This is a genomic window from Marinomonas sp. 63XJN7_9_ISO-PGPR-S23-217 (assembly GCF_056173515.1).
In genome coordinates this window covers 4,665,001-4,780,343 of record NZ_CM149678.1, presented here as the reverse complement: position 1 = coordinate 4,780,343, position 115,343 = coordinate 4,665,001, and the positions used below count along the sequence as shown (strand labels likewise).

At 44.9% G+C, this 115,343-nt stretch carries 102 protein-coding genes; 58 read left to right on the top strand and 44 right to left on the bottom strand.

The window, feature by feature from the left end; genetic code table 11:
* Positions 1–290 precede the first annotated feature (290 nt).
* On the bottom strand, positions 291–1,235 hold the full coding sequence (locus AC0VYI_RS22225; RefSeq protein WP_475445674.1) for a LysR family transcriptional regulator: 945 nt from the start codon (positions 1,233–1,235) through the stop codon (positions 291–293).
* 185 nt (positions 1,236–1,420) lie between these two features.
* On the opposite strand from AC0VYI_RS22225, the gene AC0VYI_RS22220 reads away from it, so the two are divergent.
* Positions 1,421–1,756: a hypothetical protein gene (locus AC0VYI_RS22220; RefSeq protein ID WP_199478452.1), complete on the top strand. Its 336-nt coding sequence runs from the start codon at positions 1,421–1,423 to the stop codon at positions 1,754–1,756.
* Between the two features lie 12 nt (positions 1,757–1,768).
* On the top strand, positions 1,769–2,740 hold the full coding sequence (locus tag AC0VYI_RS22215; protein WP_475445673.1) for an alpha/beta hydrolase: 972 nt from the start codon (positions 1,769–1,771) through the stop codon (positions 2,738–2,740).
* 125 nt (positions 2,741–2,865) lie between these two features.
* Here the strand turns inward: AC0VYI_RS22215 and AC0VYI_RS22210 are convergent, their stop codons facing one another.
* Positions 2,866–3,222, bottom strand: coding sequence for a hypothetical protein (locus AC0VYI_RS22210; RefSeq protein ID WP_475429748.1), 357 nt, complete (start codon positions 3,220–3,222; stop codon positions 2,866–2,868).
* A 570-nt stretch (positions 3,223–3,792) separates the two neighbouring features.
* Between AC0VYI_RS22210 and AC0VYI_RS22205 the strand changes: the two genes are divergently transcribed.
* From AC0VYI_RS22205 to AC0VYI_RS22170, 8 genes are all read left to right on the top strand, one after another.
* A complete protein-coding gene (locus AC0VYI_RS22205; protein ID WP_475445671.1) occupies positions 3,793–4,719 on the top strand; it encodes a LysR family transcriptional regulator in 927 nt (308 codons plus the stop codon).
* A gap of 127 nt (positions 4,720–4,846) precedes the next feature.
* Positions 4,847–6,271: an FAD-dependent tricarballylate dehydrogenase TcuA gene (gene tcuA, locus AC0VYI_RS22200; protein ID WP_475445669.1), complete on the top strand. Its 1,425-nt coding sequence runs from the start codon at positions 4,847–4,849 to the stop codon at positions 6,269–6,271.
* A 42-nt stretch (positions 6,272–6,313) separates the two neighbouring features.
* The gene (tcuB, locus tag AC0VYI_RS22195) at positions 6,314–7,447 is read left to right on the top strand and encodes a tricarballylate utilization 4Fe-4S protein TcuB (RefSeq protein WP_475445667.1); all 1,134 of its coding nucleotides are present in this window, start codon (positions 6,314–6,316) and stop codon (positions 7,445–7,447) included.
* A 234-nt stretch (positions 7,448–7,681) separates the two neighbouring features.
* Positions 7,682–8,698 (top strand): TRAP transporter substrate-binding protein, encoded by a 1,017-nt coding sequence (locus AC0VYI_RS22190; RefSeq protein ID WP_475445665.1) that lies wholly within the window; start codon positions 7,682–7,684, stop codon positions 8,696–8,698.
* Positions 8,699–8,725: 27 nt separating this feature from the next.
* Positions 8,726–9,244, top strand: a complete 519-nt coding sequence (locus tag AC0VYI_RS22185) for a TRAP transporter small permease (protein ID WP_199478765.1) — start codon at positions 8,726–8,728, stop codon at positions 9,242–9,244.
* Positions 9,245–9,338: 94 nt separating this feature from the next.
* Positions 9,339–10,631 (top strand): TRAP transporter large permease, encoded by a 1,293-nt coding sequence (locus AC0VYI_RS22180; protein WP_475445663.1) that lies wholly within the window; start codon positions 9,339–9,341, stop codon positions 10,629–10,631.
* Between the two features lie 227 nt (positions 10,632–10,858).
* A complete protein-coding gene (locus tag AC0VYI_RS22175; RefSeq protein ID WP_475445662.1) occupies positions 10,859–11,299 on the top strand; it encodes a hypothetical protein in 441 nt (146 codons plus the stop codon).
* 43 nt (positions 11,300–11,342) lie between these two features.
* Positions 11,343–11,801 carry a hypothetical protein gene (locus AC0VYI_RS22170; protein ID WP_475445660.1) on the top strand — a complete coding sequence of 153 codons (459 nt, stop codon included), beginning with the start codon at positions 11,343–11,345 and terminating at the stop codon, positions 11,799–11,801.
* A 1,048-nt stretch (positions 11,802–12,849) separates the two neighbouring features.
* On the opposite strand, the gene AC0VYI_RS22165 is transcribed toward AC0VYI_RS22170, so the two are convergent.
* From AC0VYI_RS22165 to AC0VYI_RS22155, 3 genes are all read right to left on the bottom strand, one after another.
* Positions 12,850–13,887, bottom strand: coding sequence for a DUF2955 domain-containing protein (locus tag AC0VYI_RS22165; protein ID WP_475445658.1), 1,038 nt, complete (start codon positions 13,885–13,887; stop codon positions 12,850–12,852).
* Positions 13,848–14,753 (bottom strand): HlyD family secretion protein, encoded by a 906-nt coding sequence (locus AC0VYI_RS22160; protein ID WP_475445656.1) that lies wholly within the window; start codon positions 14,751–14,753, stop codon positions 13,848–13,850. Before AC0VYI_RS22160 ends, AC0VYI_RS22165 begins: the two co-directional genes overlap by 40 nt.
* Positions 14,754–14,866: 113 nt before the next feature.
* Complete coding sequence (locus AC0VYI_RS22155; protein WP_475445654.1) at positions 14,867–16,285, bottom strand: coniferyl aldehyde dehydrogenase; 1,419 nt, start codon at positions 16,283–16,285, stop codon at positions 14,867–14,869.
* A 116-nt stretch (positions 16,286–16,401) separates the two neighbouring features.
* Between AC0VYI_RS22155 and AC0VYI_RS22150 the strand changes: the two genes are divergently transcribed.
* From AC0VYI_RS22150 to dnaJ, 6 genes are all read left to right on the top strand, one after another.
* Positions 16,402–17,289: a LysR family transcriptional regulator gene (locus AC0VYI_RS22150; RefSeq protein WP_475445652.1), complete on the top strand. Its 888-nt coding sequence runs from the start codon at positions 16,402–16,404 to the stop codon at positions 17,287–17,289.
* A gap of 161 nt (positions 17,290–17,450) precedes the next feature.
* Positions 17,451–18,284 carry an oxidoreductase gene (locus AC0VYI_RS22145; RefSeq protein WP_475445650.1) on the top strand — a complete coding sequence of 278 codons (834 nt, stop codon included), beginning with the start codon at positions 17,451–17,453 and terminating at the stop codon, positions 18,282–18,284.
* Positions 18,285–18,293: 9 nt separating this feature from the next.
* Positions 18,294–18,881, top strand: coding sequence for a TetR/AcrR family transcriptional regulator (locus tag AC0VYI_RS22140; protein WP_475445649.1), 588 nt, complete (start codon positions 18,294–18,296; stop codon positions 18,879–18,881).
* 247 nt (positions 18,882–19,128) lie between these two features.
* Positions 19,129–19,707, top strand: a complete 579-nt coding sequence (grpE, locus tag AC0VYI_RS22135; RefSeq protein WP_475445647.1) for a nucleotide exchange factor GrpE — start codon at positions 19,129–19,131, stop codon at positions 19,705–19,707.
* Positions 19,708–19,807: 100 nt separating this feature from the next.
* The gene (gene dnaK / locus AC0VYI_RS22130) at positions 19,808–21,739 is read left to right on the top strand and encodes a molecular chaperone DnaK (RefSeq protein WP_475445645.1); all 1,932 of its coding nucleotides are present in this window, start codon (positions 19,808–19,810) and stop codon (positions 21,737–21,739) included.
* Between the two features lie 220 nt (positions 21,740–21,959).
* Entirely contained in the window at positions 21,960–23,087 is a 1,128-nt protein-coding gene (dnaJ, locus tag AC0VYI_RS22125) for a molecular chaperone DnaJ (RefSeq protein WP_199478376.1), read from the top strand.
* Between the two features lie 131 nt (positions 23,088–23,218).
* Here the strand turns inward: dnaJ and AC0VYI_RS22120 are convergent, their stop codons facing one another.
* The gene (locus tag AC0VYI_RS22120) at positions 23,219–23,830 is read right to left on the bottom strand and encodes a uridine kinase family protein (RefSeq protein WP_199478375.1); all 612 of its coding nucleotides are present in this window, start codon (positions 23,828–23,830) and stop codon (positions 23,219–23,221) included.
* 328 nt (positions 23,831–24,158) lie between these two features.
* Between AC0VYI_RS22120 and AC0VYI_RS22115 the strand changes: the two genes are divergently transcribed.
* The 6 genes from AC0VYI_RS22115 to gcvA all read left to right on the top strand — a co-directional run bounded on the left by AC0VYI_RS22115 (position 24,159) and on the right by gcvA (position 30,032).
* The gene (locus AC0VYI_RS22115) at positions 24,159–24,788 is read left to right on the top strand and encodes a uridine kinase (RefSeq protein WP_475445643.1); all 630 of its coding nucleotides are present in this window, start codon (positions 24,159–24,161) and stop codon (positions 24,786–24,788) included.
* Between the two features lie 49 nt (positions 24,789–24,837).
* Positions 24,838–25,167 (top strand): DUF3392 family protein, encoded by a 330-nt coding sequence (locus AC0VYI_RS22110; RefSeq protein WP_475445641.1) that lies wholly within the window; start codon positions 24,838–24,840, stop codon positions 25,165–25,167.
* Between the two features lie 260 nt (positions 25,168–25,427).
* Entirely contained in the window at positions 25,428–26,801 is a 1,374-nt protein-coding gene (locus tag AC0VYI_RS22105) for a glyceraldehyde-3-phosphate dehydrogenase (RefSeq protein ID WP_475445639.1), read from the top strand.
* Positions 26,802–26,961: 160 nt separating this feature from the next.
* Complete coding sequence (locus tag AC0VYI_RS22100) at positions 26,962–27,831, top strand: DUF2167 domain-containing protein (RefSeq protein ID WP_475445637.1); 870 nt, start codon at positions 26,962–26,964, stop codon at positions 27,829–27,831.
* Between the two features lie 12 nt (positions 27,832–27,843).
* Positions 27,844–28,551 carry a site-2 protease family protein gene (locus AC0VYI_RS22095; protein WP_475445635.1) on the top strand — a complete coding sequence of 236 codons (708 nt, stop codon included), beginning with the start codon at positions 27,844–27,846 and terminating at the stop codon, positions 28,549–28,551.
* Positions 28,552–29,087: 536 nt separating this feature from the next.
* Positions 29,088–30,032 carry a transcriptional regulator GcvA gene (gene gcvA, locus AC0VYI_RS22090; protein ID WP_475445633.1) on the top strand — a complete coding sequence of 315 codons (945 nt, stop codon included), beginning with the start codon at positions 29,088–29,090 and terminating at the stop codon, positions 30,030–30,032.
* A gap of 127 nt (positions 30,033–30,159) precedes the next feature.
* On the opposite strand, the gene glpD is transcribed toward gcvA, so the two are convergent.
* Together glpD and AC0VYI_RS22080 are read right to left on the bottom strand one after the other, a co-directional pair.
* The gene (gene glpD, locus AC0VYI_RS22085) at positions 30,160–31,659 is read right to left on the bottom strand and encodes a glycerol-3-phosphate dehydrogenase (RefSeq protein ID WP_475445631.1); all 1,500 of its coding nucleotides are present in this window, start codon (positions 31,657–31,659) and stop codon (positions 30,160–30,162) included.
* A 275-nt stretch (positions 31,660–31,934) separates the two neighbouring features.
* On the bottom strand, positions 31,935–32,708 hold the full coding sequence (locus AC0VYI_RS22080; RefSeq protein ID WP_199478364.1) for a DeoR/GlpR family transcriptional regulator: 774 nt from the start codon (positions 32,706–32,708) through the stop codon (positions 31,935–31,937).
* A 321-nt stretch (positions 32,709–33,029) separates the two neighbouring features.
* Between AC0VYI_RS22080 and AC0VYI_RS22075 the strand changes: the two genes are divergently transcribed.
* The gene (locus tag AC0VYI_RS22075; protein ID WP_199478361.1) at positions 33,030–33,332 is read left to right on the top strand and encodes a hypothetical protein; all 303 of its coding nucleotides are present in this window, start codon (positions 33,030–33,032) and stop codon (positions 33,330–33,332) included.
* An 87-nt stretch (positions 33,333–33,419) separates the two neighbouring features.
* On the opposite strand, the gene AC0VYI_RS22070 is transcribed toward AC0VYI_RS22075, so the two are convergent.
* The 3 genes from AC0VYI_RS22070 to AC0VYI_RS22060 all read right to left on the bottom strand — a co-directional run bounded on the left by AC0VYI_RS22070 (position 33,420) and on the right by AC0VYI_RS22060 (position 36,123).
* On the bottom strand, positions 33,420–33,935 hold the full coding sequence (locus AC0VYI_RS22070; RefSeq protein ID WP_199478359.1) for a DUF501 domain-containing protein: 516 nt from the start codon (positions 33,933–33,935) through the stop codon (positions 33,420–33,422).
* A gap of 40 nt (positions 33,936–33,975) precedes the next feature.
* Positions 33,976–34,386: an energy transducer TonB gene (locus AC0VYI_RS22065; protein WP_199478357.1), complete on the bottom strand. Its 411-nt coding sequence runs from the start codon at positions 34,384–34,386 to the stop codon at positions 33,976–33,978.
* Positions 34,387–34,701: 315 nt separating this feature from the next.
* Entirely contained in the window at positions 34,702–36,123 is a 1,422-nt protein-coding gene (locus AC0VYI_RS22060) for an aminotransferase-like domain-containing protein (protein WP_475445628.1), read from the bottom strand.
* Between the two features lie 241 nt (positions 36,124–36,364).
* Here AC0VYI_RS22060 and AC0VYI_RS22055 point away from each other — a divergent pair, with 241 nt between their 5' ends.
* The 8 genes from AC0VYI_RS22055 (at position 36,365) to AC0VYI_RS22020 (ending at position 44,303) form a co-directional block, all read left to right on the top strand.
* Positions 36,365–38,344 (top strand): methyl-accepting chemotaxis protein, encoded by a 1,980-nt coding sequence (locus AC0VYI_RS22055; protein ID WP_199478354.1) that lies wholly within the window; start codon positions 36,365–36,367, stop codon positions 38,342–38,344.
* 123 nt (positions 38,345–38,467) lie between these two features.
* Positions 38,468–38,947 (top strand): redoxin family protein, encoded by a 480-nt coding sequence (locus tag AC0VYI_RS22050; protein ID WP_475445625.1) that lies wholly within the window; start codon positions 38,468–38,470, stop codon positions 38,945–38,947.
* Positions 38,948–39,274: 327 nt separating this feature from the next.
* Positions 39,275–40,288, top strand: a complete 1,014-nt coding sequence (locus AC0VYI_RS22045) for an amidohydrolase family protein (RefSeq protein ID WP_475445623.1) — start codon at positions 39,275–39,277, stop codon at positions 40,286–40,288.
* A gap of 32 nt (positions 40,289–40,320) precedes the next feature.
* A complete protein-coding gene (locus AC0VYI_RS22040; RefSeq protein ID WP_199478349.1) occupies positions 40,321–40,998 on the top strand; it encodes a 4-carboxy-4-hydroxy-2-oxoadipate aldolase/oxaloacetate decarboxylase in 678 nt (225 codons plus the stop codon).
* Positions 40,991–42,079 carry a 4-oxalomesaconate tautomerase gene (locus AC0VYI_RS22035; RefSeq protein ID WP_475445621.1) on the top strand — a complete coding sequence of 363 codons (1,089 nt, stop codon included), beginning with the start codon at positions 40,991–40,993 and terminating at the stop codon, positions 42,077–42,079. Before AC0VYI_RS22040 ends, AC0VYI_RS22035 begins: the two co-directional genes overlap by 8 nt.
* 56 nt (positions 42,080–42,135) lie before the next feature.
* Positions 42,136–43,011, top strand: coding sequence for an amidohydrolase family protein (locus AC0VYI_RS22030; protein ID WP_233407970.1), 876 nt, complete (start codon positions 42,136–42,138; stop codon positions 43,009–43,011).
* A 78-nt stretch (positions 43,012–43,089) separates the two neighbouring features.
* A complete protein-coding gene (locus AC0VYI_RS22025) occupies positions 43,090–43,452 on the top strand; it encodes a protocatechuate 4,5-dioxygenase subunit alpha (RefSeq protein ID WP_199478345.1) in 363 nt (120 codons plus the stop codon).
* On the top strand, positions 43,452–44,303 hold the full coding sequence (locus AC0VYI_RS22020) for a class III extradiol dioxygenase family protein (protein ID WP_475445618.1): 852 nt from the start codon (positions 43,452–43,454) through the stop codon (positions 44,301–44,303). The genes AC0VYI_RS22025 and AC0VYI_RS22020 overlap by 1 nt, the downstream gene beginning before the upstream one ends.
* A 147-nt stretch (positions 44,304–44,450) precedes the next feature.
* On the opposite strand, the gene AC0VYI_RS22015 is transcribed toward AC0VYI_RS22020, so the two are convergent.
* Positions 44,451–45,770, bottom strand: a complete 1,320-nt coding sequence (locus tag AC0VYI_RS22015; protein ID WP_475445616.1) for a methyl-accepting chemotaxis protein — start codon at positions 45,768–45,770, stop codon at positions 44,451–44,453.
* A 301-nt stretch (positions 45,771–46,071) separates the two neighbouring features.
* Between AC0VYI_RS22015 and AC0VYI_RS22010 the strand changes: the two genes are divergently transcribed.
* Entirely contained in the window at positions 46,072–46,635 is a 564-nt protein-coding gene (locus AC0VYI_RS22010) for a methylated-DNA--[protein]-cysteine S-methyltransferase (RefSeq protein ID WP_475445614.1), read from the top strand.
* Here the strand turns inward: AC0VYI_RS22010 and AC0VYI_RS22005 are convergent.
* Positions 46,610–47,563 (bottom strand): LysR family transcriptional regulator, encoded by a 954-nt coding sequence (locus AC0VYI_RS22005; RefSeq protein WP_475445612.1) that lies wholly within the window; start codon positions 47,561–47,563, stop codon positions 46,610–46,612. The genes AC0VYI_RS22010 and AC0VYI_RS22005 overlap by 26 nt on opposite strands.
* Positions 47,564–47,764: 201 nt before the next feature.
* Between AC0VYI_RS22005 and AC0VYI_RS22000 the strand changes: the two genes are divergently transcribed.
* Together AC0VYI_RS22000 and oadA are read left to right on the top strand one after the other, a co-directional pair.
* A complete protein-coding gene (locus AC0VYI_RS22000) occupies positions 47,765–49,180 on the top strand; it encodes an acetyl-CoA carboxylase biotin carboxylase subunit (protein ID WP_475445610.1) in 1,416 nt (471 codons plus the stop codon).
* An 18-nt stretch (positions 49,181–49,198) separates the two neighbouring features.
* Complete coding sequence (gene oadA / locus AC0VYI_RS21995; protein WP_475445608.1) at positions 49,199–51,010, top strand: sodium-extruding oxaloacetate decarboxylase subunit alpha; 1,812 nt, start codon at positions 49,199–49,201, stop codon at positions 51,008–51,010.
* A gap of 212 nt (positions 51,011–51,222) precedes the next feature.
* Here the strand turns inward: oadA and AC0VYI_RS21990 are convergent, their stop codons facing one another.
* The 3 genes from AC0VYI_RS21990 to AC0VYI_RS21980 all read right to left on the bottom strand — a co-directional run bounded on the left by AC0VYI_RS21990 (position 51,223) and on the right by AC0VYI_RS21980 (position 54,758).
* A complete protein-coding gene (locus tag AC0VYI_RS21990) occupies positions 51,223–52,212 on the bottom strand; it encodes an aldo/keto reductase (RefSeq protein ID WP_475445606.1) in 990 nt (329 codons plus the stop codon).
* Between the two features lie 114 nt (positions 52,213–52,326).
* The gene (locus tag AC0VYI_RS21985; RefSeq protein ID WP_067019142.1) at positions 52,327–53,274 is read right to left on the bottom strand and encodes a Gfo/Idh/MocA family oxidoreductase; all 948 of its coding nucleotides are present in this window, start codon (positions 53,272–53,274) and stop codon (positions 52,327–52,329) included.
* A 266-nt stretch (positions 53,275–53,540) separates the two neighbouring features.
* Positions 53,541–54,758 (bottom strand): LysR family transcriptional regulator, encoded by a 1,218-nt coding sequence (locus AC0VYI_RS21980; RefSeq protein ID WP_199478334.1) that lies wholly within the window; start codon positions 54,756–54,758, stop codon positions 53,541–53,543.
* A gap of 241 nt (positions 54,759–54,999) precedes the next feature.
* Here AC0VYI_RS21980 and AC0VYI_RS21975 point away from each other — a divergent pair, with 241 nt between their 5' ends.
* From AC0VYI_RS21975 to aroQ, 3 genes are all read left to right on the top strand, one after another.
* Complete coding sequence (locus tag AC0VYI_RS21975; RefSeq protein WP_475445604.1) at positions 55,000–55,854, top strand: shikimate dehydrogenase family protein; 855 nt, start codon at positions 55,000–55,002, stop codon at positions 55,852–55,854.
* 109 nt (positions 55,855–55,963) lie between these two features.
* Positions 55,964–56,896: an AEC family transporter gene (locus tag AC0VYI_RS21970; protein ID WP_475445602.1), complete on the top strand. Its 933-nt coding sequence runs from the start codon at positions 55,964–55,966 to the stop codon at positions 56,894–56,896.
* 19 nt (positions 56,897–56,915) lie between these two features.
* Complete coding sequence (gene aroQ / locus AC0VYI_RS21965) at positions 56,916–57,371, top strand: type II 3-dehydroquinate dehydratase (protein WP_199478330.1); 456 nt, start codon at positions 56,916–56,918, stop codon at positions 57,369–57,371.
* A gap of 124 nt (positions 57,372–57,495) precedes the next feature.
* Here aroQ and AC0VYI_RS21960 read toward each other — a convergent pair whose 3' ends face one another.
* From AC0VYI_RS21960 to AC0VYI_RS21940, 5 genes are all read right to left on the bottom strand, one after another.
* A complete protein-coding gene (locus AC0VYI_RS21960; protein WP_475445600.1) occupies positions 57,496–59,004 on the bottom strand; it encodes a tripartite tricarboxylate transporter permease in 1,509 nt (502 codons plus the stop codon).
* 7 nt (positions 59,005–59,011) lie between these two features.
* Positions 59,012–59,515, bottom strand: coding sequence for a tripartite tricarboxylate transporter TctB family protein (locus tag AC0VYI_RS21955; protein ID WP_199478326.1), 504 nt, complete (start codon positions 59,513–59,515; stop codon positions 59,012–59,014).
* 104 nt (positions 59,516–59,619) lie between these two features.
* Positions 59,620–60,612, bottom strand: coding sequence for a tripartite tricarboxylate transporter substrate binding protein (locus AC0VYI_RS21950; RefSeq protein ID WP_475429698.1), 993 nt, complete (start codon positions 60,610–60,612; stop codon positions 59,620–59,622).
* A 350-nt stretch (positions 60,613–60,962) separates the two neighbouring features.
* Complete coding sequence (pepQ, locus tag AC0VYI_RS21945) at positions 60,963–62,255, bottom strand: Xaa-Pro dipeptidase (RefSeq protein WP_475445598.1); 1,293 nt, start codon at positions 62,253–62,255, stop codon at positions 60,963–60,965.
* A 484-nt stretch (positions 62,256–62,739) separates the two neighbouring features.
* Positions 62,740–63,771 (bottom strand): GyrI-like domain-containing protein, encoded by a 1,032-nt coding sequence (locus AC0VYI_RS21940; protein ID WP_475445596.1) that lies wholly within the window; start codon positions 63,769–63,771, stop codon positions 62,740–62,742.
* A 262-nt stretch (positions 63,772–64,033) separates the two neighbouring features.
* Between AC0VYI_RS21940 and AC0VYI_RS21935 the strand changes: the two genes are divergently transcribed.
* On the top strand, positions 64,034–64,690 hold the full coding sequence (locus AC0VYI_RS21935; protein ID WP_199478320.1) for a cytochrome b/b6 domain-containing protein: 657 nt from the start codon (positions 64,034–64,036) through the stop codon (positions 64,688–64,690).
* 122 nt (positions 64,691–64,812) lie between these two features.
* Positions 64,813–65,568 (top strand): histidine utilization repressor, encoded by a 756-nt coding sequence (gene hutC / locus AC0VYI_RS21930; protein ID WP_245659138.1) that lies wholly within the window; start codon positions 64,813–64,815, stop codon positions 65,566–65,568.
* Here the strand turns inward: hutC and AC0VYI_RS21925 are convergent, their stop codons facing one another.
* Together AC0VYI_RS21925 and AC0VYI_RS21920 are read right to left on the bottom strand one after the other, a co-directional pair.
* The gene (locus AC0VYI_RS21925) at positions 65,569–66,168 is read right to left on the bottom strand and encodes a HutD/Ves family protein (protein WP_475445594.1); all 600 of its coding nucleotides are present in this window, start codon (positions 66,166–66,168) and stop codon (positions 65,569–65,571) included.
* Complete coding sequence (locus tag AC0VYI_RS21920; RefSeq protein ID WP_475445592.1) at positions 66,158–67,582, bottom strand: formimidoylglutamate deiminase; 1,425 nt, start codon at positions 67,580–67,582, stop codon at positions 66,158–66,160. The genes AC0VYI_RS21925 and AC0VYI_RS21920 overlap by 11 nt, the downstream gene beginning before the upstream one ends.
* Before the next feature lie 294 nt (positions 67,583–67,876).
* Here AC0VYI_RS21920 and hutU point away from each other — a divergent pair, with 294 nt between their 5' ends.
* From hutU to AC0VYI_RS21890, 6 genes are all read left to right on the top strand, one after another.
* A complete protein-coding gene (gene hutU, locus AC0VYI_RS21915) occupies positions 67,877–69,562 on the top strand; it encodes a urocanate hydratase (RefSeq protein WP_475445590.1) in 1,686 nt (561 codons plus the stop codon).
* 98 nt (positions 69,563–69,660) lie between these two features.
* The gene (gene hutH / locus AC0VYI_RS21910) at positions 69,661–71,193 is read left to right on the top strand and encodes a histidine ammonia-lyase (RefSeq protein WP_475445588.1); all 1,533 of its coding nucleotides are present in this window, start codon (positions 69,661–69,663) and stop codon (positions 71,191–71,193) included.
* 27 nt (positions 71,194–71,220) lie between these two features.
* Positions 71,221–72,492 carry an imidazolonepropionase gene (gene hutI / locus AC0VYI_RS21905; protein WP_475445586.1) on the top strand — a complete coding sequence of 424 codons (1,272 nt, stop codon included), beginning with the start codon at positions 71,221–71,223 and terminating at the stop codon, positions 72,490–72,492.
* 18 nt (positions 72,493–72,510) lie between these two features.
* A complete protein-coding gene (hutG, locus tag AC0VYI_RS21900; protein ID WP_475445584.1) occupies positions 72,511–73,326 on the top strand; it encodes an N-formylglutamate deformylase in 816 nt (271 codons plus the stop codon).
* A 95-nt stretch (positions 73,327–73,421) separates the two neighbouring features.
* A complete protein-coding gene (locus AC0VYI_RS21895; protein WP_475445582.1) occupies positions 73,422–73,958 on the top strand; it encodes a DUF924 family protein in 537 nt (178 codons plus the stop codon).
* 482 nt (positions 73,959–74,440) lie between these two features.
* A complete protein-coding gene (locus AC0VYI_RS21890) occupies positions 74,441–74,680 on the top strand; it encodes a hypothetical protein (protein ID WP_067019093.1) in 240 nt (79 codons plus the stop codon).
* Between the two features lie 88 nt (positions 74,681–74,768).
* Here AC0VYI_RS21890 and AC0VYI_RS21885 read toward each other — a convergent pair whose 3' ends face one another.
* On the bottom strand, positions 74,769–75,425 hold the full coding sequence (locus AC0VYI_RS21885; RefSeq protein ID WP_475445580.1) for a nitroreductase family protein: 657 nt from the start codon (positions 75,423–75,425) through the stop codon (positions 74,769–74,771).
* Positions 75,426–75,915: 490 nt separating this feature from the next.
* Between AC0VYI_RS21885 and AC0VYI_RS21880 the strand changes: the two genes are divergently transcribed.
* Positions 75,916–76,398: an Hsp20 family protein gene (locus tag AC0VYI_RS21880; protein WP_475445578.1), complete on the top strand. Its 483-nt coding sequence runs from the start codon at positions 75,916–75,918 to the stop codon at positions 76,396–76,398.
* 74 nt (positions 76,399–76,472) lie between these two features.
* On the opposite strand, the gene AC0VYI_RS21875 is transcribed toward AC0VYI_RS21880, so the two are convergent.
* Genes AC0VYI_RS21875 through AC0VYI_RS21855 form a run of 5 tightly spaced genes read right to left on the bottom strand, consistent with a single transcriptional unit; the run spans position 76,473 to position 80,452 of the window.
* Entirely contained in the window at positions 76,473–77,423 is a 951-nt protein-coding gene (locus AC0VYI_RS21875) for an isopenicillin N synthase family dioxygenase (RefSeq protein ID WP_475445576.1), read from the bottom strand.
* Between the two features lie 54 nt (positions 77,424–77,477).
* Positions 77,478–78,278, bottom strand: coding sequence for an amino acid ABC transporter ATP-binding protein (locus tag AC0VYI_RS21870; RefSeq protein WP_475429681.1), 801 nt, complete (start codon positions 78,276–78,278; stop codon positions 77,478–77,480).
* Positions 78,279–78,280: 2 nt separating this feature from the next.
* Positions 78,281–78,946, bottom strand: a complete 666-nt coding sequence (locus AC0VYI_RS21865; protein ID WP_475445574.1) for an amino acid ABC transporter permease — start codon at positions 78,944–78,946, stop codon at positions 78,281–78,283.
* Positions 78,943–79,602, bottom strand: a complete 660-nt coding sequence (locus tag AC0VYI_RS21860) for an amino acid ABC transporter permease (RefSeq protein WP_475445572.1) — start codon at positions 79,600–79,602, stop codon at positions 78,943–78,945. The genes AC0VYI_RS21865 and AC0VYI_RS21860 overlap by 4 nt, the downstream gene beginning before the upstream one ends.
* 19 nt (positions 79,603–79,621) lie before the next feature.
* Entirely contained in the window at positions 79,622–80,452 is an 831-nt protein-coding gene (locus AC0VYI_RS21855) for a transporter substrate-binding domain-containing protein (protein ID WP_475445570.1), read from the bottom strand.
* Between the two features lie 461 nt (positions 80,453–80,913).
* Here AC0VYI_RS21855 and hisC point away from each other — a divergent pair, with 461 nt between their 5' ends.
* Genes hisC through AC0VYI_RS21840 form a run of 3 tightly spaced genes read left to right on the top strand, consistent with a single transcriptional unit; the run spans position 80,914 to position 84,709 of the window.
* Entirely contained in the window at positions 80,914–82,065 is a 1,152-nt protein-coding gene (hisC, locus tag AC0VYI_RS21850; protein ID WP_475445568.1) for a histidinol-phosphate transaminase, read from the top strand.
* A 38-nt stretch (positions 82,066–82,103) separates the two neighbouring features.
* On the top strand, positions 82,104–83,480 hold the full coding sequence (locus tag AC0VYI_RS21845; RefSeq protein ID WP_475445566.1) for an FAD-binding oxidoreductase: 1,377 nt from the start codon (positions 82,104–82,106) through the stop codon (positions 83,478–83,480).
* Positions 83,481–83,530: 50 nt separating this feature from the next.
* Positions 83,531–84,709 carry an alpha-hydroxy acid oxidase gene (locus AC0VYI_RS21840; protein ID WP_475445565.1) on the top strand — a complete coding sequence of 393 codons (1,179 nt, stop codon included), beginning with the start codon at positions 83,531–83,533 and terminating at the stop codon, positions 84,707–84,709.
* 70 nt (positions 84,710–84,779) lie between these two features.
* Here AC0VYI_RS21840 and AC0VYI_RS21835 read toward each other — a convergent pair whose 3' ends face one another.
* Entirely contained in the window at positions 84,780–85,205 is a 426-nt protein-coding gene (locus AC0VYI_RS21835) for a VOC family protein (protein ID WP_475445563.1), read from the bottom strand.
* Positions 85,206–85,336: 131 nt separating this feature from the next.
* Between AC0VYI_RS21835 and AC0VYI_RS21830 the strand changes: the two genes are divergently transcribed.
* Positions 85,337–86,572 carry an NAD(P)/FAD-dependent oxidoreductase gene (locus AC0VYI_RS21830; RefSeq protein ID WP_475445561.1) on the top strand — a complete coding sequence of 412 codons (1,236 nt, stop codon included), beginning with the start codon at positions 85,337–85,339 and terminating at the stop codon, positions 86,570–86,572.
* 134 nt (positions 86,573–86,706) lie between these two features.
* Here the strand turns inward: AC0VYI_RS21830 and AC0VYI_RS21825 are convergent, their stop codons facing one another.
* The 5 genes from AC0VYI_RS21825 to AC0VYI_RS21805 form a co-directional block, all read right to left on the bottom strand.
* Positions 86,707–88,659, bottom strand: a complete 1,953-nt coding sequence (locus AC0VYI_RS21825; protein WP_475445559.1) for a TRAP transporter permease — start codon at positions 88,657–88,659, stop codon at positions 86,707–86,709.
* A gap of 10 nt (positions 88,660–88,669) precedes the next feature.
* Entirely contained in the window at positions 88,670–89,623 is a 954-nt protein-coding gene (locus AC0VYI_RS21820) for a TAXI family TRAP transporter solute-binding subunit (protein ID WP_475445557.1), read from the bottom strand.
* Between the two features lie 99 nt (positions 89,624–89,722).
* Positions 89,723–90,820, bottom strand: coding sequence for an ABC transporter substrate-binding protein (locus AC0VYI_RS21815; protein WP_475445555.1), 1,098 nt, complete (start codon positions 90,818–90,820; stop codon positions 89,723–89,725).
* A complete protein-coding gene (locus tag AC0VYI_RS21810; protein ID WP_475445554.1) occupies positions 90,817–92,238 on the bottom strand; it encodes a sensor histidine kinase in 1,422 nt (473 codons plus the stop codon). The genes AC0VYI_RS21815 and AC0VYI_RS21810 overlap by 4 nt, the downstream gene beginning before the upstream one ends.
* Positions 92,231–92,902 (bottom strand): response regulator, encoded by a 672-nt coding sequence (locus AC0VYI_RS21805; RefSeq protein ID WP_475445552.1) that lies wholly within the window; start codon positions 92,900–92,902, stop codon positions 92,231–92,233. The genes AC0VYI_RS21810 and AC0VYI_RS21805 overlap by 8 nt, the downstream gene beginning before the upstream one ends.
* A gap of 251 nt (positions 92,903–93,153) precedes the next feature.
* Here AC0VYI_RS21805 and AC0VYI_RS21800 point away from each other — a divergent pair, with 251 nt between their 5' ends.
* Entirely contained in the window at positions 93,154–94,866 is a 1,713-nt protein-coding gene (locus AC0VYI_RS21800) for a thiamine pyrophosphate-dependent enzyme (RefSeq protein ID WP_475445550.1), read from the top strand.
* Between the two features lie 46 nt (positions 94,867–94,912).
* Here the strand turns inward: AC0VYI_RS21800 and AC0VYI_RS21795 are convergent, their stop codons facing one another.
* From AC0VYI_RS21795 to AC0VYI_RS21785, 3 genes are all read right to left on the bottom strand, one after another.
* Entirely contained in the window at positions 94,913–96,697 is a 1,785-nt protein-coding gene (locus AC0VYI_RS21795) for a glycosyl hydrolase family 28 protein (RefSeq protein WP_475445548.1), read from the bottom strand.
* A gap of 279 nt (positions 96,698–96,976) precedes the next feature.
* Complete coding sequence (locus tag AC0VYI_RS21790; protein WP_475445546.1) at positions 96,977–98,350, bottom strand: aminotransferase; 1,374 nt, start codon at positions 98,348–98,350, stop codon at positions 96,977–96,979.
* A 227-nt stretch (positions 98,351–98,577) separates the two neighbouring features.
* The gene (locus AC0VYI_RS21785; RefSeq protein WP_475445544.1) at positions 98,578–100,002 is read right to left on the bottom strand and encodes an aldehyde dehydrogenase family protein; all 1,425 of its coding nucleotides are present in this window, start codon (positions 100,000–100,002) and stop codon (positions 98,578–98,580) included.
* 138 nt (positions 100,003–100,140) lie between these two features.
* Between AC0VYI_RS21785 and AC0VYI_RS21780 the strand changes: the two genes are divergently transcribed.
* Positions 100,141–100,989, top strand: a complete 849-nt coding sequence (locus tag AC0VYI_RS21780) for a response regulator transcription factor (RefSeq protein WP_199478587.1) — start codon at positions 100,141–100,143, stop codon at positions 100,987–100,989.
* A gap of 64 nt (positions 100,990–101,053) precedes the next feature.
* Here the strand turns inward: AC0VYI_RS21780 and AC0VYI_RS21775 are convergent, their stop codons facing one another.
* Complete coding sequence (locus AC0VYI_RS21775; RefSeq protein WP_199478588.1) at positions 101,054–101,872, bottom strand: helix-turn-helix transcriptional regulator; 819 nt, start codon at positions 101,870–101,872, stop codon at positions 101,054–101,056.
* 436 nt (positions 101,873–102,308) lie between these two features.
* On the opposite strand from AC0VYI_RS21775, the gene AC0VYI_RS21770 reads away from it, so the two are divergent.
* Both AC0VYI_RS21770 and AC0VYI_RS21765 read left to right on the top strand, forming a co-directional pair.
* On the top strand, positions 102,309–103,643 hold the full coding sequence (locus tag AC0VYI_RS21770) for a glutamine synthetase family protein (protein WP_199478590.1): 1,335 nt from the start codon (positions 102,309–102,311) through the stop codon (positions 103,641–103,643).
* A 306-nt stretch (positions 103,644–103,949) separates the two neighbouring features.
* The gene (locus AC0VYI_RS21765; protein ID WP_475445541.1) at positions 103,950–104,684 is read left to right on the top strand and encodes a glutamine amidotransferase-related protein; all 735 of its coding nucleotides are present in this window, start codon (positions 103,950–103,952) and stop codon (positions 104,682–104,684) included.
* Positions 104,685–104,829: 145 nt separating this feature from the next.
* Here the strand turns inward: AC0VYI_RS21765 and AC0VYI_RS21760 are convergent, their stop codons facing one another.
* On the bottom strand, positions 104,830–105,042 hold the full coding sequence (locus AC0VYI_RS21760) for a hypothetical protein (RefSeq protein ID WP_475445539.1): 213 nt from the start codon (positions 105,040–105,042) through the stop codon (positions 104,830–104,832).
* Between the two features lie 25 nt (positions 105,043–105,067).
* On the bottom strand, positions 105,068–105,568 hold the full coding sequence (locus AC0VYI_RS21755; RefSeq protein ID WP_475445538.1) for a nitroreductase family protein: 501 nt from the start codon (positions 105,566–105,568) through the stop codon (positions 105,068–105,070).
* Positions 105,569–105,893: 325 nt separating this feature from the next.
* On the opposite strand from AC0VYI_RS21755, the gene AC0VYI_RS21750 reads away from it, so the two are divergent.
* Positions 105,894–106,670, top strand: coding sequence for a ferredoxin--NADP reductase (locus AC0VYI_RS21750; RefSeq protein ID WP_475445537.1), 777 nt, complete (start codon positions 105,894–105,896; stop codon positions 106,668–106,670).
* A gap of 156 nt (positions 106,671–106,826) precedes the next feature.
* On the opposite strand, the gene AC0VYI_RS21745 is transcribed toward AC0VYI_RS21750, so the two are convergent.
* Complete coding sequence (locus AC0VYI_RS21745) at positions 106,827–107,402, bottom strand: porin family protein (protein WP_475445535.1); 576 nt, start codon at positions 107,400–107,402, stop codon at positions 106,827–106,829.
* Positions 107,403–107,996: 594 nt separating this feature from the next.
* Here AC0VYI_RS21745 and yghU point away from each other — a divergent pair.
* On the top strand, positions 107,997–108,857 hold the full coding sequence (gene yghU / locus AC0VYI_RS21740) for a glutathione-dependent disulfide-bond oxidoreductase (RefSeq protein WP_475445533.1): 861 nt from the start codon (positions 107,997–107,999) through the stop codon (positions 108,855–108,857).
* Between the two features lie 86 nt (positions 108,858–108,943).
* Here yghU and csiR read toward each other — a convergent pair whose 3' ends face one another.
* Positions 108,944–109,645: a DNA-binding transcriptional regulator CsiR gene (csiR, locus tag AC0VYI_RS21735; protein ID WP_475445531.1), complete on the bottom strand. Its 702-nt coding sequence runs from the start codon at positions 109,643–109,645 to the stop codon at positions 108,944–108,946.
* 292 nt (positions 109,646–109,937) lie between these two features.
* On the opposite strand from csiR, the gene glaH reads away from it, so the two are divergent.
* Both glaH and lhgO read left to right on the top strand, forming a co-directional pair.
* The gene (glaH, locus tag AC0VYI_RS21730) at positions 109,938–110,924 is read left to right on the top strand and encodes a glutarate dioxygenase GlaH (protein WP_475445529.1); all 987 of its coding nucleotides are present in this window, start codon (positions 109,938–109,940) and stop codon (positions 110,922–110,924) included.
* Between the two features lie 56 nt (positions 110,925–110,980).
* Positions 110,981–112,189, top strand: coding sequence for an L-2-hydroxyglutarate oxidase (lhgO, locus tag AC0VYI_RS21725; protein ID WP_475445527.1), 1,209 nt, complete (start codon positions 110,981–110,983; stop codon positions 112,187–112,189).
* 28 nt (positions 112,190–112,217) lie between these two features.
* On the opposite strand, the gene AC0VYI_RS21720 is transcribed toward lhgO, so the two are convergent.
* Positions 112,218–115,103 (bottom strand): bifunctional diguanylate cyclase/phosphodiesterase, encoded by a 2,886-nt coding sequence (locus tag AC0VYI_RS21720; protein WP_475445525.1) that lies wholly within the window; start codon positions 115,101–115,103, stop codon positions 112,218–112,220.
* Positions 115,104–115,343 lie beyond the last annotated feature (240 nt).

The window sequence follows — 115,343 nt, the reverse complement described above, 5'->3', positions numbered from 1 at the left end:
TACCACTAAAACGTTGATTTTAGGCGTTTAAAGCGCTTTGTCTTCGGTAGCAAAATTTGAAGGTGACTAAACAGGGAAGTGTTAAAACTTTTTTAACTTAAAAGAGCCAAAAGCACGCCTGAACTCTTGGCTCTTTTGTATTTTATCTCCAGCTATCCGATAGCGCTTCGGCTATAAAAATATTTAGCCTTAGTATTGCCATCTTAGTTTTCTTAATATAACTGATGGATCTAGGCATCTGGTGCACTTGGATGTCTATAATTTCAGCTTCAGAGTCCATCAAAGTTCAATTAGGAGTGAATAATTTTCTCTCCAAGCCACTGTTCCGACGTAATTAATTCACAAACTACATCTAGTATAACTTCTTTGACGCGGTTGAGTAGAAATGAGTCCGATTTTTGCTGCATTACAGCTAGGGATACAGTTCGAGTAAATTTGGGTTTTATGATTGGTTTGGCTACTAGAATTCCAGATTCTAGTTCAGACATAACCGATGAACGAGCTAACACAGCGACACCTACACCTAGCTCTATTTGCTTAATTAGCTGATGCCCAGCATCAATTTCAAGAACAACGTTTAGTTCAACACCTTGGCGTACCGCTTCACTCTGAACCTCAGTTCTTAGGCCATGTCTGCGACTAGGAGCAACAAATGGAATCCCTTCTAAATCTCTGATCTCAAGTTCCCGAGGCATATCCTTTGCTAACGCAGTATTACTGATCAAATAAAGATCTTCATAAAGTATATCTGTTAGGCTAAGTTGGTCATTTCTTACCTGATTAAACAGGAAAGCAAAATCGATTTCGTTATTCTGAAGCCAGCCTTCTAAGTACCCAGAAAAAGCTTCTGCAACCGTTAGCTCAACCCCTGGTAGCCTCTCTTTGACGGCTGAAATCAGTGGGCTTATCAAAACTGACGACACCGATGGTGGGAGTCCTATGGAGACTGCACCAACAGGAGAACCTTCCCATGCTGAGATTTCGGCAACAGCATCTTCTATAAGCGAATTTACCCTAGCTGCGTAACGAAGAAGAATTTTCCCCTGTTCAGTTGGAATGATTCCCCTAGAGTGTCTTTTAACGAGCTTTGTTTTGAGTGCTGATTCTAATCGTTGCACACGTTGAGTGATAGCTGATTGAGTTGTATTTAAGGTTTGAGCAGCTCGAGTCATGTTCCCAGCTTCACATACCGCAACGAAGTCGTGCAGAAGTGCGATATCTTTTGATCTAAACATAGGTATCACCAATTATAATGCCTACTAGCATAAAAGATTATTTTTAATAATACATTAGTGAAATTAGAATTAAATGACATATCGAATAAATATAAAAACAGGAGATAAATATGAAACGTTTTTTTGCTGGGTTACTTGCTGCAAGTATCTTAACCACGGCATTAGTTTATGGGTAGGAGATAGGTATGCCTGTTATTAAAATTTTTTATGCAGAAACGCTTGATGGAACGATTCGAGAAAATCAGGAATTTATTCAGGAAGGGCTAGAGAGAATGATGCGAGAAGTTTTGCATGCTAATCCTGCTAAATGTCAGATAGTGCTCTTGAGTTCTACTTTTGTAAGTCCTCTACCTGTTTATGTAGATATGCAATTTAGGGCAACTGAATATCGACAATCCATTGTTGTAGAAGAAGCGATGGATCAAGTTGTCAGTGTATTTAGGCAGGTCTCTCCAACTGGGATTAGAATCCGCGCGTTTTCAATTGATCAAACAACACTTTACGCTCGTGATGTTGAGTGAAGGGGAAATATTATGGGTAACAATGAGTTAAATTCTCTCAATCTAGCTGAAATTGGTAGTTTTTTTTCAGGTGGCAAAATAGTTACACTGGCTGGGCAGCCAGCTCGTAAAGTACAGGTCGCAAGAAATGCGGAAGCTCGCTTAGTCGATCTTAACGGCGACTATGTAACGGGGCAAATTTATGTCCAATATGTTCGTCAAGTTCAGCCGAAATGTAATAGTCCAATTATGTTTTGGCATGGTGGAGCGATGACAGGAGTGACTTGGGAGACTACTCCAGACGGTCGACCTGGCTGGCAAATGTATTTTTTGCGTAGAGGGTTTGATACATATGTATGTGATGCAGTTGAACGAGGGCGAGCGGGGTGGTCTCCTTATCCAGAAATATACGATACAGCCCCCATTTTCAGAACACGAAATGAAGCATGGGAACTATTTAGATTCGGTAAAAGTGATCACTACTCAAGTGATGCAGATCCAAGTCAAGGATATGAGGGACTAAAATTCCCGTTAAATAGTCTCGACCATTTCTGTTCACAATTTGTGCCGCGCTGGACGGATCATGCATCTATTACATTAGAGGCATATTACTCAGCATTAGAGAAAATAGGTCCTGTGTGGCTAGTAGCTCATAGCCAAGGCGGAAATTTTGCACTTGAAGCTGTTGCCAAACGTCCTGATCTATTTCTAGGAGTGGTCGTTGTTGAACCTGCATCAGCACCTGACAAGTTAGGACTTGCCAATCAGGTACCTCATTTGTTTGTGTGGGGAGATTACATTGATAGATCGGTTACTTGGCAAGGGTATAGGAAACAAGTTGACCAATACGTAGCGGAGCTGAAAGGCACCGGTGGTAATGTAAAAGTCATTGATCTCCCTAAACTGGGAATCTATGGTAATTCACATGTGCCAATGATGGATACCAATTCTGACGAAGTTGCTCATCACATCTATCATTGGATCCAATCCTGTATGTCTTGTTAGGTCAATGAATTAAATTTTTCTTCTGATTTTGGATGGAACTGGACTTTTCTTACTTGACTAGACACCCATTAGCATTAATGTCTAGTTAAAAAAGGTTTTTTATGAATTCCAGTCATTTACCATTCCTATCCAATCAAGACTTTAATAGCTTTCCATAGGTCTGCGCCTTTCTTTGTCAGGATTATTCGTTTGTTTTTGCCCTGATCAAGGAATGTTAGGAGTTCTAGGCCGTCCCTATCTCGGCTTTTTGAACCGGATGAAAGCTTCAAAAAAATGGATTGAACTCGCTTATACTCTGGATCGTATCCATCATCTGCATGAGAAAGTTGCATTAAAGTTGGTCGATCTGTTTGGGACTCAATGCTCATGGCTACATCGATAAAAAAATGCAGTTGTTTGACGCTGTGAATGCCGTAAAGCGCTGCGTTATCAAGAATGATTAGTAGCTGTGATGCGCTTAGTTTTAAATTCTCTTTATGCATTCAGTTTGCTTAGCCAAAATCAGAAGTATGCTGTCTAACTTTAGCTGGTAATTGCTTATTGCGCTATAGCCACATCAACTGTGGTTACATATCCTTCAAATAGTCTGATAACCTGAAGAAGATTATTTCTTTATTCGTTTTAATTTTATTTTTCCCATGTTTTTAGCCCCCATTTGTAGCGGGTTACAGCAGCGTTTTGTCTTCGTTAAAATTACATCAAGTCAGTAATCTAATGCAATCAGAGTGTAGGCAAGTGGTGTGGAGGCGAAGACAAAAACCAATGACTTACTTCTAACTCATTGACTTTAGTGTGTTAAAGTTGTCTGTCTTTAGTTGCTAAAACTGAAAGTAGCTGAAAGGTCGACTTTAAAGCGTTTTCATGTTCAATTGCAGCGAATGGTGAACAAATATGCTGGAAAGTCTTACGTTCAGCGGATAGGCGTTTTCTAAGTGCTTTGAAGTAGTTGATTGTTGACCCTGCAAGAGAAGAAAACTTTCTCCGAACGATAGAAGGAATAAAATAGAAGGAATAAACAAGCTTCAAAACATAAAAACAAAGGTGAAAGAGCGATGGAACTTCGACAGTTTAGGTACTTTTTAAAGGTCGTTGAATGCGGCAGTTTAGGTAAGGCCGCCCTTGAGTTGGACGTCGGTACTTCTGCGTTAAGTCAGCAAATATCAAAATTGGAAAACGAACTTGCCACACGGCTACTTAACAGGACATCAACGGGGGCTCTTCCGACGAGTGCAGGCATTGCATTTATGCATCATGCTCAACTTGCCATAAGGCAAGCAGAGCAGGCAGCCATGGCGGCTCAAAAAGAGCGAACCAGTGGCTATGTCAGTATCGGCATGCCACCGACGACGGCTACCGTTCTTGCTCTCCCTCTAATTCGCGCAATGCGAGAGAACTATCCTCATATCCATCTTCATATAATAGAGATGCTATCTGGACATTTAGAAAATATGCTGAATACGCGACAGCTAGATTTGGCAATATTATTTCATAAAGAGACGGTTCATCGTTGGAGTACAAAAGCGTTACTCGATGAAGAGTTATTCCTCATCTCTTCACCAGAAGACTTAAATGCATCTGGTGCCTTGTCTCCCGTACATATCAAAAATTTAGCGGATATAAAGCTGATCATGCCAAGTGGGCAACATGGATTGCGGACCAGTTTGATGGCTGCTTTTGAACGATACAATATTCACCCCAATATCATTATGGAAATTGATGGGCTTACGCTTCTAATGGACACGGTTCACCAAGGCTTTGGGGCAACCATTCAACCCGGAGCGGCTGCCGCTCGCTTTGGTAAAAACGGATTATCTATCCGCCGCATTGAAGATAACCAATTAATTCGTCGAAACTATCTGGTCAGTTTACCTGACGATGACCTTTCTCCGAGTGCGCTGGCGGCTCGTGCAACCATTATCAAGGTGACCAAAGATTTAGTGAATAGCGGTATCTGGTCTGGGGCAAACTGGATCGGTTAGCATGAAAATGGGGTTTAATTTTTCTAAATACCTACCTGCAAAACCGCACTGTCGATGACTGCTTTCGCACAATAGTATTTCTCCGATACTGAAAAGCTATGCTGCTTCTCATGTAATAGGAGAGCTTATGATCGATGTTCTGGTTATTGGCGGTGGTAACGCCGCTCTGTGCGCCGCCCTGATGGCCCGTGAAGCGGGGGCTAGCGTCTTGTTGCTTGAGGCTTCACCACGTGAGTGGCGGGGTGGTAACTCTCAGCACACCCGAAACCTAAGGTGCATGCACGATGCCCCCCAAGATGTACTGGTTGACGCCTATCCAGAAGAAGAATTCTGGCAAGACCTGCTGAAGGTGACGGACGGCAAGACCAACGAAGAGCTGGCTCGATTGGTGATCCGAGAATCGTCCACCTGTCGGGATTGGATGCGTCAACACGGTGTTCATTTTCAACCGCCTCTTTCCGGTGCTCTGCATGTCGCACGTACTAATGCGTTTTTTATGGGGGGCGGAAAAGCTCTGGTCAACGCCTACTATCGAAGCGCTGAGCGGTTAGGTGTGCAAATCCGATATGAAACCCCTGTTGAAGATTTAGAAATCAAAGATGGACGGTTTGTCGCCGCATTGATTCCTGAGCGCCAAGTAAATGGTGTCCACTTTGCGGCAGAACGTATCGAAGCCAAAAGCTGCGTGTTAGCTGCGGGTGGATTCGAATCCAATCGAGATTGGTTACGCGAAGCTTGGGGGCAAAATGAACGGGGTGAATACCCGTCCGATAACTTTTTGATTCGTGGTACTCGTTTCAATACCGGAACATTACTCAAACGTATGCTCAGCCTCGGCGCTGACCGCATAGGAGACCCAACGCAAGCTCATATGGTCGCCATTGATGCTCGTGCTCCTTTATACGATGGCGGCATCTGTACACGTATCGACTGTGTATCCCTCGGTGTTGTGGTGAATAAAGAGGGTGAGCGTTTCTACGACGAGGGAGAAGATTTCTGGCCTAAGCGTTATGCAATATGGGGGCGCCTAGTGGCCCAACAGCCAGAGCAAATAGGTTTCTCTATCATAGACAGTAAAGCGGTTGGTCACTTCATGCCACCAGTGTTTCCCGGCAGTAAAGCCGATTCATTAGAACAACTCGCTGATCAACTAGAGCTTCCCCGCGAGACCTTCTTGCGCACTCTTCAACGCTACAATAAAGCCTGCCGCTCCGGTTCTTTCGATCATACGAAATTGGATGATTGTGCGACAGAAGGAATCTCACCTGCCAAAACTCATTGGGCTCGTCCTATTGATACGCCACCGTTTTACGGCTATGCCCTCAGGCCGGGAGTGACGTTCACTTATCTAGGGCTCAAGACGGATGCAACCGCAGCCGTACGTTTTGCTAATCAACCGAGTAAAAACTTGTTTGTCGCAGGGGAGATGATGGCTGGAAACGTACTTGGTAAGGGTTATACCGCAGGTGTTGGTATGTCGATTGGCACCGCTTTTGGCCGCATCGCAGGCCACAATGCAGCCTTATCCTGCTTGGACAGACAGCCCGTTTAGATTGCCTGAATATATGACTAATAGAGAATAAGAGAATTTATCATGAGCGCTGAAAGTAACCTGATTCCGCTATTAAACACCGCCGAAGAAGACGTCAACCGACAGATGCAAATCTGTAATGCCTGTCGCTACTGTGAGGGCTTTTGTGCTGTTTTCCCTGCCATGACACAGCGCTTGGAGTTTAATAAAGCCGATATTCATTATCTAGCCAATTTGTGCCATAACTGCGGAGCTTGTTTGCATGCTTGCCAATACGCGGCGCCACATGAATTTGATGTCAATATACCTCGAGCTATGGCCAAAGTACGTCTGCAAACCTATATAGACTTCGCTTGGCCCAAAAAACTAGGCGCGCTATATCAGCGCAATGGCGTGACTCTCGCCTTGTCCAGTGGGTTGGCACTCTGCCTTTTTCTAATTCTCACCTTGTTAATACAGGGCAACCTCTTCACAAAAATTGAAGGGGGAAATTTTTACCATATATTCTCACATAACACCCTAGTTGCCCTGTTTGGCTCAGTGTTTGTTTTTTCTATTCTGGCATTGTTAGTGGGAGTCGTTCATTTCTGGCGAAAAGTGACGCCAAAAGAGGAGAAACGACAGCAAGAACCTTTACCTGCCATGCTACAAGCTGGTAAAGCGGCCTTAACACTTAAGTACTTAGATGGAGGCCATGGACAAGGGTGTAATAATGAAGATGATGCCTACACATTATCTCGTCGCCGTTTCCATCACTTGACCTTTTATGGCTTCATGCTCTGCTTCGCAGCCACCTCAGTGGCGACTCTTTACCACTATATCGGGTGGGAAGCGCCATATCCTGTCTTCAGTTTACCCGTCATGCTGGGAATTATCGGTGGTTTAGGCTTGCTGGTGGGGCCTGCTGGACTACTTTATCTAAACTATAAGCGACATCCCGATCATGGGGACCAAGCTCAGCGTCCCATGGATCGTGCCTTTATCGTTCTGCTATTCATGATTAGCTTAACTGGTTTATTGCTGCTTTGCGTCAGAGAAACCACCTTGATGCCACTCATGCTTACGTTGCATCTCGGCTTTGTCATGGCCTTCTTCCTGACAATGCCATACAGCAAATTCGCACATGGTTTCTATCGTAGTGCCGCACTTTTCAAGTCATATCTTGAGCGTTTTAAAGAGAAAAAAGCCAAACAATAAAAATTATAACTAAATAACAGTGATTATCGTACATACAAGTAATGAAAAAACTAATGCTGGACATAAAAAATGTCTGGAACTGTAATTTAAGAAATGTGTGATATTTATAATGGAAGGTAATGGGGTTATTGATAATGATATTCAAATTCTAATTAAAAACTCGGTGGTACTAATAATTAATTTAGTATGATCTATTGCAATAAGCTAAAAGAAAATAATAAAAAGGAGTTCGCCATGATAAATAAATGCCTTAAACTTTTATTAAGCATGTCTATTGCTGTAATATCTATTTTAGGATTGACTTCAACGAGTGCTTTCGCATCCGATTTAACCGTGCGGTTTGCATGGTATATGCCACCGCATACTGCTACAGCGAATCAAGCAGAGACCATTGCAAAAAACATCAAAGAAATGAGCCATGGTAGCATTAAAGTGCTTACCTATCCTTCTGGCTCTCTCCTCAAAGCCTCTAACATCGCCAATGGTTTAGCAAATAACACGGCTAATATGGGCATTAATGCCATGCACTGGTGGTCTAAATATGCGCCAGCGCTACAGTGGGATACCATTCCTTTTCTTGCACCAAATGCGCCAACATTACTAAAAGCGTTACATGGTAAGCTGGGTAAAGATGTCGATGCTATTATGGAAAAACACGGTGTCCATGTTGTTGCTTGGGGCTTCTATGGTTATGCCACTTCTTATATCAATAACAAAAAACCCATCGTTACTCCAAGTGACTTAAAAGGGTTAAGAATGCGCTCTGAGGGCAGCCTTTCTGCTATGTTCCTTAAGAGCCAAGGCGCCACTCCAGTTGCCATGGACTCCAGTGAAGTCTATACCTCTATGCAACGAGGCGCTTTAGATGGCGCAACATCGGGTCTATCGACCATCACGTCACGTAAATGGTTTGAAGTAGGTAAATACGTTACCGCAATCCACTATGTACCTTTGGTTTACCCTGTTCAAGTCAACCTACAATGGTGGAAAGGACTAACCCAACAACAGCGTGACGTGATCACCAAAGCGGCCAAGGCATCCGAAAAAGCAGCCGTACAAGACATTGAAAATGAATTTACTAATGATATCAAGTTCCTGAAATCTAAAGGCAACCAAGTCACGCAATTAACTGGTAAGCAGTTAACGCCTTGGAAAGAAACCGCTGGTGTCATGGAGCGTAAACTGTATCTTAAAGAAACAGGGGCAACTGGTCAGAAAATTTTGGATGACCTAAAACCCTACAGCAACTAACACGCCTCCTTTTTCTAGGTAAATTCAATGACACATCCAACTGAGACATCCCCATTTGGCCGCTTGGTCAAATGGGTAAGGGATTTAACGGGAGGGCTGGCTAAATTAGTCAGCATCATCGCGGCACTATCCCTCATCTTATTATCCATGTCCATCATTGCTGGTATTGTCCTGCGCATGATGAACATAGACAATTCTTGGACTTACGACCTCGATTTATTTTGTCTAATTTGGTTAGCCTTTACGGGCACAGTTGCGACGGCAATGGGCCGCCATCATGTGACAGCAGGCATTGCCATAGAAAATCTAATCGGGCGGGGAAAGCTACTGATCATTCTGCGCTTTTTAATTCTGTTTAGCTTTTTGTGTTTTATGTCGTACGCAGGCTTTTTGCAGGCATTAGACAGCTTCACCATGCAAGAAATTACCTTAGACGTGGTTCAGTGGCCAGTGTGGGTTGCGAAGGCGGCTGTTCCCATTGGGATTGGTGTCTGGGCGGTGGCTGAATTACATAAGTTCATACTGGATATCAGCCAAACCGATTAAAGACATTGCTACATCACATGCTTCATTAAATTCGCGACTTCGTGAAAAGGTCTCGATTGATGAGTATTTGACAAATAATTATTGGAACTCATAAATGACCTTTACGATCACTCTGTGTGCCTTGGCGGCACTCATGATTCTGGGATTGCCAATCTCCGTATCACTACTGATTAGTGGTATGCTTGGTTACATGATTACCATTGGTGTTGGGCCTGGCATTAACGCGCTCACACAAACGGCCTACAGTGACCTCAACTCTTTTGTTATTATTGCCATTCCGCTCTATATCTACATGGGCCAGCTCATGCTCAAGGGGGGAGCAGGGAAAGATTTATTTAGCTTTGCTCATCGCATAACAAGAAAACTTCCTGGTGGTCTCGCCATCGCTGCCACCTTAGCCAGTACTATATTTGCCGCGATCTCAGGCTCCTCCACGGCCACTGCTGCGACCATCGGCTCGATTAGTATTCCAGAGATGCGTGAGCGTGGTTACCCAAAACGACTCAGTGCCGGCTGTGTTGCCGTATCGGGTACATTAGGGATTTTGATACCGCCAAGCATTTCGTTCATTCTCTATTCATTAGTTACCAATAGCTCTGTTAACCAGTTGTTTTTAGCAGGCATTATTCCCGGCTTAATGTTGGCTGGATTGTTTTCTCTCTATTCCATCTATGCCATGCGTAAGCATCCCATTAACCCTACAAATAGCGAGCAATCGGCAGAGGCGAAAGCCCCTATCACCTTCGATATGATTGCCAGCTTGTTATTGATTCCAGTGGTGTTGGGCGGGATCTATACGGGATTATTCACCCCAACAGAAGCCGCTGGTGTCGGGGTGATCTATGCCCTATTACTGACCATATTTGTTAAGCGCAGTTTATCACTTAAACTCTTCTGGCAAGCCACCATGGCCAGTGTCGAAACCAGTGCGATGATACTAATGTTAATCGCAGGGGCATCCGTATTTGGTAACACTCTGTCACTTCTGCAAGTGCCTCAAGACGTAGCACAATGGATAGATTCACTGAATTTATCCGCCATTCAGTTTTTAATCTTAATCAACATCCTTTACTTAATACTGGGTATGTTTATGGATGCGGCCGCAGCGATTCTTGTCACGGTCCCCATTCTGTTACCAGCACTACAAGCATTGGATATCAACCTTGTCTGGTTTGGCGTGATTCTGGTTATCAATATGGAAATCGGTGCCGTGACGCCACCTGTTGGCATGAATCTATTTGTAGTCAAAGCCATCTGTGAAGATTACACCATTAAGGACGTACTGGTAGGTGCCTTTCCTTACGCCATGATGGGATTGTTAGGTTTGACTCTAATTATGATATTTCCTGATATCGCTATATGGCTACCAAGCCTTTCAAAAAATTAAATACGACTTTAGACGACCTACTCGGTCGTCTAAAGAGTCAAAAAATGTACTTATATAGCGCTAAAGAAGTCAGGCGAGCGACTTCTTATCAAATTAGACAAAGTATTGTATCCTTTCTAACCCTCTACTCAAGTTCAAAAAGTGGCGTTATTCACGAGAATGTCAAAAGACTCTCAAAAGGTAATCAAATAGCCATCAGCATTATTCATTAAGAAGAGAACTTGATTATGTTTTTAGCTTGTATCACTGGTGTATTATGGACCATAGGCTGTACTCTATCGATTATTTTTGTGATAGTTGCAGAAGGAGTTGAAGCTGCGGGTGAGAATATGAAATTTATCGCGATTGGGATGCTTTTTTATATAGTTGTTCTCCAAATATTTAACATATTAATGCTTCGTTTTTTTAGTTGGGCTCGCTGGGCAGTGGTTGGTTTTAGCGTTTTTTCTATTGCTCTGATGATCTTTGCTATGATCAACTTCACGGGTCTAAATGCAGTAGTGCATTATATGGCTTTCGCTAACCTTATTGCAGCCGTTTGGTCATGTTTCTATTACTCATCTTCCTTATGGGTGAAGTTTATACGCAAGCAAGCAGCGAAATACCAAACTGTGCATGGCTATGACCCTATTCAATGGCGAAAGGATAACTCTAGAAGACTGTTCTGATAGTTAACGTTTTATTAAAGTGAAAGGGTGACGTAGCGAGGGAATGATGTTTTTGTTTTGTATCTCTAGTCTTCTATGGACGATTGGCTGTGGTTTGTCAGTTTTTTTTGTACTACTTGTTGTAGGCGTCGAAGCGACAGACGAAAATATGAAGTTGATTGTGTATGGAATGATTGTTTATATCTTAGTACTTCAAACATTTTTCATTTTAATGCTTCGCTATTTTAACTGGGCGCGTTGGTCAATGGTTGGTGTGAGTTTTCTTTCTATTATTCTGATGATCTTTGCTATTATCAAATTTAGTAGTTTAAATCCTGACATATATTATCCTTCTATATACTATCTTGGCAGTGTGAATCTTATAGCAGTCACTTGGTCATGCTTTTATTTTTCTTCTTCTTTATGGGGCAAGTTTATCCGACGACAAGCTGCTAAGTACCAAGCTGTACATGGTTACGATCCTATTCAATGGCGAAAGGATAACCCTAGAAGGCTGTTCTGATAGTAAACGTTTTATTAATATGCAAGGGTGATGTTGCGAGGAAATGATGTTTTTATACAGTGTCACAGCCGTGTTATGGACAGTAAGTTGCGTTATGGTTATACCATCCCTCTTTGCTATATCTCACTTAGAACTCACGGATGACTCTATATCATGGCTTATATTTGGAATGATTTTTTATATCGTGATTCTCCAAGTGCTAAATATTTTGATGCTTAGATACTTTAGATGGGCGCGACGAACAATGGCGGCTCTTAGTTTTCTTTCTGTTATTCTGATGGTATTCGCTATTATCAATTTTACAGGTATGAACGCTGCTGTGCATTATATGGCTTACGCCAACCTTATCGCTGCAGCATGGTCATGCTTTTATTTTTCTTCTTTTTTATGCGTCAAATTACTTAAAAATCATGCTCAAAAATACCAATCTATCCATGGCTATGACCCTATTCAATGGCGAAAGGACAATCCTAGAAGGCTGTTCTGACAGTTAACGTGTTATTAAAATGCAAGGGTGATGCTGCGAGGGAGTTATGTTTTTATTCTGTACCACCGGTGTGTTATGGAGCTTGAGTTGCCCTTTATCGATTATTTTTGTCATACTTACTTCAGGCGTTGAAGCCACAGAGGAGAATGTGGCGTTTATCGCATATGGAATACTTTTTTATATGTTGATTCTCCAAACATTAAATATCTTAATGCTTCGTTACTTTAGGTGGCCTCGATGGTTCATGGTCGGTTCTAGTTGTCTTTCTATTATTCTTATGATCTTTGCTATCATCAATTTCAGGGTGCTAAATCCCGAAATATATTATCCCTCTATATACTATGTGGCTAGTGTGAACCTTATTGCAGTCGTTTGGTCTGGCTTTTATTACTCATCTTCCTTATGGGTGAAGTTTATACGCAAGCAAGCAGCGAAATACCAAGCTATCCACGGCTACGATCCTATTCAATGGCGAAAGGATAACCCTAGAAGACTGTTCTGACGATAGGGTAAGTTGATGACATTCACTTAAGAATTGCCACCGTAAAAAGGTGGCTTTGCTTAGGTTGAAGTCTGTGATTTTTTACCTTGCCCAAGGCGGTTTAGCCAATGGGCCAACGCATAAATGATTAGTAAGGCGATGATCAGTTCCACGGCACGTAGGGCAATCGAATGTAACCCAAAATCGTTACCGTTTTTTGCCACATAAAGTTGATAGGGAATCAAAAAGCCCATTAACGCGTCCGCGTGAATCGCTCTGTCTCCCGCTTCAGAATAGTGACTCCAATATAAAATCAAATACACCAATAGGAAGGAGATAACAAAATAGGTGTATACATCCACCTCGGTACCGGAATAGATCAGCGAGGCGATGACCGCTAAGCTGCAGCCTCCGACTTGGGCGAGAATCTTTTCAATCGCATGTTGTTTCATGTGCGCGTGCGTTGGTTGCATGGCAGAGGTGATCAAAGGCACAAGGCAAAACACGGCGCTGGTGACTTCATTGATCATGATGAAGGCTAAGCCGCCCCCAACCAATATCAGCATTTTTAGGCGATCCGTTCCATAGACGGGTTGGGGGACAACGACGGGCTTGGGTGGTTGTGCTTTCACAGGCATCAGGTGATTGACCAAACTGGCGACTAATGCGGCTAAAAAGGCGCTTAGCACCACGTCGCGAATAATGTTCGGAATGGCTAAAATGTACCCCGAGCTGTTGCTATAGGTGGTAATAAAAATGATCATGAATAAAGGCAAGGTGGCCATGCGAATCCGTAGGTTGTTATCCGCATGACGGCGTACATGATCAAAATACACGATGCAGCAGGTCCAGATAATAAAGGGGTGGTCAGCAAAGAGCTGGTTTACAAACACGGCCCCCACTGCCGCCGCCACAGAAGGCATTAAACGTTGTAATAGATGTGTTAGATGTTTAGAAAAACTGGTGGTCGCCACGACAATGGCGAAGAGCACCACATAGACGCTGACATTTAAATGCAGCATTTTACTCAGCATCAAGCACAGTACAATGATTAGCGTTTTACGAATCAGCTCGTACATTAATAGACGTACCTCATCCAGCTCAATATCGTCATCCAAATATCGGAAATATGATCCTTATCACGCACCATGACACTGGCTCGGCTACCTGCTACCAGCGGAGAGGGCGCATGATCTACCCGAATGCGTACGCGGATTTGTTGTTGTGGGTGAATCCAACGGGTTTCACTATCGACTTGCGCAAGTGAAGTGGCGCTTTCTGCTCCCACTAATATTGCTGGATCAATGGAGCTAATATGGCCGTGAAACACGCGATCGGGATAGGCATCAAAGACAATGTTGACTTCACGATTGGGGGTTAAAACGGGTAAACCTTTTTCGGTAAAATCGGCGGCGAGCCAGAATTTTTTCCGGTTAATAATGTGTACCAGCGTTGAAGATGGCGTGACATACATACCAACTTGATAGGCTAAATTCGTCACTACACCAGGTTCAGCGGTGATAATCTTGGTATGGTCTAGATTGCGTTGCGCTATCTGTAAAGTGGCTTGTGCCGCTTGCACGTTAGCCGCCGCGCTTTGCTCGTTGGCTGTGGCTTCATCCAATTTTTCTTTGCTGGTCAAAGACGATTTATTCAAGGTTGCTATTCGTTTTAAGTACAGCTTAGTTTGCTGCCATTGGCTTTGTGCTTGATGTAGGTTGGCTCGAGCTTTGTTGACGGCCAGCTGATATTGGCTGGGATCTAGTTGAAATAAGGTTTGTCCAGCGCTAACTGTTTCGCCTTCTTTTACCAAGACTTGTTCAATGTTGCCTGAGACTTGAGGAGATAAATTTAAGATCGAGGTTTTGACTCTGGCCAGCGTGGTGAAAGGGATATCGTTATCACTGATTACCAAAAAGACGCTGAAACCAATCGCTAATATCAGGACAAAAGAGGTTAGATAAGCATAAATATCGCGTTTCATATAAGGGCCTGTGTGAAATAAAAATCCCCTCGCATGTTGGCTATACCGTAAACAGGCGAGGGGGGATTGAGCAGCGTATGACGTCAAGCGCCAGCGTCTACCATTGCTTGATGTTAGCTATTAAAGAACGCTTCTAGATCAGCCATCTTATCTGCGTATGGGGCCCGTAAACGTAAGTTTGACGTGCCTTGTTCGCTTTGCGTGACGACTGGTTTCGCATGGGAAAATTGGCGAAAACCATGAATGCCGTGATACGCGCCCATACCTGAGGGTCCTACACCGCCGAATGGCAGTTCATCAATGGAAACGTGGGTCATGACATCGTTAATGACTAAGGCGCCGGAGGTTGTTTGCTGGGCAAATTTCTCTTGGGCTGCGGTGTCTTCATTAAAGTAATAGGCTGCCAAAGGCCTTGGGTGTGCATTGATGTAGTGAACGGCATCGCTTTCTTCTTGATAAAGACGAACCGGTAACAGTGGGCCAAAAATCTCTTCTTGCATAATGGCCATGTCATCGGTCGCACCAAGTACTAAATGCGGTGCGATTTTGCGGTTATTCGCATCGTATGCGGGCTCATTTTCTGCGCCTAGATTGACCACTTCGGCGCCTTTTTGGCGGGCATCTTCCAGCAAATTCACCAAGCGTTGGTAATGACGCTCATTAATAATGGCAGTGTAATCAGGGTTTTGCTGAATGGTTGGGAAAGTACGTGCCATAAAGTCGATAGACAAATCTTTGAATGCCTGACGCTGATCTTCATGCAGTAAAACATAGTCTGGTGACAAGCAAATTTGCCCAGAGTTAAAGGTTTTAATGGTCAGTGTGCGCTCTGCGGCTTTGGTTAGGTCTGCTTGCTTCGCCACCATCACAGGGGATTTACCCCCTAATTCTAGGGTGACAGGCACTAAGTTTTCCGCTGCGGCGCGCATAACGTGTTTGCCCACTGCGGTGCTGCCGGTGAACACCAAATGATCGAAGGGTAAGCCACTAAACGCTTGACCCACATCGGCGTCCCCTAATACGACGGTTAACTCGTCATAGCTAAAGTAACGGCCTACCAATTCAGCCAATAACTCAGAGGTCTTGGGGGTTAATTCAGACGGTTTGAGCATGGCGGTATTACCTGCGGCAAAAATACCGGCTAAAGGACCAAAGGCTAGATTGATTGGAAAGTTCCATGGGCTGATGACGCCAATGACACCTAAGGGTTGAAATTGAATTTCTGTATGCATTTCTGGGTCGGGTGCCGTGGTTTGTTCTGCTTGCATCCAGCTGTCTAGGTTGTTGATGGCATGTTGTAACAGGCCGCAGCTAGTGGCTAGGTCTGCAATGGTGGTCTGGTAAGCGCTGCGATGACCAAAGTCTTCATTCATCGCATTAACCAGTGCCTTATGATTATCGCGAATCAGTTTTAAGCTACGTTGTAAGCGGTCTTTGCGCAATTGAGCGGACGCTGGGCCTGCGTTTAGTTGCTGGCGTTTCATACTGTTAAGAACCGTCTCAAGCTCGCTTTTGATTGTATCCTGTGACATACATCCCCCTTTATTTGGGTTGCTTGTTTTCGATGGGGGCATGGTAGAGGTGATTGTGGTCTAAGGGGTAACAATGTTATTTTGCATGGGGTATAAATAAATTTATGGGGTGGTAAATGTCATTACCGAGAATGCGAACCTTTATGGAGGTGTTCCGTCAACGTTCGATCAGTGGTGCAGCACGCTCATTGAATTTAACGCAGCCTGCCGTGTCACAACATATTGCAGGCTTGGAAGTCGCTATTGGTCGGCCTTTGTTTGAGCGTTCACCCACCGGGGTTGAGCCCACGTCCGCTGCCGTCGAGTTGGCGATGGATATCGGTGACAAACTGGATGCCGTCGAGGCCGCTTTGGCCTCGGCACGAGCCCGATCCATGGACATTTCTGGTGTGCTGCAAATTGTTGGTCATGCGGATTTTATGGCTGAAATTCTCAGTGAGCGATTATTGCCCTTGCTCGAGGCGGGCGTGAAAATGCGCATGCATACGGGGAATGGCAATATGGTGTCCAGTATGTTGCTAGAAGGTCACTGTGATTTGGGAATTTCAGCACACCCTGTGATAGATAGTCGTCTAAAGAGCGAGCGGATTTATACCAGTCGAGTATTGCCTGTCGCCTCACCACAGGTTGCTGCGCGCTTAACATCGGCGCCGGACTTCGCCTCTGCCATACGCGCTGAACCTTTATTAGCCTACAACTTGGAGTTGTCCTTGGTGGATTCATGGTTGCAGAAAAACCACATTAGTATCGAAGGATTGGTGCCGGCGATGGTCGGTCAAGATTTACGAGCCCAGCGTAAGTTACTGTCTCAAGGGTTTGGCTGGTCGGTCATGCCAGAGTTTTTATGCCAAGAGCAAATTCTCAGCGGACAATTAATGGAAATTCCCTCACCCGTTGGGACGCGCGACATTCAATATTTTTTAATCTGGTTACCCAGCGCTTTACGCCAAGTGCGTGTCGCGCACGCAAGACAAGCTCTACTTAGGCCACTGCGAGAACCGTAATCGCCCAGTCGATAAAGCAAATATCTGAGGTGTAGGAGCGGCTTATGGGTCATGAAATGCTTCTCAACGTAAATGTTTAGTCAATTAACATTTTTTGTTTTTTTTATAAACTAAACGTTTAGTATCTAAGTTATCCATGACGCAAATATGAGGTCTTGCTAATGATTAATACTGACAAGAAAGTTTGGTTTATTACTGGCGCTTCTCGAGGGCTGGGCAAAGAGATGGTCGTGGCGGCTCTGGAAGCCGGTGACTCGGTTATTGCTGGTGTTCGTAATATAATGAAGGCCAATGACTTGCCTAAGAATGATCAATTGAGAGTCGTTCAGCTTGATGTGACGCAACAGGCGCAAGCGCAAAAGGCGGTTGAAGCCGCTATGAATCACTTTGGTCGCATTGATGTGGTGGTCAATAATGCTGGCTATGGTCTCCTCGGCGCGGTGGAAGAAACTTCCGCTGAGCAAGTTCGCGATATCTTTGCCACCAATGTTGAAGGCCCACTCAATATTATCAGAGCAGCTTTACCTATCCTGCGACAGCAAGGTAGCGGGCACATTATCAATATTTCCTCTCTTGGGGGCTTTGCTGCCTCTGCTGGAAATGGAGTTTATGGTGCATCAAAGTTTGCTATTGAAGGTATATCGGAAGCTCTCGAAAAAGAAGTTAAGCACTGCGGTATTAAGGTAACGCTTATCGAGCCAGGCATGTTTAGAACGGAGTTTTTGAGTGGAAAGTCTATTCAAATCGCGGCAAAGCAATTCACTGAATACGACCGTGTTATTAATCGAAACAGAGCCAAAGAAGCCCATGGTTCTCAATTAGGAGACCCTAAAAAAGCCGCAGCAGTTATAAGAGAAGTTGTCTCCTTAGCTTCTCCACCATTAAGGCTTCCACTGGGTGAGGATGCCGTGAAAAGAGTTCGAGATAAGCTTAACTACGTTGAGCAAGAGCTTGAGTTATACCGTGCGATGAGTTTATCGACAAATATTGAGTAGAGTTTATATATGAATAAAAGTGACGCACCTAATCGCGGGCGCCCCCGTAGTGAGCAAGCAAGACAAGCCATTTTAACCGCAACATTGGCGCTTACTCGCCATGAAACCTTGCGAAGTATCACGGCCGAGGCCATCGCTAAAGAGGCGGGGGTGAGTAAGGCGACGCTCTATAAATGGTGGCCAAATAAGGTGGCAATATGTCTTGATGCGTTTTCTGAACTCATGGCAAAAGAAGTCACCATACCGAACCATCATTCTGTTCGTCTGGATTTTATCGACGAGCTACAAGCAATGATCCGTTTCTATTTATCGGATCAAGGGCGCCTTTTCAGAGAATTCATTGCAGAAAGCCAATATGACTGCCAGATACAGCAGGAATTTCGAATTAGATTTCTAGAGGGGAGACGAAAAGCCTGCAAAGTGATTTGGGAGCGGGCGGTTCAGCGCGGTGAAGTCAATGAACAAATCGATGTCGACATCGCGATGGATCTTATCTATGGACCGGCTATTTTTCGGCTGTTTACCAATCATGCTCCCCTTAATCACTCAATAGCAGAGCAAATAGTCAATGCTGTGATTTATGGAATTAAACGCTAGGATAGTAGCCCAATAGCCATGTCTTGCTTATAACCCATTGAATAAAATCTATTTTTCCATATCACGTTAATGGCATATGTTTGGCTTATCCATTCTATGGTTTGTCGGTGGTTTTGCCTTATTTTGGCTTTTGCTCCAATGACCGTAAATTCCCCCTAAATTTATACGGTCTTGGTGTTGAAAGGTTAGAAGCTGGCCCCATATACCCAGCACAGAGAAAGAATTGTTTCTGTTATTTGGAGTAAATATGAGTGATCAGCAAAAAAATCCTAATCTAGAAGCGGAGCAAGATTTGAAAAGCGAAGCGCAAAACGAAACAGTAGAAGAACTTTTAGAGCCTGAAGCTGAGGTGTTTGAAACCGAGCCAGCAAACGACGAGCTTGCCAAAGCACTTGAAGAGGTCGCGCAATACAAAGAAGCGGCTCTCCGTGCTCAAGCAGATGCCCAAAACGTGCGTCGCCGTGCTGAGCAAGATGTAGAAAAAGCACATAAGTTTGGTGTGGAAAAATTTGCTAAAGCCATTGTGAATGTGGCAGACAACCTAGAACGTGCTTTGGCGTCTGCGCCAGCATCAGGTGAGCCTGACCCTGTTCGCGAAGGGGTTGAGTTGACGTTGAAAGACTTGCTTGAAACCCTCGCCCGTTTTGAGGTGAAGAAGGTTGACCCACATGGTGAACCCTTCAACCCTGACTTGCACCAAGCGATGACTATGGTGCCAAATCCCGACCTTGAGCCCAACACGGTAATGGATGTTGTGCAAAAAGGTTACACGCTTCATGGTCGCTTACTTCGTCCAGCGATGGTCGTTGTTTCAAGCGCAGCATAAAGACCGTCATTTTTTTGACACTGATCGGTTGAAAAGCTCAGAAGCGTACCCAAATACAGAATTATCATCGTCATAAACGAATTTATTGGAGATACAGACCATGGGTAAAATCATTGGTATTGACTTAGGTACAACAAACTCTTGTGTTGCCGTATTGGATGGCGACAAATCTCGTGTTATTGAAAATGCTGAAGGTGATCGCACCACGCCTTCCATCGTTGCCTTTACTGAAGACGGCGAAATCTTGGTAGGTCAATCTGCAAAACGTCAAGCCGTTACTAACCCTACAAACACTTTGTTCGCGGTTAAGCGTCTGATTGGTCGTCGCTTTGACGATAAAGTCGTACAAAAAGACATCTCCATGGTGCCTTACAAAATCATCAGCGCTGACAATGGCGACGCATGGGTTGAAGTAAAAGGCGATAAGAAAGCGCCACCACAAATCTCTGCTGAAGTTCTTAAAAAAATGAAGAAAACAGCGGAAGACTACCTAGGTGAGAAGGTAACTGAAGCGGTTATCACCGTACCTGCTTACTTTAATGACTCTCAGCGTCAAGCAACAAAAGACGCCGGTAAAATTGCGGGTCTTGAAGTAAAACGTATTATCAACGAGCCAACCGCCGCTGCATTGGCATACGGCCTAGATAAAAGCTCTGGCGATTCTACTATCGCGGTTTATGACCTTGGTGGTGGTACATTCGATATTTCTATCATCGAAATCGCCGATGTGGATGGTGAGAAACAATTCGAAGTATTGTCTACCAACGGTGATACGTTCCTAGGTGGTGAAGACTTCGATATGCGCGTTATCGAATACTTGGCCGCTGAATTTAAGAAACAGTCTGGTATCGATTTACACAACGATCCATTAGCGCTACAACGTTTGAAAGAAGCGGGTGAGAAAGCGAAAGTTGAGTTGTCTTCTTCTTCTCAAACAGAAGTGAACTTACCTTACATCACAGCGGATGCCTCTGGTCCTAAACACTTGAACGTGAAATTAACGCGTTCTAAGTTGGAGTCTTTGGTAGAAGATTTGGTGTTGAACTCTCTTGAGCCTTGCCGCCAAGCCCTTAAAGATGCCGATCTTTCTGCTTCTGACATCGACGAAGTCATCTTGGTGGGTGGTCAAACTCGTATGCCTTTGGTGCAAGCGAAAGTAACTGAGTTTTTTGGAAAAGAGCCACGTAAAGATGTGAACCCAGACGAAGCCGTTGCTATCGGTGCCTCTATCCAAGGTGCGGTATTGGCTGGTGATGTGAAAGACGTTCTTCTTCTAGACGTAACGCCTCTGTCTCTTGGTATCGAGACAATGGGTGGGGTGATGACGATTCTGATCGAGAAGAACACAACGATCCCAACGAAGAAATCACAAACCTTCTCGACTGCTGAGGATAACCAGAACGCAGTAACGATCCATGCGTTGCAAGGTGAGCGTAAACAAGCGGCTCAAAACAAATCTCTAGGTCGTTTTGACTTGGCGGATATTCCACCTGCACCACGCGGTGTGCCTCAAATCGAAGTAAGCTTCGATATTGATGCCAACGGTATCTTGAGCGTTTCTGCGAAAGACAAAGCAACCGGTAAAGAGCAGTCTATCGTCATCAAAGCGTCTTCTGGTTTGAGTGATGAAGAAGTAGAAAAAATGGTTCAGGATGCGGAAGCAAACGCGGAAGAAGATCGCAAGTTCGAAGAACTTGTACAAGTACGTAACACCGCTGATGGCATGATCCACGCAACTCGTAAAACCTTAGCAGATGCTGGCGATAAAGCGACTGCAGAAGAGAAAGAAGCAATTGAGAAAGCGATCACCGAATTGGAAGAAGCGCTGACTTCTAACGATAAAGAGAAGATCGAAGAGAAAACCAATGCGTTGACTCAAGCGTCTGGTACTTTGGCTCAGAAAATGTATGCCGAAGCTGAAGCAGCTCAAGCGGGCGGTGCCAAACCAGGTGCTGAAGACGCTGCTTCTAGCAAAACTCAGGACGATGCTGTTGATGCAGAGTTCGAAGAAGTAAAAGAAGAGAAAAAATAAGCCGTAACGCTTGTTTTTGTTGCCTTACTTCTAAGGTACATATGGCGGAACACGGTTTTAGGACCGTGTTTTGCTATTTGTAGCCCTCTAAAGTAATGGCAAATGATAGAAAGTATTGACCACTCAGATTTTTTGCATTCAGGCTTTGATGAGAGACGACTCATGAGGTTTGAATCAAGACTTTTATTACTAAGATTATTTGTATTCAGGAATGCCAGCGATGAGCAAAAGAGACTATTACGACGTTCTTGGGGTAGCCAGAGGCGCGGATAAGAAAGACATCAAAAAAGCTTATCGCTCCCTTGCGAATAAGTATCACCCTGATAAGAATCCAGACAATCCTGAGGCGCTGGATAAATTTAAAGAAGTAGCCGAAGCATACGAAGTTTTATCTTCCGATGAAAAACGCGAAGCTTATGATCGCTTTGGTCATGACGGTGTTAACGGTCAGGCTGGTGGCTTTGGTGGTGCTGGTGCAGGTGGTTTTAGCGATATCTTTGGTGATGTGTTTGGCGATATCTTTGGCGGCGGAGGTGGTGGCGGTCAAAGTCGTACACGCCGTGGTTCTGATTTACGCTACACCTTAGAGTTAGATCTAGAGCAGGCGGTTTGGGGGTGTGAAGAAAAAATCCGCATACCAACGCTTGTTAACTGTAAAACCTGTGATGGTTCTGGTGCGAAGAAAGGGTCTAAGCCAAAAACCTGTGGCACCTGTGGTGGTGCGGGTCAAGTTCGCATGTCACAAGGCTTTTTCTCTGTTCAACAAACCTGTCCAGAGTGTCACGGTGCGGGTCAAGTCATTAGCGATCCGTGTCCTGACTGCCATGGTCAGGGTCGTGTTCAAGAGTACAAAACGCTCAATGTTAAGATTCCTGCGGGCGTGGATACGGGGGATCGTATTCGTTTGTCAGGCGAAGGGGAAGCTGGAGCCAATGGTGGACCAGCAGGGGATTTATTTGTTCAAGTATCGGTAAAACCTCACCGTATCTTTGAGCGCGATGGTGCGAACTTGTACTGTGAAGTGCCTATTAGCTTTACCACTGCCGCGCTGGGTGGCGAAATCGATGTGCCGACATTAGATGGTCGTGTGCGCTTAAAAGTCACGCCAGAGTGCCAAAGTGGTAAGTTGTTCCGTCTTCGTAACAAAGGCGTGAAACCAGTGCGTGGTGGTCCAGTGGGCGATTTGATTTGTAAGGTGGCGGTAGAAACGCCCGTGAATCTAACATCTCGCCAGAAAGAGCTGTTGACCGAATTAGCCGAAAGCATGGGGGAAGGAACGGATCATTCTCCGAAACAGAAGAGCTGGTTTGATGGAGTGAAGCGTTTCTTTGATGATATAAAAAAGTAATCTCCGATACACATAAGTCGCTGTAAGCATACAGCGACTTATGTGTATTATCGCATAGTAACAATGAGCGAAAGAACGATTAAAAAAGGCATCATTTTAGGTGCCTTTTTTATTGGGCTTGTCAGCGTGTTCTAATTGGCGCCTTTCTTATTGAGCAGGGAGTCAATGTAGCTGCTAAGAAGATTGGCTGCATTGGTGAAGCTCTTATTATTTGGGATGATAAAATCGGCTTTCTCGCGAATATCCAAGGTTTTGAGGGAGGCTTGGCGTACGTGGCGCATGTATCGACTGGTGACTTCGTTGACATTGCGAGCTCGTTCAGCGATATCTCGCTTTAAGCGGCGTACAATGGCAATGTCCATATCGGTATCGACAAACAGTAGATAGTCTACTGCATCGCGAATGGCGGCGTCTTGGAACATCATATGTCCTTCTACGAGAACAACATCCGTTGGTGCTAAGTTACGATAGCCAACACGCTTGTGTTGTGAGTGATCGTATACTGGAATTTCATTAGGTTGCTGCTTGTTTTTGCAGTTATGAATGGCAAGGATGATACTTTCTAAATCTAAAGAGCTTAAATCATCAAAGTTGTAGACGTCTGGGTCAATGCTGCCGCAGCCATTGTAAAAGCTGTCTTGGCAAAGGACGGTAATGCGATCTTCTTTGCCTTCGGCTAAAAGAGAACATAGTCGACTTTTGCCACTGCCAGAAATGCCTGTTACGCCAATAACAAGTGCCATGTGTAATGTACCTCAATAATGTCTCGTAATCGTCTCTAAAATATTCTAAGTTGAATGTCTTAAAGGTGTTTGTTATGCCATTTTTTATTGCGTCTTGAGAGGGGAGTGAGATGCAATTTTTGCGCATTTTAGCAGATGTTCTGTAGTGTTGTCTGCTAGGTTGTTGACGCTGAAAAGTATTCGCCCAGTGGTGTTTTATGGCGATCAAATTTTTGAATGGTTTTGTATATTTTATGTTATGAAAGCGATAATTTATGTGTGATGAAGACACAAAACCACACAAGGAATGACCACCTACGAAATAGAATTAAAGGTACAATAGAAGAGAGTGGTTTTTGTTGATGGCCGAGTCTATTCATCGGCAGATTTAGATAGGTGTGAAGTGATGCGTTTGTGCTGGATTTCTAGGGTATTAGGCTGTGTTATGATGCTTGGTTTAGGCTCGTCAGCTGTATTTGCTGATGCTGCCTCAGAGCTTGAGAAACAGGCAACACCTCAGAATGGTGGGGCTGAGTTGTTTGGTCTCAAGGTGAACGATTTAAGTAAAAAAACGCTGGAGAAGCAGTTATCAAAAATGGGCTTACAGCCTTATCCTTCCTATAAAAAAGATGTGGTGTCTTACAGTCTTGGCCCAAAAGGTATTTTAGGGATTAAAGAACTGGATATCACCTTTAATGATTACGATTACATTCGTCACGCCAACTTGGCTGGGGTGGTTGAGAATACCCATGAGCGTCAGAAGCTGGGTGAGTTTCTGGAAAAAAAGTATGGCGAACCAAATGTCGGTTTTATCAAAAACGGCTATGGGCGTGCGAGGTGGTACTTTAAAGATGGCACTTATATCGAGCTGCATAACACGACATTTGATGTGTCGATCAGTTATGTCGATGAAGACCCTAAGGTACCATCAGAGTCCGGTACTATTGACGTCGAAGCCTTGTCAAAGCAAACTCAGTAAATTATTAAACGGGCCTTTGTATAAGGCCGCTTTTATCTGAGCTCTTGTCATGTTTCTGTTAGATTTGAATTTGCGTTTAGCGTATTTCCTGCAGCCTTACCTGCATTCTATCTCAGTTGCTCTGGTGGCAACTTGTCTGGTGATTTACGGTGATAAAGTCAATGGCTTTTTAAAAAGAGCAGTTGCCTCTTGGGTCTTTGTGGCTCGGGTGGCGGCGTTTATTTTGATGTGTGCCTTTGGCTATGGTTTGTTGGCCTTATGGAGTCAGCCTCTGGTGTTTTGGCTGATTACGAGAATTGATCTGATTTATCGTCCTGTTGTGTTGTTTGCTTGCTTTTGTTTATTGGGCATTTTGGCGGAGCGAAAGCGTCAGTTATAAAAAATAACATGAAATTTTCTCTCTTTTTTGGTTATCAAATTACGAAATTATCCTGTCATTTTCAGTCTTCTTTCCGTGAATGGCTTGTGAATGTAGTAAAGTTTCTAAGTGTCTGTTGTTTTCTCGTTATTTCCATTAAAAATTGAGTTAAATATCGGATTTTAAAGGGATTTCGTTGCCTTTTTACAATTTGTTTTTAGACGAAAGCGACGGTAGACTGCCCCCAATTCGACTCAATAGTGTCTTCTGGGGAGCCTGATATGACAAACACTTGGTTACAATCTCTTGCGCTGGTGGAATCCATGATTCCGCTTTTGGGTAAACTTGGCCGCGAACACTCAGTCAAGGTCCAATTGGCTGGTCAGACATTAATGGCGGATTCCGTCACAGGTCTGATGGGCATTTTTGACAAGCACCCAGAATTGGATCTGACGCAGGTGTATCAAGTGCTGGAACAAGCCTTGGCAAGCCCTTCAAAGCAACGCGTATTGGCATTAGAAGCTTTGCTGGCTGAGGCCGATGTTAACTCTATTTTGTCAGCGCCGTCGTCAGAAGGAGAAACGACTCCTGTTGTACTGTATGGCTTTGGTCGTATTGGTCGCTTATTAGCCCGTCGTATGTGTGCACTAGGTCATACCACTCCTGGTATGTACTTGGCGGCCATTGTGGTTCGTAAGGCCTGTGATAACGACCTTGCCAAACGCGCCAGCTTACTCAAATACGATTCCGTCCATGGTACCTATGATGGTTTGGTTAAAGTGGATGAAGCGAACCAAAGTCTGATCATCAATGGGCAAGTGGTGAAAGTGATTTATGCGTCTGATCCTGCTCAAGTGGATTACGAGGCTCATGGTGTCCACCGTGCTTTATTGGTTGATAATACTGGCCGTTGGCGAGATCGCGATGGCTTAAATGTTCATTTACAACGTCCAGGTATTGAGCGTGTTGTGTTGACCGCCCCTGGTAAAGAAATGAAAAACATCGTATTTGGCGTCAATGATGGGGATCTTACGCAAACGGATCGTATTGTGTCAGCGGCGTCTTGTACGACCAACGCGATTACGCCGATTCTCTCAGTATTAGAGAAAAAGTTTGGCATTGAATCTGGACATGTGGAAACCGTACATGCTTACACCAATGATCAAAACCTGATTGATAATATCCACAAAGGTGACCGTCGTGGTCGTGCCGCTGGCATGAATATGGTGATGACCGAAACAGGTGCTGCAAAAGCAGTATCTAAAGCGATTCCTTCATTGGAAGGCAAGCTAAGCGGCAGTGCTATTCGTGTCCCCGTTATTAATGTGTCGATTGCTGTTTTAAGTTTAACCTTAAAAGAAGCTACGTCGGTTGAAGTGATTAATCAACTCTTACAAAACGCTTCTAGTTCCGCAGAGTTAAGCGGTCAGATTGGTTTCAGTGCCGAAGCGGATGCTGTTAGTTCTGACTTTATTGGTTCTGAACAGGCGGGTATTTTGGACTCTTTGTCGACGAAAGTACGTGGTAACCAAGCCACTCTATATGTTTGGTACGATAACGAATACGGTTACAGCTGCCAAGTGGTGCGTTTGATGGAAAAGTTATCACAGGCTCAGTTGATAACTGAGCAAGTCCGCGAAGAGCAAGCGGCATAAGAATGGAATGACCGGATACACAGCAATGTGTATTGTGTGCGGCGACCTTCGGGTCGCCGTTTTTTTGTTTTAGTTTCGGGAAAAATACTAACGATTGCTTTGTAAACCTTGTATCATCCGCTTTTATTTTTATTAACTTGATAAAGGGACGATTTCAAGAATGAAAAGCCTCATTATGTTATGGCTAGCCTGTATTTCTTTTTACACCTTCGCTGCTGAGTCGGACAATGACAATATGACCGCTGAGCAGTTTTTGCAGCAGCTCCACCCCCAGTCTGGACATATTACACTTGCGAATGGCGTCGCAGAGCTAAATTTAACAGATAAATTTGAATACCTTTCACCTGAGAGTGCTGAGCGTCTATTGGTCGATGGCTGGGGAAATCCACCTGGTAATAAAACCTTGGGCATGCTGATTCCTACTGATACCAACCCTCTTAGCAATAATGGCTGGGGAGTCGTGATCACCTATCAAAAAGATGGTCATGTCAAAGACTCTGACGCCAATGAGATCGACTATAACGAACTTCTGCAAAAAATGAAGAAAGAAACTCAGTCAGAGAGTGAAGAGCGGGTGAAACAGGGTTATAGTTCCATTGAGCTAGTTGGTTGGGCACAACCGCCTCGCTATGATCAATCAACCCATAAATTTTATTGGGCGGAAGACTTTAAAACGAGCGCGTCTCGTGAAGATTCGCTCAATTACAAAATTCGTGTTTTGGGGCGCGAAGGGGTGTTGGTACTGAATGTGATTGGCGGTATGAGCCAGCTTCATGACATCGAAAAAGAAACCCCAGCTTTACTCGCGGTAACGAATTTTACGAAAGGCAATCGTTATGCGGACTTTAACAGTAAGACCGATCATGTGGCGGAATATGGACTAGCAGCGTTGGTTGCTGGTGGCGTGGCGGCGAAAATGGGTTTGTTTGCAAAACTGTTAGCGTTACTTATCGCCTTTAAAAAGGTCATTATTATCGGTGTGGTTGCATTTGGTGGCGTAATCATGAAGCTATTTCGCCGTAAAAAATAGGTTCTATGAATCATGGTAAAACTGTTTTTGCTTCTCTTTAGTGCCGCCAAATTTGGCAAGCTCTTAACAATGGGCGGCACCATGTTGTTTTCCATGTTGGCTTATTCGTGGATATTTGGTTGGCGCTATGCCGTTGGGTTTGTGCTGCTGATTTTATTTCATGAATTAGGGCATTATATGGCCGCGCGTCAGCGCGGTCTCAACGTTGGGGTTCCAACCTTTATTCCTTTTGTTGGTGCTTGGATTCAGATGAAAGAGCAGCCAACCAATGTGGAAACGGAAGCCTATATTGCCTTTGCTGGGCCCGTTATTGGGACGCTGGCTGCCATGGGGTGTTACTGGTTGGCTCGGGAGAGTGGTAGTCAGCTGATGCTGGCGCTCGCTTACGCAGGCTGTATGATTAATTTGTTTAACCTGATCCCCTTATCCCCTCTAGACGGTGGGCGTATTACTGCCATCATTTCACCTAAAATGTGGCTATTGGGGTTACCGTTATTGGTCGGACTGTTTTTTTATAATCACAGTCCGATGTTGATACTGATTGTTATTCTGGCTTACCCTCAAATTAAGCAGGCCATTTGGCCTAATCCGAATGCAGTTCCCCAAGGGTATTACGAGGCCAGCTTTAATGAACGGACAAATTACGCCGTACTCTATTTGGGGTTGGTGATATTCCTATCGGTAATGACCTATCTATTGCATACTAGTTTGGCAGGATAAATAGGCTGATATCTGCCTATCGATATTGGCCACTTTCTAAAGGTTTTCTTTGTGCTATCCAGCACCCCTTAGCAAGCAAAAAAAACCGGACATGAAGTCCGGCTTAAACAAAAGTAACTAGCAGTTCCAAACAAAATACCTCTGTGGGGAAGTATTGTGTCCTCTCAAATTCCAACTGTGGGAGTGGTCTTTGAGCTGGTCATCAACATAGTAAGGGCTACGTTGAAAGATCTAGATCAGGTCGCTGTTCAACCTAAGAGATAAGGCTTATTTTAGGTTTTTTGCCAGGTCTTTCAAACGATATAATCTGATCAATTGCATTAGAATAGCTAATCCAAATGATCCCTCGCCTGCAAAGTTTGTTATGATCTCTATATTGCTTAGCGTGCCAACTTTTTCTGTGACATCTTGATTTGTGGGGCATGTCAGAGCAAACGAGCATGCATTTTCACTAAACTGTCATCAAGTTTTGCTAAGAGGTTTTGGGTGTTGATTGTATTTTGCAGTAGTCACAATAGCTCAACAGGGGGCAAGCTATGAAGCCAATTCCATTATATGGCTTAGAAACGTTTGCGATTGCCGCGCGTCACTTGAGCTTTACCAAAGCGGCCCAAGAAATGCACCTGACACAAGGGGCCGTGAGTCAGCAGATTCGTCAGTTAGAAGAGCGTTTGGGGCTCACCTTGTTTATTCGTTACCATCGTCGTTTAGAGCTGACCGTGGCGGGGGCGCGTCTTGCGGTGCACATCAATCACAGTTTTGCTCAGATCCAAGCCCTAATTTCTGAACTAAAAGAGGAGGAGACATCGAATATTTTGACCGTATCTGTCATGCCTTCTTTTGCAACGAAATGGTTGATTCCTCGTCTTGGCAGTTTGCAGAAACAGTACCCAGATTTACAGTTACGGATTCAGGCGAATGATCGAGAGGTCAATTTTCAGCGAGATCGCATTGATGTGGCGATTGTGCACAGTCATATTCATGGTCGCAATAGTTATATTGTACCTTTAATGAGAGATCAGGTTTTTCCCGTGTGCAGTGCCTCATTTGCCCAAGAGCAGGGGTTGATCGAGCCCAATCAGCTGGCAGCAATGTCATTGCTTAATGATGATTCCGAATGGCGTTTTTCCAGCCCATACGCGGAATGGGAAAAATGGTTGCAATTGGCCAATGCCAGGGGAGTAAAACCGTCGAGAGGCATTAGTTTTAATCGTGGGGATTTAGCGGTGCAAGCAGCCATTGCGGGTCAAGGCGTTGCGTTGGGGCGTACCCCGTTGGTAATGGATGACATACAGCAAGGCCGTTTGGTTAAACCCTTTTCTGAGGTATTAGATGAAGGGCATCGTTATTTGTTTGCCTGCCCTGATGCCCAGCGCCATCGAGAACCAGTACAACAATTACTGGCTTGGCTGGTTAGTGAGTGTTATCGCTATTCGCCAAAAGACTGTTTAACCCTGCCTGATGCTTTGCCGCATTTTTGAATCTATACCTATAGCCTTATATTCGTTATAGAAAATAGGGGGCTAAAAAAACCGATGAAAGACAGTGTGTCTCTCATCGGTTTTTTTAAGTTGGTGCTTTTATTAAAGAGAGCAAAAACGCGGATGTTTATGCCGCGATAGCCAATGATTTCTCTATGTATTCTTGAAGTGTGTTGACTTCGTTTTGCGACATTTCTAGGCCAAGCTTTGTGCGACGCCAGAGAATATCTTCAGCACTATGGGCCCATTCGTGTTTGATCAAATAGTCGACTTCTACCTGATACAACTCGTTGCCAAAACAGTGTCCTAGCTCTGCTTCGTTGCTGACCTTTTCCAACATGAGGTGCGTGAGGGTGCCATAGCTGTTGGCGAAGCGTTGTGCATTGTGTGCACTAATAAAAGGGTACTGTCTTTGGAGTTGGATGCCAAATGCGTCAAGAGGCATGCCTAAATCGCCGCCTGGCAGTGGCTTACTGTGTGTCCAAGGGGCGCCCATGTTATCAAAGTAAGGGGTTAATTTACGCATGGCCGATAGGGCTAATTGGCGATAGGTGGTGATTTTGCCGCCAAAAATACTGAGTAAAGGCGCTTTGCTTTCTTCATCTTCTAGGTGCAAGGTGTAATCACGGGTCACCGCAGAAGGGTTGTCTGATTCGTCTTCTAACAATGGACGAACACCGGAGTAGCTCCAAACAATGTCATCGGGGGTTAGTTGTTTTTTAAAGTGATCGTTTGCTACGCTGAGAATGTAACTTGTTTCTTCTGCAGAAATCGCTACTTTATCTGGGTCGCCTTTGTACTCCACGTCCGTTGTACCAATGAGGGTGTAATGTTCACGGTATGGGATAGCAAAGACAATGCGTTTGTCGACGTTTTGCATGATAAAAGCATTGGATTCTTTGTAAAGTCGTGGTACCACAATGTGGCTGCCTTTGATCATGCGGATACCATAGGGCGCTTTGCGTTCCATCTTGGTTTCGATGAAAGAAGAGACCCATGGGCCAGCGGCGTTAACCAGTGCCGTGGCGGTTACTTCTGTGATCTGATGGGTGAGCTGGTCTTCTAGTTCAATGCGCCATAGGCCATGGTCGCGTTTGGCGGCATTGCAGCGGGTTCTGGCAAAAATACTGGCACCGTTTTGTTGTGCGCTCAGCGCGTTGATAACGACCAAGCGAGCATCATCCACCCAGCAATCTGAATACTCAAACCCTTGCGTGATGTCGGCTTTTAGCGGACTGTCAGCGTTGTATTTCACGCCACGAGAGCCTGCAAGGGCTTCACGTTTGCCAAGATTGTCATACAAAAATAAGCCGATTCGAATCAACCAGGCAGGGCGTAAATGGGGACGATGGGGCATTTGGAAACGCATTGGAGTAACAAGGTGCGGCGCAACTTTAAGCAATACTTCTCGCTCGTTAAGTGCTTCGCGTACAAGTCGGAATTCATAATGTTCTAAATAGCGCAAACCACCATGGATTAATTTGCTGCTTGACGATGATGTTGCATGAGCGAGATCGCCCATTTCACATAAGCCAACTTTAAGTCCGCGTCCAGAGGCATCGGCTGCGATGCCTGTGCCGTTGATGCCACCACCAACAACAAATAAATCATAATGTACTTGAGTCATGGTGCTCCCCGCTTAACCTTACTCGTTTTTGAGTGATATGTTTTTCGTGTCTGTTGTTTTATGTTCATATGAAAATTTTTATGTTCGAAAACGAACATTCAAGTCCTCATAATAGACCTCATGGTAACCAATGACAAGGTTTGAATATTAAAATCTGATGAAAAAACAGACAAACGCGGCTTAAGGCGGTTAGGAGCGGCATTGATGCAAGGTGCTTGGAAGGTGATAGAAACGCCTTACATCTGCCAACGGTAGAGAGAGTCTTGATCGATCTGTTATTCCTGGGTTGCACAAAGTTCCAAACGAACTTTGTGCGCTTTCATGATGGTGAGCAGGCTTTTGGGCGGTTGCTCATTGGTGAACAATCTGTCCACTTGGGTGAGGCTGCCCAATCTCACCATGGCGTTACGACCAAATTTATTGGCATCAGCGGCTAAAAAGACATGACGTGAGTTGGCTATGATGCTTTGGGCCACTCGCACTTCTTGGTAGTCATAGTCTAGTAAGGAACCATCGTTTACATCAATACCGCTGATGCCAATGATGCCGTAATCCACTCTAAATTGATTGATAAAATCAATGGTAGCTTCCCCCATTATTCCGCCATCCCGCGAGCGTACTCGGCCTCCTGCGATGATGACGGTAAAATCTTCTTTGCCGCTGAGTATGGTGGCCACATTGATGTTGTTCGTGATGATTTGTAAGCCTTGATGTTTCAAAAGGGCGCGAGCAACGGTTTCCGTTGTTGTACCGATGTTAATAAAGAGAGAGGCGTGGTCAGGAATTTCTGCGGCAATACGATTGGCGATTTGCTCTTTGGCTGAGTGCTGTAGGATTTGTCGTGTGGCGTAGGCAACGTTAGTGGTACTGGAATCGTAACTGGCGCCACCATGATGACGACGAATCCGTTCGGATTGCGCTAATACATTGATGTCTCTACGAATCGTTTGTGGAGTGACGTTAAAATGACTGGCCAATTCATCAATCGTTACATAGCCTTTTTCTTTTGCCAGAGCGACGATTTTATCTTGGCGAGTTTGTTGGGCCATTGACGTTTTCTCCTTATAAAAAGCCATTTGTTTGCTTGCGGGGCAAGACATATTGTTGTTTATTGTTATGGTTGACTATGAAGGTTAACAATAGCAAAAAATGTGCGCTAATAAGTGGATTTTGTGTGGTCTTTCATGAATTTATAAGAGCTAATCAGGTGTTTATAAAAATAGTAGAGGGTACCGAGGAGGGGATTTTGTCGTGCTGACGGGAGTGGCGTGATTTTTTTTACGATTTGAAACAGCCAATCCCTTGTATCCCTCTCTACTTATGACTAAGTTAAAGATTGATTAGGTTTCTTATGAAAGGATTTTACAACGATGTCAAAACAATTCGCCGAAGTGCAGCAAGATGATTTTATGAAATTTGGCGGTGAGCGTCCTAGCTATTTGCAGATAGAAGACTCTCTTATGGAATTAGGGGGGCATGGTGTGAATGGTAACGCATTTAAAAACGAAATGGTGAAATTAGCTGGCTGGACGGGTGGGGCGTTAACGACTTATGCCCAGCGTCCTGCTGTGGCGGTGAATGCCTTTAATCGAATTCGTAAAGTGTTGCCAGAAGTGTCGACGCCAGAAGAGCTTAGAGAAGCATTAGTCCAACTGAAAAAAAATAGTCTTTGAGCATGAGATAGAAAAAACCGCTTTAAGCGGCTTTTTTGCATGTTTTTACGACCATTTTTTAGGGAGAGCGTTTACTAAGCAAAGACGTTATTCTGCGTCGGCAACGGCTCGAATATTATATTCGTCATCAAGAATGCGGCCTATTACATTATTGCCTGCTAGGTGATGAGCGTATTGCATGTGTAGACAGCGTACTTGATCCCAATTGGCAATCCCACCAATGCCTAATTTTTCAAACAGGGGTTTGAATCCTTTTTCCTCGATGATGGCTTTGTGTTCTGAGCTCATTACTTCCCAGCGGCGGGCAATATAGTCTTGATGGGACTGGTGATAGGCTTCACGCAGCGCGACGTCTTCTTTGATCCGCTGTTCTAACTCTTTTACCACACCCTGGCTCTCTATTTTGGCCAGCGCTTTGTCTATGGCTTTGCTTGATAGCCAGTATAGGGTGGGAAATGGTTGGTCAAACACCCAGGTTTCCATTTCAAGTACTTGAGGAATGCCGCTTGGAGAATGATGGGCGATGGCTCTAATGCCACTAGGTGTCCTGCCAAGTTGGCTGGTAATAATGTCGATATCGTGCTGAGTAAGGGTGTTTGTCATAGGAATAAAGGGATAGCGATAAAGGATACAAGAGCCTACATTAGGCGATGAATGATGGGAAGCTAGCGGCGAATTTCTGAATCCATTCGGCAGCAGCTTCATTATAATTAAGACGTCTACCTTGGGTTTTTGCTTGACGGCGATAATGTTCTATCTGAGACAATTGCTCGACCATACGCACGCAATAACACTCGTCTTTAATGGGGAACTCAATGGCCACACGGTATTCCCCCACTTCTCGATCACACCATACAATGCGACCTGTCACGCAAAAGTTAGGGTCAATTTCTTCTAAAGTGACGCGCACAGATCGACCGCACTCATAGTACTGAGAGGCGAGACAGGTTATACCGACAAATCCTAACTTCTCTTCTGTACTCACAGGGAAGGGTTGATCCTCTATAAGAGTGATCTCCAAAGGTAGGTCTTTCGGGTGTGCAACAAATTCCATCGCAACGAGCCAGCTTATTCAGATAATCTTGTTATCGACCAAAGGGTCAGGGAGTTTAAAAATTACGCGAATTGTACGCTTTTTGTTCTCGCTGTACAGACGAATTTTAAGATAGCAGACCTTATATTCATAAACTTAACTTATATAGAAAGATTTGCTGCTCCATCAACTTAAAGGCTATGTTATTTTTTTCTATTTACCTGATGAAAATAGGTAAATTTATTGTAAATATCTAACGGGAGTCAACGTCAGCGTGAAGCTCGAATAGGGAGACCCCGTCTGTAGTGACAGAGGGTGACAGTATGCTTACTCCCTTTAGCATCCATTTTGTACTTGTTGGCAAGCCAGTTTTCCCAGTTGTTTTAATGCCTCATGCGTTGTGGTGTTCCATGTTAAGGCATAGTTGAGGCGAAAGTGATGTGGATACTGACCGGTTAGGCTAAAGGCCAACCCAGGGAAAATACCAATGCCAATACTCAATGCTTGCGTATGCAGAGTCATGGCATTGATGTCAGGAGGCAGTGTCACCCAGAGTAAGAAACCACCCGTTGGGGTGGAAGTACTGGTTCCTATCGGAAAGTGCTGCTTGATAGTGGCTTGGTAGCTTATCAGGTTGTCATGATAGGCGGCTCGGGTTCTACGTAAATGTCGATCATAGGCACCATTTTCTAAAAAATTGGCAATGGCGGTTTGTGTGAGAGTTGGTACAGCGAGCGATTGAATATAAGCAAGGTGTTCGATTTGCGCTTGATGTTTTCCTGCTACCACCCAACCAACCCGAAAGCCAGGCGCGATGCTTTTCGAGAAGGAGCTGCAATAAATCACAGAATTTGTTTGATCATCTGCCTTGAGAGCGTGCTCTCGGCGATTATTGTAGTTCAGCTCCCCGTATACATCGTCTTCTATTAAGGTGAACTGATGCTTGTCAGCCAGTGCGAGTAGGTGTTGTCTCGCCGTGTGATTAAGTGTGGCGCCAGTTGGGTTTTGATTATCTGGTGTCACAATGCAGGCTTTGATTGGCCATTGCTGAAGCGCTTGTTGTAGCGCATTGAGATTGATGCCATGTCGGCTATCACAGGGAATTTCAATGGCTTTCATTTGTAATACTTCAATGACTTGTAGAACACCATGATACGTCGGGCTTTCAATGGCAATGGTATCGCCTGCTTTTGCTATGGCTTGTAGTGACAGCATTAAGCCATTCTGACAGCCCATGGTGATGGTTATGTCGTCTGGCTGCAGCTGGCATCCTGTATCAAGCATGCGAATGGCAATTTGGCGGCGTAAGCTCAATGACCCTGGTGTAAAGGCGTAGGCGGCACAAATTTCAGGCTCTAAGCGCATCAGGCGCCCAACGGAGCGTTGTAACTGACGAATGGGTAAAAATGGGGATTGCGGTATGGCCGCCGCAAACTGAACGATATCCGCCCCTTGTGAGGCATGTAATAAGCGGTGCAACAAAGCATGTATACTGCCATCGTTTTCAATGGGCTTAAGCATATTGTGAGGGGAGCTAGAGGGAATATGATCTTGTACAAAATAGCCTTTTTGTGGGCGAGCTTTAATAATCCCTCTGTCTTCTAATAGACTATAGGCTTGCAGGACGGTAGCCACACTGATATTGAGTTGTTTACTTAATTTTCGGACCGACGGTATTTTTTTCCCTGATAAGAAAATGCCGTCACGGACCTGTCTCTCCACTTGATTGGCAATTTTCTCGTATAAGGGGTGTTCCATAATATTATCGTCATACTCGGTCACTATTAATTGAATAATCTAGCAGATTGAAAGGCCGAATGAAATTGATTGTCACCTATCATATTCGCCTGGATGTTAACAGCCTGTATGAGCCGTATTCCCTCTTTATCACATAAGATTACATAGTGTAAAATGCCGTTGACAAAACATAACTAATGAGTCAGTTTTATCTCACTTCCTTGAGAAATGACGCATCCATATAAATGCTTAGAGGTCAATTATGTCGTTATCTGTTGTTCAAAGGATCTTGGTAGGCTTTGGTGGATTGTTAGCCTTACTGTTAATTGTTGCAGCGGCCGGTTTCATAGGATTAGAGAAGGTTGAGAGTGGGCTAGAAAAAGCAACGGGCAATATTGCCAACATTAATAAAATAAGTAATCAAATAAACCAAAACCTTGCCAAAGCGGATACTACGGTTTTGCAATATTTGTTGAGTCGTTCGCCGGATACGTTAAAGCGACTAAAAGTGTCGTTTGAAGAAAGTAAGAAAAAAATTCAAACGCTATTTACCAACACTTCGGAGCAAGTACAAGATTATCCCAAGCTGGCTAAAATACTAGAAAAATCAAAAGCAGAAGTGACTGCCTTTTATCAGTTTACTGATATGGCGTTTAAAAATCATGAGCGCATGTTGCAATTACAAGCGAAAATTCCAGATGGTAAGTTTGATTTAAAAGATGACCTTTCCTATTTGATAGATAACCTGAATAGAATAAAAAAGAATCACCCGAATGAACAAAAAGGATTTGCAGCGTCTTATTTGGTCGATCAGTTTGAAAGTTTAAAAGCGACTATGAGTGATTATTTTGATTCAACCAATCTAAAGGACATGCTTGGCCTGAAACAAACGATGGCGCAAAACTTTTCTAGTATGGGGCAGAACCTTACCTATTTGGCTGACAGTGATACCAACGACTCCGTTAAACAAGTGAAGCAAGAGGTATTGGGCGACAACAGTGTTGTTGATAATTATTATAACTTCATCAGCTTGGATCAACAGTCTGAAAGTATTGCCAGTAAGCTGGTGGACAAGATGGACGCGATCAGTGGTTTATCGAAACAAACGGTTGAAATGACGGAATTGCTTCGTGAAGAAGCGAAAAACTCGGCCAAGCAGGCAGCTTACTTCTCTAAAGTGTTTATGGCCATCGTTGTGTTAGTGTCGGTATTGATTGCGGTGCTGATCACCCTATGGGTAAGCCGTAGTATTCGTAAGCCATTGGCAAGTGTCATGTTGGTACTAGGGAAAATCACCGATGGAGACTTTACGCAACGCTGTCAGGTCTCGAGTAAAGATGAGTTTGGGGAGTTATCCGGTTGGGTTAATCAATTGGTGACGAAGCTTCAAAGTGTGATGCAAGATGTTAATAAGGCGTCAAACGATGTGGCGGACTCGGCAGAGAGAAATGTTCGCCTTGCAGGCGAAACGAAGACACTGATGAATACACAAAGTGACCGCTCCTCCAGCATTGCCACAGCGATGACGGAAATGCTGGCGACGGTTCAGGATGTTGCAAAAAATGCCGAAATTACCCTAAACCAAGTGCAAGAAGTGGATACGCTGGCGGTCGAAAGCCGCAGTAAAATGAGCTCAAATATCCATGAAATTGAGCAGCTGGTGGCGCAATTGGAGTCATCCGAAGGCGTTGTTAATGAGCTGGATGAGCATTCGAAAAACATTGGAAAGATTTTAGAGGTGATTCAGGACATTGCTGAGCAAACCAACTTATTAGCACTGAATGCTGCTATTGAAGCCGCACGTGCAGGGGAGCAAGGTCGAGGTTTTGCGGTTGTAGCTGATGAAGTACGTTCTCTGGCGAACCGTACTCACGCCTCAACGGAGGAGATCCAAAGCGTTATTAATTTGTTGCAAGGTGGGGTATCGAAAACGGTGGCCGCCATGCAAGAGAGCAAGGATAAAGCCTATTCTAGCGTAAAAGAGACGCGAACGGTTGGCGAAGCATTAGACACCTTGCAAACACGGATGGTAGAGGTGAGAGATTTGAGTACGCAAATTGCGACGGCTGCAGAGCAGCAATCACTAGTCGCGCAAGACATTAATAAAAGCGTGCATGAAATCTCAGCAATGTCTGAGGAGGCGACTAAGAGTGCGGATTTAAGTGAGAAAGACAGTGAGCAGTTGTTTGACTTATCGTCTAATACTAAGCGGCTGTTGTCTCAGTTTAAAGTCGTAGCGTAATTCAAATGCACGGCTGATTTTCGTCATTTACCAAATTGGGAAAGATTTTTCTGAGGCGGTGTAATGCGTATTGCTGTTTATTTGTTGTAGGATAGCGTTCGTTAATTCTTTGTGGAGAAAAGCATGGCAATTCAAATCGGTGATATGTTACCCCATGGCCAGTTCCAAGTAATGGGCAAAGAAGGTCCAGAAAATATAGATGTGACGGAGTTCTTCTCGGGCAAAAGAGTGTTGATGTTTGCTGTACCAGGTGCGTTTACTCCAACCTGTAGTGCTAGCCATTTGCCAGGTTATGTTGTGCATCATGATGCAATAAAAGAAAAAGGCATTGATGAGATTGTTTGTCTTTCTGTAAACGATGTGTTTGTGATGAATGCTTGGGGAAAAGCCAATAATGCTGAACATCTGGTGATGGCGGCAGATGGCTTAGCTGAGCTGACTTGCTCGCTGGGTTTAGAATTGGATATCTCATCGGCGAAAATGGGAATTCGTAGTCGTCGTTATGCCATGTTAGTCGACAACGGCATTGTACAGCAGCTTTGGTTGGATGAGCCGGGTGAGTATAAAGTGAGCTCCGCTGAATACGTGTTATCTCAATTATAAGCACGTGTTTAGACGGCGATAGAAGCGTCTATACCACTCACATCATTGAAAAAAACCGCTTTATGAGTAAGCGGTTTTTTTATGTCTGGTTGTTGGGTAGTGCGGTGACTTTTGGTAGGTACTATGTGTGATCCGCTCAGTATTAGAAAAATGCAAATTAACGCTATATCAAAATGCAATACTATTGTGTTCAAATTGAAATAGCCAAAGGCGCTCCAGAGCGAAATACTCTTCGTTAAGTGATGCATTGGTTCAAATGGCTGAAGGATGGCTTCATCACAGCGAATCAATGCTTGTTATCTTAATATAAGAAAAGAGAAGAGTAGCATGATTATAGATTGCCATGGACACTACACCACCACACCTCCTGGCGTTGGTGCTTATCGAGATAAGCAAAAAGAGCAAGTCGCGAAAGATCCGGCTTTTGTTGGCGAAAAGGGTAAGGTGGTCGTCTCTGACGATGAGATCCGTGAGAGTATCATTAATAATCAGCTTCGCTTGCAAAAAGAGCGTGGCACAGATCTGACGATTTTTTCACCGCGTGCTAGCTGGATGGGCCATCACATTGGCAATGAATACACTAGTCAATATTGGACTGAGCACCAGAACGATTTAATTCGCCGTGTTTGTGACCTTTTCCCTGATAACTTTGCGCCAGTGGCACAATTGCCACAGTCTCCGGGAGTGGATCCAGCGAAGTTGGTCGGTGAAATTGTGCGCACGGTAGAGCAAATGGGCTTTATTGGCATCAACCTGAATCCAGATCCAAGCGGCGGTTATTGGCAAGACAAATCCTTAGCAGATCGTTCCTTTTACCCCATCTACGAAAAAATGTGTGAATATGGCATTCCAGCTATGATCCACGTCAGTGCTGCTTGTAATGATTGTTTTCATACTACAGGTTCTCACTATTTAGGTGCCGATACCACAGGTTTTCAACAGCTGATGATGTCGGATGTTTTCAAAGACTTTCCAGATCTAAAAATTATTATTCCACATGGTGGCGGTGCTGTGCCTTACCACTGGGGACGCTTCCGTGGCATGGCGCAAGATAAAGGGTTTGATCTGGCGGAACGGGTATTGAATAACATCTATTTTGATACTTGTGTTTACCATCAGCGTGGGATCGATCTTTTGTTAGACATTATTCCAACGAAAAATATCTTATTCGCTTCGGAAATGATCGGTGCTGTGCGCGGTATTGACCCAGAAAGCGGTCACTATTATGACGATACTAAGCGTTATATTGATAACAACACTGTGTTGAGTGCGGCACAGAAACAAGAAATTTTTGAAGGCAATGCGCGTCGCGTCTATAGCCGTTTAGCAATTAATGGCTAGTCATCGTAATCCGAACAGATGAGGAGAAGATCATGCGGAATAATATTGTAGTGCAGCATATTGAGCGTGCAGACCAAGAAGTGATTGACGGTTTGGCAGAATGCGGCGTGGCGACGATTCATGAAGCGCAAGGGCGTGTGGGGTTGTTAGCCCATTATATGCGTCCCATTCAACAGGATGTGTCAGTGGCAGGGTCTGCCGTGACGATTTCCGGCGCAGCGGGAGATAACTGGATGATGCACGTTGCGATTGAGCAATGCCAAAAAGGAGACATCATGGTATTCGCGCCAACATCGCCGTCTAATCATGGCTTTTTTGGCGATCTATTGGCTACGTCTGCACAATCTCGTGGTGTGGTGGGCTTGATTATTGAGGGTGGGGTTCGTGACACACGAGATCTACGCAAAATGAAATTTCCTGTTTGGTCCAAGGCCATTTTTTCAGAAGGGACGATCAAAGAAACCGTTGGCTCGGTCAACGTTCCCATGGTCTGCGCTGATGCCTTGGTGAACCCTGGTGATGTAATTGTTGCTGACGATGATGGTGTGGTAGTGGTGCGACGTGAAAGTGCAGCGCAAGTGCTAGAGCTGGCACGCAAGCGTATGGCAAATGAAGAGGCTAAACGTGTTCGCATGGCCAATGGTGAACTGGGATTGGATATTTATGAAATGCGCCCTCGTTTAAAAGAAAAGGGTTTGAAATATGTCTAAGGCAGCCAATCTCATAGACAGCGCGCCTTGCATGTGGATGCGAGGAGGCACGTCAAAAGGCGGCTATTTTTTAGCCTCTGATTTACCAGAAGAAACCGCCGCTCGCGACCAGTTTCTACTTCGAATGATGGGCTCGCCAGATGATCGCCAGATTGATGGCATGGGGGGTGCGGATCCCCTTAGCTCCAAAGTGGCAGTGGTGAAACCGTCCCAGCGAGATGATGCGGATGTGGATTATCTGTTCTTGCAGGTCTTTGTTGATCAGGCCATCGTCACAGATGCACAAAACTGTGGCAACCTGCTTGCCGGGGTTGGGCCATTTGCCATTGAACGAGGCTTAGTTGCTCCTCAAGAAGGTGAGACGACAGTTCGCATCTTTATGGAAAATACGGGGCAGGTCGCGACAGCACAAGTGTCTGTGAAAGAAGGAAAGGTGTGCTACCAAGGTCGAGCGAGAATCGATGGTGTACCTGGTTTTTCTGCCGCTGTGCCTATTACTTTTAACGATACGGCAGGTTCTAGCTGTGGGGCGTTATTACCGACTGGCAATGTGGTCGATGTGATCGATGGCATTGAACTCACCTGCATTGATAACGGTATGCCCGTTGTGGTGATGCGCGCCTCGGATATGGGGATTACTGGTAGTGAAACACGGGAAGAGCTGGAAGCGAACGAAGCCCTGCGCACTAAGCTCGAATCGATTCGCTTACAAGTGGGCCCAATGATGAATTTAGGCGATGTAAAAGACAAATCGGTGCCGAAAATGACAATGGTCAGCGTGCCAATGAATGGGGGCGCGATTTCCACTCGGACATTTATTCCTCATCGTTGTCACGCGTCGATTGGTGTCCTTGGTGCGGTGAGCGTCGCCACTGCCGCTGTGCTGAAAGGTTCTCCGGCAAATGACGTGGCGACCTATGAGTCAGGATCGACTATGTCCTTGGATGTGGAGCATCCGATTGGCTCCATGACTGTGATTTTACATCAGCAAGACAATGGCGAAGTGAGCTCTGCTGCGATTTTACGCACAGCCAGAAAATTGTTCGATGGGCAGGTGTTTGCCCATGACAACGGTTTATAAAGAGTAGCGCCCTGTAATGAAAAGCCTTAAACAAATATTAAAATAGGTAACAGATCATGATGGATAAAGATTACATTCCTTTTCATCCTAACCCAAGTAAGCCGAACTTTCGTGTGCCTGAAGGTTCGGTAGACGCCCATTGTCACGTGTTTGGTCCAGCGGATAAATTTCCTTATCATCCAAAACGCAAATATACCCCGTGTGATGCATCGAAAGAACAGTTATTCGCGTTACGGGATCATTTGGGATTTTCCCGCAATGTAATTGTTCAGGCATCGTGTCATAGCACGGATAACTCCGCCTTGATTGATGCGCTTAATTCAGCCGGAGAGTTGGCGCGAGGTGTAGCATTTGTGGATGACAGCATCACCGAGGAAGAGCTGAAAGTGATGCATGAAGCGGGTGTTCGCGGCGTACGCTTTAACTTTGTAAAACGCTTAGTAGACAGTACACCTAAAGAGGTTTTCTTTGCAATTGCAGATAAAATCCGACCTTTAGGTTGGCATATTGTTGTCTACTTTGAGGCTGCGGACCTTGAAGAACTGATTCCTTTCTTAAAGGAGTTAAATACCACCATCGTAGTCGATCATATGGGGACGCCAAAAGTCGCTAATGGTGTGGATCATCCGGATTTCCAGCGTTTTGTGAACTTCATGGCAGACAACGATAATGTTTGGTGTAAGGTGAGCTGCCCTGAGCGTTTAACGCAACATGCCCCGGATTACTCTGATGTCTACCCATTCGCCCGTACCTTGGTAGAGAAATTTCCAAATCGTGTGTTATGGGGAACCGATTGGCCTCACCCAAATATGAAAGTGGAAGCGCCGAACGACGGGCATTTGGTGGATGTTATTCCTCACATCGCGCCCACCAAAGAGCTACAACAGGCCTTGTTAGTGGACAATCCAATGGCGCTTTATTGGGCAGAATGATTCCCAGGGGTGAGTAAGGCGTGCTTTGTCGTGTGGATGGATAAAGCACATAACAGAATAACAAGAGGTGTGAATATCATGGCAGTAAAAGATTCAACTCAGCCTGTCCCAGGAACTTACCTGTTTGATGGCAAAATGGCCAAGAAAGGCTACGGGCTGAACAAAATGTGCTACTCCTTTAATGAGCAAACGGCTCGTGATGAGTTTAATAAAGACCCTGATGCTTACTGTGCTAAGTTTGGTTTGACTGAAAAACAGATCAAAGCCATTCATGATCGCGATATCATTGGTTTGCTTCAAGAAGGTGGCAGTATTTATTACGTGGCGAAGTTTGCCGGTCTTCTTAAGCTGAATATGCAAGATATCGGGGCCATTCAAACGGGGTTAAGTTTGGATGAGTTTAAGGCGTTGCTGGTTAAAAATGGCTCAGGAGAAGCATAATGGCGAATATTATTGGCGCAGTGACCACCTCTCATATTCCAGCCATTGCCAATGCAATGGCAAATAAGCAAGAAGATACGCCCTATTGGAAGCCTTTTTTTGATGGTTATCCACCTGTACGTAAGTGGTTAAACGAAAAGCAACCAGATGTGATTGTCTTGTTTTATAACGATCATGGCCTTGAGTTTTTTATCGACAAAAAGCCGACGTTTGCCATTGGTGTGGCGGATGAATACCATAATTCCGACGAAGGGTGGGGCATTGCAACCATCCCTCCAGTGACGGGTGAATCAGAATTATCCTGGCATATTGCTAATAGTCTGGTGGAAGACGGTTTTGATATGACGATCTGCCAAGAAATGAAGGTTGATCACGGTTTGACCGTTCCTTTGAGCCTGATGTGGCCAGGTAATAATTATGGGCATGTGAAAGTGATTCCTGTGTGTATCAATTGTGAGCAACATCCGATGCCTCAGCCGTGGCGTTGTTTTGAATTAGGTAAAACGATTGGTAAAGCCATTGAATCTTATGATGAGGACATCACTGTTGCCATATTTGGTACAGGCGGTTTGTCTCACCAGTTAGATGGAGAACGAGCAGGGATTATCAATCGAGAGTTTGATATTGAATGCATGGACAAACTGGTCAGTGACCCAGAGTCGTTAACCAAGTACAGCAATTTAGACTTGGTTAAGATCGGAGGGGCGCAAACCGTTGAGCTCAATATGTGGATTGCCATGCGTGGAGCGCTACGAGGTAAAGTCACCGAGCTCCATAGAAATTATCATGCCCCGATATCCAATACAGGATCAGGCGTGCTTTTATTAGAACACGAGATGCCTAGCAAATAGGGACGTTCTCGCGCTCTAATAAATAAGCATGCATGATGGAAAGTGCGACTAAAAGCACAATGAAGCAAGATGCGATAGGTCGAATAGGCTTATCGCATCTTTTTTTAGCGTGTTTTCTTTGGTGAGTGTGAAACCGTAAGGTCACAACTACCGTGATGTATCAAGCAATCGGCTAACAGTACTGGATACATGTTCTGCCCCTTTGAGGATTTCGTCGATAATCCCCGCCGCTTCATTAATCAGTTGAGCATTCTCCTCTGAGCGACCATTTACCTCACTCATGCTGGCTTTGGCTTGGCGAGTCAGGACGCTGTTCTGTGCCACCATCTCTTCGATTTCTACCGTCGATTTACTGGTTCGAGATGCTAGGGTCCGCACCTCATCAGCCACGACCGCAAAGCCCCTGCCATGCTCTCCTGCTCGAGCCGCCTCAATGGCCGCGTTAAGAGCCAATAAGTTGGTCTGGTCGGCGATCGAACCAATGGTGGTGACAATTTTAGCAATACTTTCGGATTGCTTGTTTAGCTGCTCAATTAGCTCTGTCGAGGTGTCGACATCCTTAATAATTTGGTTGGATGTATCAACGGTACGTTTGAGTATTTTCGCTCCATTCTCTGAGACTTGAGCCGTTTCTACCGACGTTGCGTGAGCGACTTCAGCCGCATGTTGTATGGCCATTTGCTCGTTGACTCTGTCGGTAATGTCGGTCGCAATTTTAATCACCTTAGTCACATTACCATCGTCATCAAAAACAGGGTTATAAGTCGCTTCTAACCAAACAGACTGTCCTTGTTTGTTAATGCGCTCGAATTGACCTGAGTTAAAATGGCCTTGACTCAAAGATGACCAAAAATTGGGGTGAGTATCATAAAATTTATCGTTACAAAAGATGCGGTGTTTTTTCCCTGTAATCTCTTTTAGTGAATACCCCATAGTTCTAAGAAAGTTGTCATTGGCCGTCAATATGGTGCCATCTGTCGTGAACTCAATCAAAGCGGATGAGACGTTCAAAGAGGCAATAATCGCTTTTTGATCATCTGCTTCATTTTTCTTTTGTGTCACATCAGTGGCAATTTTCACCACTTTTGTGACCTTGCCATCAACTGTGACGGGAAAGTAAGTAGCCTCTAGCCAGATTGTTTGGCCTCCTTTGGTGAGTCGCCTAAAGGTACCCTGATGGCTTTTTCCACTGTTCAGTTTTTCCCAAAACTCTTTGTATTCGGGGCTTGATGTGAATTTTTTGGTACAGAACATGGCGTGTTTCTTACCGACAATTTCATCTAAACCGTAGCCTACGGATTTAAGAAAAAGGTCGTTCGCGTTGAGTATAGTGCCATCGGGAGCGAAACTAATGGTCGCGCAGTATCGGCTCATAGCATCCAAAAATGCCGAACCTTCAGCGGCGATTCTCTGTGTTTCAAAGAGTGCTTCCTGCTTTTGTTGTTTGCTCTTGCTATTGAAAATCATAGTATCACCTTCTTTAAGTTTACATGGCTGTACTGCGTCTTGTAGGCTAATTCCTACACTCAGTGTACGGTCTTTGGTCTTTTTTTCAGTTAACTAACGTAGGACATTTGTTAATAATGTGATGGAGAAGTGTAAAGAGATTTTTCCCTCTTCACTGTTACGCGTGAAACGGGAAAAAAGATTGGTTTTGTGGCTATCGTTTAAAAATCCAATCTTATGGCTTCGCTTAGGCGGGTAATGTTATGGATACTGTATAATCCTGTGGCAAGATGATTTATCACAAGTGAACGAGAGGTCGCCAATGCGAACCATGGCTGTCAAAGAAGAGCAATTTTTCTATGTTATCGAACAAACATCCTTAGGCCACTGTTTATTATTAGCAAGTGATAAGGGATTTCGCAATGTGAGTTTTGCTGATGATATGTCTGTTTTGCAACAGGAGTTGCATCTTACTTTGCCGAGTGCAGCATTGAAAAATGTTGGACAGTATCAAGAAGGCTCTGCCATCGGGCCGTATTCCGCTTGGTTTGATTGTCTTCTGGATTACTTTAGTGAGAAGGGAAACTTAAGAGACAGTTCAATTCAGCATTTACCTTTAGATATCCAGGGGACGATCTTCCAAAGACAAGTATGGCAAGCCTTAAAAACCATTCCTTACGGGCAAACACAAACCTATAGTGAGTTGGCTGAACGAGTCGGCCGGCCCAATGCTGTCAGGGCGGTTGCTAATGCTTGTGGAGCAAATCGTCTGGCGATACTGATCCCGTGCCACCGCATCGTGCGTAAAGGCGGAAATCTTGGTGGTTATCGTTGGGGAATAGAACGTAAAAAACAGCTGCTCAATCGAGAGTTATCTTACGCTTAAACATCTGCTCAAACTGCCCTATATTCTGCTGTACATAGTCAATAAAAGACCGCATGGTGGGGGTTGGATGTTGCCCTTGTGGGCTGACCAAACACCAAGATCGACGTAACGGGAAATCCTTCATGGGTAATTCTACTAAGCTTTTCAGCTTTAATTCAGCCAGTATTCCAAAGCGCGGTAAGACCGCAACACCTAAGCCTGCCATCACGGCATGTTTAATGGCCTCGTTGGAACCGATTTCCATTTGATGGGTAAAGCGAACGCGCTGCTTTTGACAATGTAATTCCAATGCTAAACGGCTGCCTGAGCCGGTTTCCCGCAGTAATATGGTCTGTTCTAAAAACTTTGCCAAAGTGATCTCTTTTTCTTGCAACAAGGGGTGGTTAGGAGGGACAACGGGTACTAGCTCATTGTCCAAAAAAGGCAGGCTCAACATGGGCTTATCGTTAGGTACCATGCCCATAATGGTCAGTTCGTCGCGATTTTTTTCGAAGCGTGCAATGGCTTCGGTTCGATTGACCACTTTTAGCGAGACTGTCACGTTAGGATGAAGGCTGGTATAGGCACGTAATAAGTGTGGGACGATGTATTGGGAGGTGGTTACCGCGACTAATTTTAGTTCCCCAGAGACTAAGCCGGTGTCGTTCATCAGATCGTTTTGAAAACGTTCAACTTCATCAAACACAGAAAGGGTGCATTGTGCCAAACGTTTGGCGATGGCAGTACTGTATAGCTGGCGACCTACGTATTCAAATAGCGGTTGCTCAATGGCCTGTTCTAGTTGTCGAATTTGGTTACTGACTGCTGGCTGGCTTAAGCCAAGCATGTCCCCAGCACGGCTATAACTGTTCAGCTCATAGACGCACTTGAAAACTTGTAACTGTCTAAAGGTAAGTCGACTGGCGAGATAATGGACGTTGGATGACATGCTTGCTCCCATTTTATTGTTATCTATCACGTATACCTTATAGATAATGCCTGAAATATCAATTTTTACTTTGGTTATTCTTTGAGTAGGCTAGTGATTCAGAGGCCTTTGCACGGTGACTCTGTTTGCTGAATCTAGACTCGTCTTGGTTTCGCCCACAACGTTTTACTCAGATCTCATATAACAAGAAAGGAGAGATCCATGTTGAAGAAAGTGTTGATTGCCAACCGTGGAGAAATAGCGGTTCGCATAATACGTGCGTGTTCAGAGGCAGGTATTCGCTCTGTGGCGATTTTTACTGAGCCAGATCGTTATGCTTTGCATGCTAAGCGTGCTGATGAGTCTTACTCTCTAGGGGATGATCCATTAGCGGGGTATTTAGACCCATTACGACTTGTCAATTTAGCCGTCGAAACTGGCTGTGATGCCATCCATCCCGGTTATGGCTTTTTGTCTGAAAATGCTCATTTTGCGCAGTTGTGTGAACAAAAGGGCATTGTCTTTATTGGACCAAAATCCAGTGTCATTCATAAAATGGGCGATAAAACCCAAGCCCGTGATAGTATGCGCGCCGCTGGTATTCCGATTACCCCTGGCTCAGAAGGTAATTTGGCCGACTTAGAGGAGGCTTTGTCTTTAGCGGGTAAAATCGGCTATCCGGTTATGATTAAGGCGACATCAGGAGGGGGCGGTCGAGGTATTCGTCGTTGTGATACGCCTGAAGAACTAAAAAGCCAATACCCACGAGTGATTTCAGAAGCCACTAAAGCGTTTGGGTCGGCTGAGGTCTTTCTGGAAAAATGTATTGTCGATCCTTGTCATATTGAAGTGCAGATTTTAGCCGATTCTCAAGGCAATGTGATTCACCTGTATGAACGTGATTGTTCCATCCAACGACGCAATCAAAAATTGATTGAGATTGCTCCCAGTCCACAACTTACCCCAGAGCAGCGCCAGTATATTGGTAATCTCGCCGTCAAAGCTGCCAAGGCGGTGGGTTACGAAAACGCGGGAACGGTTGAGTTTTTGCTATCGGGTAATGAAGTCTATTTTATGGAAATGAATACTCGAGTGCAGGTGGAACATACCATTACCGAGCAAATTACAGGGGTGGATATTGTCCGTGAGCAGTTGCGGATTGCTGCTGGATTGCCCTTGAGTTTTCGCCAAGAAGACATTCATTTCCGAGGTTTTGCGATGCAATTTCGCATCAATGCAGAAGATCCTAAAAATGATTTTTTGCCAAGCTTTGGGCGTATTACCCACTACTATGCGCCGGGTGGTCCAGGGGTGCGTGTGGATACGGCGATTTATACTGGCTATGAAATCCCCCCTTATTTTGATTCCATGTGTTTGAAACTGGTAGTTTGGGCGCTCACTTGGGAGGAAATGATTGCTCGTGGTCGCCGTGCGATAGACGATATGCGTCTGCATGGGATTAAAACCACGTCGAATTATTATCAAGAAATACTCAAGCACCCAGATTTTGTCAAAGGCCAGTTTAATACAGGCTTTGTGCCTGCTCATCCAGAGCTACTAAATTATTCCGTCAAACGTCACCCTAGCGACATTGCACTGGTATTAGCCGCTGCCATTGCTGCACACGTTGGTCGATAATCCGCAGGAGGAAGGAAAATGAGTCAAGTAAAAAAAACAAAAATCGAAGTCACTGACGTCACGCTGCGTGATGCACACCAATCTCTCATTGCCACTCGCATGCGCACAGAAGACATGCTGCCAATTTGTGAAAAGCTTGATCAAGTGGGCTTTTGGTCTTTGGAAGTTTGGGGTGGGGCGACCTTTGATGCGTGTGTGCGATTTTTAAAAGAAGATCCATGGGAGCGTCTGCGTCAGTTACGGGCAGCACTGCCAAATACTCGCTTACAAATGTTGTTAAGAGGGCAAAACCTACTGGGTTACCGTCATTACGCCGATGATGTGGTCGAAGCCTTCGTACAAAAATCAGCAGACAATGGCATTGATGTGTTTCGTGTTTTTGATGCGCTTAATGATCTGCGTAATATTGAAACGGCCATGAAAGCAGTCAAAAAAGCCGGTAAACATGCGCAAGGGACTATTTGTTATACGACCAGCCCAGTACACACTTCGGCACTGTTTGTAGAACAAGCTAAAGCCATGCAAGGGATGGGGGCGGACTCCATTGCAATTAAAGACATGGCTGGCTTGTTGACGCCTTATGCAACTTACGAATTGGTTAAAGCGATTAAAGATGCAGTCGGTCTGCCATTGGTTGTACACAGCCATTCAACGTCAGGCCTAGCGCCTTTGTGCCAGTTAAAAGCGGTGGAAGCAGGGGCAGACCGAATTGACACGGCTATTTCTTCTTTTGCGGGTGGTACCAGCCACCCAGCGACAGAATCCCAAGTCGCAGCGTTGAAAGGCACTGATTACGACACGGGATTGGATCTTGTTTTACTGTCAGAGATTGCTGACTATTTCCGTGAAGTTCGGAAAAAGTACCACCAGTTTGAAAGCGAATTTACCCGTGAAGACGTGTCGGTACAGATCAACCAAGTACCAGGCGGCATGATGTCTAACTTAGCGAACCAGCTAAAAGAGCAAAATGCATTAGATAAAATTCGTGATGTCTTTAATGAAATTCCTCGGGTGCGGGAAGATCTTGGCTTTCCACCTTTGGTGACTCCGACGTCGCAAATTGTAGGGACTCAAGCGGTCTACAATATCCTGGCAGGACAGCGCTATAAAACCATCACCAATGAAGTGAAACGGTATTTGCTAGGCGGCTATGGTAAGCCCCCAGCACCAGTGAATGCGAGTGTTCAGAAAAAGGCCGTGGGTAATGAGCAAGTTAACGAAGCTCGTCCAGCGGATGCGTTAGCGCCTGAGTTATATAAGTTACGCAAAAAGATTGGTGATTTGGCAAAAAATGAAGAGGATGTACTAACGTTTGCCATGTTCCCAGAACTGGGGCGTGAATTCTTAGAGCAACGGGCCGATGGAACATTGCAGCCCGAAGTGCTTCTACCGCCAGAACAGGCGGGCAATGCGGCATCGTCTGGTGGGCTTGCCACGGAATTTAAAATCGACGTTCACGGTGAAGTCTACGATGTGGCGATTACTGGCGTGGGTGACTTTGGGGTAGGTAAGCGCAAGCTGTACCTTTCTCTTGATGGCATGCCAGAAGAAGTGGTGTTCGAGTCGTTGAATGAGTATGTTTCAGAAGGCAGCAGTGGGCGTTCGAAAGCCACAGAGCCTGGCCATGTCAGCGCGGCCATGCCGGGTAACATCATTGATGTGCTGGTAGCGGAAGGGGATACCGTAAATGCGGGTCAGGCTGTACTGGTGACGGAAGCCATGAAGATGGAAACCGAAGTTCATGCCAATGTAGCTGGGACAGTGAAAGCGGTGCATGTCAAAAAAGGTGACCGTGTTACTCCTGGGGAAACGCTTATTGAGATCGTTTAGATTACAGACCCAGACCCCCTACACTCCTCCCCCTAATTTAGGGGGCGTAGTAAACAGTTCCTACCCCCTCCCAGCCTCCCCCTCGAGGAGGGGGAGGAGCAAACAGTTCTCACCCCTCCGATGAGGGGGAGGTGTAGTGGTCAACCCCTTTGGCAGGGAGAGGATCTTAAATGTTCCCTCCCCTTTTTAAGGGGAGGGCTAGGGAGGGGTCATTATTGGGTAGCGAATTCTTCTGTATCGATATCCGCTTGCAGGGCTGGGCTATAGCGAGGGCCAAATACGGTATTTTGGTTAATCATTTCATCAAGCTGCTGCATTTGTTTGCTATCAAGGTTAATGCTACCCGCATCAAAGTTGTCTTGCATATGATGAGCAAAGCGGGTGCCTGGAATCGGAATAATGTGTTCACCCTTCATGCAAGTCCACGCAAGGGCCAGTTGGGCGGGGGTGCAGCCAATGTCTTTCGCCATGGCGAGGAAGCCTTGCAATAGCTCGATATTTTTTGGGTAGTTCTCTGGGCTGAAGCGAGGCATCTTGGTGCGAATGTCGTTTTCTACCAGTTGCGATATGTCGGTAAGTTCTCCGCATAAGTAACCACGGGCCAAGGGGCTAAAGGCAACGAAAACAATATCGAGGGCTTTTGTGGTGTCCAGAACAGCGATCTCTGCGTTACGAGACCAAAGAGAGTATTCTGTCTGAACAGCTGTCAGGGGGTGCTCTTTATGGGCTTTTTTAATGGTATCAGCAGACACTTCCGATAAACCAATGCCACCGATTTTTCCTTCTTTAACCAAATCACCAAGTGCACCAACGCTTTCTTCAACAGGGACATTAGGATCTAAACGATGTAAATAATATAGGTCTATGTAATCAGTTTGTAGGCGCTTTAGGCTCTCTTCACATTGTTTGCGAAGGACGTCAGGGCGACCATTGATAGCACGTTTACCGTCGACACTGGCCATACCGCATTTGCTGGCAAGGAAAAATTCATCCCGGCGATCCTTTAAGGCTTTGCCTACCAGCGTTTCATTTTTTCCAGCACCATATAGGGTAGCGGTATCAAAGTGGCGATAACCCATTTCAAAGGCTGCTTGCAGGGCTTTTATGCCGTCTTCTTCTGGTAATGATGTTCCATAACCGTGGGAAAGGTTCATACAACCTAGGCCAATACTAGGGTTCATTAAGTGTGGGTGCTTCGACATTCCTTACCTCTCTGTTCGTCACTAATGGCACTATGTTGAGTTTTAATTTAGCGCTTTAGTATACAAATAAAAACAGGGAGCGATGGCTCCCTGTTGTAAAAACGCACTTTATCCTTACTCTTCAAGGCATTTTTCAAGGCGATAAAGGGTTTCCATGGCCTCAATGGCTTGGGTGACGCACGCATTAGGGGCGCGGCCTTCTTCAATAGCAGAGATAAATTCGCGATCTTGCAACTCGATTCCGTTGTTGGAAACGGCGACGCCGCTTAAGTCGATCTTATTATCGTTACCATCAAAGAGGTCATCATAACGAGCGATATAGGTGCCGTTGTCGCAAATATAACGGAAGAAGGTACCAAATGGACCATCATTGTTAAAAGATAAAGACAGGGTACAAATGGCGCCATTAGGCACTTTCATGCCAATGCTCATGTCCATGGCAATACCAAGCTTAGGATGGATTGGACCTTGCAATGCTTGTACTTTGCTGGCGGTTTCACCTGTTTGATATTGGAACAAATCGACCGTATGGCAGGCATGGTGCCACAAAAGATGGTCTGTCCAAGAGCGCTCTTTACCTAAGGCGTTTTTGTTAGATCGACGGAAGAAATAGGTTTGCACATCCATTTGTTGGACATTTAATTCGCCAGCATCGATTTTGTTACGAATCCACTGATGAGACGGATTAAAGCGACGAGTGTGTCCCGCCATGGCAACAAGACCGGATTTTTTCTGAGCTTCAACCACTTTGCGAGCATCTTCAATGCTGTCTGCCATAGGGATTTCGGACATGACGTGTTTGCCAGCTTCCAAACATTGAATGGTTTGTGAAGCGTGTAATTGGGTTGGCGTGGCTAAAATGACCGCGTCGACATCCTCTCTGGCTAAGCTTTCTGCTAAGTCGGTTGTGTAGTGAGGGACACCACGCTCTTCGGCGAAAGCTTTGATGGCGTCGATTTTCGTACCGACAACAGAAACGACTTCAGATCCTTCTATGGCAGCGATGGCGTCCATGTGTTTCATGCCAAAAGCACCGGAAGCACCTGCGATACAAATTCTCATATTCTACTCCTGACTTGCGAGTCGTTGTATTGTGATTTTAAACTATCGTGTAAAGGTCTCCGTATATTAAAAAGAGACAATTTGGAGATCAGTTGTTTCGTTAGTTTTTTGCTTTGTCTGACTTTGCTTGCGCTATCAGGCAATGATTTCAGAGTAAAACTCCGTCTCTTTCACTTATCACAATCAATTTAGCATTCAGCGTTGTGATGGGATAATCAAATAACCGCATGAGGTATTCAATTTTTGCAATGCATTAGTGGGTGACATTAGCGGAATGCTTCGCACACGTCTCTCAGCATGCTTAAGAAATGTGACTGAGTTGTGGTGGGAAGCCAGTTTTTTCTAAGACAAAGGCCAATGGGGCGTCGTGTATGTTCTAGTGGATAGGGGAGGATTTTTAATAAGCCGATATTGATTTCTCGCTCCATCTGATGGGCAGAAATAAGCGTCAGTCGGTCACTTTCGAGCAGTACTTCGCGGGTCAGAATCTGCGAACTGGACTCCACAAAACGAGTGGGGAGGGCCACATTAGCGTCTTGAAAAATGTGTTCAAACGCTTGCCTTGTGGGCGTACCTTGTGCCGGAACCACCCAAGCATACTGAGCCAGTTCCTCGGCCGTGACTTGGTTGCCACGACGAAATAATGGATGATCTTGTTTGGCAATAATGGACAGTGGCGGTGACCATAGCTCTTCTTGAACCACATCGTCAGCAGGAAGTGGGTAACGCAGAGCCCCCAAAATCATATCGATGTCACCCTGACGAAGATGATGAAGTAAGTCATTATAGGGGCCTTCGGTAATATTGACATTCACATCTGGGTGACGTTCATTAAAACGCAAAATGGATTTTGGCAAGATGGTAGTGCGAGCTAATGGCATACTACCAACGGCAATGGTGCTGACATCTCGACACTGTATGGTATTGATTTCATATATCCCCTGACGCAACTCACTGAACGCCAGTTTGCTCGCTTTAGATAAATGGCGTGCGGCTCGGGTAGCATGAATGCCTAGGCTGTTTCTTTCAAATAAAATGACCGTTAGCAGTCGTTCTAAATCTCGTGCTGCCCGGTGCACGGAAGATTGAGAGACCCCTAGGTTACGGCTGGCAATACTAAAGTTTTGTGCTTCGCAAACGGCAACCAGTGCTTTTAGTTGAGTCGTGCTGATCAGCGCCAGCATATGCTTTGGATCGGCTTCTTTGATATTGTTTTCTTTTGCGATATCAATGAGAGCCATGAGTATGTGATCCACAGCTCTTGACACTCGATCATTCCAAACTTTGCCGCAATCCGTCGGATACATACCATCAGAGTGGCGCTCGAATAACGCGGCCCCCAGTTGACTCTCAAGTTTCGCGATGGCTTGGGTTATCGCAGGTTGAGATAAAAAAATGTAATCAGAAGCACGCGTGATACTTTTGTACTCGGTCACCGCCAGGAAGACACGTAAGTGTCGTAAGTTTGGGATAGGCATTTCCATACATTCATCACAGGCTATCAGGACTAGATGCAATTACTATATCAAAAATGAATAGCAAAGATACACAAAGATAAATGACCTTACATCAGGTTGTTACCGTAACGATCAGTTTTTGATTCTTAACGATACCGAAATTTTCATGATTCACATACGCTGCTTAGTATATGATTTTACTATCGTTATCGATGGTTAGAGAGTCGCTTTCTTTCTGTTTATAGAATTGCTTTATTAAGGTAAATATATGATAAATCTTGGTCTCATCGGGCAAGCCATTGCCGCATCTCGCGCTCCCTCCTTACACATGATGCTGGGGGAATTGCATCAGCTACCGGTTGATTATCAGTTACAGGTGCCAGAAGACAGTACAGCGCAAGCCTTTCGAGCAAAACTGGCTGAGATTCAAGCAAAGGGCTTTGTCGGAACCAATGTGACCTTTCCTTACAAGCAAATTGCCATCGACAGTGCCGACGAGGTCAATGAGGCAGTAAGAAAAGTGGGGGCGAGCAACACTTTATTACTAAAAGATGGCAGGGTGTGCGCTTTTAATACCGATTACACTGGGTTTATTCGCGGTTATCAAGGACGTTTAGGAGCACTGCCAGCAGGCCAAGTGTTGATGATTGGCGCGGGAGGCGTCGGGCGAGCAATTGGCTTTGCCTTATTTGACGTGGGGGCGACGGAATTGCTGGTGACCGACTTAAGTGAAGAAAGCGCCTGCTCTTTGGTTAAGGCGCTTAATGAGGCTGGCTATAAAGCACGTTACGTCGCTATAGAGGACGCCTCTACCGCCGCAGCGCAAGTGGATGGCTTGGTGAACTGTACGCCAGTTGGTCACCATAAGACACCGGGATTGCCGCTTGAGGCTAACGCCATTGGTGGGCAAAAATGGGCATTTGATGCCGTTTATACACCAATGGATACTGAGTTTTTAGTCGAAGCTCATCGTAAGGGGTTACAAATTGTTTCGGGCTTTGATTTATTTTTTTACCAAGGGATCGATGCGTTTGAAATCTTCACTGGTATAAAAGTGACGGATGTGATGCCTGTATGGCATCAGTTTAGAGAAACCTTCAATGTTACCAGCGAGTTAATTTAAAGAGCTTAACAATCAGGCCATCACCACAGTCTTCTTATCAAACCCGTGGAAAGTTGGTTATTATGCTTGTCTTTATGATCGCGCCACTAGCCTATAAGGAATGTGGATTATGGATGCTGTGTTAAACATTACTGCGCCAATTTTCTTTTTGATTTTGCTTGGCTATCTTGTGGTGCGATTTGAGCTATTGCCCGCCTTGTCGCTGCCTGGCTTGAGTCGCTTTGTTTTGTATTTGGCGCTACCGGCGTTAGTGTTCACTAAGTTATTAAATATGGATCTGGCGAAATCCATTAATATTAGTTATATGGCAGTGTACGCAGGGAGTGGTTTGATCACATTAACCACCACTATTTTTGTCTGTCGTTGGTTTTTTAAGGACAACTGGGTCGCATCTGGAGTAAGAGGGCTGGGGGCGACCATGCCAAACAGCGCTTTTATTGGCTTTCCCGTGTTATTGCAATTTTTCCATCATCCGCCAACACAAGCCTTTGCCATGAGCATTATGGTAGAAAACATTATCTTGATGCCGCTAGGACTGATTTTTATTGAAGCGATGTATGGCAAAAATAGCATGGACGGTAGTCGAGTTGTGTTACCCATTCTCAAGCGGGTGATTTCGAATCCGATTATTTTATCGGTGTGTGCCGGACTGATTGGCTCATCGATTGGTTTTTCTTTGCCAGTATTTTTGTCCCGTGGGTTGGATATGTTGGCACTTGCTTCCGCGCCTGTGGCGTTGATTGTCATCGGCGGTTCTTTGGTTGGAGTGTCGGTCAAAGGAAGTCTTAAGCAAATTGCCTTGGTAGCAACAGGGAAATTGATCTTTTTTCCATTAGTGGTGATGATGCTGCTATCACTGACCCCGAACTTACCGAGCGAATTGAAAACCGCCGTGATTGTATTTTCTGCCGTTTCTATGTTTAGCATTTATCCTATTATTGGCGATAAATACGGTGAGCGCAGTTTTTGCGCCAGTACTTTATTGATCACGACGGTGGCTTCCTTTTTCACATTAAGTATTATCTTACGTTATTTTGTTTAATTGACTGGGAGTAACAGCGATGTCGACCATCATGGTGTTGAATGGACCAAACTTGAATCTACTAGGTAGCCGTGAGCCAGCGCAATATGGTTATGAAACCTTGGCTGATGTGGAAGTCATGTGTCGAGATGCGGCGAGTGCGTTAGGTCATGACATCGATTTTCGTCAATCGAATCATGAAGGGGTTTTAATTGACTATATTCATGAGGCGGGACGACGCATTAAAGAAGGGGATGTGCTTGGTGTGGTGTTTAACCCTGGTGCTTATACTCATACTTCCATTGCCTTACATGATGCGATTAAAGGCGCAGAAGTACCTGTGATTGAGGTGCATATATCCAATGTGCATGCTCGGGAGGCATTTCGTCATCATTCTTATATTTCGCCCGTGGCAGCAGGCATTGTCGTCGGCATGGGAGTGCAGGGGTATGTGTTGGGCATCCAAGGGCTGGTTCATAAGATGAAGCAAGCCTAAGGCGTGGCTTGGTCTGTTTAATCTACAACTTGGTCTGTTTAATCTACAAATAGTATGGACGTACCGTGCACTAATTGTTCTGTGAATATAAGTGCGGGTACGCCCAAATAGCCGATAATCAAGTTTATGGTTTTTTACGAAATAACCTTGGCTTGAGCATTTTTGTCCAAATCGGCGTTTGCGTGAAGAAAATCAACACAATGGCTAAGAAGAGGACGGTAGACAGCGGGCTTGTGAAAATATGAGCAAAGAATGGACCCAAATCCCCACGTTCACTTAAGATAGCGCGCCGCCAATTTTGGTCTGTTAGTGAGCTCAAAATTACCCCTAGAATCACTGGGCCTACAGGGAAACGGTAAAGGCGCATAAAATAGCCTAATATACCGAAGGCCAGCATCCACCAGATATCGACAATCGAATTGTTGATGGCGTAAGACCCAACGATCGACAGTAAGAAAATAATCGGAATTAAAATACCTTTTGGACACTCGACAATCTTAGAAAAAATCTTAATGCCTGTTAGGCCAAAGATCAGTACAAAGATATTCGATAGGGTTAAATTGCCCACGGTGAACCAAAACATATGGGGCTGTTCAGTCAATAATAACGGACCTGGATTTAAACCGTGGATAAATAGGGCGCCGATAAAGACCGCCGTTACAGCATCTCCTGGGATACCTAATGTCAGCATGGGAATATAGGCCCCACCTACGGCGGCGTTGTTTGCCGATTCCGGCGCGATTAATCCCTCTTTTGCTCCTTCCCCAAAGGGCACTTTGGGGTTTTTAGTAATACGTTTTGCATGGTCATAGGCCATTAATGCGGCAATATCGCCCCCTGTGCCAGGTAGGGCGCCAATGATAACGCCTAACAAGGAACTTTGTAGGCTTAAGGGTAGGTATTTTTTAAGGTCTGACAATTTTGGTAGGATGCGATTAATCTTTTGTTTGACCACCATCTTGTCCATATAGTGCAGTTGATGCAGCGCTTCGCCTACACCAAACATGCCGATCATCACCGCTACAGGATTGATACCATTCCAGAGGTCCACATCGCCAAAGGTAAAACGCTCTTGTGCGGTCATCGGATCCAGCCCTACCGTACCGACCAACAGGCCAAGTGCGCCAGCAAAAATTCCCTTGGCTAAGCTGCCACCAGATAACGAGCCAACCAAGGTGATGCCGAGAATGCCCAGCATCATATAATCCCGAGGCTGGAAGGTGATAGCAAACTTACTGACGGTTGGTGCCGCAAGGGCAAGCACAATGATGCCAACAAAACCACCGATAACTGACATGACGGTCGATAAACCTATGGCTTCACCCGCTAGGCCTTTCTGAGCGAGCGGATAGCCATCCATGGCGGTTGCAATAGCAGAAGGGGCACCTGGGATATTCAGCAAAATCGCGGTTCGAGAACCGCCATACACGCCGCCCATGTATACACCGACCATCAGGCAAAGGGCGTTATTCACGTCCCATGAAAAGGTAAAAGAGATAAGAATGGAGACGGCCATGGTCACAGAAAGGCCTGGAATGGCACCAATATAAATCCCTAAAAATGTCCCTAATGCTGTGAGTCCAAATAATTCAGGCGATACCCATGAGGTAGCGAAATAGCTTAAAGCATCCATTGTGTGATTAGCTCCACAGTGACTTGATGACAGCGATGATTCGATCTTCTGGGACAATACCTTCGGGAAGAACGACTTGGAAAATCAGTCGGAATACAATATACACCACGATGAGCGTAATAAGAGACAGGGCAAAGGTATAGAAAGGGCTCCGTCGATGCAGTATTTGTATACAAATAAACAGAAAAGCAAAACTGGTTAAGGTAAAGCCGACACTATCTAGCAATACGGCGTATATCAGGATAATGGCCATAATAATGGCAACAACGGGTGGTAAGCAGTGGTAAAAAAAACGCATGCCTTCTGCTTTAGGGGCTTTTAGCGTTTTCACAAAAATAAAGCAAGATGATAACAGCATCGCGAAAGACGCAGCCATAGGGAAGGCCCCAGCTGAGCTCATGGAGGAGAAGCCAGCGATTTTGTAAGCTTGCCAAAAGACAAATACACTAAAAATAACCAATAACAAGGCAAAGATTAATTCGCCTGGCTTACGTAGGGACGGACTGGACATATAGACTCCAGGTTATGCCAATACAAGGAGAGTCGTGCAAGAGCGACTCTCCTGTTAGATGATGAGTGAGATTGTCAGCGTGATATCTCACCTCGTTCGCAGAATTAAGGTTTTGGAATATCGAATTTAGCAGGGGATATTTTCGCGACTCCGCCATCGTATGCTAACCAAGAGGAGGTTGAGCGATAGGAGTCCAAGAAGTTTCTTGCCTTTTTACCACTGATATTCAAAATACTGTAACCACGCTTGTCCATAAGTTTAACGAAATCAGGATTCAACGCGGCTTCGTGGAACGCAGTTCGTAGTTTTTGAACCGCTACCTTAGGTGTGCCTTTTTTCACGAACACGCCAAAAAAAGGACCCCAAGGCAGATATTTTTTCATTCCTGGCAAGGTGTCTGTCACGGGTTTTATGTTGGGCAGTAATTTATTGGGCTCATTATCAATCAGCCCAATGACCTTCATACGACCTGCTTTCACTTGCTCAATGGCGGCTCCTAATACCGCGGGCATGACATCAATGGCACCGCTTTGAATCGCGGTTAACGCTGGGCCGTCGCCATTGTAAGGAATACTAATGTAATTCATCTTAGTTTGTGATTTGAGCATGGCAAGTACGAGTGACGTCATCCCGCCTTTGCCTGTTGAGCCTATTTTTACTTGGTTTGGATGGTTATGAATATAATCCAGAAATTCTTCCATGTTGTTATAAGGCGCGTTGTTATTAGCAACAATGATTGGCGTGCCACGGGCTAAGATATCAATGGGGATCATATCGCTGTAGTCGATCTTACCCAAGCCTAAGACTTTATACATCTGTGGGTTTTCAGCCCCCATGAGCAGGGTGTAACCGTCGGCGCGTTTAGCGTAAACATACTTGGTGGCAATCGCCCCCACACCACCTGTTTTGTTGGTGAGAATAATGTCTGTACCGAGAAGTTTTTCGACATGTGGCGCGATGGAACGCATGACCGTATCCGTTGAGCCGCCAGCTCCCCATTGGATAATGCCTTGAATGTCTTTGTCAGGGTAGGCAGCAAAACTTGCCGCTGAGGATAGCGAGAGGGCCGCGAGTAGTGTAAGTACTGTTTTTTTCATGGGGTCTCCGGTTAGCCTTATGCAAAATAAATGAGCTAAGGTCAAAACGTTTATTATTATTTTTATTTACCCAAATGGGGTAAATAATCGGCAACGTGGATTACTTTAGCTTAAGAGTCGTGAATGAGAAAAGAGTTTATCGATTCCAAAACTCGCGAATTTTATACTATTTTAGTAATGGATAATCGATAAACGTCCACATTTTTAGTAGAAAATTCATCATAATCGCATCAGAAGATGTCATTTACTGCGATTTGCAGTGGTTCCAATCCCTTTGGCTAACGACCACAAGCGAGACTATTACTGATGCTCCAGAATCGCATCGCTTGTGGTTTATAAGGTTTAATGATCTACGCTTCGTATTCAGAAAAGGCTTGTCGGGTTAAGTTAATCGACACTTCGTCTTTGACAACGATGTTGTCCTCAATACGAATACCACCGTAGGGAATGAATTGTTTAATGAGTGCCATATCACACCCGTGCTGTGGTATCTCAGCCTGCATTTTGTCCAACAGCATGGGGATAAAATATAGACCGGGTTCGATGGTGAGCACCATGTTTTCCTCTAATGTACGAGTCAGCCTTAAGAAAGGCGCATTCGCATCAGGTTCACGACGTGTGCCTAACACATCCTGATGAAAGCCGCCTACATCGTGCACCTGTAACCCTAACAAATGTCCAAGGCCATGGGGGAAGAAGGTTTGTGTAATGCCTTTTGCGATTTGTTCGTCCACACTCAATGAGCAAATTTTATGGTCATGGAGAATACCAGCGATGGTTCGCAGTGCCCCTTGGTGGAGTTCAGGATAGGATGTACCAGACAAGGCTTTTTTTGCCATCTCTTGCTCTTCACTGTCCAGACTTTTGACCAAAGCTCGGAACTCATCGTCTTGTTTGGTAAAGGTGCGTGTTATATCACTGGCATAACCGTGCTCCGTGGCGCCAGCATCAATCAGCAAGGTTAGTGGATTGGCGCTACGATCAAAGTCCTTGTGTTCATAATGCAGCACCGAAGCATGTTCGTTGACGCCTATAATGCTAGGGTAAGGTTCTTGGTTGGCGGTTTGTTGGCTGGCTTGTAAATAGGCCAAATGAATTTCAAATTCACTCAAGCCATTTAAAAAGGCATCCCTTGCGGCAAGGTGACCTTTTGCACCACGGACGCTAGCACGTTGAATAGCGGCTATTTCATAAGGGGTTTTCACCGCTTTGGCAAAATCCACATAGGTATTGAAACCTGGGATAACATGAGCAAAATCTTGTGGTTCGGGGCCAAGCCAGGCACATTTTTCTGGTAAACCTTGGAACCATTTATCGTCACGACGGGCGGGGGTAATGTCCCAGCTATCCTGCCACTCACCAGCGGGAACGGGATTTGGTGCGTGCCAAAAATCATCACGAACCGGCCACACAATACGCGGTTTTTTACCTGCTTCAATAATGAGATAGGTTTCCGCGCTTAAGGTAAATGGAAGCCATTGTTGGGCACCTGAGTAACTATGAAAAGGCGCTGTATGGTCGTCTTGGAAGTAATATTGTTTATGACCTGACGCCAGTACTACGGCATCACATTGGAAGTGTGTTAAGGCGGCTTCATAGCGTTGTTGTAATACAGTGAGATGGTCCTGATAGAGAGTTGTCATCGTAATCGGCTCTTATTCGTTTAAAGGTATTTGCTACGTATGCTTAAAGCGTAATGCTCGCTACCCTTGATCCATCAAGAATGCTCAGCATCATGTGTTGGGGGCGTTAGTAATGAGCATACTCTAAAGGAATAGGGCACTTCTATCTAGAACCGCAAAAAAGTCCCGAATATGGGCATGGTACAGGGGAAGGGCTCTATTGTTGATTAGACCGAAGCTTTGCCCACAGTTTGGTTTTTTCAACCTGTTTATAGACAACACCTGCGATTAAAAAACTTGAGGAAACGGCCAAAAAACCTAATAGCCAACTATTATTTATATGGAAAAGATGTTTAAAAACATAGAAAAAGGTAATCGTAAGTATTAACTCAAATGCGCGGTCTATAAACCAGAGCTGGTGGTCAGAGATCATCATTTTTCATCCTTAAAGTGAGTAGATATTAGACTTCTTCATTTTCGATTTTACCCTTAACGAATAAAAAAGCTACTTAATTGGTAAGCATACCTTTGTAACGTACTCTTTTGGGCTGTTGGTTTGGCCTGGTCCTATTTCGTAGACCTCTACGCTCGGGTGCTTTTTATCTGGTCGATGGCCTTGTAAGCGCATCATGTTGTAAATCACATGCCACGCCAAAGAAAGATGTTGATAGCTACCATGGTAGAGTAATTGCAGGTATGTCCCGTTAAGGGTGATCCGTTCTGGGTGCAGGTCGCAGGGTTCTACATTTTGTACTAATACCCCCAGAACACCTTCAAAGTCATGATGAATCGGGTCGGCTTTGCTATAGATGGTAAATCGATGACCCGTTGTTGGGTTTTGTGGACCAAGAGCCGTGAATAAATCGTGAAAGCCCTGTTCTATTTTTTGTGAGATGGATTGATCTTTTGCCGTAAAGGGGCGAGTAACCGCATCGAAATGACCAAGTTGCTTGGTTTCTAAAAATGTGTAAGAAGGGTCTGCAAACTCGTAATCCGTGCGTTGGCTGTATTGAACCAAATGGGCGTTTAATCGTAATAGGGACAGCTCAAGGTCTTTGTTAGCACGAATTTTTAGTAGGGCCGTTTTGTAACGCAATAGAAAAGGGACGCTTCCCGTGAGTTGCAGGTTAATTCCCGTATGGGAGCCTTGTTTAGTAAGGTCGATACTAAGAAACACATCCTTTGGATAAAACGCATTGGCCTCGATAACGGCATGACAGTAGCTTGCGCTGGGGCGAGCCGGTTTCATGAGAATATACCCTTCTTTAATGAGTTTACCTTTCCAACTTAAGCATGAGGGTAACAGGGTGGTTTCTCCGGCGTGGGAGTAGTCATAATGCACTTTTGTGTTCGGTTCAAAGAGCAGCCAAGGTATCCATTGTGGCCAGTTGCTCAGATCTTTTAGGTTTTCTGATACGATGTCAAAAGGCAGGTCAATAACGAGGTTTTGCCTAGCAAAAAAACGGCCTTTAAAAAGATAGCAGTAGATGGTGATCAGACAGACCAAAACAATAATAAAGAGAAAGCCTAGCAACATGGTGTCACTCCTTGTTATGTGGCGTTGTTATGTCATGTTAATAAAGAAAAGAGAAAAAGCGTCTAAGCTTAATAGGCAAATAAATACCATGAGTGAAATGAACTTATGGCGGTTTTTTTGTCTACTATGAATATATTTAGCAGGGTGATGGTGCTTGCCAATACCTCAATCAAGATACGCCCGTTAAACTGCCTTCGTTAAAAATAGTCTGATGATGTATTTTTAGCGAACGAATGCGGTTATTGCATAGGAAAAAACAAACATGAAATCTGAATTAGTATGGGATTGGCCGATTCGAGTCAGTCATTGGTTGATGGCGCTTTTGTTTACGGGATTGATCATAACCGGCAATGAAGGAGGTGACTGGCTCAAATACCATTTTTATATGGGGTATAGTTTGTCAGCGTTAATCGTAGCCCGTGTTTTATATGGCATTTGGGGATCTCATTATGCGCGTTTTGGACAGTTTGTACGCTCTCCTAAGGTGGTCTTCTCTTATTTGAAAGGATTGCTTACCGGACATCATGAGCACTATGCGGGTCATAATCCGATTGGTGCATTAATGGTGGTTGTATTATTTCTTGGGTTGAGCCTCCAATGGTTGACTGGACTGTTTACCAGTGATCAGATCTTTTGGTTTGGCCCTTTCAATGGTTATGCTTCCGATGATTGGCTAGATCGTATTTCAACCATTCACCATACATTACCTAATATTTTATTGGCATTAGTCGCCTTACACATCTTGGCAGTTTTGTTCCATGAAATTCATCTTAAGGAACGGTTATTTCTCGCCATGCTGCACGGTAAAAAGAAAGGTCTAACGGGGCCTGTGCAAGTACAGACGCCTCGCTTGGGTATCGTTCTGTCACTGGTCATCGGGCTTGCTTGGTTGGCTGTATTATGGATGATGCCGATATAATCGTCGGCATTATCACAAGAAGAAATGCGCATGTTAGGTTGAATTGTCTATACAAGTCTATTGTTTGATGCTTGAGCGTCGCGATATAATAGCACTTCATTCATCAGCAAACGGATATTCCATTGTCAGAAGACACTCTATCAATGCTTGCGCATTTATTTGATGATATGCCCGATGCGTCACAGCCCATTTATGCCAAACTAAAGCAGGCTATCACCCAAAAAATCAGTCATGGTCAGTGGCAAGTGAATCAACGTGTCCCATCCGAGGCGGAATGGGTGAAGGCATTGGGCGTGAGCCGGATGACGGTGAATCGTGCATTGCGTGAATTAACCGCTGAAGGGATATTGGTTCGTCATCAGGGCCTTGGAACATTCGTGGCAGAAAAGAAAGCCCATTCTGCTTTGTTTGAAGTGCATAACATTGCCGAAGAAATCATTGCTCGTGGCCACCAACATCGTTCGGAGTTATTGGTGTTGGAGTCCGCTAAAGCCAGTGTAGAAGAAGCCGTGATGCTGGGGGTGCGCACCAATCATGGTATTTTCCGTTCCGTGGTGATCCATTATGAAGACGATCTGCCGATTCAAATCGAAGAGCGCATCGTGAATGCCAGTCGTGCACCCGATTACGATAAGCAGGACTTTTCCAAACACACCTCCTATGAATACCTAATGACCACCGCTCCCATGACGGAAGGAGAGCACTTGGTCGAAGCGGTGTTACCAACCCCAACGGAGTGTGAACGTTTGCAGATTTCGCCTACCGAGCCATGCTTACAGATTAATCGGCGTACTTGGGCGGGAGACGATATCATTACCGTGGCGCGCTTGCTGCATCCGGGGTCCCGCTTCCAGCTGTTTGGTCACTTTGGACGTTAATTAAACGTCCAAAATAGTGATAAAAATGCCGTGCCCCTGCGTCAATGTTAGATGTGTGTCTTTTGATAACAGCATCATGCTGTGTGCCTTTAGCAGCAAGAGGTCGCCATTATTTTTTTCAAAGGCACTGCCCTCAGAGACATAAATACCGCAAAACACAGTACGCTCGTCAGTTGGCAATGCTATGGAGTAAGGGGCTTTAACCACCTCCACATTGGCTTGGGTGTCGGCTTCTCGCACCATAATATTGAGGTCTTCAATAGCACCCTTGATCAGTGTTGCGTGGGTTTTATCACCTCCCGCAAAACGTGCTATATCAAGTGGCTGAGTCAGGTGATGAGAATAGGTCGGCGTGTTGACTCTCTGGTGAGTCAACATCATTCCCTCACCAGAGAGCAACACCAAGGTGCGATGCAACCCGCTGAAGTCAGAAAACACACCATCTTCTACAACTGAGGCTTGGCTGATACGAAAACGTAGGCCGTTCCTATCTTCATGACGTTGAATCTCTAACGTTTCGCCAAGACCATTTTTCCATGGCATACGTTGATAATCGCTCTGCGAAAGAATCTGGTAAGGCAACCGAGTGTTAGGCGTCATACATCACCTTTTTAATGACTTGAATAAAAGCCTGTCGGCTGTTTTCTTCTTGCTGGTGGTGGAAGTCTTTAATGATGTGGTTGCCTGCTACGAAGACGTCTTTAACAAGGTTTTCATTGCTGGCAAACAGCCAGCGATTGATCAGATCTTTGGCTTCGCTTGCCGCCATAAAAGGGTGAGACTCGTCGAGTACCATAAAGTCAGCCCGGTTACCTTTTGTTAATCCCAATGACACATCACAGGCTTGATTGCCGCCCCGTAAAGCTTGTAGGTAAAGGTTATCGCCAACGCGGGTTTGATCTGCGCGATACAAGCGGTTTCGTTGTTGGTCGCGTAGACGCTGTCCGTATTCATAGGTTCGCAGCTCTTCGACAATCGATAGGCTCACATGGCTGTCAGAGCCGATGCCCCAACGGCCATTGTCTTGTTCAAAGGCGACGCCAGGAAAAATACCATCCCCTAAATTCGCCTCCGTTGTCGGACACAATCCAACGACGGCTTGGCTTTTGGCAATGGCGTGACGCTCGCTCTCGGTTAAATGGGTGGCATGAACCAAACACCAACGCCCATTTAGACCAATTTCGTTATGTAGCCATTCCACAGGTCGCTGACCACTATAAGCCAAGCTGTCTTGGACTTCTTTTTGTTGCTCTGCAATATGAATATGGATTGGGCAAGTATCGCGATACGACGCATTAAGGGTGTTGAGTACCGTCTCAATTTGAGGCTTAGTCACAGCACGCAATGAATGAAAACAGACGCCCAATTTATGATGTGGGTGATCGTTAAGCTTAGACTGGCAAGCCTGATGCAGCTTGAGATACGACTCTGTCGAGTTGATGAACCGCGTTTGGCCTGCATTGGGCGCCTGACCACCAAAGCCAGAATGGGAATAGAGCACCGGCAGTAGCGTTAACCCCATGCCTGAGTCGTCCGCCGCCGCAATAAGCTGGTTCGCCATTTCACCCACTTGATCATAGTGCTTTCCACCCAAACCATGGTGTAAATAGTGGAATTCGCCCACTTGGGTGTAGCCCGCTTTTAGCATATCAATATAAAGCTGAGTCGCGATGACGCGCGCGTCGTCAGGCGTCAGTTTCTGCACGATTTTGTACATTAAATCGCGCCAACTCCAAAAGCTATCGTTGGGATTAAGGCAGACCTCCGCCGCCCCTGCCATTACCCGCTGAAAGGCATGAGAATGCAGGTTGGCGATTGTTGGTAGGACGGGGCCTGTCAGTCTCTGACAGCCTGTCGTTGGTGTACTGTCACAGTCGAATGAGAGGAATTGACCGTTTTTGATAGAAAAAAGCACATTATTTGCCCAACCAGAAGGCAATAGCACCCGTTCAGCAAAATAGGTTTGGGGAAGGCTCTTGTTATCAAAGAGATCCGTCTGGTTGTGGTTGGGCATAATCAATTCCTGAGTTGGACAGGGTTACTGTGTGGTTGACAAGTATGAGTGTAATGGAAAATAACTTGTACATACAAGATTGCGTTTCTTCTCTTTTTGGTTTTTTTATAAAGCCTATTTTCAACCTATTATTAAATAAGGGATTTTTTAAAATCCATTCTTTTCTTTCGTTTTTCTTACTTTAAAAACCTCTATTGGATAGAAAAAAAGCTTGCAACAGACGCATTAAAAAATTATGTTTTAGTTAAGTTGTATATACATTTGAGATAACACATCATTTTAAAGGTACGGATCATGACTAAGCCAACTATTTCGCAAAAGCGCTACCGCGCTGGTGTTGTTAAAGCGCCAACGGGTACCACTCTAACCGCCAAGTCTTGGCTGACCGAAGCGCCGATGCGCATGTTAATGAACAATCTAGATCCTGATGTTGCAGAAAACCCAGAAGAGTTAGTGGTTTACGGTGGTATTGGCCGTGCAGCGCGTGATTGGGAGTGCTATGACAAGATTGTTGAATCGCTAAAAGAGCTAGAAGAAGACGAGACGCTTTTGGTTCAGTCTGGTAAGCCAGTGGGCGTGTTTAAAACCCATAGCAACGCCCCTCGTGTTTTGATTGCCAACTCAAACTTGGTGCCACATTGGGCAAACTGGGAACATTTCAACGAACTGGATGCCAAAGGCCTCGCAATGTATGGACAAATGACCGCCGGTTCTTGGATCTACATCGGTAGCCAAGGCATTGTGCAAGGGACATACGAAACCTTTGTCGAAGCGGGTCGCCAACATTACGATGGTAAGCTAGCAGGTCGTTGGGTATTAACAGCAGGTCTTGGTGGTATGGGGGGCGCTCAGCCACTAGCCGCAACCCTAGCAGGTGCCTGTTCTTTGAACATCGAATGTCAGCAAAGTCGCATCGATTTCCGTCTACGTACACGCTATGTGGATGAGCAAGCCACTGATCTTGATGATGCCATGGCTCGTATCAAAAAATACACAGCGGAAGGCAAAGCCGTCTCAATCGCATTATGTGGTAATGCTGCAGACATCCTACCTGAAATGGTAAAACGTGGCATTCGCCCAGACATGGTAACGGACCAAACCTCTGCCCACGATCCGCTAAATGGCTATTTGCCGATCGGCATGAGTTGGGAAGAATACCGTGAGAAATCTCAAACTGAGCCGCAGGCAATTGTTAAAGCCGCGAAACAGTCCATGGCGAAGCATGTTGAAGCCATGTTGGCATTCCAAAAAATGGGCATTCCCACCTTTGACTATGGCAACAACATTCGTCAAATGGCCATGGAAGAGGGGGTCGAAAACGCGTTTGACTTCCCAGGTTTCGTACCAGCTTACATTCGTCCTTTGTTCTGCCGTGGCGTGGGCCCTTTCCGTTGGGCAGCACTGTCTGGTAATCCAGAAGACATTTATAAAACCGATGCGAAAGTAAAAGAATTGATTCCAGACGATGAGCATCTACATCACTGGTTGGATATGGCCCGTGAGCGTATTCAATTCCAAGGTCTTCCAGCACGTATTTGTTGGGTGGGTCTTGGTCAACGGGCCAAACTTGGCCTAGCCTTTAATGAAATGGTGCGCAGTGGCGAATTGTCGGCGCCAATCGTGATCGGCCGTGACCATCTAGATTCCGGCTCGGTGGCTAGTCCAAACCGGGAAACCGAAGGCATGCAAGACGGTTCGGATGCAGTATCTGATTGGCCGCTGTTAAATGCCTTGTTAAACACCGCGTCTGGCGCGACCTGGGTGTCTTTGCATCATGGCGGTGGCGTAGGTATGGGCTTTTCACAACACGCAGGTATGGTGATTGTCTGTGATGGTAGCGATGACGCGGCTGAGCGTATTGCGCGGGTTCTTCATAATGATCCGGCAACTGGCGTGATGCGTCATGCGGATGCAGGTTACGAGATTGCCATTGAATGTGCGAAAGAGCAGGGGCTGAATTTGCCGATGGCACTGAAATAATGGGTTGTGGAGCGTCAAACAAGCATTGCAAACTCCGACTAACTTAACATTTACTAAATCGTCTTGCAGAACACCGCAACATATTAGAGAGAAACATCATGTTTGAATTAACCATAAAACCGGGTCAATTGAGTCTAAACGATCTGCGCCAAATCAGCCGTCGTCACGTTAAGCTAAGTCTTGATGACAGTGCCATTCCTGCGATTCATGCCAGCACACAGGTGGTGAACGATGTGATTGCAGAAAACCGCACTGTGTACGGTATTAACACAGGCTTCGGGTTGCTGGCCAATACACGTATCGCGCCAGAAGATTTGGAAGAGCTACAACGCAGTATCGTACTGTCTCATGCGGCAGGCATCGGCGAGTTAATGGATGACAAAACCGTCAAACTCATCATGGCGCTGAAAGTAAACAGCCTAGCCCGTGGGTTTTCTGGTATTCGCCTTGAAGTGATCGAAGCCTTGATGACTTTGATCAACAAAGAAGTCTACCCATGTATTCCGAAAAAAGGCTCAGTCGGTGCATCGGGGGATTTGGCACCATTGGCTCACATGAGTACGGTATTATTAGGCGAAGGCAAAGCCCGTTATCGCGGTGAAGTCATTTCCGGTCAAGCGGCGTTGTCTATTGCAGGATTAGAGCCTATTACTTTGGCCCCCAAAGAAGGGTTGGCGCTACTAAACGGCACGCAAGCGTCCACAGCGTTTGCCTTGGAAGGTCTGTTTGAAGCAGAAGATCTGTTTGCATCGGCGATTGTCTGCGGATCTTTGTCAGTGGAAGCCGCGCTGGGTAGCCGCAGCCCATTTGATGCACGTATTCATGAAGTACGTGGTCATCAAACTCAAATTGATGCCGCAGCGGCTTACCGTCACCTATTGGGTAAAACGTCAGAGCTTGGCGATTCCCATAAAGGTTGTGAGAAGGTTCAAGACCCTTATTCACTGCGTTGCCAACCACAAGTGATGGGAGCTTGCCTTGAGCAAATCCGCAGCACAGCAAAAGTCTTGTGTGTGGAAGCCAACTCGGTGTCGGACAATCCATTGGCGTTTGCGGCAGAAGGGGACATCATCTCAGGTGGGAACTTCCATGCAGAACCAGTTGCCATGGCCGCAGACAATTTGGCGTTAGCGATTGCCGAAATCGGCAGCTTGTCTGAGCGTCGTATGGCGCTATTGATCGACAGCAACTTGAGCAAATTACCGCCATTCCTTGTGGACAATGGTGGTGTTAACTCGGGCTTTATGATTGCTCAAGTCACCGCTGCGGCGCTTGCGAGCGAAAACAAAACTTATGCTCATCCAGCGTCGGTAGACAGTTTACCTACCTCTGCCAACCAAGAAGACCATGTTTCTATGGCAACCTTTGCGGCACGCCGTTTGAAAGACATGGCGGAAAATACTCGCGGTATCTTAGCTGTGGAAATTTTGTCTGCGGTGCAAGGCTTAGATTTCCGTGCACCACTGAAATCCAGTAAACGTCTAGAAAACGCTCGTGCGACTTTGCGTGCTCGCGTGCCTTTCTACGATAAAGACCGTTACTTCGCACCAGACATTGAAAAAGCCAATGCATTGCTTCTAGAAGCGGTTCATAACGAAGCCATGCCAGCGGGTTTGCTATCGAGCGTTTAATGGTCGAAATGCATTAAGGAGTAAGCAATGACGACACCTAAGGCCGATTCTCAAACGTCCATGGTCTTTGATAGCCTATGGCATGGCGCCCATGTCGCGACGATGAAAGGTGGGAAGTACAGCACCATTGACAATGCGGTCATTGGTGTGGTCGACGGTCACATCGCTTGGATTGGCGAAGCCGCTGACTTACCCCATTACCAAACGCATGCCGAGCATGATTTGGCGGGTGGTTGGGTCACCCCCGGTTTAGTTGACTGCCATACACACTTAGTGTTTGGCGGCAACCGGGCGGGGGAGTTTGAGCTACGCCTCAATGGCGTTAGCTATCAAGAGATTGCCCAGCAGGGCGGCGGTATTGCCTCCTCTGTAAGATCCACCCGTGATGCCAGTGAAGACGACTTAGTCGTCAGCGCTAAACGCCGTTTACAAAGCTTAATGCAAGACGGTGTCACCACGGTTGAGATCAAATCTGGCTATGGTTTATCCCTTGAAAGTGAGCTGAAAATGCTGCGAGTCGCCGCGCGTTTAGAGCAAGAGCTGCCTGTTAACGTGAAACTGACTTGTCTGGCGGCCCATGCCATGCCACCAGAATACACAGATAAAGACGAATATATCGATTACCTTTGCGAGACGGTGTTGCCAACCGTTGCTGAACTGGGAATGGCCGATGCCGTCGACGCTTTTTGTGAAGGGATTGCCTTTAGTACCGAGCAAGTGGCGCGTTATTTTAACACCGCCGAGTCGCTAGGTTTGCCCGTGAAAATCCATGCGGAACAGCTGTCTTCCTTAGGTGGTACTCGCATGGCATCGTCGTTTAAGGCTTTGTCGGCGGATCATATTGAATTTATTGAAGAAGCTGACGTGAAAGCCATGGCGGATTCTGGCACGGTGGCCGTGTTGTTGCCGGGGGCGTTTTTCACGTTAAAAGAAACCCAGCGCCCGCCAATTGCTTTGCTGCGTCAATATGGTGTGCCGATGGCGATTGCTACGGACGCCAACCCTGGGACGTCCCCCGTGTTATCTTTGCGTCTTATGATGAATATGGCCTGTACCTTGTTCGCACTGACGCCAGAAGAAACACTGGCTGGCGTCACTATTCATGCAGCAAAAGCATTGGGAATGGCCGATACTCATGGTAGCTTAGAAGTCGGTAAAGCGGCAGATTTCATCTGTTGGGACGTAGAAAGCCCTGGCGAACTCAGCTATTGGTTGGGTGGCAATTTAATAAAAGAACGCATTTACTTCGGTAACAAGAGCCACGGAAATAAGGGCTATGGCAACAAATTCAGACAATAAGAATCTAGGAGAAGCACCATGACAACCCCAGCCCCTCTCACTCCCCCAGCGTTTGATTTTGTGCAAGGGGACTCGCCTTTACTGGTTAGCATGCCGCACTGCGGATTGAATTTGACACCAGAGGTGGCAGCAGGTTTGACGGAGAAGGCGAAAAAACTACCGGATACAGATTGGTATATGCCTGAGTTATACGACTTTCTTGTCTCTTTAGGCGTGGGTTTTATTAAAGCAAACTACTCTCGCTACGTGATTGACCTGAATCGTCCCTATGATGACAAGCCCCTTTACGCGACCAAAACCACGGGCTTGTTTCCTGATATCTTATTTGACGAAAGCCCTATTTTTGAAGTGGGAAAAACACCAAGCGCTGAGCACCGAACCTTCTGTAAAGAGCAGATTTGGATGCCCTATCACGATGCGATTGCCCAGGAGCTAGCACGTTTAAAAGCCAAATTTGGCTACGCGATTTTATTTGACGCACACAGTATCGCGGCCGAAGTGCCCATGTTATTTGAGGGGCATCTGCCAGACTTTAATTGGGGAACCAACGAAGGCAAGGCTTGTGACAGCTCGTTAGCGAATGCCGCCACGCAAATCATAAGACCCAACTACACACAAGTACTCAATGGTCGATTTACAGGGGGCTATATCACTCGTCATTTTGGCCAGCCACATCATGGGGTTCACGCGATCCAGCTTGAACTTTCCCAAGACACTTACTTAAACGTCGAGCTAGCGAAACAGTCGGAATATCAACTGGACGAGCAGAAACGACCCTTTATTACACAACAATTGAGAGATTTGATTGAAGCGTTAATGGCGATTAAGCTTTAGTTAGTTAGTTAGTTAGTTAGTTAGTTAGTTAGTTAGTTAGTTAGTTAGTTAGTTAGTTAGTTAGTTAGTTAGTTTGTTGATTTGAGGCTAGCGTTATGTATCAAGAAGTATTGGATTTTTGGTTTAACGAGATTGATTCAGAGTTGTGGTTTCAGAAAGACACCGATTTCGATAATAAAATCATCACCAGATTTGGCAAACTTCATCAACAAGCGGTTCAGGGGGAACTGTCCGCTTGGCGTCATTCTCCTAAAGGCGCATTGGCTGAGATAATTCTACTCGATCAATTTTCACGTAATATTTACCGTGACCAACCAAAAGCTTTTGCTGCTGACCCGATGGCGTTAGCACTGGCTCAAGTGGCCATTCAAAACGGTTTTGATCAAACTTTATCGCTTTCAGAACGAAGCTTTTTATATATGCCGTTTATGCACAGTGAATCCGCCGTGATTCATGAGGAAGCCGTAAAGTTGTTTAGAAGCTTGGGCATTGTGAATAATTTGGACTTTGAGCTTAAACACAAAAAAATTGTGGATCGTTTCGGTCGTTATCCACATAGAAATGCCATTTTAGGGCGAAAATCGTCACCTGAAGAATTGGCATTTTTAGAGGAGCCCAACTCTAGTTTTTAGCTCAGTCGTCTTTTTATCATATTATTTTCTTTACCTCTCTTAGAGAGACTGTCGCAAAACTACTGTGCTCGATAATTCAGCGTTAAAAATCGTCTCAAAATGCTCATTTATAGGTACAAACTCCGCTTTTTCGACGGTTTTTGCCTTGCCTTATCTTCGCTCGTTACCTTTTGCGACAGCCTCTTAGCGGAGGGAATAATCGCCTAACACCGCGAGTCTTTGCCGTACCAAGGATGTAATACTTTGGTGTCTGTCTTGCATATAGGTTTAAGACATAATTACAAGTCAGGCAGCCCAGCAAATTCATATTGAAGTATCATGTAGCTTTGCTCATTAAATGAAGCAATAAAGGCCAGATAGCAACATCATACTGTGGGTATTTAGCCATTTGCTTGATCTATCGCAATACTTCTTTCCAGAATCCAGCTTAGTCTGATATCACCAACATTTTGCCAGTCATAAACTTGTGTCAGGAGGGGAAGGTGAAGACGACTCAGACGCTACTCGGAAAATACCAAAACCCAGCCACTAAAGATGAATACCTTGTACTTGAGATCAAGGACTTTGATCGTATTGTGAATCATGTTGATCATTCTGAACGGACGTTGGTTCGCTGCCGCTATGAAACTTTTAATGGTGAGGTCTTAGAGCGGGTGGGTGGGCTATCACATCCGCGTTTTAAAATGGCAACCACTGGCATGGTGCTGGAACAGACGGGTTAAGTTTTCGTATTCGTCCTCTTTATGCTGGATAAAAAAAGAGCAAATTAGTCTGCCGACTTGCTCTTTTTTTGTTTGTGTATCAACGGAATTAAATCACGGTTATCACATCTTCTAATGCCAAACGCGATTTAGGCAATGTGGCGTTAAAGTCTTCTTCCTTGTAGTGGTAACCCATGGCTAGTCCTACGTCACAGCGATAGCCTTCCAATTCATCTTTGAAAATTTCACTTAGCAATTCATGGTCAACCCCTTCCATTGGGGTGGAATCAATGCCTAGGCGAGCTAGGGTGTGCATTAGGTTGCCAAGAGCTATGTAGGTTTGTGCTTTGGTCCAGTGGCTGGTATCGCCGTTTTCATCAGTATTCATTTCTGCGAAGGCAAAGCTGCCAAAGGCTTGCTCGCGGTTTTCGGCTTTGGTGCGGCCATCTTGAATGCCTTTATCCACCACTTTGGCAAAGTCCTCACGGGTATAGTGGGTTTTGTGGGCCAATAAAATAATGTGTGAGGCGTCTTTGGAGCGTATCTGGTTGAACTGGAATTTGTTTGCAAAGGAGTCTTGAAAGCGTTGCTTGGCCGTTTCACTTTCGATGACGACAAATTTCCAAGGTTGTGAGTTGATGGAAGAAGGGGACAGACGAAGTGCTTGGTAAATGACGTCTAGGTCTTCTTGAGAAATGCGCTTACTCGCATCGTAGTGTTTTGATGTATAACGCTTTTCTAAGTCTTTAATAATCTGATGTGACATGTTTGTCTCCGTAAATAAGATAAAGCCCGAGATCAGTACGGGTGTAATGGCGCTTATACTAGCTTGGAAAGCATTGAAGAAAAACATGGTAATTATTGAATTATTGTCGAAATAGCTTGAACCAGTGTGCAGATTCTTATCTTGATGTCGGCCGTGGAGGGATAAGGTTTATGGGATAATAGGATGAGACTTTTGCATGCTTACTGCGCTTGCCATTACTTTGTTAAAAACAGACTCAAAATGCTCATTTATAGCTATAAACTCCGTTTTCTCGTCTGTTTTTGCCGCGTCTTGGCGTTGCTCGTGACATCGTGCAAAGGTCTCAGGATATTATTAAAAAGGGTATATTTATGACGATTTTTTCTAAAAATCCGCCTTGAAAATACCTTTGATGGACCTATTTTAAGAAGTGTAACGGGGTCGTCTCCCTTGAGAGTCTCTGTTACGTCTTTTGATGATTAGTATTTTGCTTCATTTAGGAGGATTTATTATGAACTCAATTGATTTTACACCACTTTATCGCAGCAGCATTGGTTTTGATCGTTTGGCTTCTTTACTCGACAATGCGCTAACAACCGATAATGTGTCTGCCGGTTATCCCCCTTACAATATCGAAGTGGTTGACGATAATCGCTATGCTATTTCGCTTGCGTTATCGGGTTTTGAGGAAGGCGATCTAGACATTAAAGTGGAAAAGAATGTGCTAACCGTTCGTGGTGAAAAAGCGGATGCTGGTGAGCACAGGTATCTCCATCAAGGCATTGCAAACCGCTCGTTTGAGCGCAAGTTTAACCTTGCCGACTACGTTGAGGTAACCAATGCTGAGTTAAAAAATGGGCTATTGACCATCAGCTTGGTAAAAGAAATTCCTGAGGCAATGAAACCAAGAAAAATTGCCATTAACCAAGCCAATAATGGTGTGCTTGAGCATCAAAAAGAAGACTCAAGACAACAGGATACAAAAGTAGCCTAAGCAATAAATTGCTTATCACGATGATGGGGCTGTGAGCGATCGCAGCCCTTTTTGTTTGCCCAGCGAAGCTTCGCTTATTGTTTTGTATAACCGAAAGAACGGTTAATGCGCCCTTGGATATGGTCTCCAGCCAAAATAGGTTCAAACTTTGAATCTTCTGGGGGAATACCTAAGTCAATGGGAGAGACGTTCGCGTTGTAGGATGGGTCGTAAAAGGTCGCGACAGAAATTCGTTCTTTACCACTTAGGTTTTTGACAGCGTGTTTTGTGGAGACAAAACGACCATTACTCCAACGTTCTAACAAGTCGCCAACATTGACGACCAGTGAACCTGGTATAGGTGACGCGTCTATCCACTCATTTTTTCTGTTGAGTACTTGTAATCCACCCACATCATCTTGGTATAACAGGGTGATGCAACCATAGTCTGAATGAGGAGCGACACCAAATGCCTCTTCGGATGAGTCAAAGTTGTTGGCTGGGTAGTAAATGGCTTGTGTTCTCTGTAATGGCTTAGTGTATTTTTCGGCAAAAAAGCTTGGTTTAATGCCTAAACTCCAAGCTACTGCTCGTAATAAAATCTCGCCAACCTGTGCGATGGCTTTAAAATAGGCTTCCATAACCGAGCGAAATTCCTCTTTTCCTGCTGGCCATTGATTCGCCCCCCTTAATGGTTTGCCTGCTAGCACATCGATGTCACTATCTGGAAGATCTAAGCCTAATTGGAAAAACTCTTTTTGATCTGGTTTGGCTGCCCCCTCCATGAGGGCACCACCTAGAGCATGGTAACCCCGATGGATTTTGCTGGTGGCAACGGACTGCTTTAATTCCGCTGGAGAGGTAAAAAAATCCAGCGATACGCGACGTACCTCTTCAAAGGTAGACTCGCTAATACCATGATTAACAAGGTATAAGAAACCGTCTTCAGTAAAGGCTTTTTTGAGTGCATCACCAACGCGGTGTCCCCAACTTTCATCGTGCAGAGCGTTTATTTCTAAATCTATGATAGGTAGTGAATACGCCATATGGGCCACCTGTTCAATGTGCTTTGTGATTTTTATTCGCTGAGTATTTGGCTCTTATTCCCAGAAGGCATTTCTATCCATATAGTTTTGTAGAAATTGCTGTAATCGAGGAGGTTTTGGGCCTTGAAATACATCTTTCGGTGATCCTTTTAGCAAAATCTCACCTTGATCTAAGAATACCACCGTATCGGCTACTTGCGCGGCAAACCCCATTTCGTGCGTGACCACAATCATGGTCATGCCATCATTGGCGAGATCTTTCATTACCTGAAGGACCTCCCCAACCAGTTCTGGATCAAGGGCAGAGGTTGGTTCATCGAATAGCAAAACGGAAGGTTCCATTGCTAATGCCCGAGCAATCGCTACACGCTGTTGTTGTCCACCTGACAGTTGGGCTGGATAATGGTTGGCACGTTCAGATAAGCCAACTTTATTTAATAAGGCGAGCCCCTTTTCGTTTGCGAGTTTGCGATTGAGTTTTTTGACCCGCACAAGTGCTTCTGTCACATTGCCTAATGCTGTCATATGTGGCCAAAGATTAAATTGCTGGAACACCATTCCCATATTACGTCTTACTCGGTTTAGCTCCTTGGTAGAGGCGAGCTTTCTTTGGTCGGCATTGTCGTTGTAACCAATGAGGTCTCCTTCGATGAGTACTGTGCCACCCGTGTACTGTTCTAAAAATGCAATACAGCGTAGCAGGGTGCTTTTACCCGAACCTGATGGGCCAATTAAACACATGACTTCTGAAGGATGGACATTTAAATTAATGTTTTTTAATACTTGGTTTTCCCCAAAGCTTTTATTCATATTTTGAACCTGAACAATAGGCTCGTTTGCGGAAGATTTGTTCATAATTACCGTTCCATATATTTGCTTAAACGTTTTTCAGCCCAGCTACCAAGTCTAGAGGTGGATTCTGCTAAAATTAGATAAGCGAGAGCCAAAACGGTAAGGGTTTCTGCATAAGCGTAGGTTTGTGAGCCAATACCTGTCAGCACAAAAGTAAGTTCAGGTACTGTAACGATGGAAAGAACCGCCGTTTCTTTACCAAGAATGATTGTGGTGTTGACCAATCCTGGTACGATCAAAACCATCATCTGTGGTATTTGAATCCGCCACAGAATGTTGGTTGTAGAGAATCCCATTATATTGGCGACTTCCAGTTGTCCTTCGGGAATGGCATTAAACCCTGCTCGGAATAGTTCTGCGTAGTAGGCGCTGCCATAAATAGCTAACCCAATAATGCCTGCCTGAATGGGATCAAGATAAATTCCAATTGAAGGGCCACCGTAATAAAGTAAAAATAACTGAATAAGAAAAGGCGTGCTGCGTATTACTTCTACATAGAAACGTATTGGGTAACGGAAAATTCTGGCTTTTGACATCAAGCCGCAAGCAACAATGAGTCCTAGCACCATACCTAACGCACACGCCCAAACGGTGCACCATACGGTGGTAACAAAACCATCTAAAATTTCAGGTAGATGATCGATTATTACTTTAACGTCAAATGCCATCATACGATAACCCTGCTGTTTGATCTTTTTTCCAGCCAGAATCCAAACACTGATATGGCACTGTTTAAAACAAAATAAATGGCCGCCGCCGTTAGATAAAACTGAAATGGCTGGAAGTTACTGGCGGCCAAATTTTGTGCGGTGCGCGTGAGCTCAGCGATGCCCACAGCTGAGATTAAAGAAGAGGCTTTTACCAGTAGAATGGTTTCGTTTATTAACCCTGGAATAGTGAGTTTGATGACCTGCGGTAGCTCAATGAAAAAGAGAATATGACTATTACTCAGTCCGACCATAAGAGCTGATTCTTTTTGTCCAGGGGGGAGACTTTGAAAACCGCCTCTTAGAATTTCCGCCATATACGCACCTGCACATAGACCGATGCATCCTGTGGCTGCAACGAGAGCGGGAATATTAATACCAATAAGTGGCAGGCAGTAATAAGAAATCATCAATTGTACGAGAAGCGGAACGCCTCTAAATAGGGTGATATAAAACCGCGCAAAAAGTTGTAATGGATAGTTTTTTGATAGCCGAGCGGAACACATGAGTGTGCCAACGATTAACCCCAGCACCACTGCCATTGTAGAAAGAAACAGCGTCATTTTGACGCCACTCCATAAAATAGGCAGAGCTGCGGGGAGCGTAGAAAAATCTAACATTTACCTGCTCCCCGACGGGTTATATTTGTGGATCAACTGGTTTTTGAGGAAGTTTCATGGGAACACCAAACCACTTCTCCTGAAGGGCTCTCATGCGTCCATCGTTTTCCATTTTGATTATCACCCCATTGATTGCTTTCAAGAGGCTGGCTGAATCAGCGCCTTTGCGAGTCACGTAAGCGTAGTAAGTTTTCTTACCGAATGGAGGCATGACGACGGCAAAGTTTTTATGATGACGAGCCATGTAGGCGATATTGGGTAGAGAGTTTGCTACAGCAACCACTCGTCCTGTCATAATCTCTGAATACGCTTGATTATTGTCGATGTACAATTTTACTTGAACGGGCTTTTTGAGGGTTTTAGAGAAGTTTTCTAGTTGGGTTGCTTGGGAAGAGCCTTTGCCTGCCCCTACTGGTTTTCCGGCGATGTCCTCGGGAGAGGAAATGTCTTTATTACCCGCTTTTTTTAGCAGAGCAACAGACGCATCGGCAATCGGCAGCGTAAAGTTATAACGCATCATACGGGCTTTTGTTATGGTGACTGGGCCGCCGACCATGTCAAATTTCTTGGCATCTAACCCCGGTAAAACGCTCGGCCAAGGAAGATCGATATATTTTACTTTAACACCTAATGCTTTACCCACTTCGGTAAAGAAATCTTTATTAAGCCCTTCATGCTTGCCATTTTGTAGAAAGTCGAAAGGGGCAAATTGAAACTCAGTCCCAATGACTAACTCACCTTTTGCTTTTACATCTGAGAGCACATCCGCCTGTACAGCAGCGCTTGTGATGGCTGCTGCAAGGCTAAATAATGCGATTTTTAACGAATTTGCGATAAGACTTTTTTGCATTGCCTAAGATCTCCATAGTGATTTGCTGTTACTAATAATGAATTAATTAAAAGTGTGCATTGAAGATAACTCTTAAGCATAGATAAAAAAAACAATCTAGCTTGTATATACATATAACACATCGTTTTTTTAACAAACAAGTCCTAATTCTGTTTTATTTTATTTTCTGCTTATCACGTATAGCGAAGTGGCAACAAACCGTAATAAATGAATGTAAAAGCACTTCAAATGCCCAAAAAATGATTGTTTTGAACCAATTTGGTGCAACTTTGTTTAAGCCTATTTAATGTCGATTTTCTAGTACTTCAGACTTTTATTGAATTTTAAATATGAATTTTTTTATAAAGAGCAGTCGACAGAAGAAAAAAATAGTGTATATACTGTCACCCACATATACATGTATATACATCTGATATGGTTTTTAGTCATTTATCTAACTGCTTGTTTTAAAGGTGGAAATTGTGACGGAAAAAGAATATTTATCGATAGATCATCTGGTTAATAGGTATGTTGCTAAGCTTGGGAAATATAACGCAGGATTGTCTATTGAAGGGTTAAAGGCTCGTTTTCAGGTTGATCGAGTCGCTAAATTAGGGAGTAATGAAAACCCTTTCCCAACATCAAGTTCCGTCATGAAGGCTTTAAGTCGAGCGGGGGATTTGTCCCATTATCCTGATGCAAATTGTAGCCTGTTAAGGAAAAAAATAGCCGACAAATTAACGGTTGCCGAAGAGTCCTTGGTCTTCGGTAATGGTTCAGAAGATCTAATCAGTATCATCTCCCGCGCGTTGATCAATGAGGGTGACAAAGTAATGACCATTGTCCCTTCATTTGGATTGCATATTCTCTATCCGACTGCGTGTGGAGCAAAGATGGTTATTGCTCCAATGACGGCGCAGTTGGAGTTTGATATCGAAAGAATCACTTCTTTGTTGCGTCGTGAAAAACCAAAGCTGTTTTTTATCGCCAGTCCAAGTAATCCCGTTGGTTGCAGTTTAAGTCAAGACGATGTGAATGATATATTAGCGAATGTCTCTGAGCAGACGTTGTTGGTTTTTGATGAGGCTTATTATGAATACGCACAAGGCGAATTGGACTATCCTGATGTACTCGCACTTTTGAAAGCGTCGGGGAAGCCATTTGTGTTACTTAGAACCTTGTCTAAAGCTTATTCCCTTGCTGGCCTGCGAATAGGCTATGGGGTTTTTTATCCTGTGACCTTGGCTGAATATATGAATAAGGTCAGAACGCCTTTTAATGTGAACCGCCAAGCTCAGGTGGCCGCTATAGCGGCGTTAGATGATGATGATCACTTGGGAAAAACGATCCACTGGAATCATATTGCCCGCAAAAAAATGCAACAAGATTTAAAGCGTTTAGGCGTGTCTCCCTATGAATCAAAAGGGAATTTTCTCTTTTTTTCGACGTCGTGGTTAGCAACAGATCTTGCTGATGAGCTGTTGAAGTTTGGCGTGATTGTGAAACCATGGATGGAACCCGGTTATGAATACTTTGTACGAGTTTCTATCGGAAAGGCTGAAGATAACCAACTGTTTATTACGAGTTTAGCTTCTTTGTTGGGGCGTACCGCGTTGTCTCATGTTAACCAGTGAATTTGATTTTAAAAGAATAATACATAATGGAGCATACCATGAACTCTGAATGTTTGAAGGAACTGCAAGAACGGCTTAAGCCAGAGCAAATTCGGCAAGATGACGCCATTGATTTGAGTTATCAAAAAGATTGGAGCAGTTGCCCGCCTGTACTGCCCATGGCACTTTTGTTGCCGGAGAATGTTCAACAGGTGTCGGACATTATAAAAATATGTGCCAAATATAAGCAGTCTGTCGTGCCTCAAGGGGGGCGAACGGGGTTGACTGGAGCCGCTTGTCCTTCTAAAGCGGATGTCTGTATGAGTTTAGAAAAGCTGAATGGTATTGAAGAGATAGATATACAAGCTAACACAGTGACTGTGTTAGCTGGCACAACATTGCAAACGGTTCAGGAAAAAGCGATAGCAGCGGAACGTTATTTTCCTTTGGATTTAGGCTCCAGAGGAAGTTGTCAAATTGGTGGTACTATTGCCACAAACGCAGGTGGAAATAATGTGATTCGTTTTGGCATGATGCGGAATTTGGTCTTAGGACTGGAAGTCGTAACCGCGAGTGGCGAGATACTGAATTTGCAAAATAAGATGCTTAAGAATAACGCAGGGTATGATTTAAAGCAGTTGTTTATTGGCAGTGAAGGCACTCTAGGAATCATCACAAAAGCGACCTTAAAGTTAACCCCAATACCGGGGGATGCTCAAACAGCGCTTTGTGCGTTTGCTCGCTATGAAGACGGTGTTGCACTGTTACATCTTATGCAAAAAGAGTTGAATCAGAATATTCACGCCTTTGAAATGATGTGGCAGGATTTTTATACCATGAGTTGCAGCTGGTCGTGTCCAGATAATCCGCCAATCGAAAATGAGTATGCGTTTTATGTGCTGATAGAATCGAAAGGCGTGAGCGAAGAGGTTTTTCATCAAAGTTTGGAAAAAGCGTTTGAAGAAGAGCTTATACAGAACGCTGTGATAGCGTCGTCGTTGAGAGAAAGAGAACAATTATGGATAATCCGCGAAGCGACGTCTGAGTTTCCAGTCAAACTTTCCCCTATTAATTTTGATATCAGTTTACCCATCGGTAGCATTAATGAATTTGTACAGACGTGTCGTCTTTCTTTGCTAGAGCGTTGGCCAAATGCGCTAGTTGTTAACTTTGGACATATTGGTGACAGTAATTTGCATTTGGCGGTTGATGCGAACTCGGATGTGAATATTACCGAAGAAGAAGTCGATAAAATCGTCTATCAATGTGTGGAAGAGTTTAAGGGCTCTATTTCTGCTGAGCATGGCGTAGGAACGTTAAAGCGAGATTATCTTCATCATTCTGTTTCACCTCAAGCATTAGACATGATGGCGACCGTCAAAAAAGCGTTAGACCCTCTTAATATTTTAAACCCTTCAAAAGTGGTTCTCATATAACGTCATCGAGAGAGGGAATTTGTCTATGTGTCACTCTATTAGGAATCGCTATGCGGACATTTTATCGAGGTTCTGATCTTTCTAGAATACAGAGCGTCGCTGAAATGGCGGCGCTGGCACAGCGCCGCTTACCAAACTTTGCTTGGGAGTACTTGGCAGGTGGCGCGGAAAATGAGCAGACATTGTCACGTAACCAGTCTGATTTTTCGGATATCCGCTTGGCTTCTCACACCTTGGTACCGAATCACCGACCCGTGATTGATGCGAGGTTGATTGGTTCGAAAAGTGCTCTGCCTATGATGATCGGGCCAAGCGGTTACAATGGAATGTTGTGGCCTCAGGCCGATATTGCGCTAGCGAAAGCGGCCAGCGCTAAGCAAATTCCTTTTTGTTTGAGTACTGTTTCAAATTGTTCCATGGAGCAAGTACGTGAAGCGGTGCCGGATGTTGATTTTTGGTTTCAACTGTATGCGCTGAAAGACCTGCGAGCTAGCCAAGACTTATTAACCAGAGCGAAAGCGGTTGAAGCCAGCACGCTAGTGATTACATCGGATGCGCTTATTGTCGGCAATCGAGAATGGGACAGGCGAAACTTTGTGAGGCCTCGTCAGCTCACTTTGGCGAATAAGTTGAATGTGTTGTTGCATCCCCATTGGATACGCCAAGTTATGTGGCCTAATGGTTTACCAACTATGGGTAACCTGTCGCCTTATTTGCCTGAAGATGAAAAGAGTGCGCTTGGGGCGATGAAATTTATTTCTGAGCAGCTAGACCCTTTGTTGGACTGGGAAAGAGTGGCACAAATCCGCGATCAATGGTCGGGGAACATGATCCTAAAAGGGGTTTTGCATCCAGACGATGCGATTAAGGCGGTCCATCTAGGGTTGGATGGAATTGTTGTTTCCAACCACGGTGGTCGTCAACTCGATGGCGCGCTGTCGTCTATTCAAGCCTTACAGCAGATAGCGCCTAAGGTAAGGGGGCAAATAAGTATATTGCTCGACAGTGGTGTGCGCCGTGCTAGCGATATCGTGAAAGCGGTCGCACTTGGTGCCGATGGGGTGTTGTTAGGACGAGCTACTTTATTTGGTGTCGCGTCGGGTGGACAAGTGGGTGTGACTCGAGTGCTGGACATTTTAGAGGAAGAGCTTGTTCGTTGTCTTAATTTGATGGGCGTAAAACGCCTTGATGATCTTTCGACAGACCATCTTTACTTATCAAGACCATAGCGACTCAGATCGTTGAAGACGGAAACAATATAACGCTTTCTCTATTCCGCCTTCCTTGGGATCGGCTTTGTTATTTCGCGAACAGCTGCTCCATGTCTTTAAAGGCTTTAAATTCCAAGGCATTACCGCATGGGTCGAGGAAGAACATGGTGGCTTGTTCGCCCACTTGGCCTTTAAAGCGAATATAAGGTTCGATGATAAAGTCGGTTTTTTCAGCGGTTAGGCGTTCTGCCAACGCTTCCCATTGCTCCCATGTTAATACCACACCAAAATGTGGAACAGGCACATTGTGTCCGTCTACTGCGTTGGTGCCTGCGTGTTCTTGATAGGGCATTTTGGGGTGATGATGAATGACGAGCTGATGGCCGAAAAAGTTGAAATCTACCCATTCTGGTGCAGAACGGCCTTCTTCCAGTCCAAAGACATCGCGATAAAAAGCCCGTGCCAGCGGCACGTCATAGACGGGGATAGCAAGGTGGAAGGGCTGTAGGCTCATAATGGGGTCTCCTATGGTGAAAATATGCGCTGATACATCATTGTGACAGCTAATTTATACTAATGGCGACTTATATTGCTATAGTGAATAAGATAAAGGCTTTTTCACTGAAAGGATGTCGAGGTAGGAATATGGCGGAATTTCTTGTTTTGGGTGCGGGTATGGTTGGTGTGAGTAGCGCTTTGGCTCTTCAGGCTCAAGGACATACTGTCACGCTGGTGGACCGAACAGGTGCTGGGTTGGAAACCAGTTATGGCAATGCGGGCATTATTCAAGTAGAAGCAGCAGAGCCTTACGCGTTACCTAGGGAGTTTTCCAAACTCTTCAATTATCTGTTTGAAGTCAGTAATGATGTGACTTGGCGTTTAAATGGCGTGCTGAAAATGGCGCCCGCTTTATGGTCTTATTTACGTCATTCTGCGCCACAGAAACACGCACAGATCTCGAAAATTTATTCTCAATTGACGTTTCGTTCGACGGCAGACCATGAGGAGCTGATTCGCGATTCTCTCTCTGAAGATCTTATCCAACGCGATGGGTTAGCCATGTTTTATCGTGAATCGGATGAGTTTGAAAAGGCGACCCAAAAAGCCGAATTTTTACGTCAGGAATATGGTGTGACATCGCGCATTGTGGATGGCAAAGCCTATCAACAAGAAGAGTCCGCGTTAAAAGCGGCACCAGCAGGTGTGGTGCATTTTACGCAAAGTTGGAGTTGTTCGTCGCCTGGCGGCTTAACTCAAGCCTATTGTGAATTATTCGTTGAACGGGGCGGAAACTTTGTCTCGGGGGACGCCAATACTTTGCAGCATACTGCGAATGGTTGGAGTGTGCTGACAAGTGATGGCGAACGTGAGGCGGAGCAGGTGGTGATTGCCTTGGGACCTTGGTCGCCAGAGTTACTGAAACGTTTTGGTTATCAGATTCCAATGGTGTATAAGCGTGGTTACCATGGACATTTTGCTATGCCTACCCATTTAAATCGGCCTTTTTTAGATACCGCAAATGGTGTGTTAGCGGCCCCCATGAAGCAAGGGCTAAGAATCACCACGGGGGCGGCCTTAGTACCGATGGATTCTCCTGCGGATACCAGTCAATTAGTGCGTGGCGTCAAAGCTCTCAATCAATTAATGGATGTGGGAAAACAAATAGAAGAACCGCAATGGATTGGTACACGACCCTGCATGCCAGATATGTTGCCCCTTGTTGGTGAAGCACCAAATCATAAAGGTTTGTGGTTTCACTTTGGCCATGGTCATCAAGGGTTCACGTTGGGGCCAACAACGTCGGCATTGCTGATGCAGGCAATGAATGGTGAATCCAATGAATTGATTACCGCACTGTCGCCTCGTGAACGATTGCTATGAGAGTGGCTGAATCGGGCGGCTGCTTATATTCAAAATATAAGGCTGCGTTAGAAAGAGAAAAAGAGGGTGGATGATCAATATCATCACCCTCTTTTTTTATAGCTGTTGTTGGGCTTTTTGTGGCAGATGCCAAACTAAGCGGTGGATTTTTCGAGTTGGCTCTCATGTGGGTGCGAGCTTTGCCCTTTTGCCGCTTTACATAGCAGTATAACAAACAGCGCTAACCCCAGCAGTCTCGCGCCGATGATGTGTGGGGAAAAATCTGTTGCGGCTTGTGGCCATGCGATCAATATGGCTGCTATGACGTACAGGCCTCGGATGAACCAACTCAAGTTGTTTTTCAACCAGCCTGAAAAGCCAATGCTCATGGCACTTGTCGCTAATGCAGCGATCACAATGGCTGCAATGATGCTGGAGGTTGAACCGATCAATAGAATGCCTGGCATAGTGACAAACAAGAAAGGAACCAACAGTTTCACAAAGCCCAAACGCATGGACTCAATGGCCGTTTCGGTAGGATCCGCACCGGAAATGGTGGAAGCGGCATAGGCCGCCAAGGCAACTGGTGGTGTGATGGCAGACACTAACCCATAGTAAAAGATGAACATATGGGCCGATAACGGTGCCATGCCCATTTGTGTCATGGCGGGCGCAACGAGAACCGCTAATAATAGATAAGCGGCGGACGTTGGCAAGCCCATTCCAAGCACAAAAGATGCGCCAGCGGTGAGAAGCAACACAGCCCATAAATGTCCATTCCCTAAGGAAATAATCAACCCAGACAGCATCAGGCCCAAGCCTGTTAAGTTTAACACCCCAATGATGACACCTGCCGATGCCACCGCCGCGACAATCGGTAGGGTATTGATCAATGTTTCTTTGCAAGCGGCAATAATATCGACGATGTTGATGCGTGTTTCAGCTTTCCAAGGGCTGACGAAAAAGCCCGCTAAAATCCCCATGACAGCGGCTTGTGTGGGGGACTCCCCAGAAACCATAAGGCCAACGAGCACGACGAGGGGCAATAGTAAGTAGCTTTTCTTTTTGAGGGTTCTCAGTAGGAGTTTTAAGCCTGCTTCTGTATCTCTTTCGAGATTTAAACGGCCCGCTTCCAGTCTGACAGCGATCATTAAGGCCAAAACATAAAGTAGCGCAGGAATAAGCGCTGCCAGTGCCACTTCTGAATAGGGGATGCCGATGATTTCTGCCATTAAGAAGGCAGCGGCACCCATGACGGGAGGCATGATTTGTCCAGCAGACGACGCGGCGGCTTCAATGGCACCAGCGAGTTTTGCGCTGTAACCTACCCGTTTCATTAAGGGAATGGTAAAAGTGCCAGTGGTGACGACGTTTGCCACAGCACTGCCATTTAAGGAGCCAAGTAACGCGCTGGATAACGCCGCAGATAGCCCAGGCCCACCTTGGACGCGTCCGGTTAAGCCTCGGGCTAAATCAACAAATACTTCGCCTGTGCCTATTTTGGTTAAAATGGCACCGAATAAACCGAATAGGAAAATATATTCCACCGCGACACCCATAGGAATGCCATAGATGCCTTCGGTAGAAAGCATTAGGGTTGAGGTGAGTCGACTGATGTCGAACCCGCCGTTACCGTATTTTCCCGGTATTAAGTAGCCATAGTACGCATAGAGTAGTGCTAGGGCCATTAAACCAATCAGTGCCCACCCGACGGCCATTCTGACAAACAGAAAGACAACACAGATAAGGCCAATAAATATCCAAGTATCCTGTGGAATAGCGATGGCACCACGCATGATGATGTCCATGTAGTTATGCCATAAATAGGGGCCGGGGATCAGGGCAATCACAGCGAATAAGTAAAAGCCAAGGCGAAGCCAGGTTTGTTGATACTTCAACGCAAAAAAGAGCATTGCAGAGACGGAGACCAAAGAGAAGAATAACGACCTCAATAGCAATGCCGTAATCCCCCCATAGTAAGCGCCATAGAGCACCAATCCGGCGACCGCCACGGCGATAACGCTGAATAGGATGGACAGACACATTCGCTCTTTGTTGCCAACCGTCTTAGTATTAAACAGTAGGTCTTTGAGTGTGGTCTTCGCCATGATGACTCTCCTACTGCTTATTCATTTCATCGAAATATTTTTTCGCACCAGGGTGCAGTGGAATGGGCGTATTGGGGGCGGTTTTCAGGGAGATTTTTTTCGCCAATGGATGCACTTTTCTTAACATATCGAGGTGATCAAAAATGGCTTTGGTAATGTTATAAATTTTCGTTTGATCGGCTTTGCCACTGGTGAACAGAACCGCAGGATCATTGATCATGGTGACGGCTTTTTTCTGATCTGGGTAGGTGCCTGCGGGTAAAGAGTAAACTTGGTAGAAAGGGTATTTCTTGATCAACGCATCGATACTTTCTTTACTGGCTGACAAGAGTGTCATGTGGCGTTGTGAGTCCAAGTCAATCAATGACGCTGTTGGCGCGCCAGCCAAAACGACAGCGGCATCTACTTGGCCATTGATCAAGGCTTTTACTCCTTCTGTATAGGATAAAAAGCGCGGTGTAATGTCTTTAAACACACCATATTCTTTAAATAAGCGCGTGGCTAAAACAGCGGCGTTACTGCCTGGAGGTCCCATGCTGACACGTTTGCCTTTTAGATCTTTAAAATCTTTTACTCCTGTGCCCTGAATGGTGGCGACTTGTAAGACCGCCGGATAAAGGTAGGCGATAGCCGCCACATCCAATTTCCCGCTTTTTTTAAATGGGCCAATGCCCTGTTTGGCTTCATATAAGGTGGAAGAGGAGGATAACCCCAGCGTCATTTGACCTGCGGCCACACGATAGTTGTTTTCGATTGATGCGCCTGTGACTTCGGCGCGGGCGGTGGCGTTAGGCATGTATGTATTGATGATTTGGGAAATGCCTGCCCCCATGACGTAAAAGAGACCACCTGTCCCGCCGGTACCAATAGAGATTCGTTCTGTGGCAAGGGCTGGTGTGGCGATCAGTGTGCTGCAAAGCGCACCAACGATAACGGCTTTGTTAAACCATGCTTTCATAGACATAAGATGCTCCAAGAATCGATATTATTGTTATTTTCCTTAGGGCAGTGTATGACAGAAACCTTTCACGAACCTTTCATGGGGCTGACAGTTTGCTTGTCATTATTGAGACAGTGGCGTAGAGGAACCTAAAGCCTCATCCCATTCATCGTAGATGAGCTGCTTTTTAGCGGAGTCTGTTTGGATCAACAGTTCAAGGCCTAAAGGAATCGGACGGAAAATACCATGAGGCAATTTTTGTAAGGCCTGACGACTATTCTGCCCCGTTATATGACGATCTAAAGGTGTGATGCCAGAGGCTTCGAGTAAGCTTTGCCCCTGATGAGACAGTAAAAAATCGATAAAAGATTTGGCGGTTTTGGGGTGTGTTGTCTGTCGGTTGATAAAAGCAGTTCGCATGATAATGCTTGTGTAGTCGGTGGGCATTAAGGTGACAATCCATGGGTATTTTTTGCTCCATTGAAAGGCATAAGAACCAACAAGATTGTAGGCAATAAATAGGTCACCTTTTAACAAGGCTTCAAGCATGGTGTGCGTGTCGGTATAGAGTTGCGCTTTATGATTGCCAAACGCTTCTAATAAGCGCCCATAGGTGCGAGATTGCTGGCTATCGTATGACCAAGCCAAATAGCCAAGTCCGACTTTTTTGATATCAAAGAGGCCGATTTTGCCGTCTAAAAGATGGTCTTTGTCCCGTATTAAGGTGAGTAATTGTTCGCGGCTGGTGGGCAGCGGGGAACCAGTAAGAATGTCAGTATTGATGACCATTACAATGGGCTCATAAGTAAAGCCGAAGAGTTCCTGTCGCCATTGTGAATCCATTGGTAGAGACTGAGGCGGCGGTGAGTCGTTGCGTAAAGCGAAGCCATCGTTGACCAGCTTAAATTGTAAATCCATGGCAGGACTCATCATAATGTCTGGCCGGTCCTGTGGGGCGTCTAAAAAGGTCTGGTAAAGGGCATTGGTATTCAACTCGGTATATTGAATCTGAGTATGAGGATGTTGCGCTATAAATGCCCTAAAAAGAGGGGCAATTAGGGCGTGATCTAGCGCACCGTGAACCGTTAAAAGGACGGTTTGCTTGGCTAAACTTGGGTAGCTATAGGTGTCGGTGGTATTGGAAGGCGAGGGAGTGGACGGGTGCGATTCAGCCCCAGAGGCGATAAAACAGCAAAACAAAAAAGCTAAGTAATATTTCATTGTTTTGATTCCTCAACGCAAAGGAACACAATCTCAACAATTAACCCTGTCGGTTGATTATCTTTTAGGTGAAAGGTGGCTTTGTGGTGCTCTGCTACCTCTTTGGCAATGGAGAGACCAATCCCCGAACCGGCCGCCACATTATCCGCACTTCTGTAAAAATACTCGAAGATATGAAGTTTATCCTCATCACAGACACCAACCCCCTGATCCCGTATTTGCAGCGTTGTTTGGTTGGACAGTGCTGTTGATTGGGTCATCAATTCAACTTCCACCGTGCCATGTTCGGGGCTGTATTTAACGGCGTTTTCAATGATGTTGTGCAGCATTTGTTTGAGGGCAAATTCATCTCCCAAAATATTGGTTTTAGCGTCACCTACGTAAGCAATTTCGACGTGTTTTTCTAATGCCCAGACAACAAGTTCGCGGCAAGTGTCTTTGATTAACTCATCCAAAGATAGGAGTGAGAAGGGGTGACTTTGAAAGCGGTGTGTTAGGGTGGCTCTGTTTAACAATTGATTGACGGTTTGGGTCAGCAATTGGCTGCTTTCTAATATGTTCTCCAGTTGTTGTTTTCTAAGGGCCGCATCTTTTTCATCTAAGGCATTTTGGGCTTGTGAGATGAGCCCGGCAAGCGGCGTTCTAATCTGATGGGCGGACTCGGCCGTGAAGCGTTCTAAACGTTGTAAGGTGTTATCGAGCTGGGCCATAAAGTAATTAATACTACCGACTAGTGGCGCAATTTCGCTTGGCACATGGATATCTAATGCCGACAGATCTAAAGAAGAGCGTTCGGTTATCGCTTGCTTGATGGATTGAAGAGGGCGCAGCACTTGCCAAATCACAAACAGTAATAACAGCATGGTGATAATGAAAAAGACACTAACAAACTGCAGGGCGATTTGGTTGAACTCTTTAGCGGCTTTTGCGCGGGCTTCCATGGTTTGTCCCACGATCACAAATACGGTTTTGCTCTTATCCGCCTCCAGCAATCGCTTGCTTAAAATAATAAAACGCACCCGCTCACCACGGTAGTTTGATTCATAATAAAGGGGCTTTATCGGTTGATTCTGTTGCGACTCTCTGATGAGTTGGGGAAAGGGAATATCCGGTAAATCTTTGTAGCCAGTCAAAACTTGGTACTGAGTATTCATAATGGAATAGAAGGCTCGGTCGGAGCTGGATAACGACAGGGTCTCAAAGGCCGATATGGGTAAGTCGATGATGACTTTGCCGTTAACTAAGGTGATATTCTCCGCCATTTGCAATGCCGCGCCGTAAAGTAGCCGGTCATAGGATATTTTTGTGGTGCGGTTGGCATAAATGTGTGCTCCCCAGAGCGCGAGGCTACTGATGAAGAGTAAGACGATGAAGGTCATGACTAATAATTGTCGACGCAACGATCGAGTTTTAATCATGCCTTTTTTCCAGTAGGTAGCCCAATCCCCTAATAGTACGAATCTTAAAGTCGCTATCATGGAGCGATTTACGAAGACGGGCGACGTAGATTTCGATAACGCTGGTGTTAGGGTGATCGTCAAAGTTGTAGAGATGTTCGATCAATGCTTCTTTGCTGAGTACTTTACCCGTGTGCGTCATAAAGACTTCCAGTAAACGAAACTCTCGCTGTTTGATATCAATAGGCGTGCTATTCACTGTGACTTTACAGGCGTCCAGATCAAGCGAGACGTTGCCATATTCAATGGTATTGAGGGTTTGTCCATGACTTCGACGCAGTAAGGCTCGGCAACGTGCTTCTAATTCGCCAAAATCAAAGGGCTTAGTCAGGTAATCGTCGGCCCCCAAATCGAGCAGAGTAATTCTGTCCTCCACTTGGTTACGAGCCGTGAGAATGATGACGGGGGTATGAGCGTGTTTTTTTCTGAGGTTTGCCAGGATGTGATTGCCCGTTGTATCTGGCAAGTTGAGGTCTAATAACAATAAGTCGTATTGTTGTAAATCCAACATTTGTTGGGCGGTTTTACCGGTTGTGGCGAGATCGATGCCGTGGCCCATTCGACTCATTCTTTGGCAAATGGCTTCACCGAGAATTTTATCGTCTTCTACTACTAAAATTCGCATGATTCATCACTTTTTATTTACCCTTCATAAGGCTTTGTTTTTATATTTTTCGTCGTTACTTAGCGTATCTTAAGATAAAAAATGCCCTAATACCTATACATTCGCATAAAAACCGCTTCGCTTGTCTGTTGACCGCCTCTTACTTTTTCCCTATTTGAAGATATGTAGATAATATCAACTTTAGGGTGCAGGCTGGATGCGAATAGCCCATTATAAAAAGCATCTATCATGACCGTAAGGAGTAAGTAGAGATGAGCAAGTCTGTTTCCGATATCATTGTTGATACCCTAAGTGAGGCGGGTGCTAAGCGCTGTTATGGCATCGTTGGTGATACCATTAACCACTTTACTGACGTTCTCAGTCGGTCTGATATTGATTGGGTGCATGTACGCCATGAAGAAGTGGGGGCCATGGCCGCTGGTGGCGAAGCTTATATGACGGGGCAGTTAGCATTGTGCGCAGGAACATGCGGTCCAGGCAGCTTGCACTTCATTAATGGTATTTTCGAAAGCCATCGTAACGGCTCGCCTATGGTGTTGATTGCTTCTCAGGTGGATCGTCGGCAAGAGGGTCTGAACTTTCCTCAAGAAGTGGATCAAAAAGCCCTTTATGATCAATGCTCTGTGTTTTGTGAACGCATTTCCCATCCAGACCAAGCGCGCCGCATTACGGTTCAAGCGGCGCAAGCGGCATTGGCAAAAAACGGGGTAGCGGTGATTGTCGTCAATGGCGATATGTTCCAAGAAAAAGTGACTAATGATGTCAATTGGCGGGTACATACCGCTAAACCAACCATTCGTCCTAACCCTTCTGAAATCGCTGAATTAGCCACCATGATTGACAAGGCAGAGCGGGTTACCTTGTACGCTGGCATTGGCGCAAAGCATGCCCGTGAAGAATTGATTGAGCTGGCGGAGTTATTAAAAGCACCCATTGTTCACAGTTCACGCTCGAAAGAATTTATTGAGCCTAACAACCCTTATCAAGTAGGAATGACGGGGATTTTAGGCAACCGTGCGGGGATGGAGGCGGTCATGGATTGTGACTTGCTAATCTGTCTTGGCACCGATTTCGCTTATAGCCAGTTTTATCCAGAGAAAGCTAAGATTGTTCAGATTGATATTGATGCCAGACATTTAGGCAAACGTAGCCCCATCGATCTTGGTCTAGTGGGGGATGTGGCGGATTCTCTCCAAGCTTTGTTACCAAAACTTACGCCGAAAAACGATCAAGCCCATTTAGACAAAGCGTTAACGCAATGGAAAAAAGACAAAGCGGAGTACGTGCAAGAGGCGGAATCTGGACAATCATTGATCCATCCACAAACCGTCGCTCATACCTTGGATAAACTGGCAGCAGACGACGCCATTTTCACGGCTGATGGTGGTTCGCCTATGGTGTGGTTATTACGCCATTTAACTGCGACGGGGAAACGCCGTTTTTTAACCAGTCTGCTCCACGGCACCATGGCCAATGCTTATCCGCAAGCGCTGGGGATTGCTAACGCTTATCCAGACCGCCAAGTGATCGCCATGTGTGGTGATGGGGGAATGAGTATGCTAATGGGGGATTTATTAACACTGGTTCAGGAAAATATTCCCGTTAAATTGCTGATTTTTAACAATGAATCCCTTGGCTTTGTGGAAATGGAGCAACGTGTTGAAGGCTTGTTGGATGCCTTTACTGGTTTGAAAAATCCGGACTTTTCAAACCTAGCGCAAACGCTAGGTTTAGAAGGGTTCCGAGTGGATAAAACCGATCAGTTAGAAGAAGCCATGCAACAGTGGTTAGCCACCGATAAACCTGCTCTATTGGATGTCAGAGTCAGCCGAATGGAGTTGGTGATGCCGCCGAAGATTGAAGCGTCTCAGGTCATGTCGACGGCCATGTTTGGCATTAAAGCAGTTTTAAATGGTCGCACAGATGAAGTGGTTTCGTTAATACGTGATAACTTTGTCCGTTAAGGTCGATTATCCTGTTTGAATAAAATTGTAAGCATCAATAAAGACGTCAATCAATGTCTGGCGTCTTTGTTGAAACCTCTTTGCCATCGACGGTAACGCCGGATACATGGCGGAAATGCCAAGGGCTTGTGCCTTTTTTCAAGTGAGAAAAGGTGACGTTATTAAACTGGCTGTCTAGCAAATCTTCTATATCCGTTGGCATCACATTCTTCAGATGGACATCATTGAAATAGATATTTTTATGATAAGAAGAATGTGTAAAGCCGGTGAGGATTTGAATGGAGGGCTTTTTCCCTGCGATGCCGTCCACGGACACATGGCTAATGCTAAAGTCAGAGAACTGTGCGGGGGTAGTGGCGGGCTGATACTGGGTGACTTCGTTTGGGTCGCCATATTGAAGGGTCAGTAAAAAGGCTTGATCCGCTAAGTCTGACAGGGCCGTATTGCGAAAAATTACATCGGAGGCGCCACCACCGATGGCATCGCTGCTTTTAGCCCGCAGGCCTATATCGGTTTTTACCATGACATTATTTTCCGCCACAATATGCTTGATTCCAGAGCCTGTTCGACTGCCTAAGACAACGCCACCATGGGCGTGATAGATAAAGTTGTTAAAGAGCCAAGCCCCGTTTACGCCCTGTTCGGACGCGGCTTTAGCGCCTGCTCCTGCGGCAAAATTAATGGCGTCGTCTCCCACATCGAAGTAGCTGTTCAACACCAAGGTATTTGTGCCTCGGCTGATATCGATGCCATCACCATTGTTGACATCATAGGTTTCCACTTTAATGCTGTTGTATGTCGCGTTTTTATTGCTGCTACTGACAATCGCATGGTTTGCTGGGTTACGAAGGGTGACACCTTCAACATACAGATTGGTTACTTTTCTTAGGTAAACAAGGTTAGAACGCATGCTGCCATAGGCTTTATGAGCCGACATGCCGTGTTGAATACCGTTTTCGACTTGTGATTTGGCCAGTAAACCATAGTCCTTATAGAGCTTATTGCTGCCGTGTAAGTAGTGTGGTTGATCGTGCTGTAAATAGTTTTGATAACGATTGGCTGATTGTTTCCAACCATTTCCATCAATAATGCCGCTGCCGACAATGCGTATATTAGTGAATGTTTTACTGTCGGTAGCAGGGGATTGCAGAACATTGATTAAGGCTGAAGGGGTTTTGTTGATGATTGGGTAGTCATCAGCATGGCTTGAACCGAGCAACTTGGCACCTTTGGCGAGATGAAGAGTCATGTTGCTTTTTAGGTAAATAGCCCCTGTGACAAAGGTGCCTGCTGGAATGGTGAGTTCACAGTGTGCTGGGCAACTGGCAATGGCCTGTTGAATGAAGTGTGTGTTGTCTGTTTTGCCATCCCCTTTTGCTCCAAAGGCGGTAATGTTGCGCTGGGTAGGGCGCGGGGTGGTTTTCAGTGTTAATACTTGGCTTGTGTTAAGTATTTTGCCGTTTTTATCCAGTGCCTGAACCTGAAATTGATAGCTTGTATCAGGGGATAAATCGCTGATTTTAGCGCTTTGCCAAACGATTTTCTGGGTGAAGTCGCTTGGGTTGTTCTTGTAAAAGTGATCAATAAACGGCTTAGCAGCGGAGTAGATGTTGTAGCTTTTCGCCGGCCCGATAACATGACCGTTTTCTAAAATCTGATAAGCCTGAATGTCGGTAATATTGTCCGGTGGTGTCCAAGTCAAGAGGAGGCTATGGTCGTCGGCACTGGCGGCAGGGGATTGTAAGTTAAGCCTCTCTGCTGCTTGAGCCATGCCTGCTAGAATGGTTAGGAGAGCTAGGCCTGTTCTGATAAAAGATACGATGTATTTCATGGTCACTTAGTTATCATCCATTAGAGTTCTTTGGTTAGTCCATTATGATTAAACGAGTAATCGCGTCCTATATTGCGGTTTTTTTTATGCTTGTTAATTGAGTTTACGTTTTTATGACAGATTGTACTGTTTCTAAACACGGTACAAGTATCACAACTAGATGATTCGAGGTGAGGGGAGTTTAGGGAGAGTGACGGCTAAAGCGTGGCTGCTAAAGAGTGACTAGAGAAAAGATAAGGGCGAGTTGTTGTCGCTCGCCCTTTTTCGCTTCACTTATTCTTATAGCGCATATTGTTTTGCGGTGTAGTCAAGCGCCCGGAACATCCGTTCAATAATGATGTCAACGTCTTGTTTGCTACAGACGATTGGTGGCGCGCACACTATGGCATCTCCGACGGCGCGTACTAGTAAGCCTTCTTTAATGGCTTGGTTTCGGCAAACGATAGTGGCTGCTGCGTTGGGGGCTAAACGTTCCTTTGAGCCTTTGTGTTTGACTAACTCTAAGGCGGCGACCATGTTTTTCGCGCGCGCTTCGCCGACGATAGGGTGCGCTTCTAGGGATTTCCAGCGCTGCTCGAAATATGGACCGACATCTTTCGCCATGTTTTCAATGGTATGTTGGCTTCGCAGAATATCCAAGGTGGCGAGCCCGGCTGCACAGGCAACGGGATGGCCCGAATAAGTCATGCCATGAGCAAAATCTCCCTTGCCTTGAGCAAGAACTTCCGCAATTTTGTCAGATATCATCACACCGCCGAGGGCTTGGAAACCATTGGTGACGGCTTTGGCAAACGTCATCAGATCCGGCTTAAAACCATAGGTCTGACAACCAAACCAGCTACCTGTACGGCCAAATCCGCAGATGACTTCATCACTGATCAATAAAATGTCATGTTCGTTACAGATGCGCTGGATTTCTGGCCAGTAAGAGTCTGGTGGGATAATCACACCACCGGCCCCTTGAATAGGCTCAGCGATAAAAGCTGCGACCTTGTCTTCGCCAAGTTCTTCGATTTTCTTCTCTAGCTCACGGGCGGCTTGTAGACCAAATTCTTCTGGCGTTAGGTCGCCGCCTTCACCGAAATAGTAGGGTTGTTGGATGTGGTGTACATAATCAATTCCGGTGTACTGATCGTGCATGAAGGTCATGCCTGATAGGCTAGAAGCGGCAACGGTACTTCCATGATAGGCATTGTTACGGGCGATAAAGTGCTTTTTCTCTGGTTTGCCAAGAATCTGATAATAGCGATGGACGATTTTAATGTTGGTATCGTTTGCTTCTGATCCAGAGTTGGTGAAAAACACATGGTTTAAATGGTCAGGAGTGACTTGTGCCATGGCTTCCGCCATTTTCACTGCTGTGTCATTAGAGCATTGGAAGAAGTTGTTGTAGAAAGGCAGCACTTGCAGCTGCTCATGAATGGCTTCAACAATTTTTGGTTGGCTGTAGCCAAGGTTACAGCACCATAGGCCTGACATGCCATCAAGTACTTTACTGCCTTCTGAATCATAAAAATAAATATGTTCACCACGGGTGACGATTCGGCCACCACTTTTTTGATACGCTCCCACATCAGTAAAGGGGTGTATGTGGTGGGCTTGATCTAAAGCGCGTAGAGCCTCTGTTGTGGGCCCTAGAGGTTTGTTGCTCATGGATGCTCTCCTATGACAATAAGGTTCGTTTGCTTAGGAGTGCTCCCCTTTAATGGCAAACAAGTGAAAGTCGATAACGACTCGATTAAGGTATCATTGTCGCTTATGGTATCTACAAAAGGGATCGGTTGGGATTACCCTTTTAGGTAGGGAATGGCAATGCACTCACCAGTATGGTGAGTGCTAGGATTACTACAGATGCCAGTGGTAAGACTGAGCTTAAATGCTTATTGGTAACCGACAATACCTTTGATTTCTAGAAAATCGTGGAAACCAAACTCGCCCCATTCACGTCCATTACCGGATTGTTTGTAGCCGCCAAATGGTGCGCGTGGATCGAAATCATTACGGTTGAGATAGACGGTACCAGCGCGCATTTTTCTCGCTACAGAACGGGCGCGTTCCAAACTGCCCGATTCGATGTAAGCGGCCAATCCATAAGGCGTATCATTGGCAATTTGGATGGCTTCTTCTTCGCTGTGGTAAGGAATGATACAGAGTACTGGACCGAAGACCTCTTCTTGGGCAATGGTTGAATCGTTACGTACGTTAGCAAATGCGGTAGGGCGAATAAAATATCCTTTATCTAGACCGTCAGGGCGACCAGTACCACCGACGATCAGTTCGTTACCGGCATCAACGGCGTTTTGAATCATGCCATTGACCTTGTCAAATTGCAGTGCGTTGGATAGGGGGCCGATGTCAGTGTCTTCCGATAATGGATCTCCGACTCGAGTATTCAAGGCGGTCTCTTTGACCAATTGTACTGCCTGATCGTGAAGGGCTGCGGGTACTAGCATGCGTGTTGGGGCGTTACATGATTGCCCAACGTTACGGAAACATTGCTTGGCTCCCCAACGAACTGCGCCCTCGAAATCGGCATCGTCTAGGATCACAAAGGGAGATTTGCCGCCCAATTCCAGCGACACACGTTTGATATTATCTGCCGCGGCTTTAGATACTTGTACCCCTGCACGGGTTGAACCCGTTAAGGAAACCATATCAATATCCGGGTGGCTGCTAATGGCGGAGCCGACCTCTGGTCCATCCCCATACACCATATTAAATACACCAGCTGGGACGCCTGCTTCATGGAGAATTTCCGCAAATAATTGAGCTGAAAGAGGCGTCATTTCACTCGGTTTTAGCACGATAGTACAGCCACAGGCCAAAGCTGGTGCAACTTTACAAGCAATCTGGTTCATCGGCCAGTTCCATGGAGTGATAAAGCCACATACGCCAATTGGCTCTTTTACTATGTGGCTATCGCTCAGTTCATTTTCAAAGGAGAAGTCGGCTAATACATCCCGAGCAGTGATAAAATGCAACATGCCAATGGGAGATTGTGCTGAACGGCTCATGGAAATGGCCGCTCCCATTTCGGCGGTAATGGCTTGAGCCATGTCTTCGAGGCGAGTTTTATAGACTGCAATAATACGGTCTAAAACGGCTAAGCGTTCTTCACGGCTCGTTTGTGACCAGGAAACAAAGGCGTTGCGCGAGGCGGTGACGGCTTGATCGACATCGCTTTTTTTCCCCAAACTGACTTGCGCAATGACCTCTTGCGTAGAGGGATTAATCACTTCCTTAATAGACGTGCTGTCGGATGGCACCCAAGTACCATTGATATAGAATTTATTATAGTGTTTCATGGTGTCTCTTCCTTCACGTAGCGTGTTTACCGATTGTAGCGACCTTGTTAGGTAGAAAACATACCTCCTATGGGGGAGGCGTTTTGGCAATGGATTTGCTTATTGTTTTGTATTCATATAATAAGAGCAACTGGAACTATGTCTTTTTTAGCCCTTTTTAGTCAGCACTCAGTGCGCCTATCTTCCTATTTGGGGACCGAGGCATTTGTGCCCGAAATGGTTTCTATGTTTAAAGCGCTGGTGGATATCGACAATATCACTATTTTAGCTTATCCATCAAAAACCATGCCTCGAGTGGAATACAATGAACTTCCCAATGGTCTTATACAGACCTCGATTGATAAGTTTTTAAATGGCACTTTTTTGCTTGACCCTTATTACATGGCCGCAACAAAAGCCCAAAAACAAGGGTTTTTTGCCTTGTCTGAGCTTTCCCCAGAGGGGTTTAAGAAGAGTGAGTATTATCACGCTTATTACAAAAACAGTGGTTTAAATGATGAGTGTGGTTATCTTATTTGGCTGGGCAATGATGATGCGTTTATCAACATTTCGCTAAGCCGAATGAATCAACAAGACGTCTTTGATGCTGACACTTTAAAGCGGTTAAACGATATCTGTCCGATGGTTGATTGGCTGGTAAAGCAGCATTGGACGAAAGAAATACATAGCTCCCCTTCGTTTAATTTGCGGCAGCGTTTAGAAATTGCCTTGGACGGCTTTGGCACGAGTTTGTTAACCGATAGAGAAAGCCAAACTGTGGGGATGATTCTGCATGGTTACTCCAATAAAGCGATTTCAGAGCGCCTTCATATCTCTGTTGAAACCGTCAAATTACACCGTAAAAATGCTTACGCTAAACTGGATGTGACGACGGCTGGCGAGCTATTTAATCTGTTTTTAGATTCGGTCATGAGTATTCACGACGATATGGAGGGTGATCCACTGAGTTATTATATGAACGCCAGAACCATCGTTCAGGCGCCATGATGGTTGGTACTGAGTTCCATCCATTGATGAGGCACTGTGGACGAACAAGATACTGCTCTTTTTTTTAAGCTCTGAGGGGCTCTAGCCCTTCTAAGTGCTGTAAAAACAAGGTAAAAATGTCGGCCTGATTATTTGTGTTGAGACGACTGTGGATGTTTTTACGGTGTACCTTAATCGTGCCGACACTGATACCAAGTTGGTCTGCAATAGACTTTGAAGAGTGCCCTTGTAATAGTAGACCGAGCACTTCTTGTTCTCTATCTGTTAAGACACCTTTAGCAAAGGTTTTAAGTGCTTGCTTAAGAGGACTGTTTCTCCTGACGTTATCCACATAATTTTGAGACTGGGCCAGCCAAAACTGTTGAACCAGTGATTCAATCATGGGAAAAACCATTTTCAGGTTATTCAGTTCACTGCGTAATATTGAGCCAACGGTTTTTTTGCGACCTAAGGTAATCACAAATGTGGTTGAGCGATTAAGGTTAATCAGAATGTTTATTTCGTCGACTAAATCAAATGCTTGATAACACTGTTGATAGTAACGAGTTTGCTCAAAAGAATCCGGTGCTAAATCGGCTAAGCGGTGAATGCCAGATGACACGCCTTGTTGTATGGCATTGAAGAGCGGGTCTAATAAATAAAAATTGTTAAGATAAGCATGGAGCGTCGGGCTTTCTTCTGGCGTAATCTTTGGGTGGATTAGAATGGGTTTAAAGGTTTTTTTATAAGTAATGAGATTAATATCGTCAAAATAACATAAGCCACTTAAAAAGCTTTCTAAGACACAAGGAAAACTGTGAATTCGCAAATGACTGGTAACAACGGCTAAGTCTTTCATCAAGTCTGATGGGGAGATCTGGCCGTTCTTGTATCGTTGTAACATAGGCATTCCTCATCTTGCTTTCATCACTTTTTAGACGAAAGTGTGCTGTTCGCCATAACCCTGACGGATGTTTCATTATAGAGCACATGGACTATTATTGTCTTTTTTGGGGGCTTTCATGTTGCCCTTCTTTCTTTTTCAATCCATCACACATTTTCTTAGCAAAGCTTGGGCCAAAGATAATTTTGCGGGTAAAAATCATTCTAGACCATGAGAAACATTCTTAATTCTCTTAAAAAATGCCCATGTAAGAAGAGAAATATCATTGATTTTAATAGGGAATTGACAGGTCTATTTTTAGCTTGTGGCGCGAGGGCTTTTTGTCAATGTCGAAATAACGCGCTATTCATATACCCACTAGGGGATAGTTACTCTTGATAATTGTTGAGAGTAAGGTGCTTTATAGCGGTATATAATCCAAAAGAGAGTAGTGTATATGTTAGTAAATGATGAGAAGCCAACCGAGTTTGATGTGTTTATAACGGACTTTAATGGCAACTTGCGTGGCAAACGTTTCCCAGCGGAAAGTATAGAAGAGATTATGCAAGAAGGGATGAAGCTACCCTTATCTGTTGTTGCGCTGGATAACTGGGGGAATGATGTTCTCAAAAATGGCTTAGTGTTTGAAACGGGTGATAGTGATGGGCTCTGTCTTCCCGTGCAAAATAAAGCGGTGCCTGTGCCTTGGGCAGAACAACCTCGTAAGCAAATACTTGCCATGATCCATAAACCAGATGGTTCGCCTTGTCATCTGGATCCTCGTCAAATACTTAAAAATATTGTTGATCGCTATAAAAAACTGGGTCTAACGCCTGTTGTGGCAACGGAACTTGAGTTCTATCTTTTAGATCGTGAGTCGGAAACATTACAGCGTCCCATTCCTCCTGTTGTGCGCAATGGTAATGGTCGCCGTTTACAAGAAACGGATTGTTATTCAGTGAAAGAGATGGATGGTTTGGCGGTGTTCTTCGCGGATGTGCGAGAAGCATGTAATCAACAGAATATTCCAGCGGATACGATTATTTCTGAGTTAGGCCCCGGCCAATTTGAAATTAACATGGTGCACACTGATGATGCGCTACTCGCGGCAGATCACGCCAGTATGTTTAAGCGCCTAATTAGCGGCGTGTCTAGAAAGCATGGTATGGCGTCGACCTTCATGGCAAAACCTTATCCAAATGAAAGTGGTAATGGTATGCATGTGCATTTTAGTGTGATCGATGAAGACGGGAAAAATGTCTTTGATAACGGCACAGATGAAGGCTCCGCTTTATTAAAGCAAGCGGTTGCTGGATTACTGAATCACATGGCTGACAGTATGTTGGTGTTTGCCCCTCATCTGAACTCTTATCGTCGTTTCCAAGCCGGGGCGTATACGCCAACCTTCGCAGGTTGGGGATACGGTAACCGCACGGTAGCGGTCCGCATACCAGAAAGTCCTAACGCTGCTAGACGAATTGAACATCGAGTATCGGGAGCTGATGCGAACCCATACTTGGTATTGGCGGCTGTGTTGGGTGCGGCTTTAAATGGTATTGAAAATAAAATGTCACCACCTAGTCCGATTGAAGGCAATGCCTACACGTTAGTGGACTTGTATGAAAGTCTGCCGAGCCGTTGGGATGATGCAACAGAATTTTTTAAAGATAGCCAATTTCTAAACGAATATCTCGGCGAAGCCTTTGTTAATGCTTTTTCAGCAGCCAAAGAACAGGAGCAAAACCGTTTGTTTGGGCAGATCTCAGACATTGAATACAAGTCTTACTTATAGATGTCATCACAAAATGACAAACGACGCGTCATAATTAAAGAGCCCTGAGTCAGTGTGATAAACCCTGTCTCAGGGCTTATATATTTTACCAACCGCATGGTTGCAAACCGATTCTGCTGTGTCTTTTGGTATTGTCTATATCTACTTACCTATGATTTTTTCCAGCGTTCTATTAGAGATCACACCTGAGGGAAATGCCTTAGTCACTCTCATGATCGTCGCAGTGGCACTATCTGTGCTTATTACTTTATGCATTATGTGTCGTCAAAAGCGTGTTGTGGGGTAAATTGACTAGAGGAGTAGTTAATGAAAATTGGAATCTTAGCGGCAGGGACTACGCCAGAGCACTTGAGTTCAGAGTTTTCTACCTATGCGGATATGTTTATCCAAGCATTGGAGGTCTTGCATCCTGAGGTATCCTTTGAGACTTATGATGTGCGTGATGACGAATTCCCAGAAAGTCATGTCGCTTGTGATAGTTGGTTAATTACTGGGTCAAAATCGGCTGTATATGAGAATTCTTCTTGGATGCAAGGTTTACAAGCTCTGATACGCACCATAGATGAGCATAAACAGCCTTTGGTGGGCATTTGTTTTGGTCATCAAATCATTGCGCAAGCGTTGGGGGGGCAGGTTGATCGCTACCAAGGAGGGTGGGGCGTGGGTATCCATCGATACGAAGTAATCGATCAAATGGCTCAGGCACAGTTAGGCAAAAAAAACTTTGCTGTGTGTGCGTTCCATCAAGATCAGATAGTGGAGAAACCGTCACAGGCAAAGGTGTTTGCTCGGTCTGACTTTTGTGAATTCGCGGGGCTTTTGTATGAAGATCATATTCTTACGGTACAGGGACACCCTGAGTTTTCCCGTAAGTTCGAAGGTTGCTTGTTGGATATGTACGATAACATGTTAGCTCCAGACATATTGAGTCAAGCAAGGGATAGTCTCTATAGTGAAGATCTACAATCGAGTCAAATGTTAGCTTGGATTGGGGAATTTTTGACACAACCCCGTTGCTCCGAAGAAATATTGTCCCACTGACAAAGTTGTCTCTTGTTAAGAGAAATTAATCGGCTATAACCATAGAAACGGCAGAACGCCCTAAGTAGTATTTGGGATCTGCCGTTTGTAATGGTCTATGGATAGAATGGTGAATAGATAGGTTTTTCGCTCTATCTCCGTTTATTTAGCGTTTTAAAAAGCCGCGCCCTTGTAGAAACGACAGCATGTGCTCACGCTTTTTCATTTGCACTGCCGCTGCAGTTTGTTCTGACCAGTTGCTGTTTTTCTGGCTACCGCTGCGACTTTGATAGTAGGATTCCATTTGCGCATCGTAGGCTTTGACATCAGCCTCGCAGCGAGTGCTATCGTAGCTGTCTTTGTGGAGAATAACTTCCACAGGTAAACGAGGTTTGAGATCGGGTTCAGCATCTGGCCAGCCAAGGCACAAGCCAAAGACTGGGTATACTTGGTTCTGGTAGATTCAATAGCTCGGCTATTTGGTCTGTATCGTTACGAATGCCACCGATGAATACCGCACCTAAGCCTTCTGATTCGGCACCAAGCATTAAGTTTTGAGCAAATAAGGCAGCATCCACTGTTGAAGTGATAAAATGTTCGGTATTGCCTTCTAATGCCCCAAAGCCTTGTTCAATACAAGCATACTCAACACGGCTTAGGTCAGCGCAAATGATCAAAAATTCAGCGGCGGATTCGATCCATTTCTGACTGCCAGCTAACGTCGTAATTTTTTGGCGGTTTGCTTTGTTGGTGACCTGTACTAAGGAATAGGCTTGAATAAAGCTGGATGACGCTGCCCCTTGAGCGCATTGAATCAGACGACGTAGTTGCGATTCATCGATTGGTTTGTCGGTGTACTGTCGGATGGAGCGATGAGATGACTGAGCTTCAAGAATTGGGTTCATAAAATATCGAGACTCTTTTGGTGAATTGAATGTCATCGATGTTAGTCAGTTCGCTACACTAGGTCAAAGTTGCTTGCAGTTTATACGAATTATTCCTATTTAGTAACGTATTCCCTGTGCATTTTGATGACATACTGGAATAATAGACCACGGGCTTATATGTACTGAGCATATTAACGATATCTAAATAATCAATTTAACAATGATTAGCTTGTCTTATACTATGCGTCTCCATCCTTGCCATGCTTGTTTTTGATAAAACGCATTTTACGGACGAAAGTGAATCGGTCCGTCTTATTTGTTTACGAATTTTACTGAGGTACCCATGAGTGCATTTGAAACTGAACGCGTACTAAGTGTTCACCATTGGAATGAGAGTTTATTTAGCTTTAAAACAACGCGAAATGCAAGCTTGAGATTTGAGAATGGCCAGTTTGTGATGATTGGCTTAGAAACAGATACTCGCCCTTTGGTTCGAGCTTATAGTATTGCCAGTCCAAACTATGAAGAGCATTTAGAGTTTTTCAGTATCAAGGTGCCAAATGGTCCTTTAACCTCTCGCTTGCAGCACTTAAAAGTGGGAGATGACATATTAGTCAGCCGCAAGCCAACAGGTACGCTGGTGACTCGTGATCTGCATCCAGGCAAACACTTGTATTTGCTGTCCACAGGCACGGGGCTTGCGCCTTTTTTAAGTCTAATTCAAGATTTTGAGGCCTATGAACAATACGAAAAAATCATTCTTGTCCACGGTGTTCGTCATGTTAGCGAATTGGCTTACGCTGATTTCATTGAGAATGAACTGCCAGAGAATGAGTTTTTTGGTGAACAGGTGCGTGAAAAGCTAATTTATTACCCAACCGTTACCCGTGAACCCTTCCGTAATCAAGGTCGCCTAACTGATTTGATTCGCAGCGGAAAGCTGGCTGAAGACATCGGTTTGCCACAAATTAATCCTGAGGTGGACAGAGCGATGATTTGTGGTAGCCCTGCCATGCTGAAAGACACCGCAGAATTATTGGATGAACTTGGCCTAAAAGAGTCTCCAAAAATTGGTGTGCCTGGGGATTATGTTATCGAGAGAGCGTTTGTTGAACGATAAGACTCTTTTGCTAATTTGTCTGTTGTGAATAAGCTGCTAAAAGAAAAGCCCCCGACGATTGTCGGGGGCTTTTTTCATTGAAAGCATGGTTCTTCTAAGGTGTTGTTCGTTATGGAAAGACAATAAGTCACATCCGCTTAACGTAAACTTCTGAACTTAGAAGCGGTACTCTGCACCGACTGTAGCTTGTTTAAAGTCGGTGTTAGTTTTGCCTGTGCCATTTTGTTCAATATCTTTCGCATCCATTTTAGTATCATACCAAGTGTACTGGGCATTCAGCAGGAAGTTCTCGGTTACTTTGAACCCTACGCCTGCACCAGCGAATACGCCTTTGTCATCATTACTATTATTACCAACAGCGGTTTTGTAATCGGTTCTGTACCAAAGTTGCCCCCCTTTGGCGAAGAGTTCTAGACGGTCACCCAATGGTAGGATCGCTTTTAATGCTGCGGTATAACCGTCTGTACTGGCGCTTGCCAGACTATTTCCATAATCGCCAAAGTCAATGTAGCTACCTTCCAAAGCGAGATAGGAGTTTAGACGGTAGCCAATGACCCCTTCTTTGACGTCGTTATGATCATCAAAACTGTCTTGGCCATCAATTTTTACATAGCCATAGTTACCGCCAACATAGAAACCGTGGTCATTAGTCATTGTATTTTCTGCTTGAGCCGCTGCACTGAAAGAAATTAAAGCAGCCGTGCTTGCTAGAACAGGAAGGATCTTTTTCATCGTGAACTCCTCAGTAACATTGATTTTGCTAAAAATAGCGAATTTAAAAAAACAGAGAAAATGACGTAATCGCTGTGCCTATTAGTAATAATCAACGCCGAAAAAAATTCTAGCATTTCACGGCTTAATACATGATTGATCCATCTTTATTGAAGTAAATTGTGTTTATTAAGGGTTTCTTTATAGTTTGCGGGGTAATAACCTTGTTATAAATATGGTTTTTAATGATAATTATTAATAAAAATCATTATAAAACATATAGTTATGGTTTTTTTTGTTCTGGTTTTAGGTGGTCTAGTATTAGTTGTATTGTAAAGAAGCAGTGAATCTTAGTGTCTTGTTTTTGAGAGTTTTAATGGGGTGTTTAAGCTTTAAAATGAAAATAAAAAAGGAAAAAAGAAACCGTTAAGGCAGAGCCGCTTTGATATAGAGGAGAAAAGATAGCTTAATTTAAAACTTGTTATTTTCTTGCCATTTTCTAGGGTTGAAGAAAAACTAAAATACCGCATCATGTAAAGATATCCACTGACAAACTTTTACGCATAGTAGAGTAAAACTGTTGGTTTTGCAGATAACAGTGTTTAAGGAGAGATTATGAGTTCTGATAGCAAGTTGAACCAAGATTACATTCCACCCAAAGTATGGAAATGGGACACAGAAAGTGGCGGTAAATTTGCCAGTATCAATCGTCCCATCTCTGGTTCCACCCATGATAAGAAGTTGCCCATTGGTGGGCATCCTTTACAAGTTTATTCCCTAGCGACACCGAATGGACAAAAAGTCACCATTATGCTCGAAGAATTGCTGGCATTGGGTAAAACACAAGCAGAATACGATGCTTATTTAATCAATATTGGAGAAGGGGATCAGTTCTCTTCAGGGTTTGTTGAGATCAATCCGAACTCGAAAATTCCAGCTTTAATGGATCATAGTACAACGCCTCCAACCCGTGTTTTTGAGTCTGGATCGATTTTGCAGTATTTGGCTGAAAAGTTTGATGCACTGGTCCCAAAAGATCATGGTGCAAAAACTGAATGTCGTAATTGGCTATTCTGGCAAATGGGATCGGCACCGTATTTGGGAGGCGGTTTTGGTCACTTCTACGCTTACGCTCCGACCAAAATGCAATACCCGATTGACCGCTTTACCATGGAGACCAAGCGTCAGTTAGATGTATTGGATAAACAGCTAGCAAACAATACCTATATGGCAGGGGAGGAATATTCCATTGCGGATATCGCGATTTGGCCTTGGTATGGCAACTTGGTACTCGGCAATTTGTATGATGCAGCGGAATTTCTAGATGTATCTAGCTACAAAAACGTTTTACGTTGGGCAAAAGCGATTGAGCAGCGTCCTGCGGTTCAGCGTGGGCGGATTGTTAACCGTACTTGGGGCGATGCGTATTTAGAAGAGCGTCATTCAGCGGCGGATTTTGACAGTGTTTTAAAATAAACAAGATCGTTCGAAAGGATAATGAAAAAGGCAGTGATGTATTCGCATTACCGCCTTTTTTATAGCCCACAATTGTCACCATGGGGTTAGTCAAAAGGGTGATCAATGACGGCGGTGGCTTGAAGGGTCAAACTTGGGCTGCGTATATGGTTTCGAATAAGATTTTTAGCAGTTTCTACGTCTCGCTTGAGTAGAGCATCCATCAAGGCTTCGTGTTCTTTTTTATTGGCGTCAAAGACTGCCACATCAACCATGTTCTTTTTTAGCCAAAGATTACGATAACGAGACGCTTTTTCATACAAGTTGTCTCGTACTTGGAGTAGTGCGGGAGACTGGCAGCCTTCGGCAATGGCAGAATGAAAGTCGTGATGGTACTGTTCCCAACGGTGAGGCTCTTGTTCCAGTAAGTCACTATGGATTTTCATCTTATGAGCACATGCGACGATATTGGCCTCCCATTCATCATCACCCCGTTCTATGGCAAGCTCAACACACAATGCTTCTATTTCTGAGCGAGTTTCATAGATATCAATCAGTTCCGCTTTGGAGATCGGGTGCACACGAAATCCGCGCTGATTTTCGACTACGACGAGTTGTTTTACCAGTAATTGCGACAATGCTTCACGCAATGGCCCGACACCAACCTGATAGCGCTCTTTCAAGCGTGTCATCCGCAATTTTTCGCCCGGCTGGAAGTAGCCCGTTAAAATGTCGTAGGTAAGCTTCCCCAATACCTGAGAGGCAAAATTGTCCTTGTTGTCGACTTCTTCAATGGGGGGCTGTTTCATCTCTATCGCACTCGCTTGCGTGGTGGCTCTTAAGTCCCTGTTTCAACGGGAATCGTTCTGCATTCTAAGGGAAAGCTCTGAAATAGTTAAGAAAGGATTCTTTAAAAGGATTGACGTCAATCTATATAATCGACATTATTATAAAATGTCGACATTTTATAATAATGTCGATTATTATAGTGAAAAGATTGTAGCGTCCATAGCAATCGATGGCGCTATGTTAAACCGCTCCTCTTAGGTGTCGGTTGTTACCTCATAGAATTAGTAGAACAAAAATAATAGGAGAGAGACGATGCAGACTCAAAGTAAAGAAAAAATCGCATCAAAGAAGCAAGCAGAAGCATCAATACATGCTGATAATGCATTTCAAGGATTTTCCGTCATGGATTATCCCACAAGTAAGCGGCTAAAAGTGGTGACATTGCATGCCGAGACCATGGCTGCATTTATAGCAGCGGTAGAGGAGTGGTCTGTTCAAAATATTGAATACAAACCTTTTTTACGTTTTGAAGTGGCAGATCGCTTGGATGCCATTACCGACTACACTTTAGGGGCATTTCTTAATGCAACGGTGAGAGATCGAGCGACAGGGGCTTTTCTTCTTAACTATAATGATGAACTGATTAGCGAAACAGGCGAACTACGCACCGAGCTTGATGTTAAATTGTCCACTGCTGTGTCTCACATTATTGGGCTGTCTAATTATGATGCCATGTATGGTCAATATTATGCGCGTTTTACCGTTCGCCATGTCGATAACTCTGATAGCTACTTACGCAAAGCGTATCGTCGTATGGAACTGCATAATGATGGCACGTATGTCAATGAGCGCACTGATTATGTGCTGATGCAAAAACTGAAAGAAGAAAACATGCAGGGTGGTAATTCATTGATGTTGCACTTGGATGATTGGGCTGAATTGGATAAGTTTTATCAGCATCCACTTGCGAAAAAGGACATTGTTTGGGGAGCACCAAAATCGAAAAATGTGGAAACCAAAGTGGCGCATCCCGTTTTCTTCGAAGAAGATGCCAATGGCAAGCCATTAATGCTATATATTGATCAGTTTGCCGAACCTCGTAACAAAGAAGAAGGCAAATACCTATACGAGATGGGGGAATCTTTAGAAGCGGATCCGAACTATCTGTCTGTTCCCATGCCCGTTGGAACGATGATGGTATTGCATAACCATTTCTGGTTACATGGTCGTGATCGGTTTGTTCCTCATCCAGAGCTGTGCCGTGAGTTGCTGCGTCAGCGAGGTCACTTTACGGATTAAGCGGGACGTTTGAGAGTGCCATCAACGATGTGCAATAGTAATAGATAGGGAACAAGATGGTTTACGATTATATTGTTATTGGTGGTGGCATTGTCGGTGTGTCTACTGCGTGGCAGCTGCAACAACGTCACCCTGAAAAAAAGATCTTGTTGCTTGAAAAAGAGTCTGTGTTTTCCAAGCACCAAACGGGTCATAACAGCGGTGTTATCCACGCTGGGGTTTATTATGCGCCTGGTAGCTTAAAAGCGAAATTTTGTAAGGCAGGGGTCAAGGCGACCATGGCCTTTTGTGATAAACACAATGTGCCTTATGAGCAATGTGGTAAATTGCTGGTGGCAACAACCGAGCTAGAAGTCGAGCGAATGCAGGCGTTATTCAAACGCTGTCAGGAAAATGAGCTGGATGTCGAAATGCTGAACGCTGAGCAGTTAAAAGAGCGTGAGCCAAATGTGGTGGGGTTGGGAGGCTTTTTTGTCAAAGACACTGCTATTGTGAACTATCAGCAAGTGACCACTAAAATGGCAGAAGAGTTTGTTGAGTTAGGTGGTCAAGCCCTGTTGAATCATGAAGTGGTGGGGTTAACAGAAACGCTTGATAAAGTTGTCGTAAACGCTGCGCATTATGGTGCGTTCAAGACTTTTGAAGGGCGCTTTTTGATTACTTGCTCTGGTTTGATGGCAGACAGAACCACAAAAATGCTGGGTATTCCTACCGATTTTCAGATTATCCCTTTCCGTGGCGAGTACTATAAATTGCCTGAGAAGTATAACAATATTGTTAATCATCTCATTTATCCTATTCCCGATCCGAATTTGCCATTTTTAGGTGTGCATTTAACGCGCATGATTGATGGTAGTGTGACGGTTGGCCCCAACGCGGTGCAAGGCTGGAAGCGAGAAGGATATGGTCGTATTAATATTTCCCTGCGAGATATTGGCGATATGGTTCGTTTCCCTGGCTTTTGGCGGGTATTGAAAAAAAATTTGAAGACGGGGCTGATCGAAACCAAAAACTCTCTTTGGAAACCTGGTTATCTTAAGCTCGTACAAAAGTACTGCCCACAATTAGAACTATCGGACTTGCAGCCTTATCCTGCAGGTATTCGTGCGCAAGCGGTGTTAAAAGATGGCACTTTAGTACATGATTTTTTATTTGCTGAAAGTCCTCGTAGTTTGCATGTGTGTAACGCTCCGTCCCCAGCGGCCACTTCGGCCATTCCTATTGGCCAATATATTTGCGATAAGGTCCAGGGAAGGTGTGAATAAGGAATATTGGTGCCTTCCTCATAGTGTCTTATATTTGGATATAGTGTTGTTGAAAGCTTTCTGGGTCGAGTGGTTTGCTAAAGTAGTAGCCTTGCATGGCATCGCAGCCCAAGCCCTTTAATAGGTTGAATTCGATACTGCTTTCTATTCCTTCACCAACGACTTTTAAGTTCAGTTTCTGGCACAGCTGGATGATGCTTTCGACCATGGTAAACAAATTTTGATCCTGACTCATGGTGGAAATAAATGACTTATCTATTTTTACTTCATCAATAGGTAGCTTCCACAGTGAGTTGAGAGAAGAATAGCCGGTTCCAAAATCATCAAGTGAGATGCTAATGCCTTGTTTTTGTAGCCGAGCGAGAGTCTTGATGGAGACCGCATAGTTTTTCATAAAAACCGATTCAGTAATTTCGAGGCAAATCCATTTTTTATCAATCTTGTGTTGTTCTAAAATAGCGAATAAGTCGTCTTCAAATGCCAGCTCAGCTAATTGAGTCGGACTAATATTGATGGATAAGGGGCCGCCTAAATCAAAATTAGGATTGATGGTGCGCCAATGGGCAAGATCGGAACAGGCTTTATCAATGATATTCAGTCCCAAAGCATAGATAAGATTATTTTTTTCCGCCAAGGTAATAAAGACTTCCGGACTGATAAAACCGAATGTTGGGTGATTCCAGCGGGCTAGGGCTTCCGCCCCTTTTAGCTGTTTATCGGCCCCGACTTTCACTTGATAGTAAAGGGTTATATCGCCGTTAGCTGTGTGATCGCGAAGATCCATTGTAAGAATAGTGCGTTTATTAAACGAATCTTGGTCTTTACTATTAAAAATGTGATAACGATTTTTTCCTGCATTCTTTGCTGCATACATGGCGATGTCTGCACGTTTTAAGGTTTCATTAAAATCAATGTTTTCTGTGCTTTGAGTAACAATACCAATACTGGAGGTGATGACTAATGTATGAGCATTATCAAGAACGGGTTCACCTATTCGAGAGGCAACTTTATCAGCCAGCTTATGGATAAGGTCCGGTTCAGGCTGTGCTTTGTGGGTGAAAAGGATAATGAATTCATCACCACTTAGTCGCACCACGAGATCACTTGGTCTGACACAAGCATTGAGCCTTTGTGAAATACTAATCAGTAGTTTGTCGCCAGTTTCATGTCCCATAAAATCGTTAACGTCTTTGAAGTTATCGAGATCGATGAAGAAGAAAGACACGAATGATATATCACTATCGGGATCAAGGTTCTCGATAAACGATTTTAAGTAAGAACGATTAGCAAGGCCTGTCAGGGTATCGTAATAAGCGCCTTTCTCGAGTTTATTCATCAGTAATTGGGTGCGTTTTAGACTAATAAACTCTTTGCTCTCATTAAAAAAGCATTGTAAAAATTTAGTGTCACGGGGCTCCCACTCTTTGCTTTGTCCCTCGACTTGCTGACGCCATAACGCAAAAGAGCTTCTTGGCTCGAGGTGGCGCTTGTTGTCCTTTATGACAATATCCACGGTACCAGGTGCGCCTCCCCATTGGATGGTTTTTGATACTTCTCTTCGCCCGATAAACACATAAAAATCTATAGGGCTTTGCGTTCGCATAATAGATAGACCATACATGTCTTCTAACCCAGGGATGGCACCAATATCGCTATGCAATTGGCTCGACTCATAATGCAGTGTGTCTCTGTCTGCGAATATCTGAGCCAACGTATCGGATGTCGCTTGCTCTAAAATAGAGAAGGTATGTTGCTTCAAGAGGTAGCATTTTTTATCGTATATAATGCCAATAAAGTCATAGTGAATCACACTATTGACTTTTTCTAATATGGTTTCAAACAAACTATGAGACAGATCGGCTTTTTTGGCTTGAGAAAAAACCGCTTCAATATAAGACTGAGTATTCATCAAAAAAGTGAGCTCTTTTATATTGAAGGAAGGCGTCAAATAAGAGTTGATGATTTCACCAAATAGCTTGCTTGTGATACGAAGTTGCGTGATGACTCGTTGAGAAGGCACTTTAGGCGCATTATGATGAAACACGACCATTCCCCAGAGCTTTTCCCCTTCCATAATAGATAAGGATAACGAGGCTTTTACTCCCATGTTTTTTAAATAGCTGCGGTGCACGTTCGACATGCTGCGTAATGAGGAGGCGCTTTGATCTAATGGCTCACCGTTTGGGAGGATCGAAGGGACAAGTTTCGCGGGTGTTGCGAGAACATCCGCAAAGTAGCGAATAATATTAAGTTTATATAGCTCGCGTGCTTGTTTAGGAATATCTTCAGCTGGAAATCGTAAGCCTAAAAATTTGCTATTTTCCTGTTCTGATACGGATTCAGCGACGACTTCGCCAGACCAATCAGGATGGAAACGGTACATCATAACCCGATCATACTGAGTATAACTTTGTAGCTGGTCGGTAATGGTTTGAAACAACTCTGCTTCATCGTGGACAACTTTTAACAATGCAACCATATCATCTAACTGGGAAACCAAAGTGCGGGAATTGATCGATTCCGGCGTTTTTGGCGTAAACTCCAAGCAAATCCAGCCGCGAGGAAGGTGAGCGATGCACTCCCATTGGGAGCCTTTAATTGTTTTGTCTTCTGTTAAAGGAAGGGCAACGGTATATTTTGATGACAATGAGTTTAGTTTTTCTCTTTCCTGAAAAGTGAGCCATTTTAATAGATGGCTGCCTAATAACGCTCGATGATTGATTTTTGCATCACTACTGTCCTTGAGAATACGGGAAATATTGTCAGAGTACTGAACGATTCGGTAGTCTTTTGGGTCGACAACAATTTGAAAACCATGTGGCTGAATGCTGCCAATAATTTGAATTTGTTCATTTGCACACTGCTCTGCTTCTTGTCTAGTGATTTGTCGTGTTTCGATAAGCTGTCTAGTCATTGTCTATCCGTGAAAAGTTGTGTTGAAAAAGAGACGCCGCAATCTCTTTTGTGATGTCAAGGTCATCATTGTTAAGCGTAGTCGCCGTCTATCAGAAAGAATCAGATATAAAGTAAAAATGAGCAGAGATAAGGCATTATAAGGATGGCTATAAGTGACATTATTGATGAAGTCGCCATAAACGAATATGCGCCCCATTTGCCATCTTTTTATACTATTAACCAAGATAGTAGACTAAAA

Coding starts and splice junctions, on each gene's coding strand:
- AC0VYI_RS22225 (WP_475445674.1), bottom strand. CDS start 1,235: ATGTTTAGATCAAAAGATATCGCACTTCTGCACGACTTCGTTGCGGTA.
- AC0VYI_RS22220 (WP_199478452.1), top strand. CDS start 1,421: ATGCCTGTTATTAAAATTTTTTATGCAGAAACGCTTGATGGAACGATT.
- AC0VYI_RS22215 (WP_475445673.1), top strand. CDS start 1,769: ATGGGTAACAATGAGTTAAATTCTCTCAATCTAGCTGAAATTGGTAGT.
- AC0VYI_RS22210 (WP_475429748.1), bottom strand. CDS start 3,222: ATGCATAAAGAGAATTTAAAACTAAGCGCATCACAGCTACTAATCATT.
- AC0VYI_RS22205 (WP_475445671.1), top strand. CDS start 3,793: ATGGAACTTCGACAGTTTAGGTACTTTTTAAAGGTCGTTGAATGCGGC.
- tcuA (WP_475445669.1), top strand. CDS start 4,847: ATGATCGATGTTCTGGTTATTGGCGGTGGTAACGCCGCTCTGTGCGCC.
- tcuB (WP_475445667.1), top strand. CDS start 6,314: ATGAGCGCTGAAAGTAACCTGATTCCGCTATTAAACACCGCCGAAGAA.
- AC0VYI_RS22190 (WP_475445665.1), top strand. CDS start 7,682: ATGATAAATAAATGCCTTAAACTTTTATTAAGCATGTCTATTGCTGTA.
- AC0VYI_RS22185 (WP_199478765.1), top strand. CDS start 8,726: ATGACACATCCAACTGAGACATCCCCATTTGGCCGCTTGGTCAAATGG.
- AC0VYI_RS22180 (WP_475445663.1), top strand. CDS start 9,339: ATGACCTTTACGATCACTCTGTGTGCCTTGGCGGCACTCATGATTCTG.
- AC0VYI_RS22175 (WP_475445662.1), top strand. CDS start 10,859: ATGTTTTTAGCTTGTATCACTGGTGTATTATGGACCATAGGCTGTACT.
- AC0VYI_RS22170 (WP_475445660.1), top strand. CDS start 11,343: ATGATGTTTTTGTTTTGTATCTCTAGTCTTCTATGGACGATTGGCTGT.
- AC0VYI_RS22160 (WP_475445656.1), bottom strand. CDS start 14,753: ATGAAACGCGATATTTATGCTTATCTAACCTCTTTTGTCCTGATATTA.
- AC0VYI_RS22155 (WP_475445654.1), bottom strand. CDS start 16,285: ATGTCACAGGATACAATCAAAAGCGAGCTTGAGACGGTTCTTAACAGT.
- AC0VYI_RS22150 (WP_475445652.1), top strand. CDS start 16,402: ATGTCATTACCGAGAATGCGAACCTTTATGGAGGTGTTCCGTCAACGT.
- AC0VYI_RS22145 (WP_475445650.1), top strand. CDS start 17,451: ATGATTAATACTGACAAGAAAGTTTGGTTTATTACTGGCGCTTCTCGA.
- AC0VYI_RS22140 (WP_475445649.1), top strand. CDS start 18,294: ATGAATAAAAGTGACGCACCTAATCGCGGGCGCCCCCGTAGTGAGCAA.
- grpE (WP_475445647.1), top strand. CDS start 19,129: ATGAGTGATCAGCAAAAAAATCCTAATCTAGAAGCGGAGCAAGATTTG.
- dnaK (WP_475445645.1), top strand. CDS start 19,808: ATGGGTAAAATCATTGGTATTGACTTAGGTACAACAAACTCTTGTGTT.
- dnaJ (WP_199478376.1), top strand. CDS start 21,960: ATGAGCAAAAGAGACTATTACGACGTTCTTGGGGTAGCCAGAGGCGCG.
- AC0VYI_RS22120 (WP_199478375.1), bottom strand. CDS start 23,830: ATGGCACTTGTTATTGGCGTAACAGGCATTTCTGGCAGTGGCAAAAGT.
- AC0VYI_RS22110 (WP_475445641.1), top strand. CDS start 24,838: ATGTTTCTGTTAGATTTGAATTTGCGTTTAGCGTATTTCCTGCAGCCT.
- AC0VYI_RS22105 (WP_475445639.1), top strand. CDS start 25,428: ATGACAAACACTTGGTTACAATCTCTTGCGCTGGTGGAATCCATGATT.
- AC0VYI_RS22100 (WP_475445637.1), top strand. CDS start 26,962: ATGAAAAGCCTCATTATGTTATGGCTAGCCTGTATTTCTTTTTACACC.
- AC0VYI_RS22095 (WP_475445635.1), top strand. CDS start 27,844: ATGGTAAAACTGTTTTTGCTTCTCTTTAGTGCCGCCAAATTTGGCAAG.
- gcvA (WP_475445633.1), top strand. CDS start 29,088: ATGAAGCCAATTCCATTATATGGCTTAGAAACGTTTGCGATTGCCGCG.
- glpD (WP_475445631.1), bottom strand. CDS start 31,659: ATGACTCAAGTACATTATGATTTATTTGTTGTTGGTGGTGGCATCAAC.
- AC0VYI_RS22080 (WP_199478364.1), bottom strand. CDS start 32,708: ATGGCCCAACAAACTCGCCAAGATAAAATCGTCGCTCTGGCAAAAGAA.
- AC0VYI_RS22075 (WP_199478361.1), top strand. CDS start 33,030: ATGTCAAAACAATTCGCCGAAGTGCAGCAAGATGATTTTATGAAATTT.
- AC0VYI_RS22070 (WP_199478359.1), bottom strand. CDS start 33,935: ATGACAAACACCCTTACTCAGCACGATATCGACATTATTACCAGCCAA.
- AC0VYI_RS22065 (WP_199478357.1), bottom strand. CDS start 34,386: ATGGAATTTGTTGCACACCCGAAAGACCTACCTTTGGAGATCACTCTT.
- AC0VYI_RS22060 (WP_475445628.1), bottom strand. CDS start 36,123: ATGGAACACCCCTTATACGAGAAAATTGCCAATCAAGTGGAGAGACAG.
- AC0VYI_RS22055 (WP_199478354.1), top strand. CDS start 36,365: ATGTCGTTATCTGTTGTTCAAAGGATCTTGGTAGGCTTTGGTGGATTG.
- AC0VYI_RS22050 (WP_475445625.1), top strand. CDS start 38,468: ATGGCAATTCAAATCGGTGATATGTTACCCCATGGCCAGTTCCAAGTA.
- AC0VYI_RS22045 (WP_475445623.1), top strand. CDS start 39,275: ATGATTATAGATTGCCATGGACACTACACCACCACACCTCCTGGCGTT.
- AC0VYI_RS22040 (WP_199478349.1), top strand. CDS start 40,321: ATGCGGAATAATATTGTAGTGCAGCATATTGAGCGTGCAGACCAAGAA.
- AC0VYI_RS22035 (WP_475445621.1), top strand. CDS start 40,991: ATGTCTAAGGCAGCCAATCTCATAGACAGCGCGCCTTGCATGTGGATG.
- AC0VYI_RS22030 (WP_233407970.1), top strand. CDS start 42,136: ATGATGGATAAAGATTACATTCCTTTTCATCCTAACCCAAGTAAGCCG.
- AC0VYI_RS22025 (WP_199478345.1), top strand. CDS start 43,090: ATGGCAGTAAAAGATTCAACTCAGCCTGTCCCAGGAACTTACCTGTTT.
- AC0VYI_RS22020 (WP_475445618.1), top strand. CDS start 43,452: ATGGCGAATATTATTGGCGCAGTGACCACCTCTCATATTCCAGCCATT.
- AC0VYI_RS22015 (WP_475445616.1), bottom strand. CDS start 45,770: ATGATTTTCAATAGCAAGAGCAAACAACAAAAGCAGGAAGCACTCTTT.
- AC0VYI_RS22010 (WP_475445614.1), top strand. CDS start 46,072: ATGCGAACCATGGCTGTCAAAGAAGAGCAATTTTTCTATGTTATCGAA.
- AC0VYI_RS22005 (WP_475445612.1), bottom strand. CDS start 47,563: ATGTCATCCAACGTCCATTATCTCGCCAGTCGACTTACCTTTAGACAG.
- AC0VYI_RS22000 (WP_475445610.1), top strand. CDS start 47,765: ATGTTGAAGAAAGTGTTGATTGCCAACCGTGGAGAAATAGCGGTTCGC.
- oadA (WP_475445608.1), top strand. CDS start 49,199: ATGAGTCAAGTAAAAAAAACAAAAATCGAAGTCACTGACGTCACGCTG.
- AC0VYI_RS21990 (WP_475445606.1), bottom strand. CDS start 52,212: ATGTCGAAGCACCCACACTTAATGAACCCTAGTATTGGCCTAGGTTGT.
- AC0VYI_RS21985 (WP_067019142.1), bottom strand. CDS start 53,274: ATGAGAATTTGTATCGCAGGTGCTTCCGGTGCTTTTGGCATGAAACAC.
- AC0VYI_RS21980 (WP_199478334.1), bottom strand. CDS start 54,758: ATGGAAATGCCTATCCCAAACTTACGACACTTACGTGTCTTCCTGGCG.
- AC0VYI_RS21975 (WP_475445604.1), top strand. CDS start 55,000: ATGATAAATCTTGGTCTCATCGGGCAAGCCATTGCCGCATCTCGCGCT.
- AC0VYI_RS21970 (WP_475445602.1), top strand. CDS start 55,964: ATGGATGCTGTGTTAAACATTACTGCGCCAATTTTCTTTTTGATTTTG.
- aroQ (WP_199478330.1), top strand. CDS start 56,916: ATGTCGACCATCATGGTGTTGAATGGACCAAACTTGAATCTACTAGGT.
- AC0VYI_RS21960 (WP_475445600.1), bottom strand. CDS start 59,004: ATGGATGCTTTAAGCTATTTCGCTACCTCATGGGTATCGCCTGAATTA.
- AC0VYI_RS21955 (WP_199478326.1), bottom strand. CDS start 59,515: ATGTCCAGTCCGTCCCTACGTAAGCCAGGCGAATTAATCTTTGCCTTG.
- AC0VYI_RS21950 (WP_475429698.1), bottom strand. CDS start 60,612: ATGAAAAAAACAGTACTTACACTACTCGCGGCCCTCTCGCTATCCTCA.
- pepQ (WP_475445598.1), bottom strand. CDS start 62,255: ATGACAACTCTCTATCAGGACCATCTCACTGTATTACAACAACGCTAT.
- AC0VYI_RS21940 (WP_475445596.1), bottom strand. CDS start 63,771: ATGTTGCTAGGCTTTCTCTTTATTATTGTTTTGGTCTGTCTGATCACC.
- AC0VYI_RS21935 (WP_199478320.1), top strand. CDS start 64,034: ATGAAATCTGAATTAGTATGGGATTGGCCGATTCGAGTCAGTCATTGG.
- AC0VYI_RS21925 (WP_475445594.1), bottom strand. CDS start 66,168: ATGACGCCTAACACTCGGTTGCCTTACCAGATTCTTTCGCAGAGCGAT.
- AC0VYI_RS21920 (WP_475445592.1), bottom strand. CDS start 67,582: ATGCCCAACCACAACCAGACGGATCTCTTTGATAACAAGAGCCTTCCC.
- hutU (WP_475445590.1), top strand. CDS start 67,877: ATGACTAAGCCAACTATTTCGCAAAAGCGCTACCGCGCTGGTGTTGTT.
- hutH (WP_475445588.1), top strand. CDS start 69,661: ATGTTTGAATTAACCATAAAACCGGGTCAATTGAGTCTAAACGATCTG.
- hutI (WP_475445586.1), top strand. CDS start 71,221: ATGACGACACCTAAGGCCGATTCTCAAACGTCCATGGTCTTTGATAGC.
- hutG (WP_475445584.1), top strand. CDS start 72,511: ATGACAACCCCAGCCCCTCTCACTCCCCCAGCGTTTGATTTTGTGCAA.
- AC0VYI_RS21895 (WP_475445582.1), top strand. CDS start 73,422: ATGTATCAAGAAGTATTGGATTTTTGGTTTAACGAGATTGATTCAGAG.
- AC0VYI_RS21885 (WP_475445580.1), bottom strand. CDS start 75,425: ATGTCACATCAGATTATTAAAGACTTAGAAAAGCGTTATACATCAAAA.
- AC0VYI_RS21880 (WP_475445578.1), top strand. CDS start 75,916: ATGAACTCAATTGATTTTACACCACTTTATCGCAGCAGCATTGGTTTT.
- AC0VYI_RS21875 (WP_475445576.1), bottom strand. CDS start 77,423: ATGGCGTATTCACTACCTATCATAGATTTAGAAATAAACGCTCTGCAC.
- AC0VYI_RS21870 (WP_475429681.1), bottom strand. CDS start 78,278: ATGAACAAATCTTCCGCAAACGAGCCTATTGTTCAGGTTCAAAATATG.
- AC0VYI_RS21865 (WP_475445574.1), bottom strand. CDS start 78,946: ATGATGGCATTTGACGTTAAAGTAATAATCGATCATCTACCTGAAATT.
- AC0VYI_RS21860 (WP_475445572.1), bottom strand. CDS start 79,602: ATGTTAGATTTTTCTACGCTCCCCGCAGCTCTGCCTATTTTATGGAGT.
- AC0VYI_RS21855 (WP_475445570.1), bottom strand. CDS start 80,452: ATGCAAAAAAGTCTTATCGCAAATTCGTTAAAAATCGCATTATTTAGC.
- AC0VYI_RS21845 (WP_475445566.1), top strand. CDS start 82,104: ATGAACTCTGAATGTTTGAAGGAACTGCAAGAACGGCTTAAGCCAGAG.
- AC0VYI_RS21840 (WP_475445565.1), top strand. CDS start 83,531: ATGCGGACATTTTATCGAGGTTCTGATCTTTCTAGAATACAGAGCGTC.
- AC0VYI_RS21835 (WP_475445563.1), bottom strand. CDS start 85,205: ATGAGCCTACAGCCCTTCCACCTTGCTATCCCCGTCTATGACGTGCCG.
- AC0VYI_RS21830 (WP_475445561.1), top strand. CDS start 85,337: ATGGCGGAATTTCTTGTTTTGGGTGCGGGTATGGTTGGTGTGAGTAGC.
- AC0VYI_RS21825 (WP_475445559.1), bottom strand. CDS start 88,659: ATGGCGAAGACCACACTCAAAGACCTACTGTTTAATACTAAGACGGTT.
- AC0VYI_RS21820 (WP_475445557.1), bottom strand. CDS start 89,623: ATGTCTATGAAAGCATGGTTTAACAAAGCCGTTATCGTTGGTGCGCTT.
- AC0VYI_RS21815 (WP_475445555.1), bottom strand. CDS start 90,820: ATGAAATATTACTTAGCTTTTTTGTTTTGCTGTTTTATCGCCTCTGGG.
- AC0VYI_RS21810 (WP_475445554.1), bottom strand. CDS start 92,238: ATGATTAAAACTCGATCGTTGCGTCGACAATTATTAGTCATGACCTTC.
- AC0VYI_RS21805 (WP_475445552.1), bottom strand. CDS start 92,902: ATGCGAATTTTAGTAGTAGAAGACGATAAAATTCTCGGTGAAGCCATT.
- AC0VYI_RS21800 (WP_475445550.1), top strand. CDS start 93,154: ATGAGCAAGTCTGTTTCCGATATCATTGTTGATACCCTAAGTGAGGCG.
- AC0VYI_RS21795 (WP_475445548.1), bottom strand. CDS start 96,697: ATGAAATACATCGTATCTTTTATCAGAACAGGCCTAGCTCTCCTAACC.
- AC0VYI_RS21790 (WP_475445546.1), bottom strand. CDS start 98,350: ATGAGCAACAAACCTCTAGGGCCCACAACAGAGGCTCTACGCGCTTTA.
- AC0VYI_RS21785 (WP_475445544.1), bottom strand. CDS start 100,002: ATGAAACACTATAATAAATTCTATATCAATGGTACTTGGGTGCCATCC.
- AC0VYI_RS21780 (WP_199478587.1), top strand. CDS start 100,141: ATGTCTTTTTTAGCCCTTTTTAGTCAGCACTCAGTGCGCCTATCTTCC.
- AC0VYI_RS21775 (WP_199478588.1), bottom strand. CDS start 101,872: ATGTTACAACGATACAAGAACGGCCAGATCTCCCCATCAGACTTGATG.
- AC0VYI_RS21770 (WP_199478590.1), top strand. CDS start 102,309: ATGTTAGTAAATGATGAGAAGCCAACCGAGTTTGATGTGTTTATAACG.
- AC0VYI_RS21765 (WP_475445541.1), top strand. CDS start 103,950: ATGAAAATTGGAATCTTAGCGGCAGGGACTACGCCAGAGCACTTGAGT.
- AC0VYI_RS21755 (WP_475445538.1), bottom strand. CDS start 105,568: ATGAACCCAATTCTTGAAGCTCAGTCATCTCATCGCTCCATCCGACAG.
- AC0VYI_RS21750 (WP_475445537.1), top strand. CDS start 105,894: ATGAGTGCATTTGAAACTGAACGCGTACTAAGTGTTCACCATTGGAAT.
- AC0VYI_RS21745 (WP_475445535.1), bottom strand. CDS start 107,402: ATGAAAAAGATCCTTCCTGTTCTAGCAAGCACGGCTGCTTTAATTTCT.
- yghU (WP_475445533.1), top strand. CDS start 107,997: ATGAGTTCTGATAGCAAGTTGAACCAAGATTACATTCCACCCAAAGTA.
- csiR (WP_475445531.1), bottom strand. CDS start 109,645: ATGAAACAGCCCCCCATTGAAGAAGTCGACAACAAGGACAATTTTGCC.
- glaH (WP_475445529.1), top strand. CDS start 109,938: ATGCAGACTCAAAGTAAAGAAAAAATCGCATCAAAGAAGCAAGCAGAA.
- lhgO (WP_475445527.1), top strand. CDS start 110,981: ATGGTTTACGATTATATTGTTATTGGTGGTGGCATTGTCGGTGTGTCT.
- AC0VYI_RS21720 (WP_475445525.1), bottom strand. CDS start 115,103: ATGACTAGACAGCTTATCGAAACACGACAAATCACTAGACAAGAAGCA.